Genomic DNA, 105,139 nt, shown 5'->3' on the forward strand with positions numbered 1-105,139 from the left:
TGTGCCGCGTCTACAACGGCGGCTCCCCCACGGACCTGTGGTTCGGCCCCATGAGCGGTGCCCAGGCCCTCGCCTACGTCCGCGAGGCGGCGACGACCCCCGCCCTCCTGGTCCGCGGCATCGACGTGGACGGGGACCTGCTGGGCGTCGTCCGCCTCCGGCTCGACGCCGACCGCGGCACCGGGCGGCTCGGTTACCTCGTCCGCGCGGACGCCCGGGGCAACGGCTACGCCACCGCCGCCGTACGGCAGTTCCTCACCGGCGCGCTTCCCCCGCGCGTGCTCGCCGAGCACCGGACGGCCAATCCCGCCTCCGGGCGCGTCCTCGCCCGGGCCGGTTTCGTCCCGACCTGCGCGACCGCCGACTTCGTCCACTACGAACTGCGGCGCTGAGGCGACGCGGCCCCTGGGCACCAGCCGGTACTCCTCGGCGGATCGCGGAGAACGCGGTTCCACGGCAGGTCACACCGCCCGGGGCGTTGCAGTCCGGTGACACGGAATGCTCCATTCCGTCGACTGTTCGCATTAGGTTCGATCGTGCACGCCGCTGCATCAGCCTCGCGGTTCCCGCACGCGAGGGGACGGGCAATGCGCGCGCCCCCACCCGTCCTTGCGCTCAGGAGACCCCCGCATGTCCCTCTCGACGACCCGCCGCGCGTCCACCGTCCGCACGCTGGCCGGCACCGTCCTGGCTGCCGCTCTGATCGTCCCCGCCGCGACCGCCTGCTCCCCCACGTCCGACGCGCACAGCACCACCGCCGCCACCACCCCCGCCGCGCCCGCCGCCACCGCCCCGGCTGCCACCACGCCCAGCACGCCCGCCGCCCCGACCAGCGCGCCCGGTGCGCCCGGTGCCCCCGGTGCGCCGGGCACCGCCGCGCCGGCCGTGCCGCCCAGCGCGCCCGCTTCGCCCCGGGCCACCGCGCCGGCGCCGGCCACCACGGCCAAGGGGAAGCCGTCGGGCCGCAGCCAGCCCCTGGTGGACGGCAGCACGGCCGAGGTGCAGGACCTCGGGAACCAGAACTACCGCGCCAGGATCGTCCACAACGGTGACGTCCTCGCCACGCTGGAGACCCACGACGCCGACGCGGGGCTGGACGGCAACGGCATGTTCGTCGTGCTGTCGCTGGACGGGACGGTCCACTCCTGGATCGGCGGCGGGCACCAGGGGCCGGGCACCTTCAAGCTCGCGGGCGGCTGGACCGCCAAGGTCACCAAGGTCGGCGAACTCCACTACCGCGCGCAGATCCTCGGCAACGAGAACTCCGTGGACGCCACGCTGGACGCCAACCAGCAGGACCAGGGAGCCGTCGCCAACGGCATCTACATCGTGCTCACCGCCGGCGGCGAGATCAGCGCCCACGAGTGACCCGCGCAAACCGGCCGGCGCATCCGGCTTGACCTTGACGCTACGTCAGGGCTGGAAGCTTCCCCCATGACGAACGACAAGGACACCGCCTCCCAGACCCTGCCCGCCGCTCCCCTCGGGGGCTTCCAGGACGTCGACGGCCGCCGCCGTCGCCCACCGGGCCAGGCAGCGCCGCACCGACGGGCCGGGCCGCCACCCCGCCGTTTGAGGCGTCAGGCGATCCGGTGGGCCAGGCCCGGGTAGTCCTCGACGAGGCCGTCGGCGTCCAGCACCAGATCCGCGCGGTAGTCGCCGGACGCGTACCGGACGGTGGCCCGGCCGTCCCCGTGCCGGCGCAGGTGGGTGTAGGTCTGGCGGGAGGCGACGACCGCCAGGTCGGGCACCCGGATCCATGCCATCAGGAAGCTCTGCTCGCCCGGGCCCCGGTGCAGGGCGTGGCGCAGCACCGGCGGGGTGTTGGTGAGCGGGGACAGGCCCAGGTCGCAGTCGAGGGCGCCGGCCAGGTCGGGGCGCGGCTCCCCGTCGACGCTCCAGCGGCCGGTGGCCTCGTCGCGGCGTAGGTCGAGGGTGCGGGTGGCGTCGGGGGTGTGGGCGGTGACGTGCATGCGGCGGGTGGTGAAACGGTCGCCGGTCTCCAGCTGGTAGGTGAGCCAGTACGGCGCGGGATCGGCGGCGGCGACCCGGCCGCGCGCGCTCAGCGTGGCGGGGCCGAGTTCGATCCACGCGGTCTCCAGGCCCGCGCTCTCGCTGACCCGCCAGGTGCGCGTCGCGGTACGGCTCTCTGCCGGGTCCTCGGGGCGGCTGCTCATCCGTGCACGGTACTACCGGCCCCGGCCCCACCGCGTCCCTAGCCCGCGCGGCGCAGCGGGCGGGCTAGGGACGGGTGGGCGTGCTAGCAATGGCCGCAGGCGGGGGCCGTCCGTACGAAGCACTCGAAGCCGGAGATCACGTTGTCGCACCATCTCAGCGGACCGAACCTGCGCTCTCCCGACGGTGACGCGCGGCTGGACCTGACCGACCTGTTCGCCTTCGCCTCGCCGGAGTCGGGCCGGACCGTGCTGATCATGAACGTCAACCCGGTCGCGCCGAGCGGCGGTCAGGCCTTCCACCCGGAGGCGGTGTACCGGATCAACGTGGACACCGACGGCGACAACCGGGCCGACATCGCCTTCAGCTTCACGTTCTCCGAACCGGTGGACGGCGCGCAGACCATGACGGTGCGGCGTGCCACCGCCGAGGGGGCCCGCGGGCACGAGGCCACCGGGGAGCCGCTGGTGTCGGGCGCGCCGGTGAGTTTCACGGGCTCCCCGGCGGTGGTGGAGGCGGGCCCGTACCGGGTGAGCGCGGGGCTGCGCAGCGACCCGTTCTTCGCCGACCTGGACGGCATCGTCCACGGGTTCCAGTGGACGGGGGTGGACTGGGGCGCGGACAAGAACGTGTTCGGGATCGTGCTGGAGGCGCCCGAGGCGGAGTTCGGCGAGGCGCCGCAGATCGGGGTGTGGGCGCGGGTGAGCGTGCGCAAGGACGGCCGGCTGGTGTCGGTGGACCGCGGCGCGCATCCGTCGCTGACGGCGTACTTCAACGAGGAGGACGCCAAGGAGGCGTACAACACGGGCGAGCCCGCCGAGGACTGGCAGCGGTACCGCGAGCCGTGGACGGCCAAGCTGCAGCACTTCGGCGGGTACACCACGGAGGCCGCCGAGGCGCAGCTGCGGATGGTCCTGCCGGACATCCTGCGCTACGACCGCACCCGCCCGGCCGGCTACCCGAACGGGCGCACGCTGACCGACGACGTCACGTCGGCCCGGCTGACGATGCTCACCGACGGCACGGTGTCGACCGACCGGATCGGCCCGCACACCGACCTGCTGCCCGCCTTCCCGTACCTGGGCCACCCGCACTGAGCCACTGAGCGGCGCGGGCTGCCGGTGCGGGAACGCGGGCGCCGGGTTGAACGGAGCCGCCGCCCGTGGCCGTTGAGGCTGGTGGAGGACGGTTGCCGGTGCCCGGGGGGCCGGAGCCGACGCGGGCGACAGGAGGCGGGAACGTGGCGGGCGACCACACGGTCATCGAGCGGGTGCAGCGGCTGGCGGAAGGCCCGGACTGGGACCTCGCCCCCGCCTACGGGCCGGTCCCCCCTCCCCCGGGGCGGCAGGCCTTCCTGGTGCCCGAGGCGGAGTGGCGCCGGCCGCTGGACGCACTGGGGACGGTACTCGTGCCCCCGGAGGCGCGGCCGGCCCCGCCGGGGCTCCCCGTGCAGGCACCGCCCGTGCCCCCGGCCTTCCTCCAGGCCGCGCCCGCTCCGGCCCCCGCCCTCGTACCTGCCCTCCCGGCCCCCGCCCTCGCGCCCGCGCCCGCCCTCCCGGCGCCGGTGGCCGCCCCCGCGCCGGCAAACGCCCAGACGCCCGCGGCCGCCCAGGCGCCCGCCGCCCTCACCGCGCTGCGGGGCCTGCGCGGGCTGGGCCTGGGGCGGGGCGAACGGGACCGGGGGCGCCTGGAAGCCGTCATCCGCACCCCGCTGCACCGCTCCTACCGGATCGCCGTCGTCGGCCTCAAGGGCGGTGTGGGCAAGACCTCCGCGACGCTGGCGCTCGGGTCCGTCCTCGCCGAGACCCGGTCCGACAAGGTCGTCGCCGTCGACGCCAACCCCGACACCGGCACCCTGAGCCGGCGGATCCGCCGCGAGAGCGCGGCGACCGTCCAGGACCTGCTGGCGGCCGAGCCCGCCATCACCGGCTACATGGACATCCGCCGCTTCACCTCGCTGACCCCCAGCGGGCTGGAGGTCCTCGCCAACGATCCGGACCCGGCGGTCGCCAACAGCTTCGGCGGCGACGACTACCGCCGGCTCGTCGACCTGCTCAGCCGGCAGTACCCGATCGTCCTCAGCGACTGCGGCACCGGCCTGCTGCACAGCGCCACCAGTGCCGTGCTCGACCTCGCCGACCAGCTCGTCATCGCGGCCACCACCAGCGTCGACGGCGCGAGCGGCGCCGACACCACCCTGGAGTGGCTGTACGCGAACGGGTACGGGCCGCTGGCGCAGCGCAGCGTGACCCTGATCTCCGCCGTCCGGACCACGGGCCGGATGGTGAAGGCGGACGACCTGGTGCGGCACTTCCAGAGCCGCTGCCGCGCCGCCGTCGTCCTGCCCTTCGACGAACACCTGGCCCTGGGCGCGGCGTTCGACCCCGCGAAGCTGCGCCCCAGGACCCGCCGCGCCTACCGCGAACTCGCCGGCCTGGTCGCCGAGGGCATGGGCCTCGGCCCCGCGGGCGTCGGCTGCTAGGGCCCGCCGCCCGGTACGGCCCGGGCGGCGGCTTTTCAGGCCTGCCAGCGGCCCGGGCGCCAGGCGCGGCGGCGGCCGGCGGTGCAGACCAGGGCGGTGCCGGTGACCAGGATGACGCCGGTGAGGACGGCGGCCGCCGTCAGGACGGCCTGGTGGGCGGCGGGGTCGGGGGGCGGGGGTCGGAGTGCGGCGGCGGCCGGCGCCGGCGGGGAGGGGGGTGGGGTGGCGGGCGCGGCCGGGGCGGCGAGGGCGGCCATCGGGTCGACGGTGCCGTAGCCGAGGCGGGGGTCGGGCAGGTGGGTGCCGGGGTGGTAGGCGGTCGAGGTCAGGCGGTCCTTGAGCTGGGCCGGGCCGAGGTCCGGCCGGTAGCCGAGGACCAGGGCGGCGGTGCCGGCCACCACGGCGGCGGCGAAGCTGGGGCCGGAGCCGGTGAAGTAGCCCTTGGCGCCGGGTCCGACGCTCATCATCGCGTCGCCGGGGGCCACCAGGTCGATGCGCCCGGCCCCGCCGCCACCGCCCGAGGCGACCGAGACCCCCGACCCACCCGACACCGTGGACACCCTGGACACGCCCGAGGCGACCGATCCCGATCCGGAGCCGGAGCCGCCGGAGTCCGAACCGCCGCTGGGCGGAGCGCCGTTCGGGCCCAGGTCGGACACCGTCAGGACCTCGGCGGGGGCCTGGCCGCCGCCCTGGGCGGGCCCGGCGCCACCGCCCCCCTGGTCGGGGCCGGCCGGGGCGACCACCAGGGCGCCCTTGCCGTCGGCGTAGCGGACGGCGCCGGCCAGGTCCTCGTTGCCGGCCTGGACGGGCAGGGCGACCGCGATCACCCGGGCGCCGCCGTCGGCCGCGTCCCGGATGCCCTTGGCCAGCAGGGCCGCGGTGGTGTTCCCGTTGTCGTCGGTGACGGCCACGGCCAGGATCCGCGCCTCGGGGGCGATGCCCGCGAAGCCGGTGCCGTCCTGGTGGCGGGCCGCGATCAGGCCGGCGAGGAAGGTGCCGTGGCCGACGCAGTCGCGGGTGGAGGCGCCGGTGCCGTACTCGCGCGGGCCGGCCGTCAGGCGCTCGCCCAGGACGCCGGCGGCGGGGTCGACTCCGGAGCCGACGACGGCGACGGTCACCCCGGTGCCGCGGCTGAGCTGCCAGGCGGACTCGGGGCGCAGGAAGGTCTGGGCCCACGGCATCCGGTCGGTGTCCTTGTCGGAGGGCTTCACGCAGCCGTCCCCGGCGGCCGTCGCCTTGGTCTGCCCGATCACGGGCAGGGCCCCGGAGTCGGCGCCGCCGGAGGGGCCCGCCCCGGGGCGGGCCTGGCCCGGGGCGGCGGGCGTGCCGGTGGCGGCGGGCGTGCCGGGGCCGGTGGCGGCGCCGGCGGGCGCGGCCGGCGTCAGCAGGACGGCGCAGCACAGCACGGCGGCCACCGCCGGGGCGGGCCCGACCCGCCGGGTCCGCCCGGCGCGGCGGGCGCGGGCGCCCGTCACACGCCGCTCCCCTGGAGCAGCGCGGGGATGTCCTGGGGCAGCAGCAGGCTCAGTTCCGACACGTCGCCGATGTCGAGCCGGGCCAGGCGCCCGGCCTGGCGGGTCACCATCGCCTCCAGGGTCTGGCGGGCGAAGCGGCCGTTGCCGAAGTTGCGGTCCCGGGGGACGGCCTCGCACAGCTGCGCCAGCGCGGTGAGGGTCTCGGGGGCGCAGACGTACCCGGCTTCCTCGGCCTGCACCCGCACGATGGTGACGAGTTCCTCCGCGCTGTAGTGGTCGAAGGCGATCTGCTGGGTGAACCGGGAGGCCAGGCCGGGGTTGGAGGCGAGGAAGCCCTGCATCTCCTCCTGGTAGCCGGCCACGATCACGACGACTTCGTCGCGGTGGTCCTCCATCAGCTTCATCAGGGTGTCGACGGCCTCCTGGCCGAAGTCGCCGCCGGCGGCGCCGCCGCGCGGGGTGAGGGTGTAGGCCTCGTCGATGAACAGCACGCCGCCGCGGGCGCGTTCGAAGGCGTCGCGGGTGAGCTGGGCGGTGTGGCCGATGTAGCGGCCGACCAGGTCGGCGCGGGCGGTCTCGACGAGCTGGCCGTCCGGCAGGACGCCGAGTTCGGCGAGCAGGGCGCCGTAGAGGCGGGCGACGGTGGTCTTGCCGGTGCCGGGCGGCCCGGCGAAGACCAGGTGGTGGCTGATCTTCGCGGTGGGCAGGCCGGCTTCCTCGCGGCGGCGCACCTGGGTGATCAGGTTGACGAGGTTCTCGACCTGTTCCTTGGCGGCGGCCAGGCCGACCATCGAGCGCAGCCGCTCCAGCAGTTCGCTGCGCCCGTCGGCCTCGCCGGCGGCGCCGCGCCCGTCCGCCCGGGCGGCCTGTTCGCCGAGGTCCTCGGGCAGCAGGAGCGGCAGGTCGGCGTCGGTGACCTCGGCGAGTTCGGCCAGCCGGGACGCCTGGCGGTCCACCATCTCCTCGAACACCTTGCGGGCCGCGCGGCCGTTGCCGAAGTCCGCGCCCTTGGGCATGCGGGTGAAGTGCGCCCCGAGGGCGTCGACGGCGGCGGCGTCCAGTTCGTAGCCGTGGGCGGCGGCGGCCCGTTCGACGATGGTGACCAGTTCCTCCGCCGAGTAGTTGCGGAACTCCACGGTGCGGCTGAACCGGGAGGCCAGGCCGGGGTTGGAGCCGAGGAAGTCGCGCATCTCCTCCGAGTACCCGGCGACGATCACCACCACGTCGTCGCGGTGGTCCTCCATCAGCTTGACCAGGGTGTCGATCGCCTCGCGGCCGAAGTCCGGCCCGGTGCCGCCGGATCCGGAGGACAGCGTGTACGCCTCGTCGATGAACAGCACGCCGCCGAGCGCCGACTGGAAGACCTCGGTGGTCTTGATCGCGGTGCCGCCGACGATGGAGGCCACCAGATCGGCGCGGGCGACCTCGGTGAGGTGGCCGCTGCGCAGGACGCCGAGCTCGGCCAGGATGGCGCCGTAGAGGCGGGCGACGGTGGTCTTGCCGGTGCCGGGCGGCCCGGCGAAGATCAGGTGCCGGCCCATCGGCAGGGCCGGCATGCCGGCCTGTTCGCGGCGCCGGGCCAGCTTGTTGAGGTTGACCAGGGTGGCCACCTGCTCCTTGACGCCCTCCAGGCCGACCAGCGCCTGCAGGGCCGCCTGCGGCCCCTCCGGTTCGGGCGGCGGCGGGGCGGCGGCCGGGTGCGGGGCCGCCCCGGCGCCGTCGGCCCGGCTCTCGGCGTCGAGGCCGGTGTCGTCGGGCGGGCCGGCCGGGCGGGGCGCCGCGGGCCCGTCCTCGGCGCCGGCGCTGGCGCTGCCGTGGCTGTCGGCGCGGCCGTTGTCCCGGCTGGTCAGATCCTGCACGGACAGCCGGCCGCTGGGCCTGGTCTGCCGCAGCCCCGAGCCGCGGTTGCCGGCGACCGTGCACCCGGTGATCCGCACCGGCTCCTCGGAGTCCACGCGCAGCCCGTCGCCGGCGTTGTCGGTCAGTTCGCAGCCGGTCAGCGCGGCCCGGCCGCCCGGCCCCAGCAGCACGCCGTGGCGGCGGTTGCCGTGCACCCGGGCGCGGGCCATGGTCAGTTCGCCGCCGTCCTCGACGAGCACGCCCTCGCCACTCCACTCGGCGATGTCGCAGTCGCGCAGCGAGGCGACGCCGCCGGGGCCGATCTCGACGCCGGTGACCGCGCCCCCCGCCCCGGTGCCGGCGGCCGGGGCGGCGCCGCGCACCGTGGAGCCGCCGACCTGGGTGTTGCCGCCGTCGGCGACCCGCAGGGCGGCCCGCCCGGTGGCGGACAGCACGCAGGACTCCAGCCGCCCGCGTCCCTCCCGCAGCACCTCGACGCCGTGGCCGCGCACCTCGGCGACGTCCAGGCGGCGCAGCAGCGGGTTGGCGCCGTCGCGCACGCTCACCCCGGCGCCGGTGGCGCCGCGCACCTCCAGCCGGTCGAACTCGGCGGCGCTCTCGCCGACCAGTTCCACCCCGGCGCCGGCGCTGTCGCCGACCGCGGTGCGGGTCAGGACGGGGCTGGAGGACTCGTCGACCAGGATCCCGGCCGCCTCGGCGCCGGCCACCTCGCACTCCTGGAACCGGCCCCGGGAGCGTCCGGTGACGTGGATGCCGTGTCCCCGGGTCCGTACCGTGCGGCAGCGCCGCACCAGCGGGTCGGTGCCGTTGGCCAGGACCACGCCGTGGCTGCGGGTGGCGCTGACCGTGCAGTCCTCCAGCAGCACCTCGGCGGCGGAGGAGACGTAGACGCCGATCGACACGTCCCGGACGGTGGTGCGCAGCACCCGGGTGGTGCTGTTCTCCTCCAGGGCGATGCCGGGCTTGTCGGTGGCGGAGATCTCGCAGTCCTCGATCGAGCCGCGGCCCTCGCCGTTGGCGCACACGCCGTTGCCGCGGGCGTCGCGCAGGACGCAGCCGCGCACGACGGGGTTGGCGCGTTCGCCGATCACCACGGCGGAGCTGCCGAGGTGTTCGATGATGCAGTCCTCGATCACGCTGGTGCCGGTCGAGGTCTCGACGATGCCGGCCCCGGCCGGGTTGACGACGCGGCAGCCGCGCATCGCCAGCGAGCCCTGCTGGCGGGTCAGCACGGCCGTCCAGGAGTTGCCCGCCACCTCGCAGTCCTCCAGGGCGGCCTGGCCGCGCGGGACGTCGACGGTGGGCAGTTCCTCGTCCTGCCCCTGGAGCACCAGCCCGGTGAGCTGGACGGCCTCGGCCACCACCTGCACCACCGCGCCGCGCCGGGGGGAGATGCGCACGCTGCCGCGGGCCTCCTCGGCGGTGATGGTCACCATCTTGGTGATCACCAGGTTCTCCTCGTAGCGGCCCGGGCGGACGCTGATCACCGCTCCGCTGCGGGCCGCCTCCAGGGCGGCGCCGATCGTGCGGTAGCCGCCGTCGCGCTGCTCCGCACAGACCGTCAGCACATGGCGGGTCATGGGGCGTTCTCCTCCGTCGTTCGTGGCTGTGGTGCTGGTGGGGCTGCTGTGCGGGGCTGCGGTACGGGGCTGCGGTGCGCGGTGCCCGGCGGGGCGGGCGGGGCCGGGGTCAGCCGGTGCAGTTGGCCCTGACGGCGGAGGCGGCGTGGTGGGCGTAGGTCTTGGTGCCGCCGTTCCAGTCCAGGCCCCGGCTGTGCATCACCACGGCGATCTTGCCGCCGCTGAGCGGGAACGACCCGGCCGAGACCCACTGGCCCCGGCTGGCGACCTGGTTCACCGGGAAGGTCCTGTTCTGCACGGTGTAGTAGGTCGGGGCGCCGCCGACCGCCTTGAGGTCCCCGTTGGGCACGTACACCGACAGCTGGCAGGTGCCGGTGGAGAGCGAGCCGGTGTTGAAGGTCCACACCACCGAGTTGCTCTTGTCGTCGTTCGCGTCGCCGGACATCGGCACCGAGGTGAAGCCGCCGCTGCAGCCGTCGCCGGTGTAGCCGCCGGAGTTCTTGCGCCAGCCTTCCTGGCCGTTGTCGTACCAGCCGATGAGCTGCATGGACGTGGAGCCTCCGCAACCCGGGCCCGCGACGGCGTTGTAGGTGGGCGGCGGGGGCGGCGCCGGCTGGGGGGCCTTGGCCGGGGGCGGGGCGGGCTGCTGGCCCGGCTGGGGCTGCTGGGCGGCGGGCGGCTGCTGGGGCTGCGGCGCGCCGGCGCCCTGACCGCTGCCCTGACCGCCGCCCTGACCGCCGCCCTGGCCCGCCGCGGGCGGCGCCGCCTGGCCGGCCGGAGCGCCGCCGGTGGCGGGGCGTCCCGTGCCCGGCGCGGCGCCCTGGCCGCCACCGGGGGCCGGCACGGCGCCGGGCAGGGCGGCAGCGGCGGCGGCGCCGGCGGCCGCGGGGACGACGCTGCCCTCCCCCGGCGCCGCAGCGCCGGCCGGCTGGACGGGCTGACCGGGCTGACCCGGCTGCAGGGGCTGGTCCCCGGGCGGGTTGCCGGGGGCGTCGGCGCCCGGCACGTAGCCGTCACCGCCGCCGTCCGGCTGCGAGTACCCGGCGGGCGGCGGCCCGTCCGCCCCGTGCGGGCCGGAGCCGTCCCCGCCGAACGCGGAGATGCCCAGCGGAACACCGGCCAGCACCAGGCCCGCGATCACCGCGGCGGCCACCATCGGCTTGGGGATGCGGCGCGCACCGCCCGCCGCCTCGGCCGTGGACTCCTGCCCGGCCGCTTCGGCCCCGGCCACGGCGGTCACCCCGGCGGGCGCCCCGGCGGCCCGGGCGGCGGCCCCGGCGCCCTGGGGCGCCTCGACCTCCGGCGCCGCCCCGGCGGCGCCCACCGCCTCGGGTGCCTGCGCGGCGGCCGCGGCCGCCGCGGGCGGCGTGTTCTCCTTCACCGGCTCGGGTACGGCCCAGGCCACGGCGGGCAGTTGGATGCCCCCGCCCTCCGGCTGACGTTCCCGTCCGCTCCGTTCCTTGCCCACTCAGGCCCCCTGGCCCTCGACGACGACACCGAGAGGAACGGCCCGCCCGGCCTCACCGGTCACCTGACCGATCACGTGACCGATCACGTGATCGACGACATGACGGAACCGTCCCTCAAGTACTCACGGACAGCAGGGCGCTCGGGGTTCAACCGGTCGCCCGCGGAGGCCGGGTTCCGGCCCGCAGCGCGGCGGGCGAGGCGGGCGCCGTGGTCACCCGGCCCCTGGTCCGGAGACGGTGGGGATGGCGAGGACGGAGGCCATCGCGTCCTCGACCGCCGGCTGCGGCACGTCCGCCGCCGGGGCCTCCGCGACGGGGGCGGTCCCGTCCGGTTCGGTCACGTCCGGGTCCGCCGGGTCCGCCTCGGCCGGGTCCGCCTCGGCCGTTGCCGGCTCGGCCGTTGCCGCCTCCGGCTCCCAGCCGCCGTGCTCCGCCTCCGCGGGGTCCGGGAGGGCGGGCTCCGCCCCGTCCGGAACAGCGGCAGCGGCGGGGGCAGCGGCGGGGGCGATCGCGCGCAGGGCGTCGGGGTCGACGGTCAGCATGGCGTCCGCGGTCGGGTTGAGCAGGATGCCGTGGCCGGCGGGGAGGCGGTCCAGCAGTTCGCGGGCGTCGAGGAGGACGTGGCCCAGGCGGCCCGCGGCCGCCCAGTGGTCGCCGGCGGTGAAGGCCAGGACGACGGGCGCGCCGGCCGGGTCGACGGCGGTCAGCGGGTGTCCGTCGGGGGTGACGGGGACGGCGACCCGGGCGGTGGCGAGGCGGTCGAGCACGTCCCCGCCCGGGCCGTAGCCGGTGGCGGCGAGCTGCACGGCCTCGTCGACCGGGTCGGTCGGCTCGGCCCAGCCGAGGGCCTGCGGGGAGGGCCGGTAGTCGGGGTTGGGGCGGAACTCCTCCGTCGCGCCGTCCTCGTCCGAGCGCCAGTGCCCGACCACCGCCCAGTCCGGCGGCGCCTGCCCGTCCCCCCAGACGGGATCGACCACGCCGATCCAGTGGTCGGGGGCCAGCCGGGCCGTCTCGCGGACGTGCTCGGGCACCGGAACGCCCGCTGCGGCGGCGGGCCCGCGGTCGACAGTGGTCATCTTCAACTCCGATACAGCGTGGTGGTGCGACAGGTTCGAGTACGGGCGTGGGCACGGCGGGGGTTCACCTCGGCGGGCTCCCCGCTCCCGTGCGCGCGCGCCCGGGCCGGGCCGTCGGGGACGGCCTCGGCGGGTCTACCGTGAACGCGTTGAGCTGCTGGGCGATGTGGTCGGTCAACGAGACGCCCGCCGGCGGCGCGTTCCCGGGGGCACCCGACGGGCCGGACGGACTGGACGGGTTGGTCGGGCCGGACGGGCTGGACGGACTGGCCGGGTTGCCGCTGTCGACGATGGTCGGGGTGTCGTCCGCCGGGGTGATCTCGTCGCTGCCGCCGTGCCCGCCGGCGGTGACGCCCGGACCGACGCCGGCGCCGTCGTCGTGCGGCTGCTGCACCGGGCCGGGCTGGGCGGCCGGAACGGGGCCCGGGACATGGGCCGGGACGGGGGCGGAGCCGAGGAGAGCGTTCAGACGCCGGCGTTCCGACGCGAGGTCGGCCGGGCGCAGTTCCACCCGGAAGGTGTGGTGCCTGTCCCGGGCGAAGTCCAGCAGCCGGTCGCGGATCTCCTCGGCCCGCTGCCGGGAGGGCGGCCCGCCGGGGCCGGCCTCCTGGCCCTCGGGTTGGTGCCTGATGACGACGCGCTCCAGGTCCGACCAGCTCAGCGGGCCGTGGATCTGCGTCTCGAAGTAGCTGTTGGTGTGCACGCCCTTGTCCTGGACGTCGCTGCGCAACGCCGGGTCGTACTCGAACCCGGTCGCCTCGCCGAAGACCTGCCGCACGTGCTGCCCATCGCCCCACAGGAGCAGCGGCAGCAGGTGGGAGTCGGACGTCACGGAGCGGGCTCCCATCGGGCCCAGGGTCCAGGAGTCGTTCGGGGTGTGGCTGACGCGGCCGCGGACGTCCCGGGACCAGTGCAGGGCGAACGCGCCGTAGCGTTCGGCCACGCCGAACTGCTGGAACTCGGAGACCAGCGCCCCGTACTTCGGCAGCAGTTCGACGTCCGCCTGCTCGGGTGCGAACGTGCTCTCGTCGGTGCCGGTGTCCTGGAAGAGCGCGCGGCTCTCGTGGGCGCGGCGCAGGACGGGCGCGTAGCCGAAGTGCTCCTCCACCCCGCCGCGGCGCGAGGGCTGGACGGCCGCCTGGGAGGCGTTCGTCTCCCAGACGTTGCGAAAGCGTCCGTCCCGGTCCGCCAGCAGCACGTCCAGGAGGGTGTGCGGCGTCTCCTCGCTCCCGCCTGGGCGGGGTTCGCCGGAGGTGCCGAAGCTGGTCTGGCGGTTGGCGTTGAGCGGCTTGTCGAGGTGGAAGTTGGTGGCGACGGTCATCGTCGTGCGCAGGTGGTCCTCGACGGTGGTGATCAGCCGGTCGATCGCCTCGGGGGTGCGGAGGTAGTTCGCCGCCCAGGACCAGCCGCCGGTGGCGGTGGTCAGCTTCTCCGTGAGCAGGTCGCGGTGGCGTCCGGCGAAGAGCTCCGCCTTGCGTTCGATCATGACCAGGGCGGCGGCCTGGACGGGGTGCAGCGCCGCCCAGTCCGTGCGGCCGGCGAGCCGGCCCAGGAACGCCTGTTCGTCGTCCGTCCACGGCTTGCGCCCCCCGGCCGGCGCGTTCGGGTCCTGCAGGTGCGCCACCATGTCGAGGTCCCGCTGGCCCGGGATCATCCGCTGCTTGAACTCGGCGTCCAGGGCGCGCAGCTCGATCCCGTGCTCCAGGTCCCGTACTTGGGAGCGCATGAGGTCCAGGCGTGCCCGGTAGTGGTCGGCCTTCCACTGCTCGCCCGACGCCTCGAGGAGCCGGTCGAGCTTGGCCTGGGTCTCGGTGATCTTCGCGTTCCGCGCGCCGCGGGCCGCGGCGAGGTCGCTGCCCTCGCTGCCGAGGTAGCGGGTGAAGCCGATCCTGAGGGCTTCCTGCCGCGTCCGGAGCTGCTTCTCCAGCTCCGCACGCCTGGAGTCGCCGGGCGGCAGGGCGGCCGCCTTGCGCCGCAGCTCGGACATGGCCTTCCAGGCGCTCTTGGCCGGGAACAGGTCCTTGGCGTCGGCGTCGGGGATGCGCAGCGGGTCGTCCAGCGGGTGGCCGACCAGTCCGATGTCCTTCCCGCTGTCCGGCTTCAACTCGATCCGCTGCGACTGGGTGTTCCCGTCGAGCACGGTCGGGGCGGTGCCGTCGTGGTCGTTCGGAGCCTCGGTGACGGTGGAGTGGGTGGCCTTGCCGGTGGGGTGGACGGTGACGAACTCCGGCCGGTCCTGGCCCGCTTCGTGCAGCAGGACGAGCTTGGAGCTGCCGTCCGCCTCCTTGGCGACGTAGGTCTTGCCGGTCGTGGCGTGCACGGTGCGGCCGGTGGCGTCCGCGATCTGCCGCAACCCGTCATGGGACAGGCCCGCGTTGCACGCCTCCAGGACGATCGGCGACTCCTCGGACAGCGCGACCAGGCTGGGGCGGCGGCGCAGCACGCCCCCGAACTCCCCGTAGGAGAGGGACTTGTGGCCCTCCGTGCCGTCGGGGGTGCGCACCGCGACCTTCAACTGTTCGCCGGTGCCGTGCAGGTTCGCGAAGTACGGCTTGGTCTTCGGATCCCACGGGACCTGGACGTCGGCGTCGGCGCCGTCGCGCTCGCCCGGCTTGTTCTCACCCCGGCCGTAGGCCTCCCAGTCGAAGCCCCCGTCCGGGCGCACGGCCTTCTTCGCCGCGAAGTCCGGGTTGGCGACCTGGTGTTCGGCCGTCGACCGCTGCGAGGGGAAGTTCTGGTGCGTCTCGCGGCGCAGCGCGAAGTCCGCCGTGGTGTGGAAGGACCGCCCCACCGTGGCGCCGTCCTCGCCGACGATCGCATGGCTCACCAACGCGCCGACGGTGGACGGCTGGTGGCCACCGTCGCCGGTGTCGTGGATGGAGGCGTTCGCCAGCGTCAGGCCGAGCCCGCCGACACCGCCGTCGCCCTCGTGGTCCTGGTCGTACTGGCCGTACTGGTCCCAGTGCTGGTCCCAGTGCTGGTCGTGCTGCTCGTGCTGTTCCTGGGCAGCGGGGCGGTGGGCGGGCTGGTAGCCGGGGTTGGGGATGAAGGTCACCTGGTGCTCGTACACCCCGGTGTCGCCGTCCAGGCGCGTGTGGTTGACCAGTTCGACGCCGACGATGAACTCGGGCCGGATGCCGCCGGGGAAGGCGACTTCCTGTTCGGCGTCGGCGAGTTGCCGGTTCGGGAACGTGGCACGGACGTCGATGCCGCCGGGGGCGTCGATCAGGTAGCGGTGGACGGTGCCCCAGCCGGGGCTCTGGTGGGTCGCCGAGCGCGTGGTGCTCACGAAGATGGAGTCGGGGTTGTCGAAGAGGTAGGTCTCCAGGTTCGGGTAGCGCTCGGCGTCGCGGGGCCGGAACCCGTGCTCGAACACGTGGAGGTAGTCCCGGGCGCCGTTGTCCCAGCGGTACAACAGGCTGGTGTCCCAGCGCCAGCGCAGCGGGGTCACCTGGGCCCCGGCGCCCCCGGCGTCGGAGTCGGAGTCGGAGTCGGAGGCGTTGGCGGTCTCCTCGGCGGCCAGCTGCGAGTCGAGGTCGGCGAAGAGGCGGTCACGGTCGAACCCGGTGACCGACGCGTCCCAGTACTCCCCCTCCTCGGGGTGCCAGGGACCGGCCCCCAACTGGGACTGCTCCCACCCGGGCACGAACGGCTGGCCCGCCCCACCGTCCAGGTAGCCGACCGCGACATTGCGCTCTCCGAGCACGGCGAGGGCGTGGTCGTCCAGCCAGAAGCCCTGCGGCTGCTCGTGCTCCTCGTCGTGCCCGGTCCCGTCGTACTGGTCGCCCGGCCCGGCCTCGTCGTACGGGTCGCCGACGTGGCCGGCACCGCCGGCGTCGAAACCCGCGTCGGAGTCGGTGTCGCTCCAGTGGTCGTAGGCGCCGCTGTCGATGATGTTCGGGACGTTCTCGTGCTGCTGCTCCGCATGCGGCTGGACGGGGGGCAGGACGCCGGCCAGGCGGCGCAGCACCGGCGGCGCGTCGGCCTGGCGCAGTTCCACCGTGAAGGTGTGCCCCTTGTCCCGGGCGAAGTCCTGGAGGCGGGTGCGGATCCGTTCGGCCTGTTCCCGGGTGGGCAGCGGCTCCTCGTTCGCCGGGGCGGGACGGGTCGGGTCGGGATGGGTCGGGGTGTTCGGGTCCTGGTGGCTGATGACGACGTGGGCGAGGTCGGACCAGGCCAGCGGGCCGTGGATCTGCGTCTCGAAGTAGCCGTCCATGGTCATGCCCTTGTCCCGCAGGTCGTCGACCATCTCCTGGTCGTGCCGGAACCCGGTGGCCTCGCCGAAGATCCGTTGGACCAGCTTCGGTTCGCCCCACAGCAGCAGCGGCAGCGGGTGGGAGTCGGAGGTCACGGAGCGGGCCCCTGCCGTGCCGAGGGACCAGGAGTCGTTGGGGGTGTGGGTGACGCGGCCGCGGATGTCGTCGGACCAGTGCAACGCGAACGCGCCGTAGCGCTTGGCCACGCCGAAGGGCTGCAGTTCGGAGACCAGGGCGCCGTACTTCGGCAGCAGGGCGCGGTTCTCCTGCGCGGGTTCGATCCTGCTCTGTTCGGTGACGGTGTTCTGGAAGAGCCCGCGGCTTTCGTGGGCGCGGCCCAGGGCGGGCGCGTAGCCGAAGTGCTCCTCCACGCCGCCGCGGCGTGAGGGGACGATCGCCGCCTGGGAGGCGCCCGTCTCCCACACGTTGCGGAAGAGTCCCTTGTCGTCGGAGAGCAGCCGGTCCAGGAGGGTCTCCACCGGTTCCTGGTTCCCGTCGCCGTGGGGCTCGCCGGACGTGCCGACGCTGGTCTGGCGGTTGGCGTTGAGCGGCTTGTCGAGGTGGAAGTTGGTGGCGACGGTCATGCGGGTGCGCATGTGCTGCTCGACGTCGGCGATCAGCTGCTCGATCTGCCCGTCCCCGCGGGGGTAGTTCGCCGCCCAGGCCCAGGAGCCGGTGGCGTCCGTCAGCTTCTCGGTGAGCAGGTCGCGGTGGCGCTGGTCGAAGAGCATGCCCTTGCGTTCGACCAGGACCAGGGCGGCCGCCTGGACCGGGTCCAGGGCCGTCCAGTCGACGTTCTTGGCGGCGAGCCGGTCCAGGAGCGTGCGCTGGTCGACTGTCAGGGTCTCGCGGTGCGCGGCGTGCGTGGCCGGGTCCTGCAGGTGCGCCACCACTTCGAGGTCCTTCAGGCCGGGGACCATCTGTTGGGTGGGCTCGGCGTGGAGGGTGCGGCGTTCGATCTCGTTCCGCAGTTCCCGGGCCTCGTACTCCAGTGCGTCCCGGTGGGCCCGGCGGTGCTCGGCCTCCCAGCCCTGGGCGCCGGGCGAGGCCTCGTCCTGGCTGCGGAGCCGGTCGATCTCCTGCTCCCGCTGCCGGAGCGAGGCGGCGAGGTCGCTGCCCTCGCTGCCGAGGTAGCGCTGGAAGCCGGGCCGCAGGTTGTCCTGCACCCGCTGGATCCGGCGCTCCAACTGCGGGCGGCGGGGGTCGTCGGACGGCAGGGCGGCCGCGTCGCGCCGCAGGTCGGCCAGTTCCTTCCACCGGTCCGCCGCCGGGAAGGGGTCCTCGACCTTGGGGCCGGGCGTGCGCAGAGGATCGTCCAGCGGGTGGTCGACCAGTCGCATCTCGGTGGCCTCCCGCTGCGGTTCCGTGGCGGGCTTGCTGTGGCGGTTGCCGTCGAGCACGGTGGGGGCGGTGACGTCGTGGTCGGGTCCGTGGGGCGCGGTGACGGTGGCGCCGGTCTCCTTGCCGGTGGGGTGGACGGTGACGAACGCGCCGCGGGCCTGGCCGGGTTCGTGGAGCAGGACCAGTTTGGTGGCGCCGTCGCTCTCCTTGGCGAGGTACGTCTGGCCGGTCGTCGCGTGCACGGTACGGCCGGTGGCGTCGGCGATCTGCCGCAGGCCCTCGTGGTTCAGGCCCGCCTTGCAGGCCTGCAGCACGATCGGCGCGTCCTCGGGCCGGGCGGACAGGCTCGGCCGGCGGCGCAGCACGCCCCCGAACTCCCCGTAGGTGAGGGACTTGTGGCCGTCCGTGCCGTCGGGGGTGCGCACGGCGACCTTCAGCTGCTCGCCGGTGCCGTGCAGGTTCGCGAAGTACGGCTTGGTCTTCGGATCCCACGGGACCTGGACGTCGGCGTCGTCACCGTCGCGCTCACCGGGCTTGTTCTCGCCGCGCTGGTAGGCCTCCCAGTCGAAGCCGCCGTCGGCGCGGACGGCCTGCTTCGGCGCGAAGTCCGGGTTGGCGACCTGGTGTTCGGCGGTCACCGCCTGCGAGGGGAAGTCCTGGTGCGTCTCGCGGCGCAGCTGCCAGTCGGTCGTGGTGTGGAAGGAGCGGCCGACCGTGGCGCCGTCCTCGCCGACGATGGCGTGGCTCACCAACTCGCCTTCGGCCAATGGCTGGTGGCCGCTGTTGCCGTTGTCGTGGATGGTGGCGTTCGCCAGCGTCAGGCCGAGGCCGCCGACACCGCCGTCGTCCCCGTGCTGCTCGAACTGCCCGTGGTGCTCCTGCGGTTCGGCGAAGCGGTGGCCGGGCTGGTAGGCGGGGTTGGGGACGAAGGTCACCGGGTGCTCGTACCACCGGACGTTCGGGTCCTGCTCGTCGTGGTGCAGCGTGATGTCGTTGACGATCTCGACGCCGACGACGAACTCGGGGCGGATGCCGCCGGGGAAGGCGACTTCCTGTTCGGCGTCGGCCAGTTGCCGGTGCGGGAGGGTGGCGCGGACGTCGACCCCGCCGGGGGCGTCGATCAGGTAGCGGTAGGCGGTGCCCCAGCCGGGGCTCTGGTGGGTCGCCGAGCGCGTGGTGCTCACGAACACGGAGGCGGGGTTGTCGACGAGGTAGGTCTCCAGGGCGGGGTAGCGCTGGGCGTCGCGGGGCGCGAATCCGTTCTCGAACACGTCGAGGTGGTCCCGGGCGCCGTTCTCCCAGCGGTACAGCAGGCTGGTGTCCCCGCGCCACAGGACCGGGTTCTCGTCCAGGTCGGCGAAGATCAGGTCGCGGTCGTAGCCGGTGACGGAGGCGTCCCAGCCGGGGAAGCCTTCGAGCTGCCAGGGCCCGGCCAGCACGACGGGCTCCTCCCCGCCGGGCACGAACTCCTGGCCCGCGAGCCCGGCCTGGTAGTCGACCTCGACGTTCTGGTGCGCGAACACGTCGAGGAAGTGGTCGTGCAGTTGGACGCCGGGCGGCAGCTCCGACTGCCCGTGGTGCCCGGTGCCGATGAGCGCGCCGGCGCTGGAGCCCGCACCGGAACCGGTGTCGGAGCCGGAGTCGGAGTCGGTGTCGCTCCAGTTCGCGTAGGTGCCGCTGTCGATGATGCTCGGGACGTCCTCGTGCTGCGGCTGCTGCGGGTGCTGCTGCGGGGCGGGGGGCAGCAGGTCGGCCAGGCGGTTGAGCACCGGCGGCGCGTCGGCCCGGCGCAGTTCCACCGTGAAGGTGTGCCCCTTCTTCTCGGCGAAGGCGCGGAGCTTGGCAGCGATCGCCTCGGCCCGTTCCAGGGTGGGCAGGGGGTCCTCCCGCCGGGTGCCGCGCCGGGTGCCCTGCGGCTGCGCCGCGGTGTCCGGACTCCTGTGGCTGATGACGACGCGTCGCAGGTCGGACCAGGTCAGCGGGCCGTGGATCTGGGTCTCGAAGTAGCTTTCGGTGGTCATGCCGCGGGTCAGCATCTCCTCGCCGAGGCCCGGATCGTGTTCGAACCCGGTCACCTCGCCGAAGACCCGTCGGACCATGTGCGGGTCGCCCCAGATGAGCAGCGGCAGCAGGTGCGAGTCGGAGGTCACCGAGCGGGCCCCGGCCGCCCCCATGGACCAGGAGTCGTTGGGGGTGTGGGTGACGCGGCCGCGGATCTCGTCGGACCAGTGCAGCGCGAACGCGCCGTAGCGCAGCGCCACGCCGAAGGGCTGGAGTTCGGAGACCAGGGCCCCGTACTTGGGCAGCAGGGCGCGGTCCTCCTTCGAGGGGGCGACCACGCTGTCGTCGGTCTCGGTGTTCTGGAAGAGCTCGCGGCTTTCGAACTTACGGCCCAGGGCGGACGCGTAGCCCATGTGCTCCTCAATGCCGGCGCGGCGCGAGGGCTGGACGGCCGCCTGGGAGGCCCCCGTCTGCCAGGTGTTCTTGAAGCTCCCGTCCTTGTCCGCCACCAGCCGGTCCAGGAGGGTCTTGGGCTTCCTGCCCCAGGTGCCCGGGCTCCAGGAGGACTTGCCGAAGCTGGTCTGGCGGTTGGCGTTGAGCGGCTTGTCGAGGTGGAAGTTGGTGGCGATGCTCATCGTCGTGGCCATGTGGTGCTCGACGGCGGTGATCAGCTGCCCGACCGTCTCGGGGGTGTCCCGGGGGTAGTTCGCCGCCCAGGCCCACTCGCCGGTGGCGGCGGTCAGCTTCTCGGTGAGCAGGTCGCGGTGGCGCTGGTCGAAGAGCATGCCCTTGCGCTCGGCCAGGACCAGGGCGGCCGCCTGGACCGGGTCCAGGGCCGTCCAGTCCACGCGCTTGGCGGCGAGCCGCTCCAGCACCGTGGCCTGTTCGGCGGTCAGGTGCCGGCGCTGGGCGGCGTGCCTGTCCGGGTCCTGGAGGTGCGCCACCACTTCGAGGTCCTTCGGGCCGGCGATCATCCGCTGCTTGAACTCGGCTTCGAGGTCGCGGCGGTGGATCTCGGCCCGGAGTTCCCGGATCTCGTGCGCCAGCACGTCCTGGCGCACGCGGCGGTGCTCGGCCTGCCATTCCTCGACGTCGGGCGAGGCCTCGTGCTCCTCCTGGAGGCGGACGCTCTCCTGTTCGCGCTGCCGCAGCGAGGCGCCGAGGTCGCCGTTGTCGCTGCCGAGGTAGCGCTGGAAGCCCGTCCGCAGGGCGTCCTGCCCCTGCCGGATCCGGCGTTCCAGCTGGGCGCGGCCGGGGTCGTCCGCGGGCAGGGCGGCCAGGTCGCGCCGCTGGTCGGCCAGGTCCTGCCAGCGGTTCGCGGCCGGGAACGGGTCCTCGGCGGTGACGCCGGGGAAGCGCAGTGGGGCGTCGTCGGGGTGGTCGACCAGCCGGATCTCCCGGACGGAGTACAGCCTTTCCTCGGTGTTCGCCCCGGTGTTGTCCTGGGTGTGCTCCGGGGCCGGCGCCACGGTGATCTCGTCGCCGGTGTCGAGGATGGTCGGCGCGGGCCCGTCCGTCACCTGGCCGGGGTGCTCGGCGGCGGGCTCGGCGGCGGGCTCCGTGACGGAGGGGTGCGGGACGATCCGTTCCAGTACCGGCGCGTGGTCGTGCCGGCGCAGGTGGACGGTGAAGTCGTAGCCGTTCGCCTGCCGGTGGGCGAGGAGCCGGTCGCGCATCTGCCGGGCGGTCTCCGCCGTGGGCAGCGGCCCGGTGCGCAGGTCGGCCCGGCGGCCTTCGGGGAGGTGGACGAGGGTGACGCTGTGCAGGTCGCGCCAGTGCAGGTCGCCGTGGATCTGCGTCTCGAAGTAGTCGAAGCTCTCCATGCCTTCGGCCAGCATCCTGCGGCCGAAGTCGGTGTCGTGCTCGAAGCCGGTGGCCTCGCCGAACACCCGCCGCACCAGGGCGGCGTTGCCGTGGTTGAGCAGTGGCAGCAGGTGGGTGTCGGAGGTCGCCGAGCGGGCGCCCATCGCGTCCCCGGCGAAGGAGTCCTTCGGGGTGTGGGTGACGCGGGCGCGGACGTCGTCCTTCCAGCGCATGATGCCGCTGCCGTAGCGCACGGCCACGCCGCGCGGCTGGAGTTCGGAGACCAGCGCCCCGTACTTGGGCAGCCGGGCCGCCCCCTGCGGTTCCGGGTGGAACGCGCTCTCCTCCGTCCGGGTGTCCTGGAAGAGGTGGGTGGTGGCGGGGTCGCGGCGCAGCGTGGCGGCGTAGCTGAGGTGTTCCTCGGCGCCGCCTCGGCGTGAGCCGTTGCTGTCCCCCTGGGTGTTCCCGGTCTGCCAGAGGTTCTTGAACGTCTGCTTGGGGTCGGTGTCCTGGAGCAGCAGGTCGAGGAGGGTCCTGGGCGCGGGGCCGGGCTGGGGGGCGTCGCCGCCGGTGGCGCCGAAGGCGTGCTCGCGCGGGCCGGCGCCGGGCGGCTTGTCGAGGAAGAAGTTGGTGGCGACGAACATGGTGTCGCGCATGTGCTGCTGGACGCGGTCGATCAGGGTGTCGAGGGCCTGCTCGGTGTCGCGGGGGTAGCTCGCGGCCCATGCCCAGTCACCCTGGGCGTCGCGCAGGTTCTGCTTCAGTTCGGTGCGCTCGCGGTCGGCGAACTCCAGGCCCTTGCGCTCGGCCAGGACGAGGGCCGCCGCCTGGTCCTCGCCCAGCTTCTTCCAGAAGTCGAAGGGGCGGCGGGGATCGGCGGTGAGCTGGTCGTACAGCTCGTGGTCGTGCTCGCTCCACTCGCGCGGCCGGTCCTCGCGGCGGGTGGCGTTGCGGCGCAGGTGCTCGACCATCTCCAGGTCGCGGGCGCCGGGCACCATGTCCTGACGGGCGGTCGGCGCGAGCGGGTCGGCGGCACTGTCGGTGTCGCGCGGGTGGCGCACCAACGGCATCCGGGTGCCGGTGGGCGGCTCCTCCCCCACGTCGAGCACGTGGGCGCTGCCCTCCTGGGCGACGACGCGGCTGTCCGTGGCCTCGGTGACGGTGACGGGATCGTGCTTGCCGGTGGGGTGGACGGTGACGAACTCCGGCCGGTCCTGGCCCGCTTCGTGCAGCAGGACGAGCTTGGAGCTGCCGTCCGCCTCCTTGGCGACGTAGGTCTTGCCGGTCGTCGCGTGCACGGTGCGGCCGGTGGCGTCGGCGATCTGCCGCAGGCCCGCGTGGTTCAGGCCCGCGTTGCAGGCCTGCAGCACGATCGGCGCGTCCTCGGGCCGGGCGGACAGGCTCGGCCGGCGGCGCAGCACGCCCCCGAAGTCCGCGTACGAGAGGGACTTGTGGCCCTCCGTGCCGCCGGGGGTGCGCACGGCGACCTTCAACTGCTCGCCGGTGCCGTGCAGGTTCGCGAAGTACGGCTTGCTCTTCGGATCCCACGGGACCTGGACGTCGGCGTCGGCGCCGTCGCGCTCACCCGGCTTGTTCTCACCCCGCTGGTAGGCCTCCCAGTCGAAGCCCCCGTCCCCGCGCACGGCCTTCTTCGCCGCGAAGTCCGAGTTGGCGACCTGGAGTTCGGCGGTCGCCGCCTGCGAGGGGAAGTCCTGGTGCGTCTCGCGGCGCAGCTGCCAGTCGGTCGTGGTGTGGAAGGAGCGCCCCACCGTGGCACCGTCCTCGCCGACGATCGCTTGGCTCACCAACTCGCCTCCGGCGGACGGCTGGTGGCCGCCGTCGCCGGTGTCGTGGATGGAGGCGTTCGCCAGCGTCAGGCCGAGGCCGCCCATGCCGCCGTCGCCGTCGTGGTCCTCCTGGTTCCAGTGGTCCCAGTGCTGTTCGTGCTGGTGCTGGGGGACGGGGCGGTGGTCCGGGCGGTAGCCGGGGTTGGGGACGAAGGCCACCGTCTGCTCGTACTGCCCGTGCTCGTTCAGGTGGGTGCCGTTGACGATCTCGACACCGACGATGAACTCGGGGCGGATGCCGCCGGGGAAGGCGACCTCCCGTTCGGTGTCGGCCAGTTGCCGGTGCGGGAGGGTGGCGTGGACGTCGATCCCGCCGGGGGCGTCGATCAGGTAGCGGTAGGCGGTGCCCCAGCCGGGGCTCTGGCGGGTCGGCGAACGCGTGACGCTGACGAACACGGACTCCGGATTGGCGTCGACGTAGGTCTCCAGCGGCACGTACGTTTCGCTGCGCCGGGGCGCGAACCCCTGCGTGAACACGTCGAGGTAGTGCCGGCCGCCGTTCTCCCAGCGGTACAACAGGCCGAAGTCCCAGCGCCAGCGCACCGGGGTCGTGCCGGCCGCGGCGCCCCCGGCGTCGGAGTCGGAGTCGGAGCCGGAGGCGTTGGCGGCCTCCTCGGCGCTGAGCTGCGCGTGGAGGTCGGCGAAGATCAGGCCGCGGTCGAAGTCCGTGACCGACGCGTCCCAGGGCTCTCCCTCCTCGGGGTGCCAGGGCCCGGCCCCCAGCTGGGGGTGCTCCGGGCCGGGCACGAACGGCTGCCCCGCCCAGCCGGCCTCGTAGCGGACCACGATGTTGTGCGCAGCGAGCATGTCGTGGACGTCCTGGGGGAGTTCGAAGCCCTCGTCCACGGGCTCACCGCCGTGCTGCCCCTCCTCGTGCTGGGTCCAGGACTCGTCCGAGTCGCTGTCACTGCTGCTGTCACTGCTGCTGTCACTGCTGCTGTCACTGTCGAAGATGGTCGGGGCGTGCTCTGGTGCCGGGGTGGTCTCGTCGCCGTGGGGCGCGGCGGGGTGCGGCTGCGGGGCGGGGGCGGGGACCGGCGCGGGAACCCGGACGTCCTGCGGGCGGTTGATCCACGGCAGGGTGCCGGCCGGGCGCAGTTCCACCGTGAAGGGGTGGCCCTTCTTCGCCGCGAACGCTTCGAGCTTGGCGGCGAGCTTCTCGGCCCGCCGCTGGGTGGGCAGGTGCTCCTGGCCCCGGGCGGGGGGCTGGTCGCTGTTCTCCCGGTGGCTGATGACGATGTGGCGCAGGTCGGACCAGGCCAGCGGGCCGTGGATCTGCGTCTCGAAGTAGCTGTTGGTGTCCATGCCCTCGCGGAGCATCCGCTCCCCGAAGTCCGGGTCGTGCTGGAAGCCGGTCGCCTCGCCGAAGACCCGTTCGACCATGGGCCGCTCGCCCCACAGCAGCAGCGGCAGCATGTGGGAGTCGGAGGTCACCGACAGGGCGCCCTTCTCCCGGGGCGTCCAGGAGTCGTTGGGCGTGTGGGTGACCCGGCCCCGGATCGTGTCGGACCAGTGCAGTGCGAACGCGCCGTAGCGCTGTGCCACGCCGTACGGCTGCAGGTCGGAGACCAGCGCCCCGTACTTCGGCAGCACGGTGCGGTCGCCCTTGGTGGGCGCGAACCGGCTGTCCTCGCTGCCGGTGTCCTGGAAGAGGTCGCGGGTGTCGTGGCTGCGGCGCAGAGCGGGCGCGTAGCCCATGTGCTCCTCGACGCCGCCGCGGCGCGAGGGGACGACCGCGGCCTGTGAGGCACCGGTCTCCCAGGCGTTGCGGAACAGGCCCTGCCGGTCGGCCATCAGCTTGTCCAGCAGGGTCTTCGACTTCCATCCCCAGCTGCCGAAGCTGCGGCCGGGCCCGTCGGGGCCGGCCTGGCGGTTGGCGTTGAGCGGCCGGTCGAAGTGGAAGTTGGTGGCGACGTACATGGTGCTGCGCATGTGCTGCTCGACGGCGGTGATCAGCTGCTCGACCGCCTCGGGGGTGTCCCGGGGGTACTTCGCCGCCCAGGCCCACTCGCCGGTGGCGGCGGTGAGCTTCTCGGTGAGCAGCACGCGGTCACGCTGCTCGAAGGCCATCGCCTTGCGTTCGACCATGACCAGGGCGGCGGCCTGGACCGGGTGCAGGGCGTTCCAGTCTACGCCGGAGCCGGTGAGGCGTTCCAGGAGCGCCGGCGGGTGGTCCGCCGCGTTCAGCGGGTTGTTCGGCGGGTCCTGGAGGTGCTTCACCAGGGCGAGGTCCCGCGCGCCGGGGACCATCCGCTGCTTGGACTCGGTGTCCAGGGCGTGGCGGTCGAGTTCGGCCTGGAGTTCGCGCACCTCCAGCTCCAGGGTGTCCAGTTGCCGCCGGTGGTGCTCCTCCTGCCACGTTCCCGGGGGCGGCGTCTGCGTACGCAGCTCGGTGATCCGCTGCTCGCGGGCCTGGGCCGCGGTGGCGAGGTCGCTCCTCTCGTGGTCGAGGAAGGTCGTGAAGTCCGAGCGGAGCCTGCTCTGGGCCCGGTCGAGCTGGCGTTGCAGCGCCCCGCGGTCGGGGCTGTCCTCGGGCAGGGCGGCCATCCGCTCGCGGAGGTCGGACAGGTTCCCCCACCCGGTCGGGAACGGGTCGGTGGCGTCCGGGCCGGGCATGCGCATCGGAACGTCGAGCGGGTGGTCGGCCACGCGCATCGGTGCGCCGGTCGGCGGCTGGTCGTTCCCGTCCCGGCCGGCCGGGGCGGTGGTCTCACCGTGCTCCGGCAGGACGGTGATCTCGTCGTTGGTGTCGGTGATGACGGGACGGGTGGAGGCGTTCTCGTCGCTCGCGTGCGCGGCGAGGGTCTCGGTGGGGTGGGCGGCGTTGCCCGTGTCCTTGCCGGTGGGGTGGACGGTGACGAACTCGCCGCGGGTCTGACCGGGTTCGTGGAGCAGGACGAGCTTGGTGGCACCGTCCCCGTTCTTCGCGACGTAGGTCTTGCCGGTCGTCGCATGCACCGTACGGCCGGTGGCATCGGCGATCTGCCGCAGACCGGCGCGGTTCAGACCCGCGTTGCAGGCCTGCAGCACGATCGGCGCGTCCTCGGGCCGCGCCGACAGACTCCCCCGGCGGCGCAGCTCACCGCCGAACTCCCCGTACGACAGGGACGCGTGGCCCTCCTTGCCGTCCGGGGTGCGCACGGCGACCTTCAACTGCTCCGGGCTGCCGTGCAGGTTCGCGAAGTACGGCTTGCTCTTCGGATCCCACGGGACCTGGACGTCGGCGTCGTCGCCGTCGCGCTCACCGGGCTTGCTCTCACCCCGCTGGTAGGCCGCCCAGTCGAAGCCGCCGTCCCCGCGCACGGCCTTCTTCGCCGCGAAGTCCGGGGCGGCGACCTGGTGTTCGGCGGTCGCCTTCTGCGAGGGGAAGCTCTGGTGCGTCTCGCGGCGCAGCTGCCAGTCGGTCGTGGTGTGGAAGGACCGCCCCACGGTGGCGCCGTCCTCGCCGACGATCGCGTGGCTCACCAACTCGCCCTCGGTGAAGGGCTGGTGCTGGTCGTGGCCGTTGTCGAGGACGTTCGGGGTGTCCTGCGCGGCCGGGTCCACCGCGGTCTGGCCGGCCGGGACCGGCGGCGCGGCGGCCGGCTGGCGGTGGTCGCCGCCCGGGCCGGAGCCGGCCTCGGGGTCGTGCTCGGAGTCGTGGCCGTGGTCGGAGTCGTGGCCGGTCAGGTCGTCGGACGCCAGGTCGTCGAGCGACCAGTCCCCCACCAGGTGCTCGTCCGGGAACCGCTCGTCCGGCGCCACGTCCCTGCGCAGCTCGTGCTCGGTCAGCGGGGCGAGGAAGCGGTAGCGGTGGTAGGTGTCGTTGTAGGCCAGGTCCGTCCCGGCGAGGTTCGGGTTCGCGCGCTCCTCGGGGGTGAGGCTCTCGGAGAACAGGTGGGAGCCGGTCATGATCTCGTGGAAGGTGTGGTCTCCCGACTCCAGCATCCAGCCGAGCAGCCCCAGCCTCAGCAGCTCGAAGTCGACCGGGCCGCCCCCGATCCTGGCGAGCGTCTCCTGCCCCTTCTCCGTCTTGACGAGTTCCTTGACGGCCTGGAGCATCCCGAAGGCCGTGCCGGAGGTGCCGCTGACGACCAGCCCGCCGCTGTCGTGGGCGTCCTGCTGGAACTTGGAGCCGAGCCGGTAGTGGAAGGACTTGGAGCCCGGCTGCCAGCCCAGCCGGCCGTCCTTCTCCACCGCGCTGTACCACTCGCCCCGGCCCAGCGGCGGGTTCACGTCGAAGGGGTGGAGGTCGGTTTCGAGGATGCGCTTGGCCTGGCGCTCCGCGGCCTTCTGCGCGGCCTCGACCACCCGCTTGCGTTCCCACTCCTCGATCCGCCGGCTCCGGAGTTCGGCGTAGTCGTCCCGGATCCGGTCGATGAGCGGGCCGTACGGTTCGTCGGTGCGGAACTGTCCGAAGGGCACCGGCTGTTGGGTCTCGTCGGCGGGCGGCTTCAGCAGTTCCCCGTAGACCCTCTTGATCTCCGCGGTCAACGGGTTGACGACCTCGGCGCCGATGTCGTGGCGGTCCACCCGCTCCTGCTTGAGCTGCTCCGGGCGCGGCAGTTGCCGCTGCCGTACCAGCTTGGCGAAGTGGTTGGAGGTGTAGCCGTTGTAGAGCAGGGCCATGCGCTCGCGGAGGTTGCCGCCGTCGACGACCTCCTGGAGCATGTGCCGGTCGGTGCCGACCATGCCGGTCGTGCCCGTGCTCCTCGAACCGAACTGGGCCTTGTCCTTGTCGGTGGTGCTCAGCTGCCAGGCCAGGTCCACCACCTTCTTGACCTCGCGCCGGACGTCCTCGCGTCCCAGCAGGTGGGTGGCGAGCCGCCGCTCGAAGGCCTCGGCGTGCTCCAGGTAGCGGATGCGCCTGAGGTCCTCGGGCGAGGCGGGCGGGGCGGATTCCAGGGCCTCGCTCGTCGGGACCGGATCCGGCGTGCGGGCGGGGCCGGACGGGTCCTCGCCGCGCGGGTGCTGCAGGGCCTTGTCCTGGTGCGCCTTGATCAGGTAGCCCTCGAACTCCGGGACGAAGTCCTCGGTCCGGTAGTGGTTCCAGACCGACGCGCCTTCCTTCACCTTCAGGCCGGCGATCCGCAGACCGCTCTGCTTGTCCGCGGACTGCGCCCCTTCCCGGATGAGGCCCTCGTAGAAGCCGGGGTGGAACTTGAACTGCGTCCCGTCGGTGAGGAAGTCGTACTTCTTCAGCGTCTCCGGGACCTCCTTGGCCGTCCAGTCCTCGGTGATGTTCTTCACCTTCAGGCCCGTGGCCTTGCGGGAGAGGAGGAACTCCATGACCACCGGCAGGCCGGAGAGGGAGTCGCTGTAGGTGGCCGCGTGGTCGAAGTCGTGGCCCGTGTAGAGCCCCGGCCCCAACTGGGCCCAGTTCTCCTTGTTCTTGACCGCGCCGATCTTGCCCTGGAGCAGGTACCCCCGCAGCGTCCAGGCATCGGTCACCCGGAAGACCGGCTGCCCCGGATCCAGGGTGACGACGACCATGTCCGGCTGGACCCGCCCGGCCAGCTCCTTCGCCACCTTCGGGTCGACGGGGCCGCCGGTCTCCACCGCCACCGGTCCCCGCACGTCGGGGCGCAGCTCCGAGTAGTGCGCGGCCAGGCCCTTTCCGGGGTCGCGGTAGACGTGCACCTCGCGGCCCTGCGCGCGGGGGTTGAACTCGGTGCGGCCGTTGCCCTCGTGGACCACGAGGTGGATGCCGAGGGCGTGGGCGACGATGGCCGGCGCCTCGACGTAGAACGAGGTGTTCCACAGGGACCGGTTGCGCAGCCCCAGGTCGAACAGGTCGCTCATGCGCAGGTTCCCGAGGTCGCTGCCGGACAGCGTCGACGGCTGCTTGTCCCCCGGGTTGCGGTACACCTGCCAGGTCTGGGTGCGCTCGTGCGGCTCCAGGCGGTTCTCGGGCCGCTGGCCGGCGGCGTCGGCGTTGTGGCGCAGCTGGGCGCCGGCGTCGCTGCGGAACCACTGGGACGCCAGCTCGCGCAGGCCGTGGACGGTGAGGTCGCCGTGCTCCCAGCCGCCCAGCCGGCGGGCGCCGGCGAGGACGGCGTGCAGCAGGCAGTCGCCGTCGCCCGGCACGCTGACGACGTGGTAGAGCTGTCCGCCGTCCAGCACGTTCACGCGCGACTCGTGCACCGGGGCCGGCGCGTTCGGCGCCTGGCTCTTGCCGGCGGGGCCCTCCCCGGCGTGGACGGCACCGGTGTGGGTGGCGCCGTTCGGCGGGAGCAGGGCGCCGGGGCCCTCGGTCTCCTGGTGCGGCCCCGTCAGCGTGGTGTCCGTCTCCGGGTGGGAGCGGTACTGCTCGTGGGTCAGGTCGCGCAGGACCGGGCCCGAGTGCAGGACGTCCTCGATCCGCTGCAGGTGGCGGGGCAGCACCGTGAAGTCGTCCCGGTGGGCTGAGGTGCCCATCACCCCGTTCTCGCCCGCCCACCGGTCGCGGCGGCGCAGCGCGAAGGCGTCACCCGGCTTCGTCGCCGGTTCGACGTACTCGTCCGGCAGGCCGAGGAAGTGCAGCAGTTCGTGGAGCAGCACGCCGGGCGGGCTCTCGTCGGACCAGTTGAACTGGTCGCTGCGTTCGCGGCCGGGCAGCACGGTGACCGTCTGGTGCGCGTCGGCCGCGCTGTGCACGCCCTCGACCCGCAGGTGCACCTGGTCCCCGCCGGGCAGGTGGAAGCGTTCGTTGAACCGGTCGCCGACCACCGTCCGGGCCCGGTCGAGCATCCGGGCGGCCTCGTGCGCGGGCAGCGGGCGGCCGTCCGGTGCCTGCAGGTGCAGGCGCAGGGTGAACTCGGTGACCCAGTGCCCGGGTCGGGCCTCGAAGCGCCGCGCGTCGTAGCTGATCGTGGTGTCGGCGCCGTGCAGCCCGCCCAGGCTCTGCTGCCGGGTCTCGTACTGGTCGCGCACCCCGGGGCCGGCGATCGCGCCCGGGCCCGCCTGGCCGCGCACCCGGGGGTCGAAGCGCACCGTCTCCATTCGCGCGGGCGGCGCGAGGGTGCGGATGCCGGCCCAGGACGAGGCGGGCAGCACCGCGCCCGGGCCCTCGGACGGCGCGACCGGGTGCGGAGCCGGGACCGGGTGCGGGGCCTGGACCGGGGCCGGGGACGGCGGGGGTACGGAGGCGGGGGCCGCTGGCGCCTGGGCGTTCTGGACGGGCTGGGCGTTCTGGGTGTTCTGGGTGTTCTGCTGCTCCTCGGTCCGCTGGCGCGGGGTGAGGGGCACGGTCATGCCGTTGAAGATGATGTCCCGGCCCGCCGACATGACGACGAACTCGTCCTCACCGCCGAAGATCGGAGCGGTGAGGTCGCCGTACCGGCCCTGCAGGTGTGTCCCGAACACCCGGTGGATCGGGACGGTCTGGAGCATGACGTAGAACGGACCGCTGTCGGCCGTGCTGTGCGGCTCCTTGAACGGCGACAGCAGGCTGAACGACTCGGCCGACCCTCGCCGGATCGGCATCGGCTGACCCATCTGCCGGTCATCGCTGCGGGTGACGTCGTCGATGTACAGCTGGCTTTCCAGCCGGAACAGGGTGACCTGCCCGGTGTCGCGGTTGACGTTGGGCAGCTCCGTGGTCCTCAGGAACTCGTAGGTGAAGACGTGCTGGGCCACCAGGCTGCGGACGTAGCCCTGCCCGTACGCGATGTCGTGTTCGGCGCCGAGTTTGCGCCACTGGTACTCCGCTTCCACCCCGCGACCGGGGCGGAAGTGGGCGAACATCAGCTTCGCGCTCAGGGAGGACCCCTCCCAGGATCCGCCGCCCTGGGTTCCCTCCCATTCCGAGATGTAGCCCGGATGCCCGCCGGCTTCGTCCTTCAGCCACTTGTAGAACGCGTCGGTGGCGCCGTTGCTGCCGCGCAGCGGGCCGCCGTCGTGCTCCCTCGGTATCGGGCCGTTCGGGACCTCGTAGGCGGTCAGCAGGCGGAATCCCGACTGCTCGCCCCCCTCCAGGATTTGCGGGTGCTGTTCGAACAGTCGCGTCGGGAACAGGCCGGGCACCGCACTGGCGCGCAGCCGCATCTGCAGGTGGAGGAACTCGCTGATGTAGGCGGGCGACCAGCCGTCGTCCGCCAGTACGGCGTGGGTGTCGAGCAGCACCTGGGCGGCCTCGCGGTCGGGGCCCTGGGCCTGGGTGTCGTGGACGACCTCCACGGCCCGGTCGAGGATGCGCCGCAGCCGGGTCTCGATCAGGCCGACCGCGTGCTGGAAGAGTTCGTCCGGGTACTCCGGGAGGTCGGGCCTGTCGCCCTCGCTGGGCCACGTGATCAGCGTGTGGTCCTGGATGTGGAACTCGGGAAGCCGGTCCCGGGTGCGCCACAGCTGAGCGGCCTTGAACGAGCCTTCCGGCAGGGGCTCGTCGGGGAGGTCCAGCACCGAGCCCGGCTCGGGCTCGGGCTCGGGCTCCGGCTGGGGCTGGGGCTCCGGCTGGGGCTGGGGCTCGGTGATGTGGGTGGCCTCGGTGGCCTCGGTGATCTGGGTCACCGCATTCGTGGAGGCAGGCGATTCGTCGTCCGTTCCGCCGGTGCTCCATTCATCGTCCGAGTCATCCGTGTGCCTCGGCGGGGCCTGGGCGGGCGTGCGCTGCGCCACCGGGTGGACGGGCGCCGGGGCGCCGGGCGCCTGGCCGTGGTCCTCGGCGGCCTGGCTCTCCTTCCGGGCCACCTGTTGGCGGGCCTGCTCCCGCACCAGCGGTCCGGTCTGCTCGGTCCGTTCGCCCTTGGGGGTGAGGGTGTCCGGGCGGAGGTCGTCCTGCTCGACGAGGTCGTGGCTCTCCGGGCGGTCCCTGCCCGGCTTCGGGTCCAGGGCCGGCTTGGTGTCCGTGTCCCGGGGGCGGACGAGCGGGCCCGCCGGGGTGAGGGGCCCGGGTACGGGGGTCGGCTCGGGCTCGGTCTCGGGCTTCGGCTCGGGCTCCGGCTCGGGCTCCGGCTTGGGCTCGGGCTCCGGCTTGGGCTGCTCCTCGGACGGGCGGCGGCCGAAGACGTTCTCGTTGGCCGCCTCGTGGCCGCGCCAGTGCTCGCCGTTCAGGTCCTCCGGCCCCCAGTGGTCCTTGTAGGCGTCGAAGAACTCGCCGCCGTAGCGGATCTTCAGCTCCTGGACCGCCTCCTGCGACACCTTGCGGCCCTCGGCGAGGCGGTCGTAGCCGGCGGCGGCGTGCTCGCGGGCGGGCAGGACGGCACGCTCGAAGGCCACGTGCAGGTCCAGGCCCTCGGTCAGCCGCTCGCGTTCGCGGCGCCACTGCTCCAGCCGCTCGGGCAGGCCCGCCTTGTGGTCGGCGCCCCCGTCGCGCAGCAGGGAGCGGAAGTTCTCCTCGAACGCGGCGCGGATCCGCTCGGTGTAGCCCTCGCGCACACGCCGGGCCGCGGCGGTGGACGGCGGTTCGGAGCCCTCGGTGCGGGTGCCGCGCGCGGGCCGGCCCAGAGCCATCTCGACCGCGGCGGCCGCGCCGCTCCCGTGGTCGGCGGTGTCGGCGGTGTCGGGGCCGCCCAGGTCGTGCGGGACCTTGGTGCGGGCAGTCTCCTCGGCGACGCGCAGCGCCTCCTCGCGGGCGCCGTGCAGGGCCAGCAGGCGGTTGACCTCGGCCGGGTCGGTCAGCCGGTCCAGTTCCTTCTTGAGCCCCTCCGGGTCGCGGTCGGCGGCGGTGTGCTCGGTGACCGCGCGGTCGGTGAGGCGGGCGAGGTGGGCCCGGGCGGCGGCCACCGCGCCGGCGGACGGGCCGTCGGCCAGGCCGAGTTCGCGCAGCGCCTCGGGGCCGAACTGCTCGGGGGCACTGGTCTTCCACGCCCCGGCCGCGTCCTCCACCGCGTCGATGGAGCGTTTCAGCACGGCCTCGCGGACCGCCTGGACGGTGAGGTCGTGGGACAGCCCGCTGCGGTGGCTGTCGAAGAGGTCCTGGAAGTCGGCTGCGAGCCGCTCCCTTCCCCGGTGGGTGGGGTCGACGACGTCGAGGTCGTCGCCGTTCTCGTCCTCGATCGTCAGGAACGTGTCCTCGTCGCGGCGGCCGGCGCCCGGCTCGCTCTCGTCGGCGCCCAGGGCCGTGCGGTCCTGGTGGGGGCCGTGGAACGCGGCGAGCCGCTCCCGCATGGCCTCGGCGATCTGGTCGCGGGCCTCCTGCGACACCCGGGCGTCCTCGGGCACGCCGACGGCGTCCAGCAGCGCGCGGTCCGACTCGGAGAGGTCCTCCCGCTTCCAGTCGGCGTGGGCCTGCTCCACCGCCGGGTCGATCCGCTCGGTCTGCGCGGCGCGCGCCTGACGCACGTCCAGGTCCCCGGCGGCCCGGCGCAGCCGGCGTTCCAGCGCCTGGGTGGCCTGGGCGTTGCGTTCGGGGGTGAGGTCGGCGCGGGTGGCGTACAGCTGGGCGATGTCGCGTTCGGCGTCGGAGCGGAAGCGTTCGGACGCCTCCTGGCGGATTTCCGCGCGGAGGTGGTCGCCGCCGGTGGCCGCCGGGTCGAGGCCGCGTTCGGTCAGCAGGTGGTCGAAGCGGGTGACGGCGATGCGCAGGGCGAGTTCGCGGGCGCCGGCCAGTTCCAGGCGGTCGGCGGCGCCGGCGAGGATCTCCTCCCGCTCGTGCGGGCGGGCCTCGATGTCGGTCTGCAGGTCGGCGGCGGTGCGGCGCCACGCTTCCGTGCCCGGGCCGGTCAGGGCGCGCAGTTCCCGGGGCAGGTCGGCGTGGCCCTCGATCAGGTGTTCCTCGACCTCGCCGTGCAGGGCTTCCCGCGCCTCGGCCTCGGCGAGCACGGTGTCGTGCCGCTCGGCGAGGTCCTGCTGCTTGTCGTGCCAAGCCGTGCGCCGCTCGTCACCGGCGGGCGCCTTGGCGTGCTCGGGGGCGTCGACGCGGTGGTAGGCGTGGCCGGAGGGCGTGTGGGAGGTGGTGGGGACGGGGACGGGCGGGCCGTCGGGGTCGTGCGGATCGGCGGGGCCGTCGGGCTTGGGGCCGCCGGGCTTGGGGTCGCGGGGCGGGGTGGCGGGCGGCACGGGGTGCTGCGGGTCGGGGTTCTTCGGGTCCGGGCCCGACGTGTCCGGGCTCTTCGGGCCGGGGTTCTTCGGGTCGGGGTTCTTCGGGCCGGGGCCCGGCGAGTCGGGGCCCAGCACGTCGGGGCCCTTGGGGTCCGTGCCCTTGGGGTCCGGACGGTTGGGGTCGGGGCGGTTGGGGTCGGGGCGGTTGGGGTCCGGGTGGCCGGGCGTGGCCGGCGCCGGGGTGTCGCCGGGGCCGCCGCCGCTGGTGCGGAGGGGGGACGACCCCGGGCCCGTGCTCCGGTCGCCGCCGCCCGCGTGCGGCTGCTGCTGCGACTGCGGACTGGTGTCCGTCCCCGGCCGCACGCCCGCTCCCCCCGGGCTCTTGGGCTCGTGCAGGGACGGTTCGGTGTGCTCGTCGACGACCGTGGGGCGGCGCGCCGGGCCGGGCTTGGGCGCCTGCGGCTGGGGCTGCGGCTTCGTGCTGCCGCCCTGGCCGTTGGCGTCCGCGGACGCCGTCGCGGTCTTGCCGCGGTCCCCTGCCCCGGGGTTCTCGGGCCGGGTGCTGCTGGCTCCGGGGTTGTCGGGCCGGGGGTTGTCGGGCCGGGGGTTCTCGCCCCCGCCCCCCGGACGGGGCTTGGGCACGGGCGAGGGGGCGGTGGCCTCCCGGTTGCCCGGGGCCACCGGGGAACCGGAGGACGAACCGGGCGCGGACGTCCGGTCGTCGCCCCGGGACTGCGTCTCGACCGGCCGCACGGGGGCCTTCGGATCCCACCCGCCGTCGACCGAGGAGTTGTGGCTGGTCTTGCCCTTGGGGTCGGCGAGGACGCCGTCGCCGTTCTCCTCCGGGTGGTGGCTCCCGGAACTGAGGACGGACCCCAGCGAGCCGGCACCCGACGTGATCGGGGCGCCGTCGCCGCCCGACAGCCGCGTCCCGGCGATCTGGTCGATGTGCCCGGGGCGGCGGGGCACCGGGAACGGCGCCGAGTGGCCGCCCATGTTGCTGATCACCGCGAGGAAGGTCAGCGGGTGGAGGTAGCCGTAGTGCTCGCCGTTCTCCTCGTTGATGCGCGAGCTCTCCAGGCCGCGGACGAAGTCGGCGTACCGCAGGGTCAGCGGCGAGGCCAGCCCCATGATCATGTGCCGCATGCCGCCCATCATGAAGCCGCCGAGGAAGCTCATCCCGCTGGCTTGCCACTCGCCGTTGTAGATCGTGTTGTAGATGCCCTCGGTGAGGTACTGGTTGATGCCCGACTCGAACTGGCTGCCCAGGACGTGCCCGAGGTGGAACATCTTGTTCATCTTGTTGATGCCGCCCGCGAGTTCGGGCATCTTCTCGGCCAGCAGCTTGAGTTCGGGGCTGAGCGCGACCTTGCCGCCGTCCTTGGCGAGGTTCTCCAGGCTCTCCTTGAGCGCTTCCCGGCTGCTCTCCTTCATCACCGTCTTGAGGGAGTGCTCGGCGAACTGCTTGCCGATCTGCTCGCCCATCTCCCGGGCGAACTTCTCGCCGATCTCCTTGCCGAGTTCCTTCTCGAAGAGCTCCCCGAGCTGGCGCACGAACTTCTCGCCGGTCGCGGCGCCCACCTTGCGCCCGGCCTTGAAGCCCTTGGACAGGTACTGGGCGTTCTCCTTCAGGAGGTTGGAGATGCCTTGCGCGAACCTCTCGGCCGCCTCGTTCCCGAGCAGGTGGCCCAGGCCCTCGCCGGCCTCCTTGCCCGCCCCCTTGCCCGCCCCCTTGAGGGCGCCGGCCGCCGCCCCCTCGCCGAGGTCCTTGCCGATCCCCTTGAGGGCGCCGGCCGCCGCGCCCTCGCCGAGCCCCTCCCCGAGCCCCTTGCCGATGCCCTTGAGGGCGCCGGCCGCCGCGCCCTCGCCGAGTTCCTTGCCCGCGCCCTTGAGGGCTCCCCCGGTGATCCCCTTGATGACGTCGTTGAGCGCGCTCTGCACGAACAGCTTGGCCAGGCGGGGGCCGAGCAGCTTGCCCAGGCCCAGGCCCAGCAGGTTCAGCGGGCCGCCGATCGCGCCGCTGATCGCGCCGAAGATCGCCGCCTGCTTGGTGAGGTCCTTGTCCCACTCGTGGCGGTCGCCGTGCTCGAACTGGATGCCCTGGATGATCGCGTCCAGCATCAGGCCGCCGACGATGCCGCCGAAGGTGTGCATGGCGATCAGCTGCGCGAGCTTCTTCAGCAGCTGGATGAGGAATTCCCTCGTCAGGATCTTCTGCCACTCCAGCTGCACCAGGGAGGCGCCGCCGGTGAACACGGACCAGGCGATGGCGAAGGCGATCTCGATGATCAGCTGGACGAGCTGGCCGATCGCCATCCACTTGGTGTACTCGACGGTGTTGGCGACCTTGCCGGCCAGTTCGGCCAGCTGGGTGCAGAGGCTGGCGGCGTTGCGCAGGGGGTCGGTGGCCGGGTCCGCGCTGGTGAACTGGCCCCACTCCTTCTGGAAGGCCTTGGCGGCCTCGCCCTCCATCCTCGTGTTGCAGGTCTGCACCGCGTCGAGGATGTACCCGCTCAGCTTCGGCAGGTCCTGGGCCAGCGCGACGTAGTCGTCCCGGACGTCCCGCAGCAGCCCCTCGTCGCTCTCCGGCCAGGGCATGCCGCTGATGATGTGGAAGAACTGCGCCACACCCGGGGAGACGTGGATGGACGAGTGGGACATGGCGCAGGGCCTCCGGGGGCGGGACTGGTGGTACGAAGCTGCGGGGCGGGCGGGCTCAGGCCCTACCGAAGGTTGTTCACACCATGCCGGCGTTGTGTTCGTCGGTGGCGTCGAAGAGGTCGGCCGTGCCCTGGCCGTGCGCGGACATCGCCTTCAGCTTGTTGCGGATCTGCGACGTCAGGTTGTACAGGTCCGAGGTAGGCTTGTCGATCTTCTCGTGGTACTGCTTGCCGATCTCGTCGCCGCCCCCGCCCTTGACGTTCTTCTGGTTGATGTCCTCCATCTCCGTGTTGATCTTCTCGACCAGGGCCGCCACGTCGTCGAAGTTGGCGAACGCCGCTTTGAGGCCCTCCTCCTTGCGCAGCGTCCTAGCCATTGAACTCCTCCTGCTTGGAGGACTTGACCGTCCGGTCGGCACCGGGGCGCATCGCGGTGAGCGGGGCGAGCAGCGCGTCCAGGTCCAGTCCGCCGCCGCCCCCGCCGCCGAACAGCTCCTCGTCGCCGCGCTCACCCGTGAAGTCCATCCGCAGCGTCTCGCCGACGCCCTTGAAGGCGCGCATCTCCGCGGTGATCTGATCACCCATCCGGGCCTTGGCCTCGTTCAGCACGTCCTTCAGTACGGTGCTCAGCTGGGCCGGCGCCATGGACTGGTAGGCGGTGGTGTGGAAGCTCAGCGCGAGCAGTTCGCCCTGGGGGCCGACCTTCGCGGTGACCATCCGGTCCTTGCTCGTCGCGGAGGCGGTCATCGCCTGCATCCTGCGCGTCGACTCGGCCAGCCGCTCCTTCTGCTCCTCCAACGAGGCCATGGCCTGGTTGAGTTGTTCCTCGAACGAGTACGACATGCCTTCTCCGTTCCTTGTCCGGGGGCGGCGTCCCTGCCGGGACGCCGCCCCTTCCTGCCGGGGGGCTGTGCCGCTCAGCGGCCGATCACGCCGTTGACCGCGCCGGTCTCGGTGCCCCACACCTCTTCGTCCTCGGCCAGCCAGGTGGTCCGCTGACGGTCCTTCTCGCCCTGGCCTGCCCCCATGCCGCCGCCCATGCCGCCGCCCATCGGCGGCATCATCGGCATCCCGCCGCTGGTGGGCATCGACTTGCCGCGCATCGCGGCCTGCTCCTCGGCGGCCAGCGCGGCGGCCTTCTGTGTGGCGGCCTTCTCCGCGGCGGCGGCTTCGGCGGCCGCGGCGGCCGCGGTCTTGCCGCCCGGGGCCAGTCCGCCGCTGTTCTCGATGGCCTGCGGGCTCAGCCCGCCGCCGGAGCCGACCAGCCGGGGCAGCTGGCCGCCGGAGCCTGAGCCCACGCCCCCCGTCTCGCCGCCCGCGCCCCCGAAGAGGTTGGCGTACGTGGGCACGGAAGCGGGGCCGGAGCCGGAGCCGTAGTCGCCGAAGGAGGAGCCGAGGTCCAGCTTCCAGTCGGAACTGGACGGCGGGCGGATGCCGCCTCCGCTGCCGGTCCCACCGCCGCCCCCGCTGCCGCTGCCGCTGCCGCTGCCGACCATCGCGTCGATCGCGTGCTGCCGGTCGGTGTAGCGCTGGGAGATGTCGGAGATCGGGCGGCCGGTGGAGTCCAGCAGCGTGCCGTCCCCGGCGATGGAGCCGCCCTTGGGCAGCACCACCGGGTTGCCGTCGCGGTCCAGCACATCCTTGTCGTCGGGCCCGACCACCGTCCCGTCGTCACGGACCTTGGAACCCCTGGGCACCTTCGCGTTCTGCCCGTAGATGCCGCCGCCCGTACCCGGCGGGATGTCCGAGCCCGGCGGGACGACGACGGGCTTGCCGTCCTTGCCCATCACCTTCTGGCCGTTGGCGTCGTACACCTGGCCGTCCTTGCCGATGTAGCCGCCCGGGGGCAGCATCACCGGCTTCTTGTCGGCGCCCAGGACGGGCTTGTGGTCCTTGTCGAGGATCGGTGTGCCCGCGCCGTTGCCCCCGCCGAGCCCGAGGCCCCCGCCGCCACCGCTGCCGCCGCCGGGCCCGATGACCGGGGGCGGCGGCGGCAGGTGGGTCTTGTTGCCGCCGCCCTTGCCGCCGCCGGCGCCGCCGCCTCCACCTCCGCCGGCACCGCCGCCCAGGTCGAACTTGTTGCCGGCACCTCCGCCGGCACCGCCTCCCGCTCCTCCGCCGGCACCGCCTCCCGCTCCCCCGCCCGCTCCCCCGCCGCTGCCGTCACCCGCGCCCGGGCCGGGCGGGGCCTGGCTGGGCAGGTCCAGGCTGATGTTGACGTAGCCGCGTCCGAAGTCCGCGACCAGCGTGGAGTAGGCGGCCTCCAGGGCGTCCGTCGGGTCGCCCTGCCTGCGCACGCTGACCGCGGCCGTCTGGGGGTCCTCGACCTGGTAGGCGATGCTCCTGTCGTCGAGGTACTTCTTGACGTTGGCCAGCCAGATCCCCTTCGCCTTCTGCTCCAGCGCGGTGTAGAAGGCGTCCTGCGTGGCGTCGCCGAGCGAGTTGGACCTGATCGACTTCACGGCGCCGGTGGTGGTGTCGATCTCCGGGATGACACCCACCATCTCCTGCCGCAGGGCCTCGAAGAGGGCGTGGGAGGGCCACAGCGTCGCGGAGTCCCACCACCTCTTGTGGGTGCCCTGGAGGCCCCGGACGGTGACCGGGATCTGGTCGGCCGCCGCTTCGAGGTCCTTGGGGTAGTTCGTGGTGTCCAGTTGGAGGCGGATGCTCTCGAACTCCAGGGCGTACCGCTTGAGCAGCATCTTGAACTCGCCGGCCGCGTCGCCCTGCCAGCTGCTGTCCGGGCCGTCGATCAGCTCGGCCCACTTGTTCACCCGCGGGCGCCACAGGTCCAGCCAGGTGCCCACGTCCCTGATGCCCTGCGCCGCGACCCGCAGGCTCTGGGGGTCGATCACGCCGTTGCCGCCGCCGCCCGCCAGCTTGTCGAAGATCGCCTCGTGCTGGTGGATGAACTGGGCCAGCGGCTTGTCCGCGTCGTTGCCCCAGTCCGTGTAGTTGACCGGGATCCCGATCAGGATGTGGTAGTCGCCCTCGCCCTGGGTGTAGTTCCACGCCCACCACACGTCGGGCCTGGACTCGCCCTCCTTGGCCATGCCGGTGATGCCGTCCTTGACGCTGGCTTCGGAGTTGAAGTAGAAGCCGCTCTCCTTCACGCCCTTCTTGACGGACTCCGGCCTGATCCAGGACTTGCTCCCGGTGGGCAGCTCCGCGACCTTGCCCCGGTCGACGAGCTTCTGGTTCGCGCCCCCGAAGAACGTGAGCACCTGCTCCCAGGTTCCGGTCATCGGTTCCCCACCCTGTCTCGTACGGTCGACTCTTCTGCGTTCAGCTGGACTTGGGCGGGGCGGCACCCGCCACCTTGGTGAGGACCTCCATCATCTCGGCCGCCGTCATGGCCTCCTCGTGGGCCTGGTCCATGATCGTCAGCGTCAGCTGGATCTTGATCTGGGCCTGGCGCATCTGGGCCTTGAGGGTGCCGAGGTCGGTGGCGACGCCGGTGGCCAACTGCTTGAAACCCGCGGCGATCGAGTCCGCGAAGAACAGCTTGCTGCCCACCAGCAGCGTGCTGCCCGCCCCGTCCAGGATCCCGGCGTAGTGCTGCATCACGTCGTAGCCGGGGTTCTTGTTGAGGCTGTCCAGCAGTCCGCCGATCTCCTTGTCCGCGAAGTACTGGAGGTCCTCCTTGTGGACGCTGAGGGTGTGCCCGTAGTCGGGTTCGGGCGGCGTCGCCATCAGCCGATGCCCGCCGCGGCGCGCTTGTCGGCGTCGCGCAGCAGGCCGTGCATGGTGCGCAGGACGTCGGCGCCCGCGACGATGTCGTCGTTCATGGTGCCGTTCTGGGTGGCGAGCACCTGGTAGAAGGCGTTGGCGGCGGTGGCGAGGTCACCGCTGAGCTGGCTCTCGGCGGTCTTGATGGCGGCCATGCAGTTCTCCATGGCGGTGTGCATGCCCTGGCCGGCCTGGGTCAGGGCGTCGGCGGCCTCGTCGATGTTGGCGTGGTTGAGCAGGATGTTGGCCATCTGGGGTCCTTCCGGCGGTCGTCGCGGTGGTGGTGGGCGGTGGCGGGGCTGGGGCGGCTACTTCGGGTTGAGGCCGTTGAAGACATCGTTGGAGGCGCCGGAGCCCCAGCTGCCGCCGGCCGCCAGGGCCTCGTCGTGGGCGGTGTTGACCTGGCCGTGGCCGGTGGAGAAGCTGCCGTGGAAGGACTGGTAGGCGCCCTTGAGCTGCTGGTAGCGCTGCTGCCAGTCCTCGATCTTCTGCTGGTATTTGGTGCTGCACGCGGCCTTGAAGTGCTGCTGGATCTCGCCGTTGACGTTTTCGACCTGCGAGCCGGCGCGCATCATGGCGTCGATGTGGCTCTCCAGGGTCGCCAGGACGCTCCGGACGACCGCGTCGTCCGTCTGCAGGTTGGGTGCCACCATCGGGGGGTTCCTTTCCATCGGGCCCGGCTTCGGCTGCCGGGTTCATCTCAAGTCAACGGGGCTTTGGGGGGCGGTGGTTCACCGTGGGCAGGCCGGGCCGGCCGGGGTGGGTGCGGCGGCGGGTGCGGAGCCGGTGAGGACGGCCGGGTCGAGGCTGGGGCCGGTGGGCAGCAGGGTCAGCAGCGCGGCGGGGACGCCCGCCGGAGTGGCCTCGCCGTAGCCGAGCTGTTTGGCGACGGCGGGTGCGGCGAGCGGGTACTTCACCCCGTTGTCGGTGACCAGGTAGAGGGTGGCGCCGGTGCCGGTGCTGGACAGGGCGCGCACCAGGGCGCCGCCGCCGGGGCGCACGGTGATGGTGTCGGCGGGGGCGCAGGCCGCCTCGATGCCGGGCTGGGCGCTGGGGGCGGGGCCCTGGACGGCGGTGTCGTCGAGGAGGGTGACGGAGGTGGTGGGGGTGGGGTCGCCGGGGCGCAGTTCGGCGCACACGTCGCGGCCCTGGGGGGCGGTCAGGAGTTCGGGCGGGGCGGTGGGCAGGCCGGTGGCGGCGGGTGCGGGGGGTGCGCTGTGGGCGGCGAGGTCGGCGGCGCCCAGGGCGGTGGGGGTGGGGGCGGCGTCCTGGTAGGCGCTCTGCTGGGTGCGGGGGTCGAAGCGCAGCAGTTCGAAGGCCAGGGGGGTGAGCGGGGTGAGGCCGGCGCGGGTGAGCAGGTAGGGGTCGCCGTTGGGGCCGGTGAAGAGTTGTCCGATGCGGGTGGGGTGGGTGGAGAGGTCGGGGCCGGGGGTGCCGCGTTGGTCGATGTCGGGGGCGGCGAGGTCGGGGCCGGCGGGCAGGGCGTTGAGGAAGGCCTGGGTGACGGGCTGGGCGGTGGCGGTGGCCTGGCCGAGGGCTTGGCGGGCGCCGTTGTGGGTGTCCAGGCGCAGGCGGCGGCCGTGCCACAGCAGGTGGGTGGTGCCGTCGGGGGCGGTGACGAGGAGGGCCTGGTTGTCGGTGAGGGCGGTGCCGTGGGCGGCGGGGTCGATGGCGAGGGCGAGTTGGGGCTGGCGGGTGCCGGAGGGGCCGGGGCGCAGGGTGGCGCAGGCGAGCCAGGGGGCGGTGGTGAGGCGGTCGGGTTCGGGCAGGCCGTCGGGGGCGCCGAGGATGCCGAGGGGGGCGCCGCGGGGGGTGTCGGTCAGGGAGTGCTGGCTGACCTGGTCGATGGTGAGCTGGTCGCCGGCGATGAGGCGGGCGGTGGTCTCGTTGAGCAGGGGGTGGAGGGTGCCGTCGAGGTAGAGGTAGCGGGCGCCGCTCTCCTTGACGAGGACGAGGGTGCCGGGTTTCTTCCAGCCGGTGGCGCCGCCGGGGACGAGGACGCCGTAGACGGCGGCGATCAGGCCGGCGAGGACGGCGATGACCAGGCCGGTGACGGTGCCGCGGGAGGTGCGCCCGGTGGGGGTGTCGGGGGCGTCGGGTTCGCCGCGGAGCATGCCGGTGGCGAGGCGGCCCATCACGAACAGGTGGGCCTGCACCTGGTCGCGTTTCGACTGCATGGCGTGGTTCTCCTCGGGGGCGGGGCGTCGGGCGCGCTCGCGCGGTGACGGGGCGTCGGGTCTTGTGCGGGGCGGCGGTCAGCCGGCGATGGCGCGCAGCCCGTGGTAGGCGCCGGCGGCGGCGAGGGCGAGCGGGAGCACGGTGACGGCCGCGAGGGTGTGCAGCAGGTCGGCGGCGCGGCCCCAGTAGGGCAGCAGGCGCCGGCCGGGGATCGTCCAGGAGGCGGTGGCCAGGACGGCGGCGGTGGTGAGGAGGGCGGCGAGCAGGCCCAGGCGTGCGGCCGGGTCCTGGCCGAGGGCGAGGTGGGCGGTGAGCAGGGTGGGGCCCAGGGCGCCGGGGACCAGGACGGCCAGGCGCTGGGGGATGCTGCCGATGCCGCGGGCGTGCAGCAGCAGGAGGAGGGACAGGGCGCAGGTCAGGGCGGTGGGGGCCCAGCCGTCCTGGGTGGCCAGGGTGGCCAGGCACAGGGCGAGGACGGGGGCGAGGGCGAGGTGGAAGGCCGTCAGGAAGCCGTCGGCGACGATGCTGCGGGAGCGGACGGAGGCGGCGGGGACGGCTTCGATGCCTTCCTGCAGTTCCTCGGCGTTGCGGGGCAGGGCGGGCAGGCGCAGTCCGGACAGGCGGAAGCACAGGCCGGGCAGGAAGGCGGCGGTGGCGACGGGGACGACGGCGAGGGCGGCGGCGGTGGCGGGGGTGGTCAGTCCGGCGAGCAGGAGGGCGCCGGCGGCGGTGACGTGCAGGGCGAGCAGGACCAGGCCGAGGAAGAGCGGGGCGGAGCAGCCGACGGCGGCCATGGCGAGGACGGCGGCTCCGGCGCCGGCGCAGCCGCCGGCGAGCAGGCGTGCTCCGGTGGCGGAGGGTCCGGTGCCGGTGGTGAGCAGGGCGCCGGCCAGGGCGAGGTAGGGCACGGCGGTGGCGCCGAGGGCGGTGCCGGCGCCGGCGTCGCCGACGGCGCGGGAGGCGCTGAGGGCGCCGAGCAGCAGGAGCAGGGCGGTGACGGCGGCGGCTGCGGCGCGGGCGGGGGCGGGTCCGGGCAGGAGCAGGAGGGCGGCGCCGCCGGCGAGGGCGGTGACGGCCAGGGTGAGGGCGGTGTGGTGGGTGAGGGCGGGGCGCCAGGTGTCGGGGCGTTCGCGCATGCCGGTGGCGAGGCCGTCGGCGAGGTCGTCGTAGTGGACCTCGGGCAGGGCGTCGCGGCGTGGGCGCAGGTGGAGTTCGTCGCCGTCGTGCAGGTCGAGGGCGTCGGCGCCCAGTTCCTCGTCCAGGGGCGGGTGGCCGAGGCGTTGGAGGACCCAGCCGTCGTGTTCGACGCCCTGTTCGTCGAGGTCGGTGCCGGCGTGGGCGAGGACGGCCGGCAGCAGGTCGGCCAGGGGGACGTCGGCGGGCACGGCGAGTTCGAACACCGCCTCGGGTGTGCGGAACCTCAGTCGGCACAGTCCGGCGACGGCGGCCCCGTTGGCACTCCCGTTCACGCTTCTCCTTCACGTCCGTTCGACCCGGTGGGCCGTCCCTCGTGTGTGGGTGCCCCGCTTTCAGGCACGGGCGGCGGGGGGTGGCGGGTTCACCTCGGCGGGCACGGATTGCGGCCGGCGGTGAACCCGGGGCGGGGCGCCGTCCGTGGTCCTGGGCGGACGGCGCCCCGGACGGCGGGGCACCTGATGCCGTCCTTCCGGTGCGAGGAGCCCTTCGTTGAGTGTGGTGCTGGTCAACCGTCCGCCGCGCCGTCCCGGCCCGGCGATGCCCGACGGCGAGATCCAGTTGCAGGAGCCGCCTGTGCTGCCGGAGTCGCAGAGCGGCATGTCGAGCATGATCTCGATGGCGCCGATGGCGTTGAGCTCGCTGTCGATGGTGTTCGTGTTCCTGCGCCCGGGTGAGAGCGGCGGGGTGCTGGGCTACGTGGCGATGGGCATGATGGGCCTGTCGGCGGTGGGCATGCTGGTGACGCAGCTGATCCGCGGTTCCAGTGACCGCAAGCGGGAGTTGCGGGCGGAGCGGCGTGACTACCTGCGCTACCTGTCCCAGATCCGCCGTCAGGTGCGCGGGCACATCGTGCGCCAGCAGGAGGCGCTGGCGTGGCGTCATCCGGAGCCGGGGGCGGTGGCGTCGCTGGTGCGCACCTCGCGGCTGTGGGAGCGGCGCAGTGCGCATCCGGACTTCGGTGACGTGCGGATCGGGGTGGGGCACCAGCGGCTGGCGGTGCGGCTGGCGCCGTTGTCGACCAAGCCGGTGGAGGACCTGGAGCCGTTGTGCGCGCACGCGCTGCGCCGGTTCATCCACGCCTACGGCACGGTCGCCGACCAGCCGATCGCGGTGTACGTGCGCGGGTACGCCCAGGTGCTGCTGCGCGGTGACGACCGGGAGGCGTCGCGGGCGCTGGTGCGGGCGATGCTGGCGCAGCTGGCGCTGTTCCACGCCCCGGACGAGCTGCGGATCGCGGTGGTGGCGGACGCGGAGCACCGGGAGCGGTGGGAGTGGGCGAAGTGGCTGCCGCACGCGCTGCACCCGGTGGACAGTGACGCGCTGGGGCCGGTGCGCCTGGTGGCGGGGTCGCTGGTGGAGTTGGAGCAGGTGCTGGGGGCGGAGTTCGCGGGGCGCGGGCCGTGGGAGCCGGAGGCGCAGCCGGGCCGGGACGAGCCGTTCACGGTGATCGTGCTGGACGGGGTGGCGGCGTCGCCGGGCAGCCGGGCGGCGTTGGCGGGCTGGCGCAACGCGGTGCTGCTGGACCTGGGTGAGGCGTTGGAGTGGAAGCCGCTGCGGCACCGGTTGCGGCTGCGGATCGAGGACGGTCGGCTGGCGATGGTGGGGGCCGACCGCAACCACCAGGACGAGGTCACCGATCTGGGCCGGCCGGACGCGCTGTCGCCGGCGGCCGCGCGGCGTCTGGCCGCGCTGATGGCGCCGTACCGGATCGGGGACCAGGTGGAGGCCGGGGAGCCCTTGGCGGGCGACTTCGACCTGGCGTCGCTGCTGGGCATCCGTGATCTGCACCGCCATGACGTGGCTGACTCTTGGGCGCGGCGCGGCATCGCCGACCGGCTGCGGGTGCCGTTGGGCATCGCCGGTGACGGCACGCCGGTGGAGTTGGACATCAAGGAGTCGGCGCAGGGCGGCATGGGCCCGCACGGGATGCTGATCGGCGCGACCGGGTCGGGCAAGTCGGAGCTGCTGCGGACCCTGGTGCTGGCGTTGGCGATGACGCACTCCTCGGAGGTGCTGAACTTCGTCCTGGTCGACTTCAAGGGCGGGGCGACGTTCCTGGGCCTGGACCGGCTGCCGCACACGTCGGCGGTGATCACCAACCTGGCCGACGAGGCGGCGCTGGTGGACCGGATGCGCGACGCGCTGCACGGTGAGCTGGTGCGCCGCCAGGAGCTGCTGCGTTCGGCGGGCAACTACAGTTCGCTGCTGGACTACGAGACGGCCCGGGCGGGCGGCACGCCGCTGGCGCCGCTGCCGACGCTGTTCGTGGTGGTCGACGAGTTCAGCGAACTGCTGGCCGCGCACCGCGACTTCATGGACCTGTTCATCATGATCGGCCGGCTGGGCCGGTCGCTGGGTGTGCACCTGCTGCTGGCCTCGCAGCGTCTGGACGAGGGCCGGATGCACGCCCTGGAGTCGCACCTGTCGTACCGGATCGGCCTGCGGACGTTCTCGGCGATGGAGAGCCGGGGCGTGCTGGGGGTGCCCGACGCGTACCAGCTGCCCTCGCAGCCCGGCAACGGGTTCCTGCGCAGCGACATCGCCACGCTGACCAGGTTCAAGGCCGCGTACGTGTCCGGCCCCTATCGGGCGCCGCGGCCCGCCGCCGCGCGCCAGCAGGCCGCGGCCGGGCAGGTCGCCCCGTACGGGACCGGGTACGTGGCGCCGCGTCAGCCCGTCGTGGTGCCGGAGGAGCCGGAGGTGGCGCAGGCCGCCGAGGAGAGCCGCAGCCTGCTCGCGCTGGCGGCCGACAAGCTCGTCGACGCGGGGCCGCCCGCGCACCAGGTGTGGCTGCCGCCGCTGGGCGTGCCGCCGACCCTGGACCAGTTGCTGCCGCCGCTGTCGGCGCACCCCGCGTACGGTCTGACCACCGAGACCGACGCGGGCCGGGGCACCCTGCAGGTGCCGGTCGGGGTCATCGACCGGCCCTTCCACCAGGTGCGCGACCTGCTCACCGCGGACCTGTCCGGCGCCGGCGGCCACGTCGGCATCGCGGGCGGGCCGCAGAGCGGCAAGTCCACGCTGCTGCGCACCCTGGTGACCGGTCTGGCGCTCACCCACACCCCGCGCGAAGTGCAGTTCTACTGCCTGGACTTCGGCGGCGGCACGCTGTCCTCGCTGCGCGGCCTGCCGCACCTGGGCGGGGTCACCGGGCGGCACGACCCGGAGCGGGTGGTGCGCACGGTGGCGGAGGTCAACAGCATCCTGGCGCGGCGCGAGCAGCGGTTCGCCGAGCTGGGCATCGACTCGGTGGCGGCGTTCCGGCGGATGCTGGCGGCCGGTGAGCTGGCCGACGAGCCGCACGGCGACGTGTTCCTGGTCGTCGACGGCTGGAACACCGTGCGCCAGGAGTTCGCGGACCTCGCGCCCGCGCTGACGCTGATCGCCCAGCGCGGCCTCAACTACGGCATCCACCTGATCGTCGCCACCACCCGCTGGGGCGAGGTCACCGGTGCGCTGCGCGACCTGCTGGGCACCCGCTTCGAGCTGCGGCTGGGCGACCCGGTCGACTCCGCGATCGGCATGCGGATCGCGGCCACCGTGCCGAAGGTCCCCGGCCGCGGCCTCACCTCCGAGGAGCTGCACTTCCTGACCGCGCTGCCCCGGCTGGACGGCAACGGCGGCACCGAGGACCTCGGCGAGGGCGTCGCCGACCTGGTCGACGCCGTCGCCGAGCACTGGACGGGCCCGCGCGCGCCCGAGATCCGGATGCTGCCGCTGCACCTGCCCGCCGCCACGCTGCCCGCCCCCGAGGGGCGGCTGCGCGTCCCGCTGGGGCTCCAGGACGTCTCGATGGCCCCGCTGTGGCACGACTTCGAGGACTCCGCGCACCTGGTGGTGGTCGGTGACAGCGAGTCGGGCAAGACCAACCTGCTGAAGCTCGTCGCCGCGGGCATCACCGGCGCCTACCGGCCCGACCAGGCCCGCATCATGCTGGTCGACTACCGCCGGGTGCTGCAGGGCGCGGTGCCGGAGGAGTACCGGCTGGGGCATGCCGTCGCCGTGGACGTGCTGCGCCAGATCGTCGACGGCGCGGCGCGGGCGATGGCCAACCGGCTGCCCGGCGCGGACATCCCGCCGGAGCGGCTGCGGCTGCGGGACTGGTGGGAGGGCCCGGAACTGTTCATCCTGGTCGACGACTACGAGCTGGTCGCCGGCTCCGGCGGCGGGATGAGCGCCCACCCGTTCGCGCCGCTGCTGGACTACCTGGCGCAGGGCGTCGAACTGGGCCTGCACCTGATCGTCGCCCGCAGCGCCAACGGCATCGGGCGGGCCTCCTCCGACCAGCTGCTGCGCAAGCTGGAGGAGGTCAACACCCCGGCGCTGCTGCTGTCCTGCCCGCCCAGCGAGGGCTTCCTGTTCGGCAACACCAAGCCCCGCACCCTCCCGCCCGGCCGGGCCCTGCACATCACCCGGCGCCGCACGGTGCAGGTGCAGACCGCGGTCGTCGACGACGGCGACGGCGACGGCGACGGCGGTAGCGGTAGCGGTAGCGGCAACGGTGAGGGGCGGGTGGGCCGATGAGCGCCGAAGCCGTACCGGCACGACGCTGGCTGACCCGACACCGCACCGCCCTCCCGAGCGGCCCGGCGCCCGACCAGGCACCCGCGACACTGCACGAAGCCGGACCCCACTTCGTCATCGCCCCCGGCGAGCCGGGCGCGGCGGCACTGCCCGCCGAACTCGCGGACGCCCTGGCCGCGCTGCCCGCCGTCATCGGCACCGTCACCGTGCTGGCCGCCGCCGCCGACGCGCAGCCCGTCCTGCTCGGACGACTGGACGACCTGGCCCGCACCGCCGCCGCCCGAGGCGCCGCCACCCTCGTCCTGGCCGCCTCCAACCTCGCCACCGACCCCGGCGGCGGACGCCGCCCCGCCCAGCAGATCGCCGAACTCGCCGCCACCAGCATCGTGGCACCGGACGGCCTCGTCACCCTGCGCCCCGACGGAACCCTGCTCACCACCGGCGCCGACGACGACAGCCCGTCCTCCTGGTGGCTGTGCACCCCGACCGGCCGCACCCGCCGCCTCGGGCCCCTGTGGCCCCTGCCCGAGACGGCGGCGGCGACGGCGACGGCGGTTCCGGCGGCGGCAGTGGCGGTTCCGGCGGCGGTTCCGGCGGCAGTGGTTCCGGCGGCGGCGGAGGCTCCGGCGGTGGAGGCTCCGGCGGCGGTCACCTGGGCGGCGCCCGTGGTACCCGCGGTGCCTGCTGCGGCCCCTCCGGCCACGGCCCCTCACCCGGCGCCCGCCCTCCCCGCAGCCACAGTCCCGATGCCCGCCTTCCCGCCACCTGCCGCCCCGTCACCCGGCGGCGGCGAGGGCGGCGGCGACCCGCTGGACGGCGACCCGCTGGTGACCGTGCTGCCGAGCGGCTACTGGCTGCCCGGCGAGGACGCCCCCGGCGGGCCGCCCGCAGCGCTGGCCCGAGCCACCGCGGCACCGGGCACGCTGGTCGTGGTCGTCGGCCACCCCGACGCCCCGCTGCCCCCGGCCGCCGACCTCGCCGCCCGGCTGCGCCGCCTTCGGCCCGCCCCCGCCGGCCTGCTGGTCAGCGCGCCCTGGGCCGCCACCACGGCACTCGTCACCCTGGCCGCCGCCCTCGCGGCCGAACTGGGCCGCGACGTCCGGGCCGCCGTCGGCCTGCCGATGCGCACCGCGGACGGCTTCTCCTCCCGCGTGCTGGCCGCGGACGGCACCCCGGCCTGGGAGCCGTGGCTGACCGAACTGACCGCCTCCCCCGCGCTCGGCCGCGTCGTCGCCTCCGCCTGGCGCCCCCTGCCCGACGGCACCGCGCCCTGCGGCCCGGCGCTCTACCGCGCCCCGGTGGCGGGCTGGCGCCTGGAGGCGGTCCCCGCCGGGCTGTGGCTGCGCCCCGAGGACCCGCCGCAGGACCACGGCCCCCGGCTGCTCGACCCGGACCCGGCCCACCCGCTGCTCATCGCGGGCTCGGCCGACCGTACGGTCCCGGCGGAGGTGCGCGCCGCCCTGGACGGCCTGCTGTCCTCGCTCACCGTCCCGGGCACGGCGGCACCCCACCTGCTCGTCCACGCCGACCCGGCACGGGAGTCGGCCCGTCCGGCCGCCCACCCCCCGCTTCCCCCCGTCCCGGCGACCAGGCCCGCCAACTCTCCTGCCCCGCAAGCCCCGACGGCCACCACACCCACCGGACGGGTCGCCCCACGGCCCGAACCGGCGACCGCGACCGCCGCCCCGGAGCCCGTCAACTCCCCCAGCCTCCAGGCCCCGACGCCCACCCCCACACCCACCGGCCGGGTCACCCCGCTGCCCGAGGGCGACGACCCCGCCGCCCCAGCCACCGAACCGACCGCCACACCCGACGCGACGCACCCGGACAGCGCCAATTCCCCCACCCCGCAGGCCCCGACACCCACGCCCGCCGACCCGGACACCGCACCGTCCGAGGACGACGGCCCCATCGGCGCCCCGGAGCCTGCGGCGGAGGTCGACACCGTCGACCCGGCCGCGGCGCCCGCATCCCCGACCCCGACCCCGACACCGTCCCCGACACCGACCCCGTCCCCGTCCATGTCGCGGCTGATCCCGCCGGATGGCGCCCTGGTCGCCGGGCGGCCGTCCACCGCCGCGGAGCGGGCCGCGTTCCGGGCGCTGCTCGGTGCGCACTTCCACCGTTACGCGAGCCGGGCCGAGCAGGTCGCCCTGCGGCTGCCGGCGCTGCGTTCGCAGGCCCGGGACGACCTGAAGGACGATCTCGCGGCGGTCTACCTGCACCACGCGGACACCGGGATCCCCGTGCACCGCGCCGAGTTGGTCGAGGCCGCCCGCCGGCCCGGCCCGGGGCCGCTGGAGTCGTACCTGGCCTGTCTGGGGTCCGGGCTGCGCCGGCTGCCGAACCACCGGGGCGCGGTGCTGCTGGGCGCCGACGCGGGTGCGGAGGTGCTGCGTCACTACGTGCGGGGTGTGCTGCTGACGGAGCCCGCCCCGGTGGTGGGGACGTCGGAGGCCGATCTCGCGCCGGACGTGTCGGTGGAGTTCCTGATCTGGTCGGCCACCGGCCGCCGGACGTCGGTGATCGCGGAGGACGGGGATCCGGAGGTGGTCTTCCCGCCCGGCTCGTGGTTCTGCGTGCTGGACGTCCTGCCCGGCGGTGAGGACCGTCCGACCCGGGTGCTGCTCCGCGAGGCCGGTCTCTCGTCCGCCGGGGACGAGAGCGCGCACGAGCGGGACGAGCAGGCCCGGGTGCGGCTGCTCGCCTGGCAGGCCCGCCGTGACCTGCTGCCGGCCGAGCTCAGGCGCGCGCCGGCCCGGCCGGAGCGGCTGCGCCTCACCCCGGGGGTGGCGTCCGGGTGAGGCGCGGCAGCTGAGGCGGCTCGTGGCAAGCAGGCGCGCCCCTGTCAGATGTCAGGGACCGCCGGGGCGTCCGCGTTCCTAGGCTGACGGGCATCGGTCCGGCCGGTCGCCGGACTTCGCACCAGCCAAGGGAGTGCCACCCCATGCGCAGGATCACCCACGCCATCGCCGCCCTCGCTCTCGCCACCGCCGCCCTGACCGCGATGGGTACCGGCAGCGCCGGTGCCGCGGACGGCTCCTGGGCGGGCTGCCCGTACGGCGCGGTCTGCGTCTACCCGCAGAACCAGAACCCGGCGTCCTCCCCCACCGACGTCTACTGGAGCTACGGCGCCCACAACCTGAGCAACCAGTACGGCAACCACTGGGTGCTGAACAACCAGTCCGGCGGGGCCCACGCGCACCTGTGCCGCGGTTCGGGCGGCGCCGACTGCGTCTACGACATCGCCGCCCAGAACGGCGTCTACTACGACCTGGGCCCGATCAACTCGATCACCCTCGACCGCCCCTGACGGGACGTCACCGACCACCACGGCCATGCCGGGGGTGCCCGCCGCACGGGGGACGCGGCGGGCACCCCCGTTTTTGCGTGCGCCCACGCTCCCCCGGTGTGCCCACGCTCCTCCTCCGATCCCCCTCGATCCCCCTCCGGCCCCCGCTGATCCCCCCCCGGCCGTCTGGGGCGCATTCACGAAGATAACGAGTGGAGGTGGATTGGAGGCATCTTGGTTTTACTTATTGACGTCATGTACGCGCTCGGGCTTTACTCCCCCCACCCCGCCGCAACGTCGCGGCGACCGCAGGGAGAGGCACCCGAATGAACGCCGTCACGCGTCGCGTCCTCGTCTCCACCGCCGGCCTCGCGCTGGCCCTGTCCATGACCGCCGCCTGCGGGAAGGCCGGCGGCGCCAAGACCGAAGCCTCCGCCGCCGGCGACTCCACCTCGATCGGCCTGCTGCTGCCCGAGAACGCCTCCTCCGTCCGCTACGAGTCCTTCGACCGGCCCTTCATCGAAGCCAAGGTCAAGGCCCTGTGCGCGCAGTGCAAGGTGCTCTACAACAACGCCGAGGGCAGCGCCGCCAAGCAGAAGCAGCAGTTCGACACCCTGCTCACCCAGGGCGTCAAAGTGATCATCCTCGACCCCTACGACGCCGACTCCACCGACGGCTGGGTCCAGGAGGCCGCCGCCAAGGGCGTCAAGGTCCTCGCCTACGACCGCCTCGCGAGCGGCCCGATCGCCGCCTACACCTCCTTCGACAACGAGAAGGTCGGCGAACTCCAGGGCCAGGCCCTGGTCGACGCGCTCGGCGCGCAGGCCGCCGCCGCCAACATCGTGATGATCGACGGCGACGAGGCCGACCCCAACTCCGCCCAGTTCAAGTCCGGCGCCCACAAGGTCCTCGACGGCAAGGTCAAGAAAGTCGTCTACGAGCAGTCCGGCCAGTGGAACGCCACCGTCGCCGGGCAGAAGATCTCCGCCGCCGTCACCGAACTCGGCAAGAACGGCTTCCAGGGCGTCTACTCCGCCAACGACGGCATGGCCGGCGCCATCATCACCCAGCTCAAGGGCGCCGGCATCACGGTCCCCGTCGGCGGCCAGGACGCCGGCCTCGACGCCATCCAGCGCATCGTCAACGGCGACCAGGCCTACACCATCTACAAGGCCTACCGCCCGCTCGCCGACACCGCCGCCGAACTGGCCGTCGCCCTCCTGCACGGCAAGGACGTCAAGGCGATCGCCCCCGCGAGCGTCGACAGCGCCACCGCCAAGAACATCCCGGCCAAGCTGCTGGACGCCAAGGTCGTCACCAAGGACACCATCGCCGGCACCGTCCTGGCCGACGGCATCTACAAGGTCTCCGACATCTGCACCGCCGACTACGCGGCCGCCTGCGCCGCCGCGGGCCTCAAGTAGCCCCTCCCCTCCCCGGCCTCCCCGGCCTCCCCCGGCCTCCGCACGTAAGCCGCATGCCCGCATGCCCGCATGCCCGCATGCCCGCATGCCCGCATGATCCCAAGTCACCCCTCCCTCAGGATGGTTCAACGTGACAGGCGCACCCGTCCTCCAGCTGCGCTCGGTCTCCAAGCGCTTCGGCGCCGTCCAGGCGCTCACCGATGTCGGTCTCACCGTCCACGCCGGCGAGGTCCTCGCCCTCGTCGGCGACAACGGCGCCGGCAAGTCCACCCTCGTCAAGACCATCGCCGGCGTCCACCCCGTGGACGAAGGCACCCTCACCTGGCACGGCGAGCCCGTACGGCTGGGCCGCCCCCAGGACGCCGCCGCCCTCGGCATCGCGACCGTCTACCAGGACCTCGCCCTGTGCGACAACCTCGACGTCATCGCCAACCTCTTCCTCGGGCGCGAGAAACGCCGCACCGGCCTGCTCGACGAGGTCGCCATGGAGCAGCACGCCCGGCAGCTGCTGGACACCCTGGCCATCCGCATCCCCGACGTGCGCACGCCCGTCGCGGCGCTGTCCGGCGGGCAGCGCCAGGTCGTCGCCATCGCCCGCGCGCTGGTGGGCGAGCCGTCCCTGGTCGTGCTGGACGAGCCCACCGCGGCGCTCGGCGTCGAGCAGACCGCCCAGGTCCTGGACCTGGTGGAGCGGCTGCGCGAACGGGGCCTGGCGGTGGTCCTGGTCAGCCACAACATGGCCGACGTGCGGGCCGTCGCCGACACCGTCGCGGTGCTGCGCCTGGGCCGCAACAACGGCGTCTTCCCGGTCGCGGACACCACGCAGGAGGAGGTCGTCGCCGCCATCACCGGCGCCACCGACAACGCCCACGCCCGCCGCCGGGCCCGCCGCACCGAGGAGGCCGACGCCGCATGAGCACCCCCGAAGCACCCGCCACCCCCGCCACCCCTTCCTCCCCCGCCTCCCCACCGTCGCCGGACGGGCCGCCGGCTCCCGCCGCGCCCGATCCGCGGCTGCACGGGCCCGCGCAGGGGTGGGCCGGGTATCTGGAGGCCGCCCGGCGCCGCCTGGCCTCCGGCGAGCTCGGCTCACTGCCCGTCGTCGTCGGCCTCGTCGTGATCGCCGTCGTCTTCCAGACCGTCACCCACCACTTCCTGCAGGCCGACAACCTCACCAACATCACCCGCTTCATCGCCGGACCCGGCCTGATAGCCGTCGGTGTCGTCTTCATCCTCATCCTCGGCGAGATCGACCTGTCACTCGGCTCGGTGGCCGGCGCGAGCGCCGCGATGGCGGCCGTCCTCGCCGTGCGCCAGGACCTGAACGAGTGGGTCGCGATCCTCCTCGCGCTGGCCGCGGCCTGCGTCATGGGCCTGCTGCACGGCCTCTTCTTCGCCCGCGTCGGCGTGCCCGCCTTCGTCGTCACCCTCGCCGGGATGCTCGCCTGGAGCGGCCTGCAGGAGTACGTCCTGGGCGACGGCGGCACCGTCAACAACCGCCACGGCGGCGTCATCGCGAGCCTGGACACCACCTTCCTCGGCGACGGCGACATCGCCTACGCCTGGGGCCTGGCCGTCCTCGCCCCCGCGCTGTACCTGCTCGCCCGCCTGCACACCGCGCGCCGGCGCCGCGCCGCCGGCCTCACCGCCCCGCCCACCGCCGACAGCGCGATCCGCGCCGGGGCGCTCGCCGTCCTCACCCTGGTCGCCGCCTACGCCCTCAACCAGGACCGCGGCCTGCCGCTGTCCCTGGTCGTGCTGCTCGGCGTCGTCCTGGCCACCGACTTCGTGCTGCGCCGCACCCGCTACGGGCGGCAGGTCTTCGCGATCGGCGGCGGCGTCGAAGCCGCCCGGCGCGCCGGCATCAACGTCGCCCGGGTCCGGATCTCCGTCTTCGTCGTCTCCGCGTTCCTGGCCGGCCTCGGCGGTCTCTTCTACGCCTCCCAGCAGGGCTCCGCCGACAAGCAACTGGGCAGCGGCAACGTGCTGATGAGCGCGATCGCCGCCGCCGTCATCGGCGGCACCAGCCTCTTCGGCGGGCGCGGCAAGACCTGGTCGGCGCTGCTGGGCATCCTGGTCATCCAGTCCATCACCACCGGCCTGGACATGGTCCACGCCGCCCAGGCCATCCAGTACATGATCACCGGCGCCGTCCTGCTCGCCGCCGTCGCCCTCGACTCCCTCACCCGCCGCACCCGCACCACCACCGCCCGCCGCTAGGCGCGCGCCCGGGGGCCGGGGCCCCGCCGCATCGTGGGAGGCGGCGGGGCCCCGGCCCCACGGCGGAAAGGGCCGCCCGCGCCCGGGCCTACCGGGGTCCGCTCGGGCTGCCGACCCGCAGCAGGTTCCCACTGCGGTCGACGAGCGCGAACTCCCGCATCCCGTACGGCGTTCCGGCCACCGGCATCAGCCGGCTGCCGGTGGCCGCATCGGCGGCCACCCCCAGGCGCGCCCACGCGCGGTGCAGCGCGTCCGCGTCCCGCACCCGCAGGTAGCAGCTGCCGGCCGTGGCCAGCGGATCCACCCCGGGCTCGTGGCGGAAGTGCAGCTCGACCGCGCCCCGGACGACGATCAGATAGCCGCCGTGGCCGCCCTCCCCGTCCTGCTGTCCGCCCCCGTCCCAGCGCCCGCGCGGCTCGAAGCCCAGCCGGGAGTAGAACTCCACGGTCTCGTCCAAGTCCCGGCTCGGCAGCACCGGCACCGCGTACTCGCCCATCTCCGCGTACTCGCCCGTCTCCGCGTACTCGCCCATCCCGCCACCCTAGAACCCGCCACCGACACCGCCGGCCGAACGCCGTGCGCAGCCCGCCCGCCCGGGCATGCCGGCAGGACACAACCAGCTGCCACTGCAAGGTGGCTGACGATGAGCCACAGCACCGGACCTGCCATCCACCTGAACCGCCGCCGGGCTTCAGTCCCTGGTTGTACGAGGCAACCCGCGTCGAGTGGGTGCCGGAAGCCGAAGTGGTGAAGCGGCTGACGACCGGAGAGGTCGCGGACGGACCGTCGCACGCCGCCCCGTCCTACTACCTCTGCCCGCATCGACTCGCTCGGCGTTCGTGACCGCTCTGGCCCACAGCTCAACCGGCCGGGCCTGCCAGAACAGACGGGTGCTTCCTCGCGGGGCCCCGAGCCGTTCGGCGCGCGGGCCCGACAACCCCGGCTTCGTCCCGCGCATCCGGCCCGAGAAACGGTGCCGCAAGTAGAAGTCGACTGGGCCGACTTCTCACGTATGGGCCTCACCTCCAAGACCAGGCCATCCCATTCACCCCGGCAAGTGGCCTGCCCCGTGGGAAGTCGAAGGGATTCGACTTCCCGTGCGCGGCGTGGGATTTCAGGTGTCGGCGGCCTTGCGGGCATTGGTGCGGCAGGTGGCGAGGGCGTAGGTGATGCGGGTGTCGCGGTTGGGGGCGGTGGCGAGGAGTTCGCCGGCGGAGATGAGGGCGGTCCAGTAGCGGGTGGGGTTGCCGGTGCGGGGCATGGGGTGGGCGGCGGTGAGGGAGAGGTAGGCGGTGGTGAGGTTGCCGGTGGTGAACCAGCGGGTGAGGCCGTGCTGGTGGCCGGGGCGGATGCCGCCCATGGCGTCGATCGCGGTGAGGAAGTGGGCGATGACGGCGTGGTCGCGGGCGGTGAGGGGGACGGGGACGTCGAAGACGCCGAGGGCTTCGAGGAGTTCGCCGGTGTCGTTCTCGGTGTCGTGCGCGGTTTCGGGTCGGGGGTTGGTGAGGAGGGCGTCGTGGCAGTCGTCGAGGCGGCGGGTGGTCTCGGCGGCGGGGATGCCGAGGGCCGTGCAGACCGCGCGGGCGGAGCGCAGGGGGTCGCCGGTGCGGCGGGCGAGGCAGGCGTAGACCTGGGCGGGGGCGAGGGCGGTGTCGAGGAGGTGGCGGGCGGTGAGGGCGAGTCGCATCGGAGGGGGTGCGCTTTCAGACGGTGACGAGGGAGGAGGAGGTGAGGGAGGGCAAGACGAGCACCCAGACGAACTTGCCGACGCCACCCGGGCGGGGGCAGCATCCCCAGCGCTCGGCCAGCTCGTTGACGAGGAACAGGCCGCGCCCGCACTCGTCGTCGGGCGCGGCGGCACGGACGGAGGGACGCCCGGAGCCGGCGTCGTGCACCTCCAACCGAAGACGGCCGCCGAGGAGGGCGAAGCGGATCTCGATGAGCCGGTCGTCGGGAGCGTCGCAGTGCTGGACGGCATTGGCGAACAGCTCCCCGAGGAGCAGTTCGGCGACATCGGCGTAGCGGTCGCCGGAGGCAGGCCGGCGAGGTACGCGCGGAGCAAGTACCGGGCGATGGGGGTGGATTCGGTCCGCGAGTCCAGTCGCGCGGTGAACGGGCGAGGCCGGTGGACAGTGAGCATGGCGAGTACCCCAAGGAAATGTCGACGAACGGGCGCGGTGTTACGCGACCCGTGCCCGAAGGGAGTTGACCGGTTGCTACAGCTCGTTCGGGGCACGGAGGGTGGATCCGCCCTTCGGGGCGGTCCACTCCTGTTCACCACTGGCGCCCTCGGGGCGCAGGTGGCAGCCGTGCACGCCGTTGCCGGGTATGTCCACCACGTCGCCGGCCCTGCCGGTGGCAGTGCCGTAGGTGAGGTCGCCGAGGTGAGGTGCCTGCAGTGGCGCAGGGTCGCGAGGTTCCCCGTGGGCCGTGTGTCGTCCGCTCATGAACACAGACGGTAAACGCACGACTACCGTCGAATATGAATCAGCGGAATACCGCCTATCCGTCCAGGTGGAAGCGGTCGGACATGGAGCGCAGCTTCTCACGGGTGGCCGAGCGCTCGGCGTAGACGATCTTCCGCAGGGTCGCGCGGGCGATCGGGTGGTTGCGCACGAGCTGCGGGGCGGTCCTCTCCGCCGCCTCCAGGGCTCGAAGCGCCTTGTCACGGTTGCCCTCCCACAGCCAGGCGCGGGCCAGATCCATGTGGTGGTGGCCCCGCCTGGACGCCGGGAGGGCGGCGATCTTCGCGGGATCGGCACGCTCGTTGAGGATCAGTGCCTGGGCGTGGTCGCCCATCTCCAACTGGACCGACACCGCGTGGACCTGGACGTTGCCACTGGAGAAGGTCAGCGAGTGCCGGTCGAAGGGCGGCTCTGCCCGGCTTGCGGCCATCAACTCGGCCGCCGCGTGAGCATGTCGGATGCGGTCCTCGGCCTCCATCCGCTGGCCAGCGCGCGCGGCGGACACGGCGGCGCGCAGGTGCATGGCACCCCAGGCCCGCACGGCCAGGGGGTCGTTGGCGCGGTAGCGGTCCTCGACGAGCCGAAGCGCCTTGTCGGACAATGCCAGGGCATCGTCCCAGTCCGCAGTGGCCCACATGTCCCACACCCGCATCCAGTCCGCGACCGCTTCCATCACCGGGTCGCCGGACAGCCGGGCCGACCAGGCGGCCCGCTCGCAGGCCATGGCGACGAGTTCGGGGTGGCCGAGTGTGTGTGCGGCGGTGTGCGCGAACTTGCACTCGATCGCGTAGATCGCGAACGCCTCCTCACGCTCGTGGCCGGTGGACACCTCGGCCAGCGCGCGTGCTTCGCGAAGCATGTCCGGGAGCACCTTCAGGACGGCCACGTTGGCGGCCGCGTCCCTGAGCCGGTGCAGGAGCTCGGTCTCGCGCCACAGCTCTGCCGACGACCGCGGCGCGCCGTCGAACACCGGTGTGAGGTCGTACCGGCGAAGCTCCCGCAGGATCGCGGCCGCCGACACCTGCCACTGGTTCTCCGACGCATTGCCCGCGACGAAGGGCCGCTCGATGAGGTCGTTGGGGTGGCAGTGGAGCGCCGCCGCGATCTGGTTGATCGTGCCGGCCCGGTCGAGTTCGATCGTGCCTTTCTCGACCTTCGACACCCAGCCCTGCGTCCTGCCGATGGCGGCGGCCAAATCGGCCTGGGTCATCCCCAGCCGCAGCCGTGCCCGCCGCACCCGCTTGCCGATCGACTCCCGCTCCTCCAGCACAGCAACCCTCCCGCGCTCGCGCCCGCCTGCCCGATCCGTGAGCCTGCGGTGCTACCAGGAAGCTACCTCCTTCCGGCGGGCGACGTCCCAGGCCGCCATCGCGGCACTACCATCAGCTCCAGGTGGAAGCGCTGTCGAAGACTGCGTCACTGGAGATGATCCGCAAGCAAGGCGGGAGAGGAACGTCATGATTCGCCCTGTAGACCTGTCCGGCGCCGCATGGTTCAAGAGCAGTTACAGCAACAACGGCGGGTCTTGCGTCGAGGTGGCACCCGGCTTCCCCGGTCTGACTCCCGTCCGTGACTCGAAGGACCCTCAGGGCCCGGCTCTCGTCTTCCCCGCCGAGGCCTGGGCGACGTTCGTCACCGCCGTCCGCAGCGGCGAGTTCGGCAACGTCTGAGTCCCAACCCGCAGTCATACCTGCAGCCTTGCTACCCAGCTGCGGCAGGCTTGCGCTGGTCGACAGCGGGAGCGGCAAGCTGGTGGCCTGGGCTTTGGCCAAGGCACCGGTGGGTAGAGAACCCCGAAGCGATCGGCTCCAGCGGCATCGTCCCCGTGATCAGCCAGGCGTGAAGGGACTCAGCATGAGCGAGAACGTTGACTTGTCGGGCGCCTCCTGGTTCAAGTCCTCGCACTCCAACAACGGCGGCAACTGCGTCGAGGTGGCACCCGGCTTCCCCGGGGTGACGCCCGTCCGCGATTCCAAGGACCCCAACGGCCCGGCCCTCCTCTTCCCCTCCGAGGCCTGGACGTCGTTCATCGCCGCGATCCGCCGGGACGAGGTCCTGTCCGCACTCCTCAGGTGATGGCCAAGCAGTGGCGGCAACTTCGTCCCGTTCAGTCTCCTTCACACTGCGGTGGTTCGAGGGGCCATCTTGAGCGGTCATGCGCAACGGTTGTGGGATGACCCGCAAAGCCCGAAAGGAATTCCGATCATGACTGCCCATGTAGACCTGTCCGGCGTTTCCTGGGTCAAGTCCTCCTATTCCAACAACGGCGGCGACTGCGTCGAGGTAGCACCCGGCTTCCCCGGCCTGACGCCCGTCCGCGATTCCAAGGACCCCAACGGCCCCGCCCTCCTCTTCCCCGCCGAGGCCTGGGCGTCGTTCGTCACCGCCGTCCGCAGCGGCGAGTTCGGCGACGTCTGAACCGAAGCCCGCAGCCCGCAGGCCCGGACCCGTGCGCGGTCCGGGCCTGCGGAGTGAGAGCTCGCGGGTACCCCACGGGCGTCACCGTGCTGCTCCCGGACGCCCCGAACCCCGCCGACGCCCGGCCCCCGTCGCGAGCGCGAGCCCGTCGGGCCGGCGCCGGGCCGGCCCGAAACCCCTTGGACGGCACGGCGGCCGGCTTGCTGGAATGGGAGACGGCCGCTGTCGGAGTCGAAGGGGTGCGGCGATGACCGAGATCAGGCTGCACCTTTCGGTGCGCGACCTCACGGACGCGGACCTGCCGTCCTGCGGCTGGGCAGGATCCCCCAAGCATGTGCGCGAGCTCGTCCACCAGATCCGGCGCGCCGAGACGGGCGAGATCGACTACCTGGCGGTCTGCACGCCGGTCGGGCTTCCGGTGGCGGTCGGCGGCATCGACTACACGGTCCGGCCCGGCGCCGGCACCCTCTGGCAACTCGGCGTCCACCCGGCCCTGCAGTCGTGCGGGATCGGCACGCTGTTGATCCGCTCCGCCGAGCAGCGGATCGGCGCCCGGGGCCTGTGCCGTGCCGAACTCGGCGTCGAGGAGGACAACCCGCGCGCCCGCGCCCTCTACGAGCGCCTGGGCTACCGGGCTTTCGGCCGCGAGCTCGACTCGTGGGACGTGGAGGCCGAGGACGGCTCGCTCCAGCGGTACGAGACGATGTGCACGCTGATGCGCAAGGACCTGGCGTGACACCGGACTTCGCGGCGTTCGTCGCCGAGGCGACGGCCGATCGGCCGTCGCCGGGCTCGTCCTCAACGGCTCCCGGGCCCACGACGGCATGAGCACCCGCCACTCCGACCACGACCTCTACGTCGTCCTCGCCGACGACGCGGCGAGCGAGCCGGCTGCGCTCGACGGCTACCGCTCCGCGCGGCCGTGCTGGACGCCTGGGGCGAGGGCCTGCTGCTGATGCGGCCCCACCCGGGCTCCCCCGGGCTCCCCTGACCACCAGCCCTCCTGACCCGGGCGGATGGGTCCGGTCATGGGTCAGTGTCGTGGCGCGATCCACCCGCACACGCGGCGGAGCAGGAAGTCGGCAGGTCCGACTTCCTATGCACAGTGGGGTGTCGATCGAGGCCCGGCAGGGGTCCGCGCACGTCCCGCTCAGCGCCTTCCGCCTCAACGACGACATGATCGTCACGCCACTGCTGCCCCGTAGAGTCGGCCGCCGCGACACTCACGTTCGATCGCTGCCCTGTGCCGGTGTCGCGCGACGGCCTTCGGCGGATCCTGCACTCACCCGGCTACGGTGAACGCCATGACTGTTGTCATCGCGGGCGGCCACGGCAGGGTCGCTCTCCTCATCTCCCGCCTGCTGGCCGACCGCGGCCGGCGGGTCACGGGGCTCATCCGGCGGCCCGAGCAGGCCGCCGCCGTCCGGTCCGCCGGCGCCCGACCGGCGGTGCTGGACCTCGCCACCGCCACCGCCGAACAGTTCACCGAGCACCTCACCGGCGCGCGGGTGGTGCTCTTCGCCGCCGGCGCGGGACTCGGCGACGAGCCCGGCAAGCCCAACCCCGTCGACCACGACGCCATCCTCGCCCTCGCGGACGCAGCCGAACTCGCGGGTGTGCGACGCTTCGTGATGCTCTCCGCCATGGGCGCCGACCCCGCCGCGCGCTACACCGCCGACCCTCTCGTCGAGACCTTTCTCCGGGCCCGGGGCCGCGCCGACGAGAACCTGCTCTCCCGCCGCACACTCGACTGCACCGTCCTTCGGCCCGCATGGTTCCGCGACGGCCCCGGCACCGGCCGGGTCGACCTCAGCGAGCACACCGGCCCCGGTGACATCAGCCGTGCCGACGTCGCCACCGTCCTCGCCGCCCTGCTTGACGCCCCTGCCACCACCCCTCGCGTGCTGGAACTCATCTCCGGTTCCACGCCGATCGCCGAGGCCGTCGGCCGCGTCACCCACCTCCGCGCCGCTCCTTGACGAGGCATCCACGCCGCCGGCTTCGCCGGACCCGGCGGGATTGCCGTCGGTGCGGCCGCCTGTTCCCGGACGGCCGGTTGACGGCCTGCAGTATCGTCCGGATCCGGCAGCGGCGTGCGTTGCATCGGACGCGATGCGGCCCGCACGGGCGTGATGTGTGGACGGTCCCGGCAGTGGAGGTGGCAGGTCATGCCCAGGCGTGACTACGAGGACGACCCGGACGCCCCGAAGGCGAACTCGCTGGTCCCGGCCGCATCCGTCGTCGTGGTCGACGAGGCGGGCCGCGTCCTCCTCCCACGCCGCACCGACAACGGGATGTGGGCCCTGCCCGGCGGCACGATGGACATCGGTGAGTCGCTCGCCGGGTGCGGTATCCGCGAGACGCGCGAGGAGACCGGCCTCGAGGTCGAGATCACCGGCATCGTCGGCACCTACACCGACCCCCGCCATGTCTTCGCCTACGACGACGGCGAGGTCCGCCAGGAGTTCTCCATCTGCCTCCTCGGGCGTCCGGTCGGCGGGGAGCTGCGGGTGTCCGCCGAGTCCCACGAGGTCGCGTGGTTCACCCCGGCCGAAACCGACGGGCTGCCGATGGTGGCGAGCATCCGGAAGCGGCTGACGGACTGGCGCTGCGGGGCGATCCCCGCCGTTCGCTAGTCGCACGGACCGGGAGGGTCCGCCGGGTCGGTCGGTCTAACCTGGCTCCGTGGCAGAGCAATTGAGCACGGTGGTGCTGATGTGCGGTCTTCCCGGAGCGGGCAAGACCACCTACGCGATGGATCTGGTGCGACGCGGTTTCGCCCGGCTGTCGATCGACGAAGTGGTCTGGCAACGACTCGGGCAGCGCGACGCCGGCCTGGTGCTGGAAGCCGAGGCGTTCGACCGGCTCAAGGAAGTGATCCGCCGTGAGCAACGGCAGGAACTGGTCGAGCTGATGCTGGCCGGGCGCGACGTGGTGGTGGACTACAGCTTCTGGAGCCGCGCCGCCCGCGACGACTACAAGGCGCTGATCGAAAGCCACGGTTGCCGCTGGGAACTGGTCCACCTCAAGGCTGACCGGACGACACTGGAGCGCCGCCTCGAAGTTCGAAGCGGCGCAAGGGGTGCCAACGCCGTCACCGTGGATGAGGCGCTGTTCAACCGCTACCTGGCCGACTTCGAGGAACCCAAGGGAGAGGGCGAGCGGGTCGTCATGCAGTCCTTGGGTTGAGGATCTGAAGCCGCTCGGCAGGGATGGGACACCCCGCCCCAGCGGATGCCCTTCTCGCTGCGGATGTTCGCCGGGTTGGTGGAAAACCGCGTGCTTGAAAACCGCGTGACCCTGCCCGTGGCGCCGGTGACACTGACGCCATGACCGCTGCTGCACTGCCTCGACCCCCTCGACCCCCTCGGCTGCTTCGACCGCGTGCCCTCAGGCCCGGAGATCTCGTGGTCATCGCGTCGCTGTCCGGTCCGCTGCCGGCCGCCTACGAGCCCAACGTCGCGCAGACGGTGGTCGTGCTGGAGCGGATGGGATTTCGCGTGCGTCGGGCGCCGCTGCTCGACGGCGGACGCCGCCATTGGTGGAGCGCGGCCACACCGGCGGAGATCGCCGGGGAGCTCAACGGTCTTCTGCGTGATCCCGAGGTGCGCGCGATCGTCGCCAGTGACGGCGGCCAGACGGCGCTCGGCTACCTCGACCTGATCGACGTCGAGGCGATCAGGGCCGACCCCAAGCCGATCCTCGGTTACAGCGACATCTCCCTGCTGCACCTGGTGCTCTACGCGCGCACGGGCCTGGTCGGCTTCCACGCCGACATGGCCGTCCCGGGCTTCGGCGGGCACTGGCAGTCCGCGCCCGTGGCGCGCCAAGCGGAACTCGAGGAGCTCTACTCCCGGCTGCTGACCGGCACGGAGGCGATCGGGGCACTGCCGGCGAGCCCGTCGTGGGAGTGCTGGCGTTCCGGCCGTGTCGAGGGCCGGCTGATCGGCGGGGTGATCAATCGCATCGTGCTGGCACAGGCGACGCCTTTCGCCCTGCCGCTCGAACGGTTCGACGGTGCGGTGCTGTTCTGGGAGGAGATGGGCGGCCTGGCGTCGTACGTGTGGAGCTACCTGCAGGTGATGCGTCACTGCGGCATCCTCGACCGGATCGCCGGCATGGTCGTGGGCGTTCCGCGCGAGATCGGCGGACTCGAGCCCGGCGCGTCCCCGACCCTGCCCGAGATCGTCCTCGACGTCCTCGGCGACCGTGACATCCCGGTCCTGGGCAACGTCGATTTCGGGCATGCCGGCCCGAACCTGCCGATGCCGGTCGGCATCCGCGTGGGCCTCGACGCGCAGCAGCGGACGCTGTCACTGCTCGAACCGGCGGTAGGGCCGCACGCGATGACGGGACCGGTCGGCTGAGCACACCGCCCGCAGTCGTGGCCTACGGGTCTGTGGCCCTAGGGGGTTGGGGCCTTACGGGGCGAAGCCGGTCTCCTGGTCTGCGGCGGCGATCTGGTCGAAGAACCGCTTGTGGACCCAATGGCGTTCGCCGAGGAGGGTCACCTGCCCCCACCGGGCGGAGACCGGACCGAGTCGGGTGTGGCGCGGCATCGTTCCCACCAGGCGCCGGGGGCTGGCACCGCCGGACAGCTTGCTGCTGTCCAACACGTAGATGGCGTCCTGGGTGACCACCACACACCGGTACGTGTTCCAGAGCATGGTCAGGCCGGTGAGGTAGGTGATGATGAAGAACCAGAAGTTCGGTGCGCTCTGGCAGATGAACGCCTGCCGGATCTCACTGCCGGCAGGCAGGAGCGGTGCCGAGCGGCGCACGAGGTCCTGCCGCGGCTCGGATCCGTACCGGCCCGTCTCGTCAACGGCCATGGGCTGCCCCGCCTTCCCTGTCACACATTCCCGCAGATATGCCACCGCACAGGGCTCAACGCGTCCATCACGCGAACAGTGCCGCGAAGGCCGCCCGCACCGGGCGCCGGGGGGCTTTCGCTGCCCGGTCACCGCATGGGGTGGCAGTGGTCACGAACGCCCCTTGTGCGCCTGGTGCTCACGCAGCGTCGATTCCCGCGATGCCTCCGCGGCGCGAGTTCTTCGAGCAACTCGCCGAAGTGTGCGCGAGACCCCGGACAGGGCAGGACGGGAGCAGCCCGCACGGGCCCGGGCAGGCGTCACAACTGGCCCTGCCCGCGCGGCCGCTGTAACGTCACGCTCTGGTCGCTGCCGGCCCGACGACGTTGCCCTCCCTACCCCCAGTGGCAACGCTGCAGGCAGGACCGCTGCCAGAGCGGCATCTGCTCACTGGGGTCGACAACAGGCCTGGCCCGGACCTGACGGGGCATCACCCCTGGCTCGCCGGAACCCAGGCGGCCAGTTCGTTCCCGCCGGGCTCACGGAAGTGGAAGCGCCGCCCGCCAGGAAAATCGAACGCCTCGACCGTGACCGTGCCGCCCGCCTCGATCACGGCTTGCCGTGTCGCATCGAGGTCGTCGACCTGGATCACAGCCAACGGCGCGGCGGGGCCTCGGAGCGGTCCTGCTGAAAGCCGAGGCTGACGCCGTTGCCGCAATCCACGTCCAGGTACTGGGGGCCATACGCAGTCGCGGACCATCCGAAGGCCGCTTGGAGGAACTGGGCCGACCGTACGGCCGAGGACGTCGGAAACTCGACCATCGTGAAGCTGCTCATGAGGGACACCATAGGTCTGTGACCGCAGGCCGCCGCCACGTCGCGGACGAAGATTCCGCCGCTAAGGGACGAAGGTCGTGCCCGGCTTCTGCTTCAGGCTCTGCAGGCACAGGGTGTACTTGTCGCTGCCCCGCTTGTAGACGAAGTAGCCGTCGGCGGCGGGGAAGGACTCGCGGCACACGTTCTCGCCGTCGTTGGTGTCGTCCTTGCGGCCCACGACGCGGGCCTCGGCCTTCGGGTCGGAGCAGGGGACGACCTGGACGTCGGGGTTGTTGTCGATCATGCCGGGCAGGACGATCGGGTTGCTGTTGTGGATGCAGTCGCCGGTCTTGGCGAACTCGGGGTCGCCCTTCTCCACGAGGACGATCAGCGAGACCAGGACCACCGGGATGAGCACGCCGAGGATCGTGGGCCGCAGGTACGCCGGCTTGCCGGGGTCCGCCGGTGGGCGGGGCGCGCCGGGCAGCGGCTCGGGCAGCTTGTTGACCTTCAGGCGCTGCGGGATGTTGAGGAGCATGACGATGGGGTTGACGATCATCGAGGGGATGCCCCACCAGCCCTGCCAGAGGCTGTCGGAGGTCATGTCGCGGTGTGCGGCGATGCCGCAGGTGCGGCAGTACGGCCCCCGGCGCTTGAGGTACCTCAGGACCACGATGAAGCCCTGGTGCCCGCGGAAGGTCGCGTCCACGGCCGGGACGGAGCCGCAGTACTGGCAGCTGAGCTCTCCCTCGCCGTAGCCGGGCAGGTCCGGGGCCGCGGCATGGGAGTCAGGGGCGGCGTCGGAGGCGGGCGCGTCGGAGGCGGGCGCGGCGGGCGCGTCGGAGGCGGGCGCGGCGGGCTGAGTGGAAATGGTGGATCCCCCGTGACGATCAAGAGTATGTGCGCCCGAAACCTACCGTTGCTCGAACGCCGGGACGGGCGATCGGAGGCTCCGGGGGTCGAAAGGTCGCCAAACCGTGATCACGCATCGGCCGTCCGCCGCCGGAGTCCGCCGGGCACGAAAAAATGTGGACCGGGGGCCCTCGCGCGGCGTGGCCCTCACGCCACTCATCGAGGCAGGGACCGCGGCCGCGAGCGGGACCACCCTCACCTTCTGGCGCGACGCCGACATCTTCCGGGGCGCCGAGTACTCGTTCGACGCGCTGGCGGACCGGTTCAGGGAACTGGCGCTGCTCAACCGGGCCTTGGACATCTCACTGACCGACGAACGCCACCCGGGCGACAGTCGGTCGGTGCGCTTCCGCTTCCCCGGCGGGCCGCGGGACTTCGTCGCCCTCCTCGACGCCCCGGATCCGGCGCCCGCACCCGCGGACACGGAAACGGACACGGAAACGGACACGATCGCCGTCGATGGCGAGGACCCGCGGATGGCGGGGGCGGTGGAGGTGGCCCTGCGCTGGCGCGGCGCCGGTGAGGAGCGGATCCGCAGCTTCGTCAACAGTTGGCCCATCGCCGGTGGCTCGCACGTGGTCGGCTTCCGCGACGGGGTGGCGGCCGCGGTCACCGCCTACGCGAGGAAGCGGGGCCTGCTGGCCGCGACGGACCCCGACCTCACCGCCGAGCAGGTCGGGGCGGGCCTGACGGCGGTCGTGTCGGTGAAGCTCGACGCTCCCGAGTTCGAGGGCTCCAGGCGCGACTGGCTGGGCAACGCCGCCGTGCGCGCCTGTGTCGCCCAGGCCGTCCGGGACGGCCTGGGCACCTGGCTGGAGGCGCACCCGGAGCAGGCCGCCGCCACCGCCGGCCGCCTCGTGCGGGGCGCCTGAGCACCCCGGGCCCGCCAGCCGTCGGCTACAGCTTCGCCGACGCGAAGGTGTCGCACTGGCCGAGGTCGCCGCTGCGGTAGCCGGTGGTGAACCAGGCCTTGCGCTGCTCGGAGGAGCCGTGCGTCCACGCCTCCGGGTTGATCCGGCCGGTGGCCTGCTTCTGGATGCGGTCGTCGCCGACGGCGGCGGCCGCGTCCAGGCCCTGGGCGATGTCCTGGTCGGTGAGGGAGGCGATCAGCGGGCGGCCGGTGGAGGGCTGCGGGGTGGTGGTGGCGTGGTGCGCCCACACCCCGGCGTAGCAGTCGGCCTGCAGTTCCAGGCGCACCGAGCCGCTGCTCGCGCCCTGGCGGTCGTTGCCGACCTTCTGCATGGCGCCGGTGAGGGTCTGGATGTGGTGGCCGTACTCGTGCGCGACGACGTACGACTCGGCGAACGGGCCGCCCTTGGCGCCGAAGCGGGAGGAGAGCTCGTTGAAGAAGCCGAGGTCGACGTAGGCCTTCTTGTCGCCGGGGCAGTAGAACGGGCCCACCGCCGAGGTCGCCGCCCCGCAGGCGGTGGAGACCTGGTTGGTGAACAGCACCGTCTCGGCGTTCTTGTACGGGAGGTTGGTGCGGCGCGGCAGTTCGGTGCGCCAGAAGTCCTGCAGGCTGTTGGTGACCGCCACGATCCGGCAGTCCTGGCGCTTGTTGGCGTCCGCGCCGGTCTTGCAGGCCTGCTGCGCCTCGCCGGCGGTGCGCGCGCCGGAGGAGGAGGCGGTGGAGCCGCTGCCGGAGGACAGGCCCAGCAGCTGCGGGTCGACGCCGAGGACGACCGCGAACAGCACCGCGATCAGGCCCACGGCCCCGCCGCCGATGGCGACCTTCCCGCCGGGGATGCCGCGCCGGTCGTCCACCTGCGAGGTGTCGAGGTCGCCCTGGTCGTCGAACTGCATTGCCTCTGCCTGCCCGCTTCTGTCGCTCGGTCGGTCGGTTGCCCGGTTACTTCTGTCTGCCTGGTGGCGGTCTGTGCCGTGGCGGCTGGCCCAGCCTACGGTCAGCGGCGCCCGGAGCGCCGGTGACCGGGGCCCGGCCCTGCCAGCGCGGGCAGGGCCGGGCAGCGGCCTCGGCAGGTTCAGCCGGCGGACGCGGGCGGTGCGGGCGGCGCGGGCGGCGCGGGCGGCGCGGGCGCGTACCCGGCCGGGCGGGTGGTGAAGGTGCCGCGTCCGTGGGTGCGGCCGCGCAGGCGGCTCGCGTAGCCGAACAGTTCGGCCAGCGGCACCAGGGCACTCACCCCTGCCTGTGGAGCGCAGGTAAGACGGGCACCCGTGCCCGCGCAGCGCCGTGAAGCAGGAACCCACCGAGACGGTCAGCCGACCGTGGTAGGAATCCCGGTCCTTTAAGGCCGGGAGGACGTCAAGAACGCGATGCGGGGCACGCCGCGGCGTTCGGCCTGGCGCCAGACGGACTCGCTCTGCGGCTCGACGCCGGCGACCGCGTCGAACACCGCGACCGCGCCGTCCAGGACGCGCAGCGAGCGTTCGACCTCGTCGGCGAAGTCGACGTGGCCGGGGGTGTCGATGAGGTTGATCCGGTGTCCGGCCCAGGCGCAGCTGACGGCGGCGGCGAAGATGGTGATGCCGCGGTCGCGTTCCTGGGGGTCGAAGTCGGTGACGGTGGTGCCGTCGTGGACTTCGCCGCGCTTGTGGGTGGTGCCGGTGAGGTAGAGGATCCGCTCGGTGACGGTGGTCTTGCCGGCGTCGACGTGGGCGAGGATGCCGAGGTTGCGGACGGCGGCGATGTTGGTGGTGACGGTCGCGCTGGTGGTGGTGTCGGTGCGCATGGCCCGGGTGCCTTTCGAGGCGGTTCCTACGGGGTGGGCGCGCGATTAGGCAGTACCGATGACTGACAGGCCGTCAGGTGCGTGGCGGTGGAAGGCCGCTGTGGGCGGACGGCGCCAGGGATCAGACGGTGGCGGCACTGCTCCGGTGCCGGCCGCGCAGCGGGCACCGGGAGGACGTGGACACCAGGCTCACCTCGTACCGGGACGCGGGAGAGGGGGCGGCGGCGTTCTGCTTCGGCACGGCCGGTCCCCCCTCTCCCACTCGATGTCGTCACGGTCGTATCGCGGTCGCATCGCGGCCGTATCGCGGCCGTATCGCGGCCGTCGCGTGTCGGGGCGCGGCCGACGTGGCGAGGCCCCGGCGGGGCGACGGGTTTTGGCGCCCGCCCGGCCCGGCGCCTTCGGGCACCGGGCCGGACCGGCTCTACGGGTTGCCAGCTTCAGGTCTTGTCTGACCCGGACGACACCGGACCACGCGACGGCGGCTTTCCTCGCCTCCTCCCGGCTACGGATTCCTCAGACGCCTCGGTGACCGAACCAGGAGTTTCGCTTCGCTCTGGTCGGCATGCATTTGTGGCCACCTCGCCGGATGTCAATCCGATGAGGTGGCCACGCTGAGCGAATGGTCACGCTGTCAGAGCTTTGCGACTGGGATCACGGGACGTTCGGCGTGATGCCGAGTCGGCTGGGGCTCGCTACCGCGGTCCTTGCTTATGTTGTGCTTCGCACGGAAGGGGTCCACTTCTGGGCGGCGGTGCCGTTGCAGTCAAACAGCTCGAGTCGGGTGCCGTTGGCTGTGGTGGCTCCGGGGAGGTCGACGCACCGACCGGAGGCGGGGTTGTAGATGCTGCCGTCGGCCCTCGGGAGGAAGGACTGGTTCGGCCAGGCGTTGCCGCAGGTCCAGAGTTCCAGCGGGGTGCCGTTGTCCGTACCGCCTCCGCTGGCGTCGAGGCATCCGCCGAGGTAGCGGATGGTCCCGTCGGGCTCGAAGGTCCACTGGGAGTTGGTGGGGTTGCAGTCCATCAGTTGGACCGCTGTGCCGGGTGCTGATGTGGCGCCGTTGGCGTCGATGCACTTGGCGGTCTGGGCGGTGTAGGTGATGGGGCTGTTCTCGGCGAAGGTGCTCAGGACCGCGGTCGGTCCGGTGGTCCAAGTGTAGTAGGGGTCGCTGGTGGTCGGATGACCGGTCCAGATCTGGATGATGCCGTTGGGGGTCATGCTCCACAGGGTGGGGGATCCGCTGCCGGTGAGGTCGCCGTCGGAGCCGATGACGGGCCAGTTGGCGGTGGTGACGCCGTAGCCGATCTTGGTTTCGGTGGCGATGCCGGTGAGGGTCGGGTAGTTGGTGTTGCGCCCGAAGGGGCCGGTGACGGTGATGGTTCCGGTGGTGAAGGTGTAGCCGCGAAGGTCGCCGTTGCTCTGATTGCGTGCCCACAAGCCGGGGTGGCCCTGGCCTGCCCAGTCGCCGGGGGAGATGAGATCCCAGCCCTTCAAGTCGGGACCAGCGAGTTTGGTGGGCGATCCGAAGGTGCCGTCGCCGATGGCGGGATAGAACCAGAGGGCGCCGGTGCCGTCCGGGCTGGTCTCGACGGTGAACAGGCCGGTGCGGTTCTGGAACTTCTTGCCGGTGTCGAGGTTGCTGGTGCTGGGATCGCCGCTGGCGGCGATCTGCAGTGCGGTGGACCAGTCGGCGGCGTTGTAGCCGGTGCAGTCGGTCAGCTTCGGGTCACACCCAGGCTTGGCCAGAGTGTACTTGGAGTCGAAGGCTCCGGTCACACCGGTGTTGCCTGGGTTCTTGTAGAAGTAGAGGTTCTGGTCTCCGTCCTTGTGGACGATGAGGTCGTCGACATTGTTGCCGCCGCGCAGGCTGCCGCGGTGGGTGATGCGGTAGTTGCCCCACGAGTCCCGGCCGGGGGAGTCGGCCTTCGGGGCGGCAAGCGGGGCCGTGGGGGCGGTGGCAGGGATGCTGTAGGCGCGCAGGTCGCCGTTCGGGTCGGCGGTGACGATGTCGGGCAGGGCGTCGCCGCTGACGTCGCCGAAGGTGGGTGCCGGGCTGTTGGGGTTCCAGGGGGCGTAAAAGGCGTACTGCGCGACGGGTGAGAGGTTGCCGGCGTTGTCCTCGGCCTGAACGTAGAGGACGTTGGTGCCCCAGCGTCCGGTGGTCACGGTGATCTGACCGGTGGGCATGGAGCTGCCGCATTGCCAGGTGGCATCGACGAGTTGGGGGTCGAAGCTCCAGCGCAGGCAGACCACACCGGAGGAGTAGCCGCCACTGGGGGCGGGGTCGTTCGCGGTGAAGGGGACGCCGCCGCTCTGACCGGCGTAGATCTGGGGGATCTGTCCGTTGCCGCTGGGCGGGAACTGCTTGCTCGTGTCGCCGACCGTGCTCGGGAAGGTGAGGGTCGGAGGGGTCATGTCGACCTTGAAGTAGCAGGCCGGGGTGGAGGCGGACCAGGGGACGCCGTCCAGGCCGTCGGTGGCCATGATGCCGTAGCCGTAGGCGTGGCCGTCCTGGATGACGTTCGCGGGGACCTGGAAGCTGGTGACGCCGCCGCTGTTGACGAAGGCGGTATCCCCCGTCGCGACGTCGGGAACGCCGGGCAGGCTGTAGTCCCAGATGTGATCCCAGGTCTTGACCTGAGCCTGGGCGTTGCTGGTGACGGTGGCGTTGAGCCAGACGGCGTTGTTCTGGGCGGAGCCAGCGCCGAGCCACGCCCAGTTGTCGGCGTTGCCGTCACCGCAGGACTGGTTGGCCCCGCCGGGAACCACGCTCGTCGGGGCTGGCCACACCGCCGGGTTCGTCGGGGTGTTGGGCACTCGGTCGTACGTCACGGACAGCGCCGGCTGGTAGGTGAATCGCTTGAAGGCGTACTGGTTGCTCTCGTCGCCATAGAGTCCGAAGGTCAGCTGCCCGTAGTTGACGTACTGCTGCATCGCCCCGGTGATGTCGAAACTGAACGGCACGTTGTCGTGACACGGGTTCCTGCCCGAACCACCTACCCAGGCTGTATCGCCGAGTGGCCCGCTGTTCTGGGAGGGCTGGTTGGACCAGTGGGTGCCGTTCGCGATCGGCCCGGTGACGTACAACTTCAGCGGGTAAGTCTGGGTGCAGGACCAGTCGGCGGAGACGTACTCCTGCATGGTCATTGTCGCCGAGTGGATGACCGCCCCGCCGAGCGCCGTAATGTCGAACTGGTAAAAGCTGCGCTCGACATCGGCCGGGGAGCAGCTGCCGCCGTTGGGGTAGGTGCCGCACTTGCCGACGCCAGGGTGATCCGCGTCGCCGCTGCCTTGGCGCATCCAGTTGTTCGAGCCGTCGTGGGAGGATTGGACCCAGGTCCAGGAGTTGCCCCACTGGGTCCAGGGCAGGTAGTCGGGGTCGATGTAGTACGGGGCTGTGCCGTGGGCCAGGAGATCCTGGTCCGGGGTGAGGTCAATGCCGGTGTTGTCGGCCTTGACCGGCATGATGGCGACCTTGGAGGCCGTCCCGGGGCCGGCGTCGGAGCCTGCTGCAAAAGCCTGGTTCGCGTCCGTCGGTGTGGGAGCGGGCGCGTCCATTGAGGCCGTTCTGAAGGTCAGGGCGGTCTTCGTCACGGTCGCGGGCGCGTTCGCCGCGGGTGCGGTGGTGCTGTCCCACATCTGTGGCGTGCGAGAGACCCAGCGGGGCTTGCCGTCGGCGCCGACGACGGTGACGTTGCCGTGCTCGTCACTCTTGACGCTGACGCCGTCGAGGGTGGTCCCGAAGTGCAGGTTCTTCAGCGCCGGGTTGGCCGCCGCGGCCTGGGTCTTGACCACTAGGACAGTGCTGAGCCCGCCGAGCTTGGTGGCGGTGACCTTCAGGTCGATGTCGGGCGCGACGGACGGGTAGATCAGGCTGTCACCGCTGACGGTCGGCGCGGGCAGAGCGAACGGGGCGGACAGCGCGAGCTTCTTCCCGTCCGAACTGGTCATGGTCGCCAGCGGCCCATTTCCGCCCTTGGACAAGGCCACCTGCCTTGCCGCGGACTTGGGCGAGAAGGAGCCGTCCGGGTTGGCCACCAGGGTGGCGTCCAGGCCCTGCCAGACACCGTTGCGGCGCACACTCTGCTGCTCCAGGTGACTGGTGAGCGCGAGGTGGCCTTCGGGGGTAGCGACGGTCTCGCTGTACTCGGTCGTGAGCGAGTCGACCGGGACGTTCTTTTGTGTGGCCTTGGCCTGGGCGATGGCCTGGGCGGTCGCACTGGCCGGCGGACGCTCCTGCATCTTCTGAGCGGTCGCGGCGTCGATCGTGGCCTGCGACGGTACCGACGGCGCGTCGGCGGCTTGCGCACTGAGACCTGAGAGGCCGGTGGTGAGCGCGAGTACGGCTGTTGCGGTCAATGTCCTGAGTGGCACACCGTTGTAGCGGCGCTTTCTGTTCAAAACGGGAATCTCCCCCCAAAGAACGCGGTGAACCTGTGTAGGCACAGGCCAGAGGCACGGTAGGGGGATGCACTGACATCGGCCAGTTCAAGTTCGGTGGTGAAGTCCAGGCTTGATGCGAAATGGCCGCTTCGTGCACCTCCGTGATAATCCTCACCACCGAAGCTGCCTTGACTGTCCGTCATCAAATGCCGCTAGCATTCGCCAGTTCGGATGCAGGACGCGCCTCCCGTATTCGGGGGGCCCAATGCTTGGGGGATATAAGAGAGTGCCATTTATACAACGATCAGACTCCGAGAGGGCAAAGGGCAGGAGGGGGAGACTACGCGGACGACTCGCGGCCGTAACGACGGCCGCTGTCCTCGGGTCTCTGCTCGCGCCCCTGCCGATCGCGGCTGCTACTGACGGGCCGGACTACTCGCGCAAGTGGTCGCCGCCGAACACCGCACTGCCGAAGACGCCTTCCGTAGCGGGGCAGAACACGGCACCGGTGGCGGCGGCGAAGCCGGAGCACCCGGTGCCGCCGGTCTGGATCCCGCCGAAGGACCCGAAGCCGGTCCCCGGTGGCCGCATTTCGGTGACGCTCGGCTCCGCGCCCGAGGCCCACCCGCTGGGTGACGGTGAGAAGGCGAAGGCCGGCGCGGAGGCCAAGGCCTCGGGCCTGCCGGTCACCCTCGCGCCGCTGGCCGGCTCGTCAGCCGCGGGCCAGACGATCCAGGTCGAGATGGCCGACGCCAAGGCCTCGGCGATCGCCGGGATTCCCGGCGTGGCGGTGACCCTCACCCGGCCGGGCACCGGTGATGCCGCACCCGTGCGCCTGGGCGTCGACGCCTCCAGCTTGGAGGCCTCGTTCGGGGCTAACTGGGCGGCCCGGGCCCACCTGGTCGTCCTGCCGGAGTGCGCGACGACGACTCCGCAGAACGCCGACTGCCGCAAGCAGACGCCCCTGGAGTCGCACTACGACCCGGCGACGAAGAAGCTCGTCGCCGACGTCCCGCTGACTGGAACGGACACGGACAAGGCCTCGACCGCTCCGGCGACCAAGACCGCCACCGATGCCGCCCCGAAGGCGGCTCGTGCCCTGTATGCGGACTCCACCACCACCTCGACCACGGTCGGCGTCGTGTCCGGAGCGTCCAGCGGAGCCGGAACCTACACGGCGACCAGCCTGAATCCCTCGCAGGCGTGGACCGCCGGCGGCTCCTCCGGTGCGTTCACCTACGACTATCCGATCCAGACCCCAGCGACGCTCGGCGGGACGGCCCCGAAACTGGCGCTGTCCTACGACTCTTCCTCGGTAGACGGCAAGACCTCCTCGACAAACTCCCAGGCTTCCTGGATCGGCGACGGCTGGGACTACAGCCCCGGCTTCGTTGAGCGTTCGTTCAAGCCGTGTTCACTGGACGGCATCGCCGGCTCCGGTGACCAGTGCTGGACCGGCGCCAACATGATCCTCTCCCTGGGCAGCCACTCGGGACAGCTGGTGCCCGACGACGCCTCGTGCCGGTCCGATGCCCCCGTCTCGATGGAGCAGTCCAGCTGCACGTGGCGGATCAAGAACGACGACGGCACCAAGGTGCAGTTCCTGACCGGCGCGACCAATGGCACGTGGAACGGCGCCTACATCAAGGTCACCGACACCGGTGGGACGGTGTCTTACTTCGGCCTGAATCACGTGCCGGACGCGAACGGCAACCCGACCACGCTCGGGGCGGACAGTAACTCGGCGTGGACCTCGCCGGTCTACTCTCCCAACAGCGGCGACCCGTGCTACGACCCCGCCAAGGGCAAGGGCTCGTGGTGCCAGATGGCCTGGCGTTGGAACCTCGACTTCGTCGTGGACCCGCACGGCAACCTGATCACCTACACGTACGCCCCCGAGACGAACTACTACTCCCGCGGAGGCGGCCAGAACAACGGCAACGGCACCAGCACCGTCTACACCCGGGCCGGTGTGCCCTCCACGATCGGCTACGGCCAGCTCCTCTCGGACCAGCTGAACAACAACGGCGCTTACAACCCCGCCGCGAAGGTGATCTTCAACGCCTCCGAGCGGTGCGTCACCTCCACCGCGGCCTGCGACCCGTCCCAGCGCAGCTCTGCCAACGCGGCGAACTGGCCCGACGTTCCGCTGGACCAACAGTGCGACACCACCAGCCCGTGCACCAACTATGGCCCGACGTTCTGGACCACCAAGTGGCTGGCCTCCGTCGCCACCCAGGTCCGGATCAACGGCGCCTACCAGACGGTCGACTCGTACGCGCTCAACCACACGTTCATCAACGTGCAGAACGCTACCGAGAACACCCAGGTGCCCTGGCTCGCCTCCGTCCAGCGCACCGGCCAGGACCCCCAGGCCTCTGGCGGTCAGATCACCCTGCCCCTGGTGTCCTTCACCGCGCAGCTGCTGCCCAATCGCGTGGACGGTACCAACCTCGTGCCCGCGCCGCCGGCCTACAACCGGCCCCGGATCCAGCTGGTCACCACCGAGACCGGCAGCACCATCGGCGTTAACTACCTCCTTGCCGACTGCTCACGGGCGAACAAAGTCATGCCCGCCTCCGCCGACAGCGACACGCGGTCCTGTTACAACGTCAAGTGGACCCCGCCCGGCTCCATCGCGGGAGCGGCGCCGGTGGACGACTGGTTCCTGAAATACCCGGTCACCAGCATCACCCTGAACCCGGCCACCCCGGGTTCGATTCCCATGGTGACCAACTACAAGTATGGCAAAGCGGCCTGGCACCGGAACACCTCCGCCCTGACCGACGACAAGAACCGGACCTGGGACCAGTTCCGCGGCTACGCCTCCATCACCGAGATATCTGGCAGTGGCAACGACGGGCCGCAGTCGAAGAAGTCAACCACCTTCTACCAGGGTATGGACGGTGACCTGCTGGCCAACGGCAGCATTCGCAGCGTCCCCCCGGTCGCAGGCCCGATGGGCGGAGGAGCTACCGACTCCGACTGGCTCTCCGGCCAGAACCGTGAGAGCGACATCTACACCAGTGCGGACCCCGCCGGCAGCATCGTCGGTTACACGGTGAGCTCCTTCAGCGGCGGACCGGTCACCACCGCCACCCACAGCCAGGGCAAGAACCTGCCCGCACTTCTCGCCCAGTACACGGCCACCAGCATCGTGCGCACGAGTAAAGCCCTCAAGGCCGACGGGACTTGGCAGACCAACAGCACCACCACCAATACCGATCCCTCCCACGGGAACCGCATCACAACTTCGCTGGACAGCGCCGACGGCCTGCCCGACATCTGTACCCGCGCTGGGTATGCCGGAACAGATCCGCAGATCCTGGAGGTACCGTCCGAGTCGGTCGTGGTCTCCGGTCAGAACGCCTGCACCGCGCCGGCAACAGCCACCAACACGATCTCCTGGACACGGACCCTGTACGACGGACGGGACTTCGGACAGCTCGGAACGGCACACGACCCCACCGGCACACTGACCCTCGACCACTTCGACGCCACCGGAACCCCGCAGTTCAGCGCGGCCAGCGCAACGTACGACAGCTACGGGCGCATCACGAGCGCGACCGACCCCAACGCCACCGACAGCGCCCACCCAGGCGGTGCTGTCGTCACCACCACATATGCGGCGCCCAATGCGGGCGAACTGCCCAACGGTGTCACCATCACCAGCCCCGCACCCGCAGGTGCGAGCGACGCGGCCACCGGCCGGGCCACTACCACCACGTACGACAGTGCGCGTTCACTGCCGCTCACGGCAACCGACCCCAACGGCCGCACGACCACCGAGGCCTACGACGCACTCGGTCGGCTGACCGGTGTATGGCTACCGGGACGGGACACCAAGGCCAGCGCCAACAAGACCTTTGCCTACACGCTCCCAGGCGTGGTCAACAATGCTGCCGTGCCTCCCACCGTGGTCAGTTCGGACCTGCTCAAGGACGGCCACTACGCCGTCAAGATTGACATCATGGACGGCGAGGGACGGATCGTTCAGTCCCAGGCGACCCCGGCACTCTCCGCCTACACGGGCCGGCTCATCACCGACGCCGTGTACGACTCGCAGGGACGCGTCACCAGGGCCAACAGCCCCTGGTACAACAACGACGCGGCGCCCAGCACCACACTGTTCCAGACCACCACCAACAAGGTGCCGACGCAGACCTACAACGTCTACGACGGCCTCGGCCGCCCGGTGACCCAGCAGTTCGTCGCCTATGGCGTAACGCAGGCCACGACCACCACCGCCTATCCCGGCACCGACCGCGTCGACGTCACGCCCCCTGCAGGCGCCACACCGACCTCGACCATCACCGACGCACGCGGCCACAACACCCAGCTGTGGCAGTACAAAACCGCGACGGCCACCGGGAACCCGGCCGACGCGGATGTGACCTCCTACACGTACACGGTCGACGGCCACCTTGCCGCGCAGAATGACGCGGCGGGCAACACCTGGACGCACGGCTACGACCTGCGCGGCCGAGAGACCACAGCGTCCGACCCGGACACCGGCACCACGACCAAGACCTACGACAGCGAAGGCCACGTGGCCTCCGCTACCGACGCGCGTGGGCAGACCATCTCCTACGCTTACGACCTGCTCGGTCGTGTGACCGGTACGTTCTCCGGATCGGTCAGCCAAGACCACCAGCTGACCGGCTTTACCTACGACACCGTTGTTAAGGGCAAGCCCGCCACGTCGACGCGCTACACCAACGGCGCCTCCGGAATCGCCTACACCAACTCCATCCTGGCGTACGACACCACCTACCACCCGACCACGACCACCATCACGATCCCGGGCACCGAGATCGGCCAGGGCACCACCCCCTTCACCTACACCTACCAGGCAATCTACGACCCCATCACCGGCGCACTGACCGACGACGACCGCTCAGCCGTGGGGGACATCCCCGAGGAATCCCTCACTTACCACTACGACAACAACGGCCCGCTGAGCGACTTCGGCGCATACGGGGGAGCCACCTACGACCTGTCCTCGGACTGGGACGCCTACGGCCGCAACATCCGCTCCACCATGAACCCGTGGGGCACCCAGGTCGTCGTCACCAATACCTACGACGAGTCCACCGGCCGCCAGCTGTCCCAGTTCGTCGACAAGCAGACCGCCGCAAGCGGGGCGGTCCAGCAGCTCACCTACACCTACAACGCAGCCGGGCAGATGACGGCGATCCGGAACATCCCGGACAACACCCCGTCCTCCACCGACCTCCAGTGTTTCGCCTACGACTACCTCGGCCGGCTCACCAACGCCTGGACGGACACCGGTGCCCTCACCCAGGCTGCTCAGCCCAGCGTCGGAGGCATCGGTGCCTGCGCCAACTCCACTCCCACCAGCGGTGCTCAGGCACCCATGAAGACCACGGTTGGCGGCCCCGCCGCGTACTGGCAGAGCTACGGCTACGATCTCACCGGCAACCGCACCCAGCTCATCCAACACGCCCCCTCCGGTGACAGCACCAAGGACACCACCACCTACCAGACCTTCCCGGCAACCGGGAAGGTGAACACGCCGACTACCGGGCCCAACACCGGCGGAGGAACCGGCGGCCCGCACGCCCTGTCATCCTCTGCCACGACCTCCCCGGGCGGAGTCAGCTCGACCAACCTCCAGTACGACGCCGTCGGCAACACGACGTCCATCACTGACGCCTCCGGCACCACCAGCCTCACCTGGGACAGCGAAAACAGGCTCGCCTCCTCCGTCAAGACCGGGAATGCGGGGCCGACAACCTACCTCTACGACGCTGCGGGCAACCAGCTCATCCGCCGCGACCCGGGCAAAACCACCATCACGCTCGGCAACGACGAACTGGTCTACGACACAACAACCAGCCCCAGCCTCACAGGAGTCCGCTACTACCCGATCCCCGGTGGCATCACTCTGGTCCGCCAGGGCGGCCAATCGACTTACCAGATCTCCGACCACCACGGCACCGGCACCCTCGCCATCGACGGCACCACCCTGAGCGAAACCCGTCGCCCGACCGACCCGTTCGGCAACCCCCGCGGCACCCAGCCCACCACCTGGGCAGGCGACCACGGCTTCGTCGGCGGCGCCAAGGACGACACCACCGGCCTCACTAACCTCGGCGCCCGCGAATACCAACCCGCCACTGGTCGCTTCCTCAATCCCGACCCCGTCATCGACCTCGCGTCCCCACAACAGTGGAACGCCTACGCCTACAGCAACAACGACCCCGTCAACCTCGCAGACCCGTCCGGATTGCACCCCGACGGCACCTGCGGCGGATTCGCCACATGCCGGACCACCGACCCCGCCAGCGGCGCGTCCCAAATCGTTCAGGAAACCTGGACCTCCGACAACGGCAGCTGGAACGTCGACATCCAGAAGTACACGCCGACCCCGGCACCTCCGGCACCCAAGCCGGCACCCAAATCTGCCATATCGGCCGACGTGCTCAGCAAGATCCCGAAGGACCGCGTAGACAACTTCAAAGAAGCGGTCCATATGGTCATGAAGGAGGACCCGGACACCTGGAACGTTCCCGGATCACCCGCCTACCAGGCCCTTGAAGAGAGGGCGAGGCACATGATCCTCGGAGACCTCACCCTCAAGGAACTGTGGGACGGGTCGAAGAAGATGCTCACGGAGATGACCGTTCAGTTGATCGGCGCCGCCGTGTGTGCCGGAACTGAGGGCATGGGTTGCCTCATCCTGGTGAGCGCAGAGGCTGCCGGGCTTGGTCAATGCGTGGAGGACTGCCAAAACGCACAGAAGTTGGCCCTCGCCGAGATCGAGGGGGCTGCCGCGGCGTACGTCGGGGGCAAGATCGGCGGTGGAACCGGCGGCTGCAGCTTCTCCCCGGAGACCCAGGTTCTGCTGGGCGACGGAAGCACCAAGGACATTGCGGATGTCAGGCCGGGCGACGAGGTCCAGACTGGCGACCCAACCGATGGAACTCCAGCCAGCAGCAACACGGTCCGCGCACTGTGGATCAACCATGACGAGAACCTTCTCGACGTCACGGTCTCGGACGCACAAGGCAAGAAGGCCGTTCTTCACACCACGGCAAACCATCCGTTCTGGGACGACACGGAGCATGCCTGGGTGGCAGCAGGCGACCTAACACCCGGCCACAGTCTGTCAACGCCCGATCGAACGGCAGCGACCGTCGAGAACGTGAGCCCGGAGGCCGGTGCTGCCGACCGCTTCAACCTCACTGTTGACGACCATCACACGTACTATGTACTGGCCGGGAATACGCCGGTGCTCGTTCATAACACTGGACCGGGCTGTGGACTGCTTGAGGGTGAGCGGGATTACGACGTGTATCACCCAACGACCGGAAATAGGATCACCGATATTGATCACGTCGGCGGGGGTGTGCTCTGGGAAGAGAAGAGCGCACTATATGGCGACGACGCATGGATTTCGAAGCAGATTGACGGGAAGCTGAAGAAGTACATCGAGGCTCGCCAGTACATGCCTGGATATGAAAATGCTCCCATCGGTTTCCGGCTGACTAATCCTTCGATTGATCCTCGCTTCCGATCTGCACTTGAATCACACATTGATAATCTGCGGCAGGCGAATCCTGGTGTGGATATCAGGCTGGAGTTCGCTCAATGAGCTACTATTTCGAGGTTTCCGGCGAAACCGTATGGGATCCCTCTCTCCGGATTGGAAAGTGGTACCTGTCTTTCGCGGAGGCTGCAGCTGAGCTGGTCCAGCGCCCGACTGGGTTGACGCCGTCGGATGATGATACGTGCACTGTGAACGTGCAGGTATTTCGGCAGTTCGTCGATGGCTTGCTCGAATGCTATGCCTCGACGCGACACCCAGTTCAGCATGGCCTAATGCGCGGTGTGCTACTCACATCCCTCGTCATATTGGAGCGCGGAGGGGTTGTGATTGCCCCGAAGTCCGAGCGGGAAGCCTCCCTTCTGGGGGAAGTGGAAATCTTCGCATGCTCGATGTAGGAGCAAATCGGATAGCTCTCGACGTGATCGAGCGATAGACCGATGGATGACGCGAAATGAGGGGCGAGGTAGGAATTGGCGGGCCGTTTTCTGGCGATTCTTACGGGCGACTTGCCAGCCCTCGCGCGCCGAGCCATCTTAAGTTGAAGCTGGAATAGTTAAATCCCCCGCCGGAACGGATTCCGGCGGGGGATTTGCCGTCTTGACGGCAGTAGTTGACGGCAACGTCAGCGGACGGGTGCTGCACAAAGCGGCGGGCCGTCGCCGTCGTCGGGCCGGGTGGCGGGGTCGCGCAGGGCGTTGCCGAGGAGGTCGATGGCGTCGCGCTGGAGGCGGAGCCGGACGTGGGCGTACACCGTCGCGGTCACCCCGATGTGGGCATGGCCCAAAAGTTCCTTGATGACGACGAGTTCGACGCCCTGCTCCAGGAGGAGGGTCGCCGCCGAGTGTCGGAGGTCGTGGGTGCGCCGTGAGGCGCTGTGGTTCGAGTGGAGGTGAGAGACCTTCGCCGCTGATCCTGTCGCAGCAGGGCGGTGGAGCTGAGGGCAGCCGGATCCGGGTGACGCCGGGGAGGGTGGGAGCGGCCCTGACAAAGCCGGGACGGGCCAGTACTGCCAGATGGTTCGGGTCCGGCGAGCGGGACGGAGAGGAGTACGCGAGGAACCGGCGTGTGACACCCCCTTTATGCGACGCCAGCTCGAACCTGGTGGATCTGGGCTGGAAGCGGTGCGCACCCGTCGCGGGTTGGGCGGGGAACTTCCGAGGCAGTGGGCACGAGCTGTCAGGGAGGCTGCGAGGAAGGTCTGCGGCGTACTCGCAGCGATGCCGCAGGGGCATAGTCGGGCTCCTACTTCGTTGAGCGAACCACAGTGAACACGGGAACCGTCCCGGGTCTTGCCCTGCGCGTCGCTTCCAGCGGCGATGGTGGGGTTGGGCGCGTCGACCGCCGATCGGTCCGGGACGGGGCGGAGCCGCCGTAGTACTCCGAGGTCGGGAAAGCCGGCCACATGGGGAAGGGCGGCAGCGGTTTCAAGAAGGGAAGGACGCTGCAATGCCGGAAGACGCGTCGCCGAATGGCGATGCTCCTCGTTCTGGTCCGCCCGGGCCGGGGGCGAGGGTATCGGAGATGCAGGCCAAGCTTCACCGTTGGGCGGTGGCCGATCCTGGCCGCCGGTTCGATGACTTGTTCAACTTCGTGTGTGACCCGGCGACGTTGATCGTGGCGTTCGACCGGGTCGCGGGGAACCAGGGTGCGCGCACTGCTGGCGTGGACGGCTTGACGGTCGCCGACGTCGCGGAGCAGGTGGGTGTGCCCGGGTTCCTGGACGACCTGCGGGCTCGTCTCAAGGACGGTTCATTCCGACCGTTGCCGGTGCGGGAGCGCAAGATCCCGAAACCGGGCGGGTCGGGGAAGGTCCGCAAGCTCGGGATTCCGACGGTTGCGGACCGGGTCGTCCAGGCGGCGCTGAAACTGGTGCTGGAGCCGATCTTCGAGGCGGACTTCGCTCCGTGCTCGTACGGTTTCCGGCCCAAGCGGCGTGCCCAGGACGCGATCGCCGAGATCCACCACTTCGGCTCCCGCGGCTACCGCTGGGTGCTGGATGCGGACATCGAGGCGTGCTTCGACTCGATCGACCACGCGGCCCTGATGGACCGGGTGCGTCGGCGGATGAAGGACAAGCGTGTCCTGGCGTTGGTCAAGGCGTTCCTCAAGGCCGGGATCCTCACGGAACTCGGTGAGAATCAGGACACGTTGACCGGCACACCGCAGGGCGGCATCTTGTCGCCGTTGCTGGCCAATATCGCTCTGAGCGTGCTCGACGAGCACGTGATGGGGCCGTGGAAGCCTGGCGGGGCAATGTCGACCCACGGCAAACGCGACTACCGGCGCGCCAAGGGGCGACCGACGTGGCGGCTGGTGCGCTACGCGGACGACTTCGTCATCTTGGTGCACGGCTCGCGCGAGCACGTCGAGGCGCTACGCGAAGATGTCGCCGTCGCGCTGGCTCCGCTCGGGTTGCGGCTGTCACCGGCCAAGACCCAAGTGGTCCACTTGGGCGACGGGTTCGACTTCCTCGGCTTCCGCATCCGGTGGAAGCGCAAGAGGGGGACGGACAAGTGGTACGTCTACACCTTCATCGCGGTCAGGCCCCTCCGGTCGCTGAAGGCGAAGATTCGTGCCCTGACGCACAAGACATCGCAGCAGGACTTCGCGTCGGTTCTGGTCAGGCTCGGTCAGATCATGCGCGGATGGGCCAACTACTTCAAGTACGCCGTGGCCAAGCACACCTTCAGCAAACTGGACGACTTCACCTGGTGGAGGCTGGTCCACATGCTGAGGGCACGTCACGGCTGGAACTGGGGACAGGTCCGCCGACACCTCGCCGCCTCCGGGCGGTGGAGGATCGCGGCCGACGGGGTCGAGTACTTCCGGATCGAGGGTGTGACGGTCTCCCGCTACACCTACCGGGGCAACAAGATCCCGTCCCCGTGGCCTCCTGCGAACCCCGCCTGACGGCAGGAACCGTGGAGAGCCCGTTGCCGAGAGATCGGCACGGCGGGTTCGGAGAGCGGTCCGGGGAAACGGACCGGGAGCAATCCCGGCACCGCGCCCCGGGCCGACTCACCAAGCGGATTCGACGGAGCCTGGCCCGGTGCAGCAGGGCGGTGAAGTGTCGGGTGAGTGTGGCCCCTTCGATGGGGGCTCCGTTGGGCCGGGTGAAGACGTAGCCGGTGTCCTGCCAGCCGGTGCCTGCCGCTTCGCGTTCCTGGCGCTGCTGGTCGCGGTGCTGTTCGAGGGAGCGCAGGCATGGCGTGGGCAGCGCGATCCGCCGTTCTGAGCTTTGAGTCTTGGTCGGCAGGGCGGTCAGGCCGCCGGAGTTGGTGCGTTGGAGGGTGCGGCGGATGCTGGCGGTTCCGCCGGCCAGGTCGAGGTCTTCCCAGCGCAGGCCGAGGAGTTCGCCCTTGCGGAGCCCGGTGCGCAGGGCGAGTTCGAACAGTGCGCTCAGCCGGTGACCTTCTTTGGCGGCGAGGAACGCGCGGGCTTCCTGGGTGGTGAGGGGTTCGAAGCGGCGGGGGCGGGGTGTGCCCATGCGGACGTTGCGGGCGACGTTGCGGGGGATCTCCTCTTCGCGGACGGCGTGCTCTAGGGCGGACTTGAGCACGGAGTGGACGTAGGCCAGGGTCAGCGGGGACAGCCGCTTGGAGCAGCACTTCCCTGTGGCGCAGCACTCGGGCTGGTCGCGGGCGGTGTCGAGGCCGCGTGCGCAGCACTGGCAGGTGGTGCGGAGCTGGTCGAGCCAGGTACGGACGTCCTTGGCGGTGAGCTTGGAGAGCTTCTTCTTGCCGAGGCCGGGGATGAGGTAGAGGCGGGTGCAGGCGGTGTAGCGGGTGTGGGTGTTCTCGCGGAGGCGGTGGACGGCGACGGTCTCCAGCCAGTAGGTGAGGAACGCTGCGACGCTGCCCTGTGCGGACGGGGCTGGGACTCCGCGGTTGCTGGTGGCGATCTTCTCGGTGAGCTTGGCCAGGGCCTCTTTGCGGGTGGTGCCGTAGACGCGGACGCGCTTGCGGGTGTCGCCGATGGCCAGGACGTATCCGGCGGCTTCCCAGCGGCCGTCCTTGCGCTGGTAGACGGTGCCGTCGCCGTTGGCGCGGGCCCTGCGAGAACTGGTGCTGGTGCTGGGGTTGGTGTCGGGGGTGGTCATCAGGCTGCCTGTTCGAGTTGGTGGTGGACGAGGGTGTACAGGGCGTGGGTGGGGATACGGCGGGCGCGGCCGATGGTGATGGAGGCGAGTTGCCGGGTGCGGATGAGGTCGTAGACGGTGGAGCGGCTGATCTTCAGGCGCGCCATGACCTCGGGGACGGTCAGGAGCTCGGCGTCGGCGGTCACCCGGTCACCTCCGTCTGGACGGGTGCGGTCAGTGGGCTGGTGGAGTGACCGGCCCGGTCACTGGCACGTCGCGTCCGCCGGGGGCGGGCTGCCTGGTCGGGTCGGGGCTTTGGTGCGGCGGCCAGGAGGTCGGCGAGGTGGGCGAGTTCGGGCAGGAGGCCGCTTCCGGTGTACTGCCAGTGGGAGATCACCATGGTCGTGTCCGTGCCGACGCGCCGCCCGCTCTTTGTGCGCTGACCGGCGCGGTGACCGGAGTCGGGGTCGGTGTGACCGGCGGTCAGGTCAGCACGGTCACTGCGGTCACTGTGCCGGTCAGTGACCGGCTGGCCCTCGCCAGCCCGCTCCTGGGCATCGCCTTGGCGGCCTCGCCAGGCGGTGCGTTCGGCTCGGAGGTGGGTGAGGGTGGTGGAGTAGTGGCGGGTGCGGGTGGAGAAGTGGCCTCGGAAGCCGAGCATGTGGGCCCACTGGCGCAGGCGGAGCTGGGTGTGCTGGGGCTGGGTGCCGAGGTGCCAGGCAGTGTGGATCATGCGGCGGGCGTGGTCGGTGAGGTCGTGTTGGGCGAGTTCGGCGAGGAAGCGGAGTCGGCGGTCGAGGGTGCCAGTAATGGTTTCGGCACCCTTGGTGGCGTACTTGGCGATATAGGCGGCGACGTTCCGGTCGGTGACGGGGGCGTCGCCGGTGAAGTCGGTACTGCGGATGGCGCGGACGTCGATCTGCCGCCCGAACCGGAACGCCGTGGGCCCCGGCGGCTGTGCCGGGTCGGCCTCCCCGGCCCGGGAGGGGTGTTGGTGCTGGACGCGAGTGCGGTTGGCGGCGGCGCGGACGGAGTGGTTGAGGAGCTGGGTGGTGGCCCAGGTGGGTGGGGTGTTGGTGGGGCCGGTGGGTCCGTCGATGCGGATGACGGTGTGGAAGTGGATCTGGCCGCGCTTTTGGTATTCGGCGACCTTGGCGTAGGAGAGCGTGGCGTGGAGGCGCAGGGTGCGCTGGGTCAGTCCTGCGGCCTTGGCGATCTCACGGCGCAGGTGGGTGGTGAAGCGGGCCCACAGGGCGGGCGCGTGGGCGTTCCACAGCACCGCGCCGGTGTAGTCGTACCGCTGCGGGTTCAGCGGGGTGCCGAGGAGCGGGTCGCCGTCGCCATGCCGGGTGCCGCAGGCGCAGGAGGCGGCACCGGGCTGGTTGTGGACGGGGCCGAAGCCGGGGGCGGTGAGGGTGGCGAAGACGCGGGTGTGGGTGGAGACGCTGGTGGGGACGGTCTTGCCGCCGCGTAGTCCGGCGGCGATGAGCTGGTAGGTGTCGTAGCGGTAGACCTTCGAGCAGGCCGGGCAGCGGGTCGTGCGGCGGTTGCCGCAGCGCACCAGGAGTTCGCCGGCGGGCAGATGGCGGGTGTCGAGGTGGTCAAGGATCTGGCCGGTGGCAGCATCGAGGCGGGTGCGGTGTCCGGTCATGCGGATCGGGCGGGCGCAGCCGCCCAGCGAGCCGATCTGGCGGGCCAGGGGTGCTAGGTGCCCGGCGGCGGCGAGCTTGGCCAGCCTGGCGGTCAGCCGCGCCCGGCGTTCCAGCGCCGAGTTTCTGTTCGCGGACGTGTCGGGGCTGGTGGTGCGCGCCGGTGCGGCGAACGCCTCGCTGGCGGGAGTGGAGGTGGTTGCGGGGGTGGGGAGTTGGAGCTGCGCGGGCATGGGGACAGACCTCCGGCAGGAGTCGGGAGAAGAGGAGAGGCGATTGAGGGGCGACCCGGGTGATCGGCGCACGTGGGCACGGTGCGCGTGACGGCGGGCGCGGATGGTGGGCCGGGGACGTCTGGCCTGGTCAGCGGTGGTGTTCACCAGCGGTGCGTGAAGGTAGCATCGCTTCAAGCGCGCATTCAAGTGCATCCCTCCTCATCTATTTCGGTGGGCGGTTGGGATGCGGGTACTGTGGCCCTGGTTTTCCGTTTTGGACGGGCCGGGTTTCGGTGGTAATGGCGCTGAGAAGGCGGGGTGACCTGCGGTGACAGTGGGGCGGCGGGGACGTAGACCTGCAGGTGGCACGGTGTTGCTGACGTTCGAGGTCATCGCCGAGGCCCTGCGGGAGCGGATCCGTTCCGGCGGGCTGAAGCCGGGGGACGCGTTGCCGACGCAGGCCGTGTTGATGGCGGAGTTCGGGGCCTCGAGCCTTTCCGTGCAGAAGGCCATGGCCCTGCTGAAGCAGGACGGATACGCGATCTCCCGCCCTGGCAAGGGAGCCTTCGTCGCCCACCCCGACGCCGACGGTGACCCTGGCAGTCCGGACGTGGGGAACGCGCCCGTCGGCGGCATGGTGGCCCGCGTGGAGGCGCTGGAACGGGCGCTGGTCGAGGCTGTTGGGCAGATCGCCGATCTCCGCACCCGCGTCGAGGCTGTGGAGTTGGGCGGCACGCACCAGGGTTGACCTGGGGATACTCCGCTCCACGGTCACTGGATCGGGTGAGATTCCCGGCCCTCGACACGTCGTGCACGGGGCGCGGATAGGGTCGGCTCGGGACCAGTGCCCGGCCGGGGCGGTGGTCGTGTCGACGCCCGGGGTGCCGGGGAGGCAGACTGGCCGGGGAGTCGTAGAGGTAGGGAGGTGGCCATGTCGGTGCAGTCGGTCCACATGGAAGGCGCGGGCGAGCGGGTGCCGCGCAACGCCGAGGGGATCGCGGCGGCGTTGTCCGGGGCGCGGCGGATGGAGTTCTACCGCGAGCTGCTGGCGGCGGCGCCGCAGGAGGCGGAGGCGGTGCTGCGGCACTGGTGGTGCGAGGCGGTGCTCGACGCCGATCAGGCGCGCGGCGATCAGCTCACCGCTGCCGCCCTCGCCGGCACGCTGCCCCTGCGCAGCGTGGCCGACGTGGTCGAGGCCCGGCGCGCGGCAGGGCTGCCCGTTGAGTGACTCCGGGGTGCCGTACGACGATGGCGAGGACGGGGCCGAGGACGACGATGGGTGGCCCTGCTACCTGTCCCCGGAGGTCGAGGCTCTGTTTCATGACCCTGCCGTGACCGGCGAGGTCTTCAGCGCCATCGTCTCCGCCACTGTACGGATCAACGCCACCTGCGGCCTGGTCCCCGGCAGCACGGCCTCCGAGCGTTGGCCCCAGCAGCGACGGATGCCGCTCGGGTCCGGCGGCTCCCTCGGCGTCGCCGAGTACGTCATCGTCTCCGATGCCCCCGAACCCCACTGCGTCGTCACCCGCGTCCAGCTCTACTGATCAGCCACCCCACCCGGGCACGCTCCCAACCGCCCTGACGCCGACCGCAGGCGTGCGTCCAGATTTTCTCTACGAGGTTCAAGGCGGGACCAGCCCGTTGCAGCTGGCCCGACGTCGCCGACCGACCCAGACCCAACCCGCACCCGAGGCCCTCGCGGATGTCGGCGGTCAGCGGTCAGCCGGGTCGTGGGCGGGTTCGACCGGTGCCCGATGGGAGCAAGTTGTGGGGTAAGCGCTGCTTATCCCAGCACCGCCCAGAGGCGGAGCAAGTTGTGGGGTAAGGACTCCTTGCGCCTGCGGAGCAAGTTGTCGCCTGCGACCGTCCTACGGTCGGATCGCGGGCACAGGGTCGGCCAGGGGTCCGACCCTCCGTTTCCACCGCCGGGCCCGCCGAGGGCGGTGTCCGACGCCGCCCCGGCTCCGCAGCGCAGGCTCCCGCCGACCCACCGATCGTTTCCGTGCCGAGCGACCAGACCGTGCGCAAGCCAGCCCAGTGCCGAGACGCCCGCAAGCAGCAGTCCGAACTCGCCCCCCGCACGATCGGGACGATCAGGACGCCAGCAGCTCGGCGACCTCGGGAACGTCACGGAACGCTCGCAGCCGGTCCAGCACGATCCGTGCGCGCTCGGTGGTGCGTTCGCTGCCGCTCTGCCCCAGAGCGAGCATCCGGCCAGCGGTCCCGGCTGCGGCCTCGGGCTCGTTCGCGTCGGCGTAGGCCACGGCCAGCCAGGACAGGTACAGCGCCAACTCTCTCGCGTGACTGGCGTCGTAACGACCCAGGACGTCCGTCAGCAGCGGTACGGCACGCAGGGGCCGGTGCAGCTCGGTGTAGACGCGGGCCTCCATGACCTGGAGTTCCCCGGCGTCCATCCAGTACAGGTACGACGGTGACTCGGTGCCGGCGGAGTCCTGGGCCAAGGCCTCGCTGGCTTCCCCGAGGGCAGTCATCGCAGGGCGGTCCTGGCCGGCGCGGGTGTGCGCCCAGGCCACCCGGTCCAGGTACAGCGCGCGGGCCTTCGCCGGAGCGTCAGGACCGGCCTCCACGACGGCGGCGGTAGCCAGGTCGACGGCGTCGAGGGGGCGTCCGGTGTTGCTCCACTGGTAGGCCAGCGAGCCCGCCACGTTCCCCGACAGCACCCCGTCCCCGGCAGCACGGGCGGCACTGATCCCGAGCCGGTAGATCCGCTCCGCCTCGGCATGTTCGCCCGCATCGGAGGCGACCCAACCGGCGATCTGAGACAACTCGCCAATCGCCCGTAGCAGTTCGCGGCCCACATGCTCGGTGTGGGTGCCCTCGCGGTAGAGCGTGACCGCCGCCCGCAGCTCCCGCAGGGCCGGGCCGATCAGGTCCTTGCCGTACACCACGTCATCGGCCAGCCGCAGGCCGTGCACCCGCTGAGCCAAGTCGGCCACCTGCCCAGCCCCGATCCGACGGCCCATACGGGCGCTCAACGGGGACAGCGGGTCGCCCACGGGCAGGAAGTCGGCCACGGTCAGCACACGCGGCGCGGACTCGGGGGGCTGGACTGCCTTCGCCGCTTCCAGCAGCTCGCGCGGCACCTCCAGCACCAGGGCGAGGAAGGGCAGCCACTCGCGCGGGGACCGCGTGCCGATCTCCCAGCGGGACACGTCGTTTCGCGCCGGAGGAACGCGCCCAGGAGCAGCATCGGCCAGCGCCTCGGCCAGCCGCCGCTGACTCCAACCGCGCGCCAGGCGCAGCCGCCTGACCAGTTCCCCGACCGTCTCCCGCACCAAGCCAGCTTGGCAGACACGGAGGCAGACACGCTGGCTACTCCGCAAGGTTCGCGCCAAAGGGGACCCTGATCAACAGCCACAGCGGAGCCGACCACGGGCGGGCACGATGAACCAGAACAGCAGCCAAGCGGAACGCCTGCCTCATCGGAGTGCGGAGTCCGCAGGGGAGGGGCCTCGGTTGCTCCCTTGGACCACCCCGGACGGGAACCCCTGCTACCTGAGCACCGACGGCAGGGGCTACCTCTCGACCCTCGCCGACGACATCGAAATCGTGCAGATCGGCATGGGCGAGGAACTGTTGGAGTACGCCCGATGCGTCCTGGCACCTGGAACGCTCGCGCGGCCAGCCGTCGAATACCGCTGGCTGGCCTGCCGGCTGACCGAGGCCCTGTCGGATGCCCTCAGAATCGCGGACTCACGCGGGCAGCGCATCCCCGCCCCGCAGGAGGCGACCGAGGATGCCCGACCTGACGAGCACAACTGACGGCCAAGTCCGCGACACCACCACGGCGGTAGACCTTCGAGACCCGATGACGCGACAGAGGCAAAGGACCACACTGATGGGGACGACCACCCGCTACCGGTTCCGCGAGTACAACGTGACCACCGACCCGGACCCCTTGGCGCTGCCGACCTTCGAGGCGCTCTGCGTCACCGGCGAAGAACAGGACTGCGCTGCCGCGTCCGGCGAGCTGCACACCCCCGATGACCTGACGCGCTGGATCGCCGGACACTGCGCGCAGACCGGCCACCAGTCCTATCGGCAGACCACCCACACCATCGTCCGTGCCGAGCCCGGAGCGTGGCAGTAGGATCACGCGCGCAGCCGATGACAGCACAACTGGTCTACACCTCTGACGGCAGTAGCGACGGCAACAACCACGGACTTCGGCGCACATCCACGGACACCAACGGACCGTCAAACCACCGTTGACCTGCGAAAAGGCAGGTGGAGAGGGGTCGCGTAGCACACGTACTATGTACTCGCAGGCAACACGCCAGTCTTGGTTCATAACTCGACGCCATGCGAGCCATGGACGTCAGTTGGAAAATTCGACAGCGACGGCCACCCGACAGATGGGACGCGCATACCTACAGACGATGCTCTCAATTCGGCAGAAGTATGGGTCGGGCCCGGGTATACAGAACCTGTTCCGGGTAGTGGTCGCTTCGTTTCCGCAGACGGAACGCGCGTTGCTAGAATGGGAGAGTCGGACATCACTGGGCAGCATGGTGGCGGTCCGCACATGAACTTCGAGCGATTGGCTCCGAACCCAAAGAAGCCTGGAAAGATGATGGTTGTTGAGAATCGACACATTTATCTAGGTTGAATCCGGTAGCGGACTGAGATGGCCGCCCGGGGCCGACAGTCCCGGGCGGCCATCACCTTTGAGCCTATGCAAGTAATTGGGAGTGTAAATGGAGCACGTGATCAACGTTCCCGAGATTCAGCCTGGCAGGGGATTGCGGTTCGAATGGGAAGATGGTTTTGAAATTTCCCTCTCATCAACTTCGACCGAAGTCGTACTTAGGGCAAATCGCGCTGGCCTAGTCTCCTTGGCGCGCCATTTGCTCACTCTTGCACAGGCGGGTGTGAGTTCAGGGGCGCACGTCCATCTGACGGCAGACCAGGAAATTGACTCGAACCTGGATCTAATCCTTGAGCTAATGGCCTAACTTCGACCTTGCATGGCGACCCGCCAGGCTCCCTGGCGGGTCGTTTTCTACACCTCTCGATGGTGTATTCCGGCGTGAGCATGGTAGTGGCCTGGCTGTCGCATTGTCCCGCTCCACCACCCTCACTGCCACCTGCCGCAAACCCCAACGGTGTAGACCTCTGACGGCAACGCTGACGGCAACGAGCCCGGACAGCAGCGCACTTCCACGGACCTCAGTGGATCGGTAGGTTGCCGCTGACCTGCGAAAACGCAGTCAGGAAGGGGTCGCCTATCACACGTACTATGTACTCGCCGGAAATACGCCGGTGCCCGTGCATAACACCGGTCCGGGTTGTGGCCTGTTCCCCAATACAATGCCAGGAACTCTTGACAGGGAGCTCGCCCTAGCGGACAGGCTAGGCGTTACGCCTTCTGGTGCTGGATCCGCTGGCTTTGATTCCGCAGTCAGTTCCGGGACGGTTAAATGGGCGGTTCGGGAGGACGGAAGCCTCGTGGTCATGCCGAAGTTCGTCAATGGTCAAGAGATTTCACACTCGGTTCTCACCCGAGGGGCCCCGGTCCGCGCGGCCGGTGAGGCGGATATTGCTGGATCATCGGGAGACGGGTTCTTTGGGTTGGATATCAACAACCACAGTGGTCACTTCTTGCCATCGAGTGAGAGTCTGCAAATCGGTAGGGATGCATTTGCTGCGGCGGGAGTTCATTTCTGATGAGCAGATTCGATAATCTGGCGTCGCTCGACCTGCGGTCGCTCTCTGAGGTCTTGGCCACACACGCTCCGACGGTCCCTGAGCTGGGGCGCGGTCAGTGGCTTGGCATCGTTGAGCTGATGACGATGCGCCTGACTGACGAGTGCGGCTCCTTGCCTGCGGAGTCCTGGGCTACCTGTTCGTTGGCGCTCTCGTACGCTCTCGAAGCTGCGGTGGCCTCGGGCTCTATCGATCAGCGTGAGAGCGTGATTCGCCGCCTGAATCTCTCTGTGGCCCTCCTGCAGCGGGTTCCGCCGAATGCTGACGTTGACATCTTGGATCCGGGCCATCTAATCGACCTTCTATTTCAAGAGCTTCCGATGTCGGTCGAAGAGGCTCGGGATCTATCGGTAGATTGGCGTGCTCTCGACATTGCTCAGATTCGACTTCTGCGGGCTGTCAAGAATCTCGTTTCGCCTGCTCTGAGTCTCGCGAGACTGGTGCCCAGAGAGTTCGATGGGCGATTGAAAGCGTGGGAAGAAGTATTTCCTTCACTTCCGTGAGTAGCTAACCAAGAAGCCCCGCCAGAACGAATTCCGGCGGGGCTTCTTGGCGTCTTGACGGCAACGGTTGACGGCAACGTCAGCGGACGGGTGCTGCACAAAGTGGCGGATTGCCACTGTCGTCGGGTTCGGCGGTGCCGTCGTCTCCAGGGGCTCGGAGGGCGTTGCTGAGGGTGTCGATGGCTTGGCGCTGGAGGCGGAGTCGGACGTGGGCGTACACGGTGGCGGTGACGCCGATGTGGGCGTGGCCGAGGAGTTCCTTGATGACGACGAGCTCGACACCCTGCTCCAGGAGGAGCGTCGCCGCCGAGTGCCGAAGATCATGGGTGCGCCGTGAGGCGCTGTGGTTCGAGTGGAGGTGAGAGACCTTCGCCGCTGATCCTGTCGCAGCAGGGCGGTGGAGCTGGGGGCAGCCTGATCCGGGTGACGCCAGGGAGGGTGGGAGCAGCCCTGACAAAGCCGGGACGGGCCAGTACTGCCAGATGGTTCGGGTCCGGCGAGCGGGACGGAGAGGAGTACGTGAGGAACCGGCGTGTGACACCCCCTTGATGCGGCACCAGCTCGAACCTGGTGGATCTGGGCTGGGGGCGGCGCGCACCCGTCGCCATGGGCGGCGGGGAACTCCCGAGGTGGTGGGCATGAGCTGCCAGGGAGGCCACGAGGAAGGTCTGCGGCGTACTCGTGGCGATGCCGCAGGGGCATAGTCGGGCTCCTACTTCGTCGAGCGAACCACAGTGAACACGGGAACTGTCCCGGGTCTTGCCCTCCGCGTCGCTTCCAGCGGCGAGGGTGGGGCTGGGCGCGTCGACCGCCGATCGGTCCGGGACGGGGCGGAGCCGCCGTAGTACTCCGAGGTCGGGAAAGCCGGCCGCATGGGGAAGGGCGGCAGCGGTTTCGAGAAGGGAAGGACGCTGCAATGCCGGAAGACGCGTCGCCGAATGGCGGTGCTCCTCGTTCTGGTCCGGCCGGGCCGGGAGCGAGGGTATCGGAGATGCAGGCCAAGCTTCACCGTTGGGCGGTGGCCGATCCCGGCCGCCGGTTCGATGACTTGTTCAACTTCGTGTGTGACCCGGCGACGCTGAGCGTGGCGTTCGACCGGGTCGCGGGAAACCAGGGTGCGCGCACCGCCGGCGTGGATGGCCTCACGGTCGCAGACGTCGCGGAGCAGGTGGGCGTGCCCGGGTTCCTGGACGACCTGCGGGCCGGTCTCAAGGGCCGCGAAGCGCAGGACCGGCTCGGACCAGCCGTCGTCGCTCACCCCGGCGTCCAGGGCGGCGCCGATGGCCCGCTCCTCGTACGCGAAGTGGGAGTCCATGATGGCGGCCAGGCCGTCGAGTTCGCGGCCGATCGCCTCCGGGTCGGCCTGTCCGGCGGGTCCGGCGCTTTCGGAGCTTTCGGCGGGGGCGGCGGGCTCGGTGTTTTCGGCGGGGGCGGCGAGTTCGGCGAGTTCGCGGACCCGGGTGAGGATGGCGGAGATGTATCCGTGGTCCTCGACGAGTTTGGCGATGGTCGGAGCCAAGTCGGGCCGTTCGCGCAGGAGTTGGGCGAACAGCCCGCCGTCCTCGCCCTGGTGGTGGTTGGCCAGGGCGGTGCAGAAGGCCAGGCAGTGGGTGAGGAGCGTGTCGTCGTGCGGGCGCCGTCGGCCGAGGTTCGTGCGGACGTCGGTGAGACGGCGGCGCAAGTCCTGGTGCGCGCGCGAGAGTTGAAGGCTGAGGGCGGCCGTACGGCCGTTGTCGGAGGAGGGGGATGGGGAGGCCACGGGGGCGGTCCCTTCGGTCGTGCACCTCCATGCCTGACGCAGTCCGCCACCGGCACGCGATGCCGGCGCCATCCGATCATGTGACGCGGTCGGCGGGCAAGCAGACGTCCGCGCAAGGCCGCCCGGCAACGGCGGGCTCGGCGGCACCGGGTCCGGAGGCGCCGGCTTCGGCGGGCTCGGGTCCGGCGGCCCGGCCGCGTGGCCGGCCGAGGAGGATCCCGGCCGCCACCAGGGCCAGCCCCACCCCCTGCCGCACCCCGAACGCATCGCCGTCCAGCACGGTGCCCAGCAGCACGCCGGCCAGCGGGTTGAGCAGCCCGAGCAGGCCCACCGTCCCGGCGGGCAGGTGGCGCAGCCCGGCGAACCAGCAGGTGAAGGCGAGGGCGGTGGCGATCAGGGTGACGTAGCCGAAGGCGAGCAGGGTGGGGGTGTCCATCGGCGGGGGCGCGCCTTCGGCGGCGACGGCCAGGGGCAGCAGCATCAGGCCGCCGGCGGTCAGTTGCCAGGAGGTGGCGGCCAGCGGGTCGGCGCCCTCGCGCCAGCGGGCGGCGAGCACGTAGCCGACGGAGGAGACCAGCATCGCCGCCGCCGAGGCCGCCAGGCCCGTCCAGTCGATGCCCTCCCCGGTGCCGAGCAGGGTCAGCGCGACCCCGGCCAGGCCGACCACCGCGCCTGCCAGGTGGGCGCGGTGCGGGCGCTGGCCGGCCAGGGTCCAGGCGGTGAGCAGCATCGCGAGCGGGGAGGCGGCCATGACGGTGGCGGCGGCGCTGGTGGGCAGCAGTTGGGAGGCGAGGTAGAGCAGGACGAAGAAGACGGCGGTGTTGAGCAGGCCGAGCAGGGCGCTGCGCCACCACCACGCGCCGTGTGGGCGGCGGCGGGCCAGGGCGAGCAGGAGCAGTCCGGCGGGCAGGGCGCGCAGGGCGGCGCCCCACAGGGGGCGGTCGGCGGGCAGGTAGGCGTGGGTGACGTAGTAGTTGGCGCCCCAGGCGAGCGGGGCGAGGGCGGTCGGCAGGACCCAGCGCGCATTGGCTTCCATGGAAGACAATATAGCTTCCCGGGAAGCTACCTGGGTAGGATGGCCGTATGGAGCACGCCGAACAGCACCCGGACCGGCACCCGGACCAGCACGCCGAGCCGCACCCGGACCAGCCCGCCGACCACGTCGCGCAGATCCAGGCCGAGTGGCGGCGCGAGCGCCCCGACCTCGATGTCTCCCCGCAGGCCGTCATCGGCCGCCTGCACCGCCTCGCCGCCCGCCTGACCGCCGAACTCACCCTCGTCTACCAGCGCTACGGCCTCGGCGAGGGCGAGTTCGACGTGCTCGCCGCCCTGCGCCGCGCCGGTGCCCCGTACGAGCGGGCCCCGGGCGAGCTGGCCGCGCACACCATGGTCACCACCGGCGCGATGACCAAGCGGATCGACCGCCTGGAACGCGCCGGACTGGTCACCCGCCGCCCCGCCGAGGACGACCGGCGCGGGCGCGTGGTCGCCCTCACCGACGCCGGGCAGCGCCTGATCGACGAGGCGTTCACCGCCCACATGCGCAACGAGCACCGCCTGCTCGCCCACCTCGCCCCCGAGGAGGCCGCCGCCCTGCAGACCCTGCTCGCCGCCTGGCAGGGCCGCCTGGACGGCACCGGGCCCGAGCGCGCCGACCACCCCGGCCGCGCCGAGCGCTCCGAGCGGTGACGGCCTGGGGCCCGGGCCAAGCCCCCGCCGCCGGGCCGCCGGGCCATCACAATGTGACCCATGACCAGCGCACCTCCCCCGCACTCCCCGCCACCCTCCCCCGCGCCCCCGCCCGGCTGGGAGAACCCCGCCGTGCGGGCCGACCGGCGCCTGGTGGAACTGCTGCAGGAGCTGCGGGTGCTGCAGACCGGCGTGCAGATCGTGTTCGCCTTCCTCCTCGGCGTCGCCTTCACCCGCCGCTTCGCCGAACTCACCGACGCCCAGCAGGACATCTACATCGCCACCCTGCTGCTGGCCGTCGTCGCCGCGGCCGTCCTCGCCACCCCCGTCGCCCTGCACCGCGGCCTGTACCGCCACCCCGGCAAGGAGCGGATCTTGACGTCCTCCCGGCCCTAAAGGACCGGGGTTCCTACCACGGTCGGCTGACCGTCTCGGTGGGTTCCTTGAAGACCACGCGGGCGCACCCGAACGCCTGGGCCAGCGCACGGCGCTGGGAGGCGTCCGGGTACACCCGGTAGTTGTAGCGGAACCGCATACGAGAGATCGTATCGTTTGGCCTATGGGTGAACTGACGGAGTATCGACGCGGTCGGAGCGTGGTTTCCGCGATGCACGTGCATTTGGTCTTCGTGACGAAGTACCGGCGCGGCGTCCTCGACAACGAGATGCTGACGGCCTGCGAAGCAACCATGCGCAAGGTCTGCCTGGACTTCGAAGCGGAGCTGAAGGAGTTCAACGGCGAGAAGGACCACGTGCACCTGCTGATCGACTACCCGCCGAAGGTGTCCGTGTCCGGCCTGGTGAACAGCCTCAAGGGCGTGTCCGCCCGCATCCTGCGACGCGACTTCACCGGCCGCGTGAACCGGGCCGTCACGCACGGGCACTTCTGGTCGCCGTCCTACTTCGCCGCTTCCTGCGGAGGCGCCCCGCTGTCGATCATCAACCAGTACATCGAACAGCAACAGCGGCCCGCGTGACATGCCGCGGCCCCAGGGGCGGTTCGCTCCGCACCTCAGGCCGTACGGGCTATCCCGGCCCTGAAGGACCGGGATAGCGCCCGAATCAGCGGGTCATCGCGCTGGTCTTCGCCGCCCTGTGGTTCGTCCTGCCCTGGGCGGTACGCCGCGCCGCCACCCAGGACCGGACCTGACCGGACCGCTCGCCCGCTTCTCCGCCGCCCGCACCGCGGGGTGCGGGCGGCGGACCACGGACCGGGCCTTGGGCCGGCTGCCGGCGCCGGGGGCCGGGCCGGAAGGCGAACCCTCGACCGCCTCCCCACCCCACAGAGCCCACCCGCGCCCCGGACCGCTTACCGCCCCCGGACGGTTTACGGCTCCCCCGCCGGGCCGGGCGCACGCCCCGGCGCCTACCGTGCCCGTATGCACACCGACGACAGCCCGTGGGACGTCCTGCTGATCGGCGGCGCCTCGGGCCTCGGCAAGAGCCGCGCCGCCGCCCGTCTCGCCGCCCTGCACGGGGCGTTCACGGTGGAGTTCGACGACGTGGTCGCCGCCCTGCAGGCGGCCACCACCCCGGCCACCCACCCGGGCCTGCACCACTTCGGCGCCCCGGACGCCGCCATGAGCGCCACCATGAGCGCCGACCGCGTCCTGGAACTGCAGATCGCCACCGCCCACGCCCTGGACGACGCGCTGCTCGGCGTCGTCCGCAACCGGCTCACCGTCGACGTGCCCGCCATCGTCGAGGGCGACTACCTCACCCCGCGCGCCGCCGCCCGCGCCGCCGCCGAAGCCGCCGCGCAGGGCCGGCGGGTCCGCGCGGTCTTCCTCCACGAGGGCGACCCGGCCCGCATCGCCGCCAACTACGCCGCCCGCGAGCCCGCCGCCGGCCCGCAGCCCGAGCGCGCCGCCGTCAGCGCCCGCTACTCCGCCTGGCTCGCCGACCGGGCCGCCGACCACGCCCTGCCCGTGCTCGACTGCCGCCCGTACGCCACCCTGCCCGCACGCCTGGCCGCCGCCCTCACCTGACCGTCTCCCCCTCCCCCTCCCCCGCTCATCGAGCCCCTGCCCAGCGCTTCAGCCCGGCCCGCTTGCCCCGGTACGGGTGCCCTGGCCTCAGCCGACGCGTTGGCCGTGGTGGAGGACGGGCAGGGTGCGGTTGGCCAACGCCTCGGTGACGCGGGCGCACTGGGAGGGCGCCACCATCCGAGGGCGGCTGCCGTATCCGCTTCCTCCTCGGCGATCCCGGCTCCGACACGACGCGTCGGCGCGAGCAGGTCGAGGACGTGGCCCTCACCGTGTCCACCCGGATCCGGGTCAGCCTGGAGAACCTCGCCGAACTCACCGACACCGCGGGCGTCGAGGCCCGCTTCAGCGCCCCGGAGGACGGCCCGAACCACGTCAGCCTCTCCGTCTTCCGCTTCGACGAGCGCGCCCTCGTCACACCCCACCTCGCCCGCACCGTCGGCCACGACTCGCCGCTGATGCACCTGCGGCGCAGCGCGGAGAGCGGGATGTTCGAGCGCTTCGCCGAGCACATCGAAGAACTCTGGTCCCGGGGACGCGACATCCGCACCAGCGCGGCCCCTGCGTAGGAGGTCGGCCCCGCCGACGTCCCACTCCCGCGGCGGCGAATCCCTCGGCCCCTCCTGCGGTCCGTTCGTGATGTGTTCGAATCGCCGGTAGCCTGCGGACCCATGACGCGCCGCCCGTGGATCCTGCCGATACTGCTCGTGCTGTGCGGCTCGGTCGTCGCGGCCGGCCTCGCCTCGAAGGGCAGCCCCGGACCGGGCGCCGGGCTCCTGGTGGTGTTCCTCCTGCTCGGGCTCGTGAACTCGCCTCTGCTGTTCCCGACATCCGTCAGCGCGGCCGAGGCGCAGCGCCGCAGCGCGGCCGACGGGCGGCCGGTCATCTACTGGCGGCCGGGCTGCACGTACTGTCTGCGGCTGCGCCTGCGGCTGGGCCGGGACGCCCGCCGGTTGCACTGGGTCGACATCTGGCGCGACCCGCAGGCGGCGGCTGCGGTGCGGGCGGTGAACGACGGCAACGAGACCGTGCCGACCGTGGTGGTTCTCGGATCGGGCGGTGAGCGGACGGCCATGACGAACCCGTCGCCCGCCCAGGTGAAGAACGCCCTGGCGCTCTGACTGCCCCTGCGACGCAGACGGACCCCCGGTCGGCTTTGTTCACGAGAGCCGGGTTCTGGCACAGATCTTGGGGAGCGGTTGCGGGGCGTCACCTTGGTGTTCGATGGCGAGGGGCTGGGTCGCGTGAGACCGCGTACGCCTGGGTGCCCGGCAGCCGGACGTGACGCGCCATCAACTCCGTGGTGGTCTCTGTCGTGGTCGGCCGGTGGCGGTGATGGTGCCGGTCGTGCAGACCAACGCCTCGTTCTGGGAATCGCTCGTGTTCGGCGGGGTCGACGCCGACGACCTCGATCGCGCGGTCGGCCCGGAGAAGTGCGAACAACCTCACGCTTCGGCGCGAAGTACCTGCTGCCGATTTCGGCATATGCCGGAAGAGCCCATCTGTGGGATCACTGATTGGCTCGCCCAATTCCTCATCTTCTACAGTACGGAACGATTCGATCACCTGGTGCAACGGAAGCGTGTGGGGAGGAAAAACCTTCATGCCCGGAACAGTGGTGTTGCGTGCGTACCGGTTCGCCCTGGACCCTTCCGAGGCCCAACGCGCCGCCCTGTCCCGCTATGCCGGGGCCTGCCGGTGGGCCTACAACTACGCGCTGGCCAAGAAGACCCGGGCCCACCGGGCCTGGGCGGAGCGCCGCACCGCCTACCTGGAGGCGGGGCTGAGCGAAGCCGAGGCGAAGGAGCGGATCAAGGCCGACGGAGCCGAGCTCACCGACCGGCTCAAGGTGTGGGACCACCACCGCAAGAGCCTCGCACTCGCCGTCACCGGCAAGCCGCCGCTGCCCGCGATGCAGCCCCCGGCCGGTCAGGAGACCCTCGCCCGCCGGCTGGGCGCCCTCCGCGCGGACGCCACCGATGCCAGCCGTGGACGCGAGCTGCTGGCCGAAGCCCGCGCAACGGTGAACGCGCTCAAGGCCGAGGCGTTCAGCGCCGGTTTCCGCACGCCGACCGCCACCGACACCAGCGCGCTGTGGCGCACGGAGCGGGACCGGCCCCGGGAGGAAGGCGGCAGCCCCTGGTGGACCGAGGTCAACGTGTACTGCTTCACCGCCGGCTTCGACCGCGCGCAGGTCGCCTGGAGGTACTGGCAGGACTCGCTCGCCGGCCGCCGCGCCGGCCAGCGCCATGGGTACCCGAGGTTCAAGAGGAAGGGCCACGCAGAGTCGTTCGCCCTCTTCCACGACGTGAAGCGGCCGATCATCCGCCTGGACGGCTACCGGCGCCTGGTGATGCCGGGCCTGGGCAGCATCCGCATCCACGACTGCGGCAAGCGCCTGGCCCGGCTCGTGGAGCGCGGCCAGGCCGTCATCCAGTCCGTGACCGTCACCCGCGGCGGCCACCGCTGGTACGCCTCCGTGCTGGCGAAGGTGCAGCAGGACGTTCCCGTGCTGTGGGAACACGTCCACGACGACGGCACGCGGACCCCGTACCCGAGCCGTGTCCAGGCCGAGCAGGCCGCCGAGAACGGTGGACGCGTCGAGCAGATCGGACGCCCCACCGCCCGCCAGCGCGCCGGCGGCCTCGTCGGTGTCGACCTCGGCTCCCACTACCTGGCCGCCCTGTCCAGCCCTCTCGACCCGGCCGACCCCGCCACCGACCTCGTGCCACACCCCCGCCTGCTCGCCGACAGCCTGGCCAAGCTCGTCAAGGCCCAGCGCGCCATGTCCCGTTGCCGACAAGGATCGGCGCGGTGGAGAAAGGCCGCCGCCCGAGTCGCCCGCGTCCACCAGCAGATCACCGTGCGACGCGCCTCGTTCCTGCACGGCCTGTCCAAGAAGCTCGCCACCGGCTTCACGCACGTCGCCATCGAAGACCTCCCCCTGACAGTCCTCACCGCCTCGGTCAGGGGCACCCGGGACAAGCCGGGCGGGAACGTCAAGGCCAAGGCCCGCTTCAACCGGCATCTCCTGGACGCCGCCCTGGGCAGCCTGCGCAAGAAGCTCCAATACAAGACCGGCCGGTACGGCTCACAGCTCCTGGTCCTCGACCCCGGTGAGCCCGTGCACAGCACCTGCGCGAGGTGCAAGGAGCGAAACCCAAGCTCCGACCCCTCAAGCAGCAAGTTCCACTGCCCCTCGTGCGGCGCGGTCGTACACCGACACGAGAACAGCACCGCGAACATCGTCGACGCGGCGCGCTGGCAGCTCACGACGGTCGCCTCCGATAGGGGGGAGACCCAAAACGCTCGCCGAGCCACGGTAAGTCCCGGAGCCCGCAAGGGCCCCGGGCAAGGGGCGTCGAAACGAGAAGACACCGGCTGAGCCGGTGCCACCCCCGGGGAGCGACCCCCGGGCGTCCCAGACAACCAACGCGACAAGGCAGCGCCGAAGGGCCCAGGCCATCCAGCCGCCGGCCCCTACGCGCCTGGGACGATCAGTGTTCTGGCAGATCGACAGCTACCCCACGGTGCTTGGGACGAGTGCGCCCCTCTCACTGTGTACCTGACGTGCCGGAATCCACCATTCGGCCGCTGACCTGCTCACTCAGGTTGACAACGCCGGACAACCCGCAGGGTTCGAGTCCGGTGCCGCGCCTGACGAACCCGGCGAAGCGTCGTGTCCTACCGGCTCGAGGCGCGGCCGACCGCCCCCGCTACGTCCTACTTCTCCTCCGGCTCCCAGGCGCGGAGCAGGTCGAGCAGCCCTGCGTCTCCGTCAACGTGCAAGGAGGCGGCCGGGATACGGTCGTACAAGTAGAGGACCAGCTCACTGGCCGTGCCGTGGACGGAGGCGCCGGCCGCGTCCGAGTCCTCGCCGGTCGCGGCGGTGGGCGCGGGGATGCGGGTGACGCGTGCGCCGTCGCCGTCGACCGTGAGGCGCCAGGAGCGGCCCTCGGCGGCGTGGAAGTCGAAGGCCGTGGGCTTGTGCGGCCAGGCACTCGGCGTTGCGCAGACGGTGAACAGGAACTCCTCCACACCGTCCAGTGCCAGCTCGACCGGCAGCGGCTGCGCAGTACCCCCGGCGAGCTGGGCGTCGTAGGTGTGCACCGCGCTCTCCTGGACCCGGTGCCGGGCGGTGCCGCCGGCGGTCTGCGGTGACTGCGACGCGGGCCACCACGTCCAGCAACCGCTCTCCGGTCCTGCCTCGCGCAGGGCGCCCAGCAGCAGCTGCGTCGACTCGTCCAGCCAGGCCAACAGGGCCTCACGCTCCTGCGGCACTTCCAGCGCGGCGCGCGCGGCGACGGCCTCGGCCGGGGGCGCGTCGGCGGGCCCCGCGCCGACGATGGCGGCCCAGAAGCGGTCTCCCCCGCCCAGGTGCTTCACCAGATCGAACAGCGTCCACCCGGGGCAGGTCGGCACCTGCACATCGAGGCTGGGCGCGGCGGCGACCACGGCGCGGAAGGCGGCCGACCGTTCATCGATCAGTCGCAGCAGGTCAGGGAACTCAAGATTCTTTTCCACGCCGGATGTCTATCACCGTGCTCCGGTGATCGGACAGCGATTTTCACAGCCGACGGCGGGCGCGCGGCACGGGCCGCGCACCCTCGGATTCCCGTTCGACCAACACCCCTCGACATCGGAACGACAACAGCCACTGATCTCCGGGACAACCCTCAGGCACGGCAAAGGCCGGTTCGGGGCAGGCCGAGCGATCCAGGCTTGTCTGTAACGAGGCCGAGGCGCTGCCGCGGCCTGTCGGCGGGCGGCCCGCGGAAAACGAGTTGTTCGCGGGCCGTGGCCTCGATCATGATCGCCTGCATGGACCTGTAACGGCTGCCACGTAGCAAAGCCAACCTGTCGCGCGGTTGACCCCGGAGCCTGACGACTCGGCCCCGAGGCGATGACTCGCGCCCTCGTGTGCATCCGTCATATCCCAGGAGCCGCAGCCTCGTCTGCGAGAGCTCCTGGTCAGTCCTGAAAGCAACCACATCCATGAATACCGACCGCAAGGCCCTGTGGGCCGTGCGTGAGTCCGCGCTGCCCACCGTCGTACGCCCCTGCCCGGACTGCTCCGGCAGCCGGCACCGTCCCTCGGGCAAGATCCGTGTCAACGCGAGCGGCAAACTCCTCGACGTCTGGCTTCTCCTGAGCTGTGCAGGGTGCGACCGGACCTCGAAGGTGCCCGTCCATGAGCGCCTCCACGTCTCGTCGCTGGAGCCCGCTCGCCTGGTGGCGTACGAGAACAACGACCCAGCCGTGGTACGGGAGCTGACGATGAGTGCGTCGCTGGCCGCGAAGAACGGATACCGCCTCGACTGGACCGGTACGTGGGAGGTGGAGACCCGCACGCCCCTCTACGCACTCGACGACCGGGCACCGCTCAAGGTCCTGGTCAGCTTCGAGCTGCCCGCGCCGGTCCGGGTCGAACGACTGCTCATGCTCGGGCTCGGTCTCAGCCGCAGTGGGGTACGACGCATGGTCGGGGACGGGCGTATCCACCTGCCGCTGGCCCTGGACGCCAAGGCGCATCGTGACTTCGAGCTCACCGTCCACGATCTCGGTTCCGTCGAGGCTGCGAAGCACTCGAAGCTCCTTGGCGCTCCGACCGACGTGCGCACGGACCTGAGCCGCGTCGGGTTGCACGACACGCCGCAGCACGTGTCGCGATCGGCGGCGGGAGCGTAGGAGCGGGGCAGCAGGGCCTTCTGGACAGCCTGTTGGCGTAGACAACCTTCGAGCTGCCAGGAGGCCCTGCTCTGTGCGGCACCAGCCCCAGTCACCCGATCGAGACTCCCGTTCGACCACCACCCCACAGGATCGGAACGGCAACAGCCGCTCAGCTTGTTGTTTAACCTCGCAGGTCACCCAACCTGCTGATCTGCGGTTCTTCGCGAGACAGCAGAGGCGGCCGCCCCTCACGCTTCGAGATGTCGA

At 71.8% G+C, this 105,139-nt stretch carries 70 protein-coding genes and 6 pseudogenes (1 of these 76 cut by a window edge); 39 read left to right on the plus strand and 37 right to left on the minus strand.

Features of this window, described 5'->3' with window-relative positions; translation table 11 throughout:
- Positions 1 to 392, plus strand: partial view of a GNAT family N-acetyltransferase gene (locus AC0B61_RS12905; RefSeq protein WP_471740691.1) — the 3' portion only. The gene continues 55 nt to the left of window position 1, outside the view; 392 of the gene's 447 nt are visible here — the last part of the coding sequence; the start codon falls outside the window, past its left edge; the stop codon is at positions 390 to 392.
- A 238-nt stretch (positions 393 to 630) separates the two neighbouring features.
- Positions 631 to 1,368, plus strand: coding sequence for a hypothetical protein (locus tag AC0B61_RS12910; RefSeq protein WP_471740692.1), 738 nt, complete (start codon positions 631 to 633; stop codon positions 1,366 to 1,368).
- A gap of 212 nt (positions 1,369 to 1,580) precedes the next feature.
- On the opposite strand, the gene AC0B61_RS12915 is transcribed toward AC0B61_RS12910, so the two are convergent.
- A complete protein-coding gene (locus AC0B61_RS12915) occupies positions 1,581 to 2,177 on the minus strand; it encodes a putative glycolipid-binding domain-containing protein (RefSeq protein ID WP_471740693.1) in 597 nt (198 codons plus the stop codon).
- Positions 2,178 to 2,318: 141 nt separating this feature from the next.
- On the opposite strand from AC0B61_RS12915, the gene AC0B61_RS12920 reads away from it, so the two are divergent.
- Positions 2,319 to 3,272 (plus strand): DUF4331 family protein, encoded by a 954-nt coding sequence (locus tag AC0B61_RS12920; RefSeq protein ID WP_471740694.1) that lies wholly within the window; start codon positions 2,319 to 2,321, stop codon positions 3,270 to 3,272.
- Between the two features lie 143 nt (positions 3,273 to 3,415).
- Positions 3,416 to 4,657 carry a MinD/ParA family ATP-binding protein gene (locus AC0B61_RS12925; protein WP_471740695.1) on the plus strand — a complete coding sequence of 414 codons (1,242 nt, stop codon included), beginning with the start codon at positions 3,416 to 3,418 and terminating at the stop codon, positions 4,655 to 4,657.
- Between the two features lie 35 nt (positions 4,658 to 4,692).
- Here AC0B61_RS12925 and AC0B61_RS12930 read toward each other — a convergent pair whose 3' ends face one another.
- The 13 genes from AC0B61_RS12930 to eccD all read right to left on the minus strand — a co-directional run bounded on the left by AC0B61_RS12930 (position 4,693) and on the right by eccD (position 44,342).
- A complete protein-coding gene (locus AC0B61_RS12930; protein ID WP_471740696.1) occupies positions 4,693 to 6,135 on the minus strand; it encodes a S8 family serine peptidase in 1,443 nt (480 codons plus the stop codon).
- Complete coding sequence (locus AC0B61_RS12935) at positions 6,132 to 9,575, minus strand: right-handed parallel beta-helix repeat-containing protein (protein ID WP_471740697.1); 3,444 nt, start codon at positions 9,573 to 9,575, stop codon at positions 6,132 to 6,134. Before AC0B61_RS12935 ends, AC0B61_RS12930 begins: the two co-directional genes overlap by 4 nt.
- Positions 9,576 to 9,684: 109 nt before the next feature.
- Positions 9,685 to 11,043 (minus strand): hypothetical protein, encoded by a 1,359-nt coding sequence (locus AC0B61_RS12940; protein WP_471740698.1) that lies wholly within the window; start codon positions 11,041 to 11,043, stop codon positions 9,685 to 9,687.
- Positions 11,044 to 11,256: 213 nt separating this feature from the next.
- On the minus strand, positions 11,257 to 12,120 hold the full coding sequence (locus AC0B61_RS12945; protein WP_471740699.1) for a type VII secretion system-associated protein: 864 nt from the start codon (positions 12,118 to 12,120) through the stop codon (positions 11,257 to 11,259).
- Between the two features lie 64 nt (positions 12,121 to 12,184).
- Positions 12,185 to 36,967 (minus strand): scabin-related ADP-ribosyltransferase, encoded by a 24,783-nt coding sequence (locus AC0B61_RS12950; protein WP_471740700.1) that lies wholly within the window; start codon positions 36,965 to 36,967, stop codon positions 12,185 to 12,187.
- 76 nt (positions 36,968 to 37,043) lie between these two features.
- Entirely contained in the window at positions 37,044 to 37,343 is a 300-nt protein-coding gene (locus AC0B61_RS12955) for a hypothetical protein (RefSeq protein WP_471740701.1), read from the minus strand.
- A complete protein-coding gene (locus AC0B61_RS12960) occupies positions 37,336 to 37,809 on the minus strand; it encodes a YbaB/EbfC family nucleoid-associated protein (RefSeq protein ID WP_471740702.1) in 474 nt (157 codons plus the stop codon). The genes AC0B61_RS12955 and AC0B61_RS12960 overlap by 8 nt, the downstream gene beginning before the upstream one ends.
- Positions 37,810 to 37,883: 74 nt before the next feature.
- Positions 37,884 to 40,211 carry a hypothetical protein gene (locus AC0B61_RS12965; protein ID WP_471740703.1) on the minus strand — a complete coding sequence of 776 codons (2,328 nt, stop codon included), beginning with the start codon at positions 40,209 to 40,211 and terminating at the stop codon, positions 37,884 to 37,886.
- Positions 40,212 to 40,251: 40 nt separating this feature from the next.
- Positions 40,252 to 40,659 (minus strand): hypothetical protein, encoded by a 408-nt coding sequence (locus AC0B61_RS12970; protein ID WP_471740704.1) that lies wholly within the window; start codon positions 40,657 to 40,659, stop codon positions 40,252 to 40,254.
- Positions 40,659 to 40,946: a hypothetical protein gene (locus tag AC0B61_RS12975; RefSeq protein WP_471740705.1), complete on the minus strand. Its 288-nt coding sequence runs from the start codon at positions 40,944 to 40,946 to the stop codon at positions 40,659 to 40,661. The genes AC0B61_RS12970 and AC0B61_RS12975 overlap by 1 nt, the downstream gene beginning before the upstream one ends.
- A 57-nt stretch (positions 40,947 to 41,003) precedes the next feature.
- Positions 41,004 to 41,348, minus strand: a complete 345-nt coding sequence (locus AC0B61_RS12980; RefSeq protein WP_471740706.1) for a hypothetical protein — start codon at positions 41,346 to 41,348, stop codon at positions 41,004 to 41,006.
- Positions 41,349 to 41,426: 78 nt separating this feature from the next.
- Positions 41,427 to 42,872, minus strand: a complete 1,446-nt coding sequence (eccB, locus tag AC0B61_RS12985) for a type VII secretion protein EccB (protein ID WP_471740707.1) — start codon at positions 42,870 to 42,872, stop codon at positions 41,427 to 41,429.
- A gap of 78 nt (positions 42,873 to 42,950) precedes the next feature.
- The gene (gene eccD / locus AC0B61_RS12990) at positions 42,951 to 44,342 is read right to left on the minus strand and encodes a type VII secretion integral membrane protein EccD (protein WP_471740708.1); all 1,392 of its coding nucleotides are present in this window, start codon (positions 44,340 to 44,342) and stop codon (positions 42,951 to 42,953) included.
- A 265-nt stretch (positions 44,343 to 44,607) separates the two neighbouring features.
- Between eccD and eccCa the strand changes: the two genes are divergently transcribed.
- The 6 genes from eccCa (at position 44,608) to AC0B61_RS13020 (ending at position 55,530) form a co-directional block, all read left to right on the plus strand.
- Positions 44,608 to 48,594 (plus strand): type VII secretion protein EccCa, encoded by a 3,987-nt coding sequence (gene eccCa / locus AC0B61_RS12995; protein WP_471740765.1) that lies wholly within the window; start codon positions 44,608 to 44,610, stop codon positions 48,592 to 48,594.
- Entirely contained in the window at positions 48,591 to 51,398 is a 2,808-nt protein-coding gene (locus tag AC0B61_RS13000; protein WP_471740709.1) for a hypothetical protein, read from the plus strand. Before eccCa ends, AC0B61_RS13000 begins: the two co-directional genes overlap by 4 nt.
- Positions 51,399 to 51,541: 143 nt before the next feature.
- Positions 51,542 to 51,907 carry a hypothetical protein gene (locus tag AC0B61_RS13005; RefSeq protein ID WP_471740710.1) on the plus strand — a complete coding sequence of 122 codons (366 nt, stop codon included), beginning with the start codon at positions 51,542 to 51,544 and terminating at the stop codon, positions 51,905 to 51,907.
- A gap of 305 nt (positions 51,908 to 52,212) precedes the next feature.
- Complete coding sequence (locus AC0B61_RS13010; RefSeq protein WP_471740711.1) at positions 52,213 to 53,310, plus strand: substrate-binding domain-containing protein; 1,098 nt, start codon at positions 52,213 to 52,215, stop codon at positions 53,308 to 53,310.
- A gap of 130 nt (positions 53,311 to 53,440) precedes the next feature.
- Positions 53,441 to 54,226, plus strand: coding sequence for an ATP-binding cassette domain-containing protein (locus AC0B61_RS13015; protein ID WP_471740712.1), 786 nt, complete (start codon positions 53,441 to 53,443; stop codon positions 54,224 to 54,226).
- A complete protein-coding gene (locus AC0B61_RS13020) occupies positions 54,223 to 55,530 on the plus strand; it encodes a sugar ABC transporter permease (RefSeq protein WP_471740713.1) in 1,308 nt (435 codons plus the stop codon). Before AC0B61_RS13015 ends, AC0B61_RS13020 begins: the two co-directional genes overlap by 4 nt.
- An 88-nt stretch (positions 55,531 to 55,618) precedes the next feature.
- Here AC0B61_RS13020 and AC0B61_RS13025 read toward each other — a convergent pair whose 3' ends face one another.
- The 5 genes from AC0B61_RS13025 to AC0B61_RS13045 all read right to left on the minus strand — a co-directional run bounded on the left by AC0B61_RS13025 (position 55,619) and on the right by AC0B61_RS13045 (position 59,265).
- Positions 55,619 to 56,062, minus strand: a complete 444-nt coding sequence (locus AC0B61_RS13025; protein ID WP_471740714.1) for a bleomycin resistance protein — start codon at positions 56,060 to 56,062, stop codon at positions 55,619 to 55,621.
- Positions 56,063 to 56,644: 582 nt separating this feature from the next.
- Entirely contained in the window at positions 56,645 to 57,217 is a 573-nt protein-coding gene (locus AC0B61_RS13030; RefSeq protein ID WP_471740715.1) for a hypothetical protein, read from the minus strand.
- A gap of 16 nt (positions 57,218 to 57,233) precedes the next feature.
- A complete protein-coding gene (locus AC0B61_RS13035) occupies positions 57,234 to 57,614 on the minus strand; it encodes an ATP-binding protein (protein ID WP_471740766.1) in 381 nt (126 codons plus the stop codon).
- Positions 57,615 to 57,746: 132 nt separating this feature from the next.
- On the minus strand, positions 57,747 to 57,977 hold the full coding sequence (locus tag AC0B61_RS13040; RefSeq protein WP_471740716.1) for a hypothetical protein: 231 nt from the start codon (positions 57,975 to 57,977) through the stop codon (positions 57,747 to 57,749).
- A gap of 55 nt (positions 57,978 to 58,032) precedes the next feature.
- Entirely contained in the window at positions 58,033 to 59,265 is a 1,233-nt protein-coding gene (locus AC0B61_RS13045) for a helix-turn-helix domain-containing protein (protein WP_471740717.1), read from the minus strand.
- A gap of 187 nt (positions 59,266 to 59,452) precedes the next feature.
- Here AC0B61_RS13045 and AC0B61_RS13050 point away from each other — a divergent pair, with 187 nt between their 5' ends.
- From AC0B61_RS13050 to AC0B61_RS13090, 9 genes are all read left to right on the plus strand, one after another.
- Positions 59,453 to 59,665: a DUF397 domain-containing protein gene (locus AC0B61_RS13050; protein ID WP_471740718.1), complete on the plus strand. Its 213-nt coding sequence runs from the start codon at positions 59,453 to 59,455 to the stop codon at positions 59,663 to 59,665.
- A gap of 184 nt (positions 59,666 to 59,849) precedes the next feature.
- A complete protein-coding gene (locus tag AC0B61_RS13055; RefSeq protein ID WP_471740719.1) occupies positions 59,850 to 60,071 on the plus strand; it encodes a DUF397 domain-containing protein in 222 nt (73 codons plus the stop codon).
- A gap of 129 nt (positions 60,072 to 60,200) precedes the next feature.
- Positions 60,201 to 60,413 (plus strand): DUF397 domain-containing protein, encoded by a 213-nt coding sequence (locus tag AC0B61_RS13060; RefSeq protein ID WP_471740720.1) that lies wholly within the window; start codon positions 60,201 to 60,203, stop codon positions 60,411 to 60,413.
- A gap of 247 nt (positions 60,414 to 60,660) precedes the next feature.
- On the plus strand, positions 60,661 to 61,149 hold the full coding sequence (locus AC0B61_RS13065; protein ID WP_471740721.1) for a GNAT family N-acetyltransferase: 489 nt from the start codon (positions 60,661 to 60,663) through the stop codon (positions 61,147 to 61,149).
- A gap of 88 nt (positions 61,150 to 61,237) precedes the next feature.
- The gene (locus AC0B61_RS13070) at positions 61,238 to 61,369 is read left to right on the plus strand and encodes a hypothetical protein (RefSeq protein ID WP_471740722.1); all 132 of its coding nucleotides are present in this window, start codon (positions 61,238 to 61,240) and stop codon (positions 61,367 to 61,369) included.
- A gap of 348 nt (positions 61,370 to 61,717) precedes the next feature.
- Positions 61,718 to 62,392: an NAD(P)H-binding protein gene (locus AC0B61_RS13075; protein ID WP_471740723.1), complete on the plus strand. Its 675-nt coding sequence runs from the start codon at positions 61,718 to 61,720 to the stop codon at positions 62,390 to 62,392.
- Positions 62,393 to 62,581: 189 nt separating this feature from the next.
- The gene (locus AC0B61_RS13080) at positions 62,582 to 63,049 is read left to right on the plus strand and encodes an NUDIX domain-containing protein (protein WP_471740724.1); all 468 of its coding nucleotides are present in this window, start codon (positions 62,582 to 62,584) and stop codon (positions 63,047 to 63,049) included.
- A gap of 49 nt (positions 63,050 to 63,098) precedes the next feature.
- On the plus strand, positions 63,099 to 63,602 hold the full coding sequence (locus AC0B61_RS13085; RefSeq protein ID WP_471740725.1) for a P-loop nucleotide/nucleoside kinase family protein: 504 nt from the start codon (positions 63,099 to 63,101) through the stop codon (positions 63,600 to 63,602).
- A 140-nt stretch (positions 63,603 to 63,742) separates the two neighbouring features.
- Entirely contained in the window at positions 63,743 to 64,780 is a 1,038-nt protein-coding gene (locus tag AC0B61_RS13090; protein ID WP_471740726.1) for a S66 peptidase family protein, read from the plus strand.
- 54 nt (positions 64,781 to 64,834) lie between these two features.
- On the opposite strand, the gene AC0B61_RS13095 is transcribed toward AC0B61_RS13090, so the two are convergent.
- The 4 genes from AC0B61_RS13095 to AC0B61_RS13110 all read right to left on the minus strand — a co-directional run bounded on the left by AC0B61_RS13095 (position 64,835) and on the right by AC0B61_RS13110 (position 66,749).
- Positions 64,835 to 65,245 (minus strand): hypothetical protein, encoded by a 411-nt coding sequence (locus AC0B61_RS13095; protein WP_471740727.1) that lies wholly within the window; start codon positions 65,243 to 65,245, stop codon positions 64,835 to 64,837.
- A 469-nt stretch (positions 65,246 to 65,714) separates the two neighbouring features.
- On the minus strand, positions 65,715 to 65,876 hold the full coding sequence (locus tag AC0B61_RS13100; RefSeq protein ID WP_471740728.1) for a VOC family protein: 162 nt from the start codon (positions 65,874 to 65,876) through the stop codon (positions 65,715 to 65,717).
- A complete protein-coding gene (locus AC0B61_RS13105) occupies positions 65,873 to 66,061 on the minus strand; it encodes a hypothetical protein (RefSeq protein ID WP_471740729.1) in 189 nt (62 codons plus the stop codon). The genes AC0B61_RS13100 and AC0B61_RS13105 overlap by 4 nt, the downstream gene beginning before the upstream one ends.
- Positions 66,062 to 66,122: 61 nt before the next feature.
- Positions 66,123 to 66,749 (minus strand): LppU/SCO3897 family protein, encoded by a 627-nt coding sequence (locus AC0B61_RS13110; protein WP_471740730.1) that lies wholly within the window; start codon positions 66,747 to 66,749, stop codon positions 66,123 to 66,125.
- Between the two features lie 343 nt (positions 66,750 to 67,092).
- On the opposite strand from AC0B61_RS13110, the gene AC0B61_RS13115 reads away from it, so the two are divergent.
- On the plus strand, positions 67,093 to 67,824 hold the full coding sequence (locus AC0B61_RS13115) for a hypothetical protein (RefSeq protein WP_471740731.1): 732 nt from the start codon (positions 67,093 to 67,095) through the stop codon (positions 67,822 to 67,824).
- Positions 67,825 to 67,849: 25 nt separating this feature from the next.
- Here AC0B61_RS13115 and ypfJ read toward each other — a convergent pair whose 3' ends face one another.
- The 4 genes and pseudogenes from ypfJ to AC0B61_RS13135 form a co-directional block, all read right to left on the minus strand.
- The gene (ypfJ, locus tag AC0B61_RS13120; RefSeq protein ID WP_471740732.1) at positions 67,850 to 68,755 is read right to left on the minus strand and encodes a KPN_02809 family neutral zinc metallopeptidase; all 906 of its coding nucleotides are present in this window, start codon (positions 68,753 to 68,755) and stop codon (positions 67,850 to 67,852) included.
- Between the two features lie 179 nt (positions 68,756 to 68,934).
- The gene (locus tag AC0B61_RS13125; RefSeq protein WP_471740733.1) at positions 68,935 to 69,093 is read right to left on the minus strand and encodes a hypothetical protein; all 159 of its coding nucleotides are present in this window, start codon (positions 69,091 to 69,093) and stop codon (positions 68,935 to 68,937) included.
- Positions 69,094 to 69,216: 123 nt separating this feature from the next.
- Positions 69,217 to 69,642: pseudogene (locus AC0B61_RS13130) on the minus strand (GTP-binding protein); the annotation flags it as partial.
- 711 nt (positions 69,643 to 70,353) lie between these two features.
- On the minus strand, positions 70,354 to 74,001 hold the full coding sequence (locus AC0B61_RS13135) for a ricin-type beta-trefoil lectin domain protein (RefSeq protein WP_471740734.1): 3,648 nt from the start codon (positions 73,999 to 74,001) through the stop codon (positions 70,354 to 70,356).
- Positions 74,002 to 74,533: 532 nt separating this feature from the next.
- Here AC0B61_RS13135 and AC0B61_RS13140 point away from each other — a divergent pair.
- Both AC0B61_RS13140 and AC0B61_RS13145 read left to right on the plus strand, forming a co-directional pair.
- Positions 74,534 to 81,643, plus strand: coding sequence for a polymorphic toxin-type HINT domain-containing protein (locus AC0B61_RS13140; protein ID WP_471740735.1), 7,110 nt, complete (start codon positions 74,534 to 74,536; stop codon positions 81,641 to 81,643).
- On the plus strand, positions 81,640 to 81,993 hold the full coding sequence (locus tag AC0B61_RS13145; RefSeq protein ID WP_471740736.1) for a DUF6086 family protein: 354 nt from the start codon (positions 81,640 to 81,642) through the stop codon (positions 81,991 to 81,993). Before AC0B61_RS13140 ends, AC0B61_RS13145 begins: the two co-directional genes overlap by 4 nt.
- 227 nt (positions 81,994 to 82,220) lie before the next feature.
- Here AC0B61_RS13145 and AC0B61_RS13150 read toward each other — a convergent pair.
- Positions 82,221 to 82,460 (minus strand): annotated as a pseudogene (locus tag AC0B61_RS13150) (tyrosine-type recombinase/integrase); the annotation flags it as partial.
- 659 nt (positions 82,461 to 83,119) lie between these two features.
- On the opposite strand from AC0B61_RS13150, the pseudogene ltrA reads away from it, so the two are divergent.
- Positions 83,120 to 84,304: pseudogene (gene ltrA / locus AC0B61_RS13155) on the plus strand (group II intron reverse transcriptase/maturase); the annotation flags it as partial.
- Here the strand turns inward: ltrA and AC0B61_RS13160 are convergent.
- Genes AC0B61_RS13160 through AC0B61_RS13170 form a run of 3 tightly spaced genes read right to left on the minus strand, consistent with a single transcriptional unit; the run spans position 84,303 to position 87,558 of the window.
- A complete protein-coding gene (locus AC0B61_RS13160) occupies positions 84,303 to 85,697 on the minus strand; it encodes a tyrosine-type recombinase/integrase (protein ID WP_471740737.1) in 1,395 nt (464 codons plus the stop codon). The pseudogene ltrA and the gene AC0B61_RS13160 overlap by 2 nt on opposite strands.
- Positions 85,697 to 85,882, minus strand: coding sequence for a helix-turn-helix domain-containing protein (locus tag AC0B61_RS13165; RefSeq protein WP_400760536.1), 186 nt, complete (start codon positions 85,880 to 85,882; stop codon positions 85,697 to 85,699). Before AC0B61_RS13165 ends, AC0B61_RS13160 begins: the two co-directional genes overlap by 1 nt.
- Entirely contained in the window at positions 85,879 to 87,558 is a 1,680-nt protein-coding gene (locus tag AC0B61_RS13170; protein ID WP_471740738.1) for a replication initiator, read from the minus strand. The genes AC0B61_RS13165 and AC0B61_RS13170 overlap by 4 nt, the downstream gene beginning before the upstream one ends.
- Positions 87,559 to 87,910: 352 nt before the next feature.
- Between AC0B61_RS13170 and AC0B61_RS13175 the strand changes: the two genes are divergently transcribed.
- From AC0B61_RS13175 to AC0B61_RS13185, 3 genes are all read left to right on the plus strand, one after another.
- Entirely contained in the window at positions 87,911 to 88,288 is a 378-nt protein-coding gene (locus tag AC0B61_RS13175) for a winged helix-turn-helix domain-containing protein (RefSeq protein WP_471740739.1), read from the plus strand.
- Between the two features lie 183 nt (positions 88,289 to 88,471).
- Positions 88,472 to 88,768, plus strand: a complete 297-nt coding sequence (locus AC0B61_RS13180; protein WP_471740740.1) for a hypothetical protein — start codon at positions 88,472 to 88,474, stop codon at positions 88,766 to 88,768.
- Between the two features lie 7 nt (positions 88,769 to 88,775).
- Complete coding sequence (locus AC0B61_RS13185) at positions 88,776 to 89,084, plus strand: hypothetical protein (RefSeq protein ID WP_471740741.1); 309 nt, start codon at positions 88,776 to 88,778, stop codon at positions 89,082 to 89,084.
- A 549-nt stretch (positions 89,085 to 89,633) separates the two neighbouring features.
- On the opposite strand, the gene AC0B61_RS13190 is transcribed toward AC0B61_RS13185, so the two are convergent.
- On the minus strand, positions 89,634 to 90,836 hold the full coding sequence (locus AC0B61_RS13190) for a helix-turn-helix domain-containing protein (protein ID WP_471740742.1): 1,203 nt from the start codon (positions 90,834 to 90,836) through the stop codon (positions 89,634 to 89,636).
- Between the two features lie 181 nt (positions 90,837 to 91,017).
- Between AC0B61_RS13190 and AC0B61_RS13195 the strand changes: the two genes are divergently transcribed.
- The 5 genes from AC0B61_RS13195 (at position 91,018) to AC0B61_RS13215 (ending at position 93,770) form a co-directional block, all read left to right on the plus strand.
- Positions 91,018 to 91,323, plus strand: a complete 306-nt coding sequence (locus AC0B61_RS13195) for a hypothetical protein (RefSeq protein ID WP_471740743.1) — start codon at positions 91,018 to 91,020, stop codon at positions 91,321 to 91,323.
- Positions 91,324 to 91,399: 76 nt separating this feature from the next.
- Positions 91,400 to 91,651 carry a DUF7848 domain-containing protein gene (locus tag AC0B61_RS13200; RefSeq protein ID WP_471740744.1) on the plus strand — a complete coding sequence of 84 codons (252 nt, stop codon included), beginning with the start codon at positions 91,400 to 91,402 and terminating at the stop codon, positions 91,649 to 91,651.
- Between the two features lie 607 nt (positions 91,652 to 92,258).
- Positions 92,259 to 92,516 carry an Imm32 family immunity protein gene (locus AC0B61_RS13205; RefSeq protein ID WP_471740745.1) on the plus strand — a complete coding sequence of 86 codons (258 nt, stop codon included), beginning with the start codon at positions 92,259 to 92,261 and terminating at the stop codon, positions 92,514 to 92,516.
- A 499-nt stretch (positions 92,517 to 93,015) separates the two neighbouring features.
- A complete protein-coding gene (locus AC0B61_RS13210) occupies positions 93,016 to 93,228 on the plus strand; it encodes a hypothetical protein (RefSeq protein ID WP_471740746.1) in 213 nt (70 codons plus the stop codon).
- Positions 93,228 to 93,770 (plus strand): hypothetical protein, encoded by a 543-nt coding sequence (locus tag AC0B61_RS13215; RefSeq protein WP_471740747.1) that lies wholly within the window; start codon positions 93,228 to 93,230, stop codon positions 93,768 to 93,770. Before AC0B61_RS13210 ends, AC0B61_RS13215 begins: the two co-directional genes overlap by 1 nt.
- Before the next feature lie 79 nt (positions 93,771 to 93,849).
- On the opposite strand, the pseudogene AC0B61_RS13220 reads toward AC0B61_RS13215, so the two are convergent.
- From AC0B61_RS13220 to AC0B61_RS13230, 3 genes and pseudogenes are all read right to left on the minus strand, one after another.
- A pseudogene (locus AC0B61_RS13220) lies at positions 93,850 to 94,101 on the minus strand (tyrosine-type recombinase/integrase); the annotation flags it as partial.
- A 381-nt stretch (positions 94,102 to 94,482) separates the two neighbouring features.
- On the minus strand, positions 94,483 to 95,529 hold the full coding sequence (locus AC0B61_RS13225) for a hemerythrin domain-containing protein (protein ID WP_471740748.1): 1,047 nt from the start codon (positions 95,527 to 95,529) through the stop codon (positions 94,483 to 94,485).
- 76 nt (positions 95,530 to 95,605) lie between these two features.
- On the minus strand, positions 95,606 to 96,565 hold the full coding sequence (locus AC0B61_RS13230; RefSeq protein ID WP_471740749.1) for a DMT family transporter: 960 nt from the start codon (positions 96,563 to 96,565) through the stop codon (positions 95,606 to 95,608).
- Between the two features lie 47 nt (positions 96,566 to 96,612).
- On the opposite strand from AC0B61_RS13230, the gene AC0B61_RS13235 reads away from it, so the two are divergent.
- Positions 96,613 to 97,218 (plus strand): MarR family winged helix-turn-helix transcriptional regulator, encoded by a 606-nt coding sequence (locus AC0B61_RS13235; RefSeq protein WP_471740750.1) that lies wholly within the window; start codon positions 96,613 to 96,615, stop codon positions 97,216 to 97,218.
- A gap of 60 nt (positions 97,219 to 97,278) precedes the next feature.
- Positions 97,279 to 97,614, plus strand: a complete 336-nt coding sequence (locus tag AC0B61_RS13240; protein WP_471740751.1) for a DUF6328 family protein — start codon at positions 97,279 to 97,281, stop codon at positions 97,612 to 97,614.
- A gap of 43 nt (positions 97,615 to 97,657) precedes the next feature.
- Here AC0B61_RS13240 and AC0B61_RS13245 read toward each other — a convergent pair.
- A pseudogene (locus AC0B61_RS13245) lies at positions 97,658 to 97,753 on the minus strand (helix-turn-helix domain-containing protein); the annotation flags it as partial.
- 24 nt (positions 97,754 to 97,777) lie between these two features.
- On the opposite strand from AC0B61_RS13245, the gene tnpA reads away from it, so the two are divergent.
- From tnpA to AC0B61_RS13270, 5 genes and pseudogenes are all read left to right on the plus strand, one after another.
- Positions 97,778 to 98,194, plus strand: coding sequence for an IS200/IS605 family transposase (tnpA, locus tag AC0B61_RS13250; RefSeq protein ID WP_471740752.1), 417 nt, complete (start codon positions 97,778 to 97,780; stop codon positions 98,192 to 98,194).
- Between the two features lie 402 nt (positions 98,195 to 98,596).
- Positions 98,597 to 99,205, plus strand: a complete 609-nt coding sequence (locus AC0B61_RS13255; protein ID WP_471740753.1) for an AAA family ATPase — start codon at positions 98,597 to 98,599, stop codon at positions 99,203 to 99,205.
- A 176-nt stretch (positions 99,206 to 99,381) separates the two neighbouring features.
- Positions 99,382 to 99,771, plus strand: a pseudogene (locus AC0B61_RS13260) (DUF5919 domain-containing protein); the annotation flags it as partial.
- Positions 99,772 to 99,873: 102 nt separating this feature from the next.
- Entirely contained in the window at positions 99,874 to 100,323 is a 450-nt protein-coding gene (locus tag AC0B61_RS13265) for a glutaredoxin domain-containing protein (protein WP_471740754.1), read from the plus strand.
- 482 nt (positions 100,324 to 100,805) lie between these two features.
- Positions 100,806 to 102,587 (plus strand): RNA-guided endonuclease InsQ/TnpB family protein, encoded by a 1,782-nt coding sequence (locus AC0B61_RS13270; protein WP_471740755.1) that lies wholly within the window; start codon positions 100,806 to 100,808, stop codon positions 102,585 to 102,587.
- Positions 102,588 to 102,925: 338 nt separating this feature from the next.
- Here AC0B61_RS13270 and AC0B61_RS13275 read toward each other — a convergent pair whose 3' ends face one another.
- Positions 102,926 to 103,726: a maleylpyruvate isomerase family mycothiol-dependent enzyme gene (locus AC0B61_RS13275; RefSeq protein WP_471740756.1), complete on the minus strand. Its 801-nt coding sequence runs from the start codon at positions 103,724 to 103,726 to the stop codon at positions 102,926 to 102,928.
- 471 nt (positions 103,727 to 104,197) lie between these two features.
- Between AC0B61_RS13275 and AC0B61_RS13280 the strand changes: the two genes are divergently transcribed.
- Positions 104,198 to 104,890 (plus strand): DUF1062 domain-containing protein, encoded by a 693-nt coding sequence (locus AC0B61_RS13280; protein WP_471740757.1) that lies wholly within the window; start codon positions 104,198 to 104,200, stop codon positions 104,888 to 104,890.
- Positions 104,891 to 105,139 lie beyond the last annotated feature (249 nt).

Source organism: Kitasatospora sp. NPDC023385 (genome assembly GCF_055664045.1).

Bases quoted from the DNA above. Each gene is read 5' to 3' on its own strand.
- AC0B61_RS12910 (WP_471740692.1), top strand. From the start codon at position 631: ATGTCCCTCTCGACGACCCGCCGCGCGTCCACCGTCCGCACGCTGGCC.
- AC0B61_RS12915 (WP_471740693.1), bottom strand. From the start codon at position 2,177: ATGAGCAGCCGCCCCGAGGACCCGGCAGAGAGCCGTACCGCGACGCGC.
- AC0B61_RS12935 (WP_471740697.1), bottom strand. From the start codon at position 9,575: ATGACCCGCCATGTGCTGACGGTCTGTGCGGAGCAGCGCGACGGCGGC.
- AC0B61_RS12945 (WP_471740699.1), bottom strand. From the start codon at position 12,120: ATGACCACTGTCGACCGCGGGCCCGCCGCCGCAGCGGGCGTTCCGGTG.
- AC0B61_RS12950 (WP_471740700.1), bottom strand. From the start codon at position 36,967: ATGTCCCACTCGTCCATCCACGTCTCCCCGGGTGTGGCGCAGTTCTTC.
- AC0B61_RS12955 (WP_471740701.1), bottom strand. From the start codon at position 37,343: ATGGCTAGGACGCTGCGCAAGGAGGAGGGCCTCAAAGCGGCGTTCGCC.
- AC0B61_RS12960 (WP_471740702.1), bottom strand. From the start codon at position 37,809: ATGTCGTACTCGTTCGAGGAACAACTCAACCAGGCCATGGCCTCGTTG.
- AC0B61_RS12965 (WP_471740703.1), bottom strand. From the start codon at position 40,211: ATGACCGGAACCTGGGAGCAGGTGCTCACGTTCTTCGGGGGCGCGAAC.
- AC0B61_RS12970 (WP_471740704.1), bottom strand. From the start codon at position 40,659: ATGGCGACGCCGCCCGAACCCGACTACGGGCACACCCTCAGCGTCCAC.
- AC0B61_RS12975 (WP_471740705.1), bottom strand. From the start codon at position 40,946: ATGGCCAACATCCTGCTCAACCACGCCAACATCGACGAGGCCGCCGAC.
- AC0B61_RS12980 (WP_471740706.1), bottom strand. From the start codon at position 41,348: ATGGTGGCACCCAACCTGCAGACGGACGACGCGGTCGTCCGGAGCGTC.
- eccB (WP_471740707.1), bottom strand. From the start codon at position 42,872: ATGCAGTCGAAACGCGACCAGGTGCAGGCCCACCTGTTCGTGATGGGC.
- eccCa (WP_471740765.1), top strand. From the start codon at position 44,608: ATGCCCGACGGCGAGATCCAGTTGCAGGAGCCGCCTGTGCTGCCGGAG.
- AC0B61_RS13000 (WP_471740709.1), top strand. From the start codon at position 48,591: ATGAGCGCCGAAGCCGTACCGGCACGACGCTGGCTGACCCGACACCGC.
- AC0B61_RS13005 (WP_471740710.1), top strand. From the start codon at position 51,542: ATGCGCAGGATCACCCACGCCATCGCCGCCCTCGCTCTCGCCACCGCC.
- AC0B61_RS13010 (WP_471740711.1), top strand. From the start codon at position 52,213: ATGAACGCCGTCACGCGTCGCGTCCTCGTCTCCACCGCCGGCCTCGCG.
- AC0B61_RS13020 (WP_471740713.1), top strand. From the start codon at position 54,223: ATGAGCACCCCCGAAGCACCCGCCACCCCCGCCACCCCTTCCTCCCCC.
- AC0B61_RS13025 (WP_471740714.1), bottom strand. From the start codon at position 56,062: ATGGGCGAGTACGCGGAGACGGGCGAGTACGCGGAGATGGGCGAGTAC.
- AC0B61_RS13030 (WP_471740715.1), bottom strand. From the start codon at position 57,217: ATGCGACTCGCCCTCACCGCCCGCCACCTCCTCGACACCGCCCTCGCC.
- AC0B61_RS13040 (WP_471740716.1), bottom strand. From the start codon at position 57,977: ATGAGCGGACGACACACGGCCCACGGGGAACCTCGCGACCCTGCGCCA.
- AC0B61_RS13050 (WP_471740718.1), top strand. From the start codon at position 59,453: ATGATTCGCCCTGTAGACCTGTCCGGCGCCGCATGGTTCAAGAGCAGT.
- AC0B61_RS13055 (WP_471740719.1), top strand. From the start codon at position 59,850: ATGAGCGAGAACGTTGACTTGTCGGGCGCCTCCTGGTTCAAGTCCTCG.
- AC0B61_RS13060 (WP_471740720.1), top strand. From the start codon at position 60,201: ATGACTGCCCATGTAGACCTGTCCGGCGTTTCCTGGGTCAAGTCCTCC.
- AC0B61_RS13065 (WP_471740721.1), top strand. From the start codon at position 60,661: ATGACCGAGATCAGGCTGCACCTTTCGGTGCGCGACCTCACGGACGCG.
- AC0B61_RS13070 (WP_471740722.1), top strand. From the start codon at position 61,238: ATGAGCACCCGCCACTCCGACCACGACCTCTACGTCGTCCTCGCCGAC.
- AC0B61_RS13075 (WP_471740723.1), top strand. From the start codon at position 61,718: ATGACTGTTGTCATCGCGGGCGGCCACGGCAGGGTCGCTCTCCTCATC.
- AC0B61_RS13080 (WP_471740724.1), top strand. From the start codon at position 62,582: ATGCCCAGGCGTGACTACGAGGACGACCCGGACGCCCCGAAGGCGAAC.
- AC0B61_RS13090 (WP_471740726.1), top strand. From the start codon at position 63,743: ATGACCGCTGCTGCACTGCCTCGACCCCCTCGACCCCCTCGGCTGCTT.
- AC0B61_RS13095 (WP_471740727.1), bottom strand. From the start codon at position 65,245: ATGGCCGTTGACGAGACGGGCCGGTACGGATCCGAGCCGCGGCAGGAC.
- AC0B61_RS13105 (WP_471740729.1), bottom strand. From the start codon at position 66,061: ATGAGCAGCTTCACGATGGTCGAGTTTCCGACGTCCTCGGCCGTACGG.
- ypfJ (WP_471740732.1), bottom strand. From the start codon at position 68,755: ATGCAGTTCGACGACCAGGGCGACCTCGACACCTCGCAGGTGGACGAC.
- AC0B61_RS13145 (WP_471740736.1), top strand. From the start codon at position 81,640: ATGAGCTACTATTTCGAGGTTTCCGGCGAAACCGTATGGGATCCCTCT.
- AC0B61_RS13160 (WP_471740737.1), bottom strand. From the start codon at position 85,697: ATGACCACCCCCGACACCAACCCCAGCACCAGCACCAGTTCTCGCAGG.
- AC0B61_RS13170 (WP_471740738.1), bottom strand. From the start codon at position 87,558: ATGCCCGCGCAGCTCCAACTCCCCACCCCCGCAACCACCTCCACTCCC.
- AC0B61_RS13180 (WP_471740740.1), top strand. From the start codon at position 88,472: ATGTCGGTGCAGTCGGTCCACATGGAAGGCGCGGGCGAGCGGGTGCCG.
- AC0B61_RS13200 (WP_471740744.1), top strand. From the start codon at position 91,400: ATGGGGACGACCACCCGCTACCGGTTCCGCGAGTACAACGTGACCACC.
- AC0B61_RS13205 (WP_471740745.1), top strand. From the start codon at position 92,259: ATGGAGCACGTGATCAACGTTCCCGAGATTCAGCCTGGCAGGGGATTG.
- AC0B61_RS13210 (WP_471740746.1), top strand. From the start codon at position 93,016: ATGCCGAAGTTCGTCAATGGTCAAGAGATTTCACACTCGGTTCTCACC.
- AC0B61_RS13215 (WP_471740747.1), top strand. From the start codon at position 93,228: ATGAGCAGATTCGATAATCTGGCGTCGCTCGACCTGCGGTCGCTCTCT.
- AC0B61_RS13230 (WP_471740749.1), bottom strand. From the start codon at position 96,565: ATGGAAGCCAATGCGCGCTGGGTCCTGCCGACCGCCCTCGCCCCGCTC.
- AC0B61_RS13235 (WP_471740750.1), top strand. From the start codon at position 96,613: ATGGAGCACGCCGAACAGCACCCGGACCGGCACCCGGACCAGCACGCC.
- AC0B61_RS13240 (WP_471740751.1), top strand. From the start codon at position 97,279: ATGACCAGCGCACCTCCCCCGCACTCCCCGCCACCCTCCCCCGCGCCC.
- tnpA (WP_471740752.1), top strand. From the start codon at position 97,778: ATGGGTGAACTGACGGAGTATCGACGCGGTCGGAGCGTGGTTTCCGCG.
- AC0B61_RS13255 (WP_471740753.1), top strand. From the start codon at position 98,597: ATGCACACCGACGACAGCCCGTGGGACGTCCTGCTGATCGGCGGCGCC.
- AC0B61_RS13265 (WP_471740754.1), top strand. From the start codon at position 99,874: ATGACGCGCCGCCCGTGGATCCTGCCGATACTGCTCGTGCTGTGCGGC.
- AC0B61_RS13270 (WP_471740755.1), top strand. From the start codon at position 100,806: ATGCCCGGAACAGTGGTGTTGCGTGCGTACCGGTTCGCCCTGGACCCT.
- AC0B61_RS13280 (WP_471740757.1), top strand. From the start codon at position 104,198: ATGAATACCGACCGCAAGGCCCTGTGGGCCGTGCGTGAGTCCGCGCTG.